This is a genomic window from Salegentibacter sp. Hel_I_6 (assembly GCF_000745315.1).
Classification (GTDB): Bacteria; Bacteroidota; Bacteroidia; order Flavobacteriales; family Flavobacteriaceae; genus Salegentibacter.
Map to the genome: position 1 here is coordinate 4,094,125 of NZ_JQNQ01000001.1, position 115,343 is coordinate 4,209,467.

The following is a 115,343-nucleotide window of genomic DNA, read 5'->3' on the forward strand; positions in this document are numbered from 1 at the left end:
AAGAATATCTTTGGTTTCCCGTGAATATTTAGGTAATTCTTTTTCTACCCCTACAATTTTTACATTCATATTTTTTCTTTCTGAATTATCCACTGGTAACGAAATGCCCATTTCCAGTTAATTTGATGCCTGGTTTTGGGAATTTCTTCAGCAAAATTCTTTAGTTCATCTTTTTTGAAACCACGCAAAATAGAGATCAACCCGTCTTTTCTTGCGATTTCGTTATTTATAAAAACAGCGCAAAAAGCCTGAAATAATCTATAGGCAATCCTGGAACGCTGTAAATCATTAATTACCACACCCAAACTGGATTGTTTGTTGAATAGTTTTAGCAGGTCAATAATCTCCTGATTTTTAAAATGATGTAAGGTTAAAGTACATAAAGTAATATCACATTTAAAAGCATTATACGCTTCGCTAAAAATGTCTAATGCCAGGAATTCTATTTCTTTAAAATTTGCAGACATTTGAGATCCAATTACAGTGGCGTAAGTATTGGCATCTATCCCGGTAAGTTTAAAATTATAGCCTTCTTCCCTACCCCATTTAGCTATTTCCCGAAGTACAGCGCCATTTCCGCAGCCAACATCGGCAATATGAATTTGATTTGTTTTTGGTTGATCTCGAACTATATTTTTTACTCCTTCCAGGGTGATTTTATTTCCACCTAACCATTTATTGATATTATCAAGGTCTCTAAGGGTTTTGTCCAGCTCCTTTCCCTGTAGGTCAAAATCGTCCATAATTTCAACCTCATTGGTTCTTTTTGAAGTATCTATGCTCATACTATAGGTTGCCCGTGGGTTTTACTGATGATTTTCTCTAACAAGTACGGGAATTTTTTCACCAGATTTTGTGAAGTAGACGCAAAAATTGGATTAATAAGTATAGTTTGGAGCATTCTACCGGTTTTTAATCGTTTCCTGAAATTTGCATTCCAGTTTTGTAGATATTGTTTTTCAAGGTTTTCGCGATCTAAATTAGTATTACTGAAATTAGCCAAAACAGCTTCTGAAGCTATTTTAGCAGAATGGATAGCCATTGCCATCCCGTTACCGCAAAGCGGATGAATTAAACCCGCGGCATCTCCCAACATCAAAATATGATTATTGATCAATGATTTTTTCTGAAATGAAATTTGGGCGATACTAAGATCCTTTTTAAAAACAGGTTTTGCATTTTTGAAAAACCCCTTTAAGTAGGCATTTTGTACCAATACTTTCTCCTTGAATTCTTCAGGATTCTTATATTTTTTAAAACTTTTGTAAGAAACCATATAGCAAGCGTTCACTACTCCTGTTTCGGTTTTTGACAAGCCGCAATAGCCTCCTTCAAAATTATGTAAGGCAACTAAATCTTCAGGGAAATCTGGATTTTCATAATGCCCTTTTACTGCAAGCCAGGAAGATTTCTCTTTAAAAAATTCGCGTTTCAGGCTTTTATCAAGGTTGGCTCTTTTTCCAAAAGCGCCCAAAACTATTGGCGTTTTAAACTCTTTTCCTGAAGAAAGTTTCAGTGTGAATTCATCTTTTTCAAAATTTATCTCTTCAACCGAATCTATTAAAATCTCAGCACCATTTTTTTTAGCCTTATTACATAGAAAATTGTCCAGCGCATACCGGCTTATTCCTATTCCGCCTAAGTTTAAAGATGTCTTTGTTGACTTTGCATTCTGAGTGCTATAAAGCAGATTGGTTATTTTAACCGGTTTTAGTTCGGTTTCAAGATCAATATCGAGAAAATTAAAATAGGGAAGAATTTCATTAGAGAGGTATTCTCCACAAACTTTATGTCTGGGATAAGCCTTTTTTTCTAAAAGCAATACTTTCTTTCCTTCCCGGGAAAGATGTATGGCAGCAGTTAATCCCGCCAGGCCTCCACCCACAATAATTACTTCAAAATCTGCCATTGGTTGAAGATAAATAAAAGCATAAAAAAATCCCGGAATTTTCCGGGATTTAATATTTGTTTATTAATGTTAAGAAGTTTGCTTAATCCTGCTTTTCAGCCTGTTTTTTAGCTTCTTCTTTTAGTTCTTCACTGGCAACAATAGCAAGCTCAACTCTTCGGTTTTTAGCACGACCTTCAGCAGTTTCGTTATCGTATTTTGGTTGGGCTTCGCCATACCATTTAGTATCAAACCTACCATTACTAAGTCCCTGGCTGGTTAAATAATTAGTAACGGCTTGCGCTCTATTCTTAGATAAAGTAAGGTTGTAAGTTTCGCTTCCGGTACTATCGGTGTGCCCTTCTACTAGAATATTTGAATCTGGATATTCTTTAAAAATATCAGCTAACTTATTCAAGGTTTGCTGTGATTTAGCGTTTATATTATACTTTTCAGTATCAAAATAAACACCACTACTTTCATCAAAAGTTACATTAATACCTTCTCCTACTCTTTCTACTTCAGCGCCAGGAATTTCCTGTTCTATTTCCTGAGCTTGTTTATCCATTCTATTACCTATTATTGCTCCGGCAGCTCCACCAACAACTCCGCCAATAATAGCTCCAAGTGCGGTATTTCCATCGCCGGTATTGTTACCAACAACACCACCTATTACGGCTCCACCAGTAGAACCAATAACAGCTCCTTTTTGTTTATTATTTGCATTCTTAGTTGCTTCACAACCAAAAAGTAAAGTGGCTGTAAATAGAATAGCAAACATTCTGTTTATAATTGTCTTCATAGTAAATTTAGTTTAATTAAAGTTTAGAAAAATTCATTCTAATCACAAACGGAGAACCTTCCAGCATTACAGATTGTTCCCAAACCATTTGAGAGTCTGAAAGGGATTTCAAGTTCATCCTGAAACCCTGATTTCCGGTTGTTGATTTGTAATCTTCATCAGTTGGTTTTAGTAAGAAATCATAGATTCCATCTGGAGTGTTTTCTTCATCTATAGACCAGATAAAGTTACGCGCTCCTCCACTACAATTAGTCCCCTGTACGTTGTAAGATCCGCGATTGTTATTAGATACAAAATCCCAGGTACTGCTTTCAAAGCAGGAAGCATTTGCGTCATTTAGTAGTGTAACATCAAATTCTCCAGAACTATTTGGGTAAGTCACGCTGGTAAGCGTCCACTCTCCATCAAAAGTTTTTCTTGCTTCTTTTGCCGTTTTACTGGGGCCGCAAGCAGCTAGAAGAACGGCTACAAAGCTAAGGATCATTATTTTTTTCATCATTCGTTATTTGGGTTATACATAAAAACCCAATGCTTGCCGATTATCACCTGGCGCAATACATTGGATTTTGTTATCTTTAAATTATATGGAATTTATCTTCTAAAAAGTCGGCTTACTAGTGATATTACAAGCAATACTAGAAAAATGTAGAAAATAATTTTAGCAATATCTGCAAAACCTTCTGCGATTCCACCGAAGCCAAAAACCGCGGCTACCAAAGCAATGATCAGAAAAATAACGATTAAACGTATCATAATATTAGATTTTTTGATTAGTTGAAAACTAAATTACGGTAGGTGTAGAACTGAAGCAAAAGATTATTAATACTTTAACAGCAGAACTGTTAAGAATTCTTAAAATCTATAATTTTACTGCAATTAATTATTAATAGTCTATTAATTGCTGAATTTTAGCCTTCAATTTTTTCTTCGGAAGGTAACCTTCTTCTAGAGCTGCTGCAAATGGAATGGGGGTTTCTCCACTTCCTAAACGCATTACAGGGGCGTCTAAATATTCAAAGCATTCTTCTGAAATAATCGCAGAAATTTCTGAAGCTAAACTACCAAAAAGCGAATCTTCGGTTATGATAAGGGCTTTTCCTGTTTTTTTAGCCGATTTAATAATTGTCTCTTTGTCTAAAGGTTGAAGACTTCGAAGATCAATTAGCTCTATATTTTCTAATTCCATTTCACTTAGCGTATCTAAAGCCCAGTGAACTCCTGCTCCATAAGTAATAATACTAAGTTTATCACCTTCTTTTAAAATTGAAGCTTCTCCAAAAGGTAAGGTATAATAATCTACTGGTACTTCCTGTCTAATACTTCTATACAAAGCTTTATGCTCAAAAAATAATACGGGATTTGGATCATTAAAAGCGGTGTTCAGCAAGCCTTTAGCATCATAGGGAAATGCAGGATAAACAACTTTTAACCCAGGAACTTTAGTAAACCAGGCCTCATTGGTCTGGCTATGAAAAGGTCCTGCTCCCACCCCGGCACCGCAAGGCATTCGTATTACTACATCGGCATTTTGATTCCACCGGTAATTACTTTTTGCCAGGTAATTTACAATAGGATTAAAACCGGAACTCACAAAATCCCCAAATTGCATTTCTACCATTGCTTTCATTCCATTAATAGAGAGTCCCATCGCAGTCCCCACAATAGCCGATTCGCATATGGGCGTATTTCGAATTCTATCTTTTCCAAATTCTTCCAGAAGCCCGTCAGTAATTTTAAAAACACCTCCGTATTCCGCAATATCCTGACCCATTAAAATTAAGGAGTTATGTCGCTGCATAGATTGTTTTACAGCCTGTGCAATGGCATCAATAAATCTAATATTTACTGTTTCTTCTTTGTTTTCAATATGTTGATATTCAATATACTGATAAACATCATTTAACTCATTAGTTTCATTAAATTCAGAAGCTGGTTCTTCATTCGTTTCTTTCAGGTTTAGGTCTATTTCTTCTTTAATTTCATTTTTAAAATAAGCATCCTGTTCTTCAGAAAGTATATTTTCATTTATCAGAAAATTTCTAAAATTTTCTACTGGATCTTTTTGCTGCCAGAATTCCATTAAATCTATCGGCACGTATTTAGTACCACTGGCCTCTTCGTGGCCCCGCATCCTAAAAGTTTTGAATTCTAATAAAACGGGGCGAGGAGATTTTCTTATGCTTTCAGCGATTTCAGAAACTTTAGTGTAGACTTCAATAATATTATTACCATCTATTATATGAGATTCCATACCGTAGCCCTTCGCGCGATCGGCGAGATCTTTACATCTATATTGCTCGTTTGTTGGGGTTGATAAACCGTAACCATTATTTTCTATGCAAAACAAAACCGGTAGATCCCAAACCGAAGCAATATTAAGCGCTTCGTGAAAGTCGCCTTCACTGGTTCCTCCTTCGCCAGTAAAAACAGCAGTAACCTTATTTTCATTCTTCAATTTATGTGCTAAAGCAATACCATCGGCCACTCCAAGTTGCGGCCCCAAATGTGAGATCATTCCAACAATTTTAAATTCCTGGGTGCCAAAATGAAAACTCCGGTCGCGACCTTTAGTAAAGCCATTTTGCTTCCCCTGCCACTGGGAGAATAATCGATTTAAAGGGACATTTCTAGAGGTAAATACACCAAGGTTTCGGTGCATGGGTAATATATACTCGTCGGCGTTGAGCGCTTTGGTTACGCCAATAGAAATAGCTTCCTGCCCAATCCCACTAAACCATTTTGAAATCTTTCCCTGCCTCAGCAAAATCAGCATTTTTTCTTCAATTAACCGGGGCTTTAAAAGCGCAGTATATAAATCTAATAATTGCGAAGAAGAGAGTTTATCTTTCTCGAAATTTATTGCAGGATCAGCTGGAAAATTTGGTTGCATAACAAGTATTTGTTTCTCAAATGTAACCAAAAATATAAATGCTAAGAAATATAAAAACCCAAGGTAGCTCCCGTATTTTTATTTAACTTTGTGTGTTAAATTTTGAAAAAACATAGCATATTATGGCGATGAATAATATACCCAGCGTTGATCTTGCCGATTTTCTTTCTGAGGATCCAAACAGAAAACAAAAATTTGTTGAGGAGATTGGTAAAGCTTATGAAGAGATTGGTTTCGTAGCTTTGAAAAATCATTTTCTAGATAATGAGCTGGAGGAAAATTTATATAAAGAAGTGAAAAGTTTTTTTAGCCTTCCTTTAGAGGTTAAGAAAAAATATGAAATTGAGGGCCTTGCCGGGCAGCGTGGATATATCTCTTTTGGAAAAGAACACGCTAAAGGAAAAAAGGAAGGCGATCTTAAAGAATTTTGGCATTTTGGCCAGGAACCCGAAGCAGATGCTAAGTTAATAGAAGAATACCCAGAAAATGTCCAGGTTTCTGAACTTAAGGATTTTAATGAGACAGGAATGGAAGCTTACAGAATGCTGGAAAAAACCGGTATTTATGTACTTCGCGCTTTAGCCCTATATATTGGTCTTGAAGAACATTATTTTGACCACTGGGCCAGCAATGGAAATAGTATCTTAAGACCTATCCACTACCCTCCTATCACAGAAGAACCAAAAGGAGCGGTTAGGGCTGGGGCTCACGGAGATATAAATCTTATCACCTTGCTTATGGGAGCATCAACCGGTGGACTTCAGGTTTTGAGAAAAGACGGCGAATGGATAGACGCGGTACCGCAGGAAGACGAGTTGGTAATAAATGTGGGAGATATGCTCGAGAGACATACCAATAATAAACTGCGTTCTACAATTCACCGTGTAATCAATCCTCCGAAAGAACAATGGAGCAAACCACGATATTCTATACCTTTCTTTATGCACCCAAGAAGTGAAATGCGACTTGATTGTCTTGAGGAATGTATAGATGAAGAAAACCCAAAACAATACGAAGATATTACTGCTGGCGAATTTTTACACCAACGCCTGGTAGAAATAGGGCTCCTAAAGAAATAAGTTATGGCAAAGAAGAAACTTGGGCTTGAAGACTTAGGCGGTTTTGTTTTTTCAACTAATGATGATTTTGAAGGAAACGAAAACGAAGAAACAGATCAAACTTTAGCTCCTGGCGAACAGGAACTGGAAGCACATTTTAGCAGTAAAGGTCGCAGTGGAAAAACCGTTACTATTATTAAAGGTTTTCAAGGTACTAATGACGATTTAGTAATTCTTGGAAAGAAACTGAAGAAAAAATGTGGAGTTGGTGGTTCAGCAAAAGATGGTGAGATTATTATTCAGGGAGATGATCGTGAAAAAATTATGGAACTCCTTAGAAAAGATGGATACAACGTAAAACGGGTAGGTGGTTAATTTTCATCTATTTTAAATTCCCCCTATGACTAATACGGCCTTGCATATTATAAATGGTGATAGTTTAACCGAACAGGTTGAAGCTCTTGATCTCCCAGGACAAATTATTGTCTGGCGGGAATTATTGTGTGAAGGTCCTTGCACAAAGGAAGTAGGTTCAAATAAATTTATTAAACAGAGACAGAAATTTTTAAAAGAGGCTTATAATATTTCTGCTGAAAATTACCAGGAAAGATTTGTAACTCAACTTAGCAAATTGAAAGAAGCTAAAAATTATGATCACGTAGTACTCTGGTTTGAATTTGATCTATTTTGTCACATAAATATGTTGGCTGCTATAAGTTTTTATATGGAACATAAGCCGAAGGTTCCTTTCTACCTGGTTTGCAGTAAACGTCTTAAAGGGGAAGATGAGTTTCTACCTCTTTCCAGTCTTTCAGAAAAACATCTACTCAACCATTTTAAGCATAAAATTGAATTAAAAGAAGAAGACCTCGAAATAGCTTCTTTAGTTTGGGAACTTTATTGCGGTAACGACCCTATGAAACTCAAGAAACAAATAAAGAAAACTTCAAATTTTGAATATCTTTCCAGTTGCATTAGGGCGCATATTGAGCGCTTTCCAAATAGTAAAACAGGAATTAATTCGCTAGAAAGAAACGTACTAAAACTAATAGAAAATCAGCAGATTGCTTCAATTAATCAATTACTGGGATATGCTTTGCAATATCAGGGTTATTATGGCTATAGTGACTCTCAAATGGAAAGAGTATTAAAAAAGTTAACTATTTTTTATAGCCTTGAAAATAACAAGGTTATTCTAACGCAAAAGGGCCAGGATGTTCTAAATTCTAAGAAGAATTTCTACCAGGAACTTAAGAATGAAGATTGTTTGGGAGGAGCTCGTGTTTTTGATTTCTTATATGACTCCGATTCTCACAAGGTTCTAAAATTATAATATGCCAATAAAAGCATCAGAATTTATTCAGAATAGTGATGGTAGTGTTTACCATTTAAATTTATTACCAGAGCATCTCGCAGATACCGTTATCACTGTAGGTGATCCAGATCGTGTAGCAAGGGTGACAAGGCATTTTGATAAAATTGAATTCAAAGTAAGTAAGCGTGAATTCCATACGCAAACCGGGATTTACAAGGGAAAACGCATAAGCGTGATTTCAACAGGTATTGGGCCAGATAATATTGATATTGTAATCAACGAACTGGACGCTTTGGTTAATATAGATTTTAAAACCCGGGAGCTAAAAGAAAAAACTAAAAGTCTCGATATTATTAGAATTGGCACTACCGGCTCTATTCAGGAGGAAATTCCTGTTGATTCTTTTTTAATTAGTGAAAGTGCTATTGGATTTGACGGACTTCTTCACTTTTATGAGAGTGAACATATTCAAAACCTTGAATTTACTGAAGCTTTCATTAAACACTTAAATTGGTTTAAAAAGAAGGCATCGCCGTATGTAGTAGATGGCAGTAAATCTCTTATAAATCGTTTGGAAAGTAGCAACATTCATAAAGGTGTTACGGGAACAAATATCGGATTTTATGGGCCTCAGGGAAGAATTTTGCGCTTAGCGCTTCAGGATAATGAAATGAATGATAAACTTTCTTCTTTTTCATTCGAAAATAAGAAAATAACAAATCTGGAGATGGAAACTTCAGCCATCTATGGATTATCTAAATTAATGGGTCACCACGCAATTTCTATGAATGCTATAATAGCGAATCGCCCGGCCGGAACTTTTTCTAAAAATCCGAAGAAAACAGTAGAAGATTTAATTGCCTACACTTTGGAAAGTCTTATTAAATAAATTAATTAAAATTTTATAATTTATTAAGTCTCGCTTAGAGTGCATTTAACACAAAATTAAAAGCAGTCCTCTTTCCTTATTTGTATTTTTGATTAAACCACTAACCAATAATGCAGGAACCACAGGAAATCCCATTAAGACATAGAGATCTTAACTGGTTGAGCTTTAACGCAAGAGTATTACAGGAGGCAGAAGATAAGATCAATCCGCTTTACGAGCGGATTCGTTTTTTAGCCATTTTCTCTTCAAATTTAGACGAATACTTTAGAGTAAGAGTTTCACAGCTTAGGCAAATGAAGCGTGTAGAAAAAAGCATTAGAAAAAAGCTCGCCCTGAAGCCTTCAAAAACTACTAAAGAAATTCTTGAAGAGGTTAAAATTCAGCAGCATAAATTTGGAGAGATTTATCAAAAGCAAATATTGCCCGAATTAGCAAAAAACGGGATCTATTTAATTGATGCCGAACATTTTAATAAACTTCAGCAGGAATTCTCAGCTAAATATTTTCAGGAAAAAGTTAAAGCACATATAAACCCCGAGATCATTGATCTTGATAAAGAGAACGAGCTTTTCTTACAGAATGCTGAATTATACCTAGTGGTAAGTTTTGCCAATAAAGATAAACTGGGGATTGTAAATATTCCTGTTGATACCTGCGGAAGGTTTGTAAAACTGGAAGGTGATGGCGAAGAAAATTCAATTACTTACCTGGACGAAATTATTAGAAGTCAGGTTGGATCTATCTTTGAGAATAATGATATTGATGGGGTTTATGAAATTAAACTTTCGCGGGATGCTGAACTTTACATTGAAGATAAATATGAAGGAGTTTTAGCTGAAAAAATATACGATTCTCTCGCGCAAAGAACCGATGGCCAGCCTACCCGATTATTATATGATGCAGAAATGCCCCATGAGCTTCACAAAAAAGTAAGAAAACTCCTGAAGTTAGGTAAAATTGACATGATGCCTGGAGGGAAATATCATAATTTCAATGATTTTTTCTCTTTTCCAGATCCTACAAATAATGCAGAGCTACATTATGAAAAATTGCCAGAAATAGCCCACAAAGTGATATCAAAATCCAAAAACTATTTTGATACTATTTCAGAAAAAGACCAGGCTGTTCATTTTCCGTACATGTCTTTTGCTTATGTAGAGAATTTTCTAGAACAGGCGGTAAGTGACAAAGATGTTACTGCTATAAAAATTTCCCTTTACCGGGTAGCAGATGAATCTAGATTAACAAGTTTACTTTTAAAAGCTCTAGAAAACGGAAAACAGGTTACGGTTTTCGTGGAAGCCAAAGCCAGGTTTGATGAAGAAAATAATATTATTTGGGGTCGAAAATTTGAGGAAAAAGGAGCTAATGTTATATACTCCTATCCAAAGATAAAGGTGCATTCCAAAATTATGCTAATCCAGCGTATGGAAGGCGAAGACCTGGTTAATTATTCTTATATAGGAACGGGTAATTTTAATAGTGAAACCTCAAAAATTTATTGTGACCACGCAATTTTCACCTCTAATAAACAAATTGCGAAAGAACTATCCCGACTATTTAAAGTGCTGGAGGGAGAATTAATTATTCCGAGGGAAAAAAACTTACTAATTTCCCCTTTTTCTACCCGCCAGGAATTTATTAAATTAATCTATAACGAAATCGACCTGGCACGAGATGGTAAAAAAGCGAAAATAACCGCTAAAATGAACAGTCTCGAAGATCCAGAAATGATAGATTTACTCTACAAAGCAAGTAGCGCAGGAGTAGAAATAAGATTATTAGTTAGAGGATTTACCTGTTTAATTCCCGGCGTCAAAGGTTTAAGTGAAAATATTTATATTACCAGTATTGTAGATAGATATTTAGAGCACGGCAGAATTTATATTTTCGAAAATGGTGGCGATGAGAAAATTTATTATGGAAGTGCAGATTGGATGTCTCGTAATCTCTCCCGCCGAATAGAAGTGCTCTCCCCTATTCTGGATAAAGATGTAGCGCAGGAATTTAAAGAAATTCTTGAAATTCAGCTTAATGATAATGTAAAGGCCAGAATTCAGGATGCTGATGAAAAAAATGAGTATGTAAATAGGAGTAAAAGTGAGAGCCCAGTTAGGTCACAATACGAAATTTACAATTACTTAAAAGAGAAGCACAGTTTATAAATAAGCTTAAAGAGCTTCGATAATTATTGCAATGCTCAACGGATTACATAAAACCAATCATAAAATTTAAATATTCATATGAAAACTATAAAAGTAGGTGGTGTACCAGAACATTTTAATCTTCCATGGCACTTATGTATTGAAGAAAAACTTTTTGAGAATGCCGGGTTAAATGTAATATGGAAAGATTTTCCCGGTGGTACCGGCGCAATGAATAGAGCCTTACGTTCTGGAGAAATTGATATTGCAGTAATTCTTACTGAAGGTTTTTTAAAAGACGTTATTTCAAGTAATGAAAGCAAAATTATACAAACATATATTGGCTCTCCTTTGGTATGGGGAATTCACGTTGCAGCGGGTTCTAAATATAAATCTGTAGAGGAACTAAAAAATACGAAAGCGGCGATTAGCCGAAAAGGTTCAGGTTCTCATTTAATGGCTTATGTGAATGCTCAAAATCACGAGTGGGATACCGATGATCTTCAATTTGAAATAGTAAATGATCTTGACGGTGCCATAGATGCCTTAACAGAAGATAGAGCCCAATATTTTATGTGGGAACATTTTACCACCAAACCCCTTGTAGATAAACGCATTTTCAGAAGACTTGCCGATTGTCCTACGCCCTGGCCTTGTTTCGTCATTGCTGCCAGGAACGAGAGTTTAAAAAATGAACCAGCCCGAATTAAAAAAATGCTGGAAATTTTAAATAAGGAAACAAAACGCTTTAAAGAGTTCCCTAAGATTGCAGAAAAATTAGCAGAAAAATACGATCAGCGATTAGAAGACATTCAACAGTGGTTAGAAATTACAAGCTGGAGCCAGGAGCAAATTACTGAAGAGGAAGTAGAAAAAGTACAGGATAAATTATTAGAACTTAATTTAATTTCAAAAAAACAGGCAAATTCCGAATTTATTCATAATTTGTAGCCATTATTCATCAATCATTCCCCATTTAAATGAAAAACTTATTTTTAGTTGCCTTTCTACTTATCTCATCAATTAATTTCGCCCAGGATTCACAAACCAATGAAACCACTGAACCAGAAAAAAGAGACATTACACAAAATGAATTGAGCATTGGTGCGCTCAACCTTGTTGCCTTTGGCGCTTTAGACCTCACTTACGAAAGAATTATAGATCAAAATTCCAGCTGGGCTGTAGAAGCTTTTATTAAAGCCTTAGATCGTGACAATGAAAGTATTAATGATGCTTTCTATAAAGATTTTTCGCTAACTGGAAAATATAAATATTTCTTTGGAGAACGCTATGCCCGTGGATTTTATGTTCACGGTTTTGGGATGCTTTCCAGCGGGGAATATGAAAGTAACTATTATTATGATTCTAATAGCTATAACGGTTATTATGAGTATGAAGATTATACCGATTTCGCCCTTGGCTTCGGTGTAGGTGGTAAATTCGTTTCTTCGGGTGGGTTTTTCTTAGACCTTGGTACCGGTATTGGCAGAAATTTACTAAACAATGATTCCCCTACCATTGTAGGGCAATTTAACGTAAATCTTGGGTTTAGATTCTAGATTACCAATCTATGGTTGGTTTACCATTTTCTTTTAGATATTCGTTTGCTTTACTGAAATGTTTATTCCCAAACCAATAACCACGGTTTGCGCTTAAAGGCGATGGATGACCGCTGGTTAATATAAGATGTTTAGAGGAGTCAATTTTGGCTCCTTTCTTTTTGGCATAACCACCCCAAAGTAAGAAAACCACATTTTCTTTTTCCGCTGAAATTATTTCAATAATCCTATCGGTAAATTGCTCCCAGCCCTTTTTTTGGTGTGAGCCCGCCTGGTGCGCCCTAACAGTTAAAGTAGCATTTAGTAATAATACCCCCTGATCTGCCCAGCGTTCTAAATTACCAGATTGTGGTACGGGCTTTTCAAGATCATCATTAATTTCTTTAAAGATATTTTGAAGGGATGGCGGAGATTGAATTCCATCATTTACCGAAAAGCAGAGTCCGTTGGCCTGCCCTGGGCCGTGATAAGGATCCTGGCCTAAAATTACAACCTTTGTGTTGGGAAAAGTGGCGTGTTCAAATGCCGAAAAAATATCTTTGCCTTTGGGATAGCAAGTGTATTCGGTATATTCGGTTTTTACGAATTCAACCAGATTTTTAAAATAATCCTTTTCAAATTCTTCGGCCAGTTCTTTTTTCCAGCTGGGGTGTATATCTACCTTCATTTTAATTAAGTAAATTTGCAGAACCTCAAAAGTAGGGAAATTTATTTATGATTAAAATTGCAGCAAAAAGCCTTATAGATCTTGAATTTCCAGTTGTTTGCCAACAAATTTCAGATTTGTGCATCACAGGACCGGGAAAAGAGAAAGCTTTAAAACTTCAGCCTTATAAAACCGGAAAAAAGACACTCTTTGGACTTCACCAAACCAATGAGTATGTAAGTTCAAAAACCCGGGAAAGCCGAATTCCAAATCACGGATTTGATGCTATCAAGAATGAATTACGAACCTTAGAAATTGAAGATTCTATTCTGGAAATTGGAAGTTTCAGAAAAATTGGCAGCCTTTCAGAAACCGTAAATACCCAGATTAAGTTTTTTAGAAAATTCCAGGAATATTATCCCAGTTTATATGAAACTACTGCCGAAATAGAATATACCACCGAGATTGTAGATAGTATTGGTGCGGTGATCAATAAATTTGGCGAGTTAAAAGATGATGCCACGCCACATTTACAGCAAATTAGACGATCTATAAATCAGGTAAAGGGTCAAATTAACTCTAGTTTTGCTAAGGCGCTTACCACCTATCATAACTATGGATATTTAGATGAAATTCGTGAAAGTGTAGTAGAAAATGTGAGAGTACTCGCCGTATCTGCAATGCATAGGCGAAAAGTTAAAGGTGGAATTTTAGGAAATTCCAAAACCGGTAGTATTGTATATATTCAGCCAGAAGCTACTTATCAATATACCCGTGAGCTTAATAACCTTGAATATGAAGAAAAAGAGGAAATAAAACGAATATTAAAAGAGCTCACGAATAAAATAAGACCGTTTAAGCCACTTTTAATAGATTATCAAAACTTACTCTGCGAAATAGATGTAATTGCGGCTAAAGCAAAATATGCTGAATTGACTAATGGTTTATTACCTAAAATCACTAAAGAGCGAGAACTTCAGCTCAAAGAAGCTTACCACCCACTACTCTATTTAAGTAACAAGAAAAAAGGTGATAAAACTTATCCTCAGAGTATAGAATTAGCAAAAGACAATAGGATCATCGTGATTTCGGGACCTAATGCCGGTGGAAAAAGTATTACCTTAAAAACAGTAGGTTTACTACAAATAATGCTACAAAGTGGAATTCTAGTACCTGTACACGAATATAGCAGAATGTGCTTATTTGAAAAAATACTTACAGATATTGGTGACAATCAATCTATAGAAAATCATTTAAGTACCTATAGCTACCGACTCAAGAATATGAATTATTTCCTTCGGAAATGTGACGATAGAACACTCTTCTTAATCGATGAATTTGGTACCGGAAGTGATCCTGAACTCGGTGGCGCATTAGCTGAAACCTTCCTGGAAGTTTTTTATGAAAAGGAATCTTTTGGAATTTTGACTACACATTATGCGAATTTAAAGAAACTGGCTAACGAGATGCCAAATATGAGCAATGCCAATATGCTATTTGACTCAAATAGTCTGGAGCCCATCTATAAACTTCAGGTTGGGGAAGCCGGGAGTTCCTTTACTTTTGAAGTTGCTCAAAAAAACGGCATTCCTTATAGTTTGATAAATAGATCTCGGAAAAAAGTTGAAAAAGGAAAAATAAGGTTTGACAGGAGCATAGCAAAACTTCAGCAGGAACGTTCTAAACTTCAAAAAACCACAGATTCTCTAAAGACCAAAGAGCAGAAAGCAGCCCAGGAAAAAGATAAGTTGGAAGAAACTAACAGCAGGATTCAGCAGAAACTCGAAAGCTATCAGGAATTGTATGATAGCAACCAGCGACTCATTTACATGGGGCAAAAAATCAATGAACTTAGCGAAAAGTATTTTGAGAATAAAAAGAAGAAAGAGCTAATTGGAGAGTTCCTGAAGTTTGTAGAGATAGAAAATTCTAAACGTAAGAAAGAATCAGCCAAGCAGCGAAAAATTCAGAAAGAAAAAGAGAAAAAAGTTCAGCAGGAAGTTAAAAAAGAGGTTTCTGTAATTCGGAAAAAGAAGAAAGAAGAGAAAGCAAAAGTTTCTGAAAAAGAGCGTCAGGAAGCGAATAAACCTAAGATTCCGCCTAAAATTGGAGATAGAGTGCGATTAGAAGGTAGCCGATCTGTTGGCACTTTAGATAAAATTGAAAAAGGAAAAGCTATAATCAACTACGGAATGTTCACCACACAGGTTGATGTGGAAAAACTGGAACTGGTACAGGCAATGAAAAAGAAATAACTATGGAACTTCCAAAAGATAAAAAAATCATTCTTTTTGACGGCGTGTGTAATCTATGCAATGATGCTGTGACTTTTATAATTAAGCACGATAAAAAAGATACCTTCCGCTTTGCCTCACTACAAAGTGAAATTGGAAAAAAACTCGTAGTAGAGCGCGGGATGGATCCTGAAGAACTGGATTCCATAATTCTGATTGATCCCGGCGTGGCTTATTACCAGAAATCTACCGCTGCCCTCGAAATTTCCAGAGAACTTTCAGGTGGCTATTCCTTCTTAAAAAACTTTCTTTTTATTCCTGAAGGATTACGGGACGGACTCTATAATTTTGTTGCTAATAACCGCTACAAATGGTATGGAAAAAAGGAATCATGTATGATTCCAACTCCGGAATTAAAATCTAAATTTCTGGGTTAAGCTTTTTCCTGCACTTTTTTCTCTTCCGCTTCATTATTTTCTGGGTGATAATCATCATCCCATTCTTTCACGTTAGGAGGTCCCATTTTATCTACAGATTTTGCTACCATTAAAGATACAGCTGCATCGCCAGTAACATTCACCATAGTTCTACACATATCAAGAGGTCTATCTACCGCAAATATTAGCGCTAATCCGGCTTCAGGAATACCGGCCTGAGCCAGTACAATTACTAACATTACCATTCCAGCCCCGGGTACAGCCGCTGAACCGATAGAAGCCAAAGTAGCCGTAGCGATTATCCCAAGTTGTGCTCCAATACTAAGATCCATACCAAAAGCCTGGGCAATAAACACTGCAGCAACAGCCTGGTAAAGACTGGTTCCATCCATATTTATCGTAGCTCCAATTGGTAAGACAAAGCTGGATACTTCCCTGCTAACACCCATATGCTCTTCTACCCTTTCCATAGTTACCGGTAAAGTTGCGGCACTTGAACTTGTTGAAAAAGCAAGTAATTGAGCCGGTGCAATTCCGTTTACAAAGAAAGAGGGTTTGTTTTTAGTCACAATCCATACTAGTAGGATATAGAATCCAATCATTAATGCCAAACCAAGTAAAACAGTTACGCCGTACATCGCCAAGGCGGCAAAGAGATCGGTACTTGGCGATTCTACAACTAACGCAGCCAAAAGTGCAAATACACCATAAGGTGCCGCTAGCATAATAAGATCTATCATTTTAAGGATAACCTCATTAAAGCCATCAAAGAAATCTTTAACCGGTTTTGCGGCCTTCTCTGGAATAAGAATTAATCCAATTCCGAAGAAAATAGCGAAGAAAATCACCTGTAACATATTGGCGTTATCCCCTGCCGCAGCAAAAATATTTTCAGGAACAATATCTTCCAAAGCCTGCAAAGGTCCAGATTCCCGTTGTTGATCGGCAGTAGCTTTAACACCGGAAGCATCGCCCTCATAGCTTGTAATAAGATCTTGTTGAGTTTCTTCGGAAATTGCGTTACCTGGTTTTATAAGGTTAACCATTCCAAGACCTATAGTTACCGCAACAATAGTGGTCAATATATAAATTCCAATGGTACGCGCTCCCATTTTTGAAAGCTTGGAAATGTCTTTTAAATCTGAAATTCCTTTTACCAAAGAAGCCAAAATAAGCGGCACTGCAATAAGTTTCAAAGCATTGATAAATATATTCCCGAAGGGTTTTATCCAATCTCCAATAAACTTAGATCCCCAGCTAAAATTAGTAAGAATAAGGGCAAAAATAACTCCGGCAGCCATTCCAAGTAAAATCTGCCAGTGCAGTGCAAGTTTTTTCATGCTAAGTAAATTTCAGTATTTAAATCTATTAAATTTTTGAACTTTTATTCTGCAGTAAATAATCGGCAATTACCAGTGCTGCCATTGCTTCAACAATGGGCACCGCGCGTGGTACAACGCAAGGATCGTGTCTACCTTTTCCCTGCATTTCAACATTTTCGCCCTGCTTATTTATGGTATTTTGTTTCTGCATTATCGTAGCCACAGGTTTGAAAGCTACGTTAAAATAAATATCCATTCCATTAGAAATACCGCCCTGTATCCCGCCACTCAAATTGGTTTTGGTAGTTCCATCTTCATTAAACAGGTCATTATGCTCGCTGCCTTTCATTTTGGTTCCTTCAAAACCACTACCATATTCAAATCCTTTTACCGCATTAATTGAAAGCATAGCTTTACCAAGATCGGCGTGAAGTTTATCAAAAACCGGTTCTCCCAGGCCTTTTGGCATATTTTTGATCACACACTGCACGGTACCACCCACGGTGTCACCTTCTTTTCTAATTTGCTTGATATAATCTTCCATCTTTTCTGCGGAAGCAGGATCTGGACACCGCACGGCGTTTGTTTCAATAAGACTAAAATCCAGTTCTTTAATATCTTTATCCAACGCTATTTTTCCTACGGAAGCTGTATAGGCATTAAATTGAATATCTTTTAAAAATTGTTTTGCAACCGCGCCAGCCACTACCCTACAGGCAGTTTCTCTTGCTGAAGATCTACCGCCACCTCTATAATCACGTATTCCATACTTTTCATCGTAAGTATAATCGGCGTGACTGGGACGATAGGAATCTTTTATATGTGAATAATCTTTAGATTTTTGATTGGCATTTTTAATCACAAAACCAATAGGAGTTCCGGTGGTTTCCTCCTCAAATATCCCTGAATAAAACTCCACGGTATCGGGTTCTTTTCTTTGGGTCACAATAGCCGATTGGCCGGGTTTCCTGCGATTTAGTTCGTTTTGAATCTTTTCGAGATCCAGCTTTATTCCGGCCGGGCATCCGTCAATAATTCCTCCAATGGCCTGCCCATGGGATTCTCCAAATGTGGTGAGTTTAAAAAGTTTTCCGAAGGAATTTCCTGCCATTTTAATGATTTTGAACAAATGTAATTTTTTCAGGCAATATTTGAAAATGTATGTTGACTTAATATTAACCTAACAAATGCTAAACAAATTAATGATTTAATAAATATTCAATAAAATTAATTGAAGGTGTTTATGATAAGAATCCTGGTTCTTTGTATACAAACGAAACCTAAGCAATTGTCAAAGAAAAGAAGACCAGAGATAGTCGTAATTTCAGATGTACACCTTGGCACCTTTGGTGCTCACGCTGCAGAACTTAGTGAATACCTGGAAAATATTCAGCCTAAAAAACTGGTATTAAATGGTGATTTTATTGATATATGGCAATTTAAGAAAAGTTATTTTCCAAAATCCCATCTTGAAGTTATTAAGAAAATCATTGATCTAAGCACTAGCGGAACCGAAGTAATATATATCACTGGAAACCACGATGAATTCCTAAGAAAGTTTAGCGACACCCAAATTGGAGATTTACGAATTACCGATAAATTAGTACTGGAATTAGATGGTAAGAAAGCCTGGTTTTTTCACGGAGATGTATTTGATGTTGGAATTCATAAAGCCAAATGGCTCGCTAAACTTGGTGGTTGGGGATATGACTTATTGATTCTTATTAATCGGTTTTTGAATCATATTTTAGTGAAATTGGGTAAAAAGAAATATTCGCTTTCAAAAAAAATTAAGGACAGTGTAAAAAATGCAGGAAAATTTATAGACAGATTTGAAAAAACCGTTTCAGATCTGGCTATTGAAAATGGCTATAAATATGTTATTTGCGGGCATATTCATCAACCTAAAATGATTAGAAAAACTAATAAAAAAGGTACTTGTTTATATTTAAATTCAGGCGATTGGGTGGAGAATTTAAGCGCCTTGGAATATGAAAATAAGAAATGGAAACTGACTTACTTTAATGAAACCCAGGAACCATCAATCAGTAGCGAAAAACCTTTATTGGCAGCAATAACTGTAGTTGGTAAAGAAATTATACCAACGCCTCCCTTAAAATCGTAACCGGATGTTTAGCAGTGCGTTTTGTACCGTCAAAAATTTGATGACGGCAACTAGTACCATTTGCCGAGATGATCGTTTCTTTGGGAGCTTTTCTAACCGCAGGGAACAATGTTTGTTCGCCAATATTTATACTAATTTCGTAGTGTTCCTTTTCATAACCAAAAGAACCCGCCATTCCACAACAACCTGATGGAATTATACTCACTTTAAAATTCTTAGGGAGGTTTAAAACATCAAAAGTTATCGCCGTATTAGAAAGTGCCTTTTGGTGACAATGCCCGTGAACTTTAATATTTTTTTCCGCTGAAGTAAACTGTTCTGGTTTAATATTGCCTAAAGCGATTTCCTTTTTCAAGAATTCTTCAATTATAAAAGAGTTCTTTGCAAGGTTTTCTGCTTCGAGTTTATGATCTGCAAGGCGCAAATATTCATCTCTAAAAGTCAGAATAGCTGAAGGTTCAAGCCCTATAAGGGGTGTCTCTTCAGAAATAATATCTTTAAAAATATTGATGTTTTTATTCGCAAAAACTTTAGCTTCTTCCAGGAAACCTTTAGAAATATGGCTTCTACCGCTTTCTTCGTGTTTTACAAATTCTATTCGGTAATTGAGTTTATACAATAACTCCAAAGCGTCTATGCCAATATCTGAATCCAGGAAATTAGTAAATTCATCATTAAAGAAATAAACTGTTTTTAAAGGTTTTTCTATCTGAAAACGCTTCTTATTTTTTTGATAATAATTGGCCAGCGTTTGTTTTGCTAAAATCGGCAAACTTCGTTCTGGCGCCACGCCCATCATTTTTTTTGCAATTCCAGAAGTCACCGAATTTTTAAAGAAAAAATTGGCAAGTCCGGGTGTTTTTGAAGCAAATTCGTTCATTTTGCCATTATTTGCAAAAGCTTTACTCCGCAAAGATTTTCCGTTTGCCTTTTGATATTGGTACTGAAATTCGGCTTTTAAGGCAGCAACATCTACACTGGATGGGCATTCGCTTTTACAGCCTTTGCAGCTAATACAAAGATCAAAAGCTTCTTTTAATTCTTTATTATTAAATTTATTCGGTTTATCTGAATTGGTTAAAAATTCCCGTAATGCATTTGCCCGTGCGCGTGTAGTATCTTTTTCGTCTTTCGTAGCTCTATAGCTGGGACACATCGTTCCACCCGCTTCTGCAGATTTTCTGCAATCTCCACTCCCATTACATTTTTCAGCAAGTTTTAAAATCCCTTCAGATTCAGAGAAATCCATTAAGGTAGAAATTTCCGGCTCTTTCCTATCAACTTCATACCTAAGTGAGGTATCCATAGGAGCAGTATCTGTAATTTTTCCCGGGTTAAAAATATTATTAGGATCAAAGGTGAATTTAATATCCCTAAGCATCTGGTAATTTTTAGCACCAATCATCATTTCAATGAATTCAGCTCTTACTCTACCATCGCCGTGTTCTCCACTTAAAGAGCCGTTGTATTTTTTCACCAATTTGGCAACATCAGTGGTAATGCTTCGAAAAAGCTTTACATCTTCAGACTTCTTTAAATTTAAAATTGGACGTAAATGAATTTCACCAGCACCGGCGTGTGCATAATACACTGCATCCTGCTTGTATTTCTTCATTATTTCAGCAAATTCTGCTATATAATCGGCAAGGAACGGGATTGCAACGGCTGTATCTTCAATACAGGCTACGGCTTTTTTATCACCTATTATATTTCCTAATAACCCAAGCCCCGCCTTACGCAACTCCATCGCCAGTTCTATTTGGTCACCCATTAGAACGGGATAAGCATAACTTAAATTAGAAGCTTTTAAAGTTTCTAAAACCTCCTGACTCTGTTTTTGAACATCTTCAGCGGTATTTGCCCTTATCTCCAGCATTAAAATCGCTTTGGGATCTCCTTCGATAAAAAAGCGATTTTCTTTGTATTTCAGGTTTTGCTTAGTGCAATCAAGAATGGTTTTATCCATCATTTCGCAGGTAAACAGGGAATGTTTCATCACCGGAACTACGGCTTGCATACAACTTTCTATACTATCAAAATGCGCTGCGATCATAGCTGCTTCGGGAGGCTGAAGGTCGTCAAGCTTTAGCGTGATCTCTGTTGTAAAAGCCAAAGTACCTTCACTTCCGCATAGTAATTTGCATAAGTTTAAAGGCTCGGTAGAATCTTCTGAAAATACTTCAGCATAAAGCAATTCATCTATCGCGTAGCCGGTATTTCTTCGGTGTAAACTTTTTGGTGGGAATTTTTCAATAAGCTCATTTTTATTTTCTTCTGAAGATAAATGTTTATGAATATTTCTATAAATCTCGCCTTCAAGGTTTTCAAGTTTTAATTTTTGTTGAAATTCCTTTGAAGAAATATCTCTAAATTCAGCTTCACTCCCATCGCTTAAAATTGTTTTCAGCGAAACTAATTTTTCCCGCGTTGTTCCATATTTAATAGAAGTAGTCCCGCTGGAATTATTACCTACCATACCACCAATCATACAACGGTTGGAAGTTGAAGTATTAGGGCCAAAAAAAAGACCATATTCGTGTAAAACTCGATTTAAATCGTCGCGAATTACTCCCGGCTGCAAAGTAACAGTTTTGGCATCGCTATCAACACTTATAATTTTTGTAAAATGTTTGGAAACATCTACCACAATTCCATCGCCCACACATTGGCCTGCAAGGGAAGTTCCCGCAGTTCTTGGGATTAAAGAAGTTTTTTGGTCTTTTGCAAAATTTATAAGTTTCTTTAAATCATTTTCGCTTTTTGGGTAACAAACTGCAAGTGGCATTTCACGATAAACCGAAGCATCTGTAGCGAAAATAGAACGCCATAATTTATCGTCATATAATTGACCGTCAATTTCTTGTACTAGTTGCTCGAGTTTCTCTTTCATAATGCTGGAATAAAAATACAGGATTTCCCCTAAATCGCTTAACAGATTTTTATACAATATTAACAATAGATTGGCTTAACGAGGGGTCTTGATCATTATTTAACATTTAAATTTGCCTACAAATCTAAAAACGCTAACTATGAAAAAATTATTTTTACTTGCCGCTTTTGTATTCGGCGCAACATTTTATAATCAGGCTGAAGCTCAAACAATTTCAGATAATGCACTTGGTTTGAGATTTGGTGGTGGTGACGGTGTAGGAGCTGAAATTTCTTACCAAAGAGCTGTTGGAACCAATAACAACCGTCTGGAATTTGACCTTGGATGGAGAGATAACAGCGACTATGATGCATTTAAACTTACCGGACTGTACCAATGGGTATGGAATATTGAAGGTGGTTTTAACTGGTACGCAGGTGCCGGTGCAGGACTTTTAGGAGTTGATGGCCAAAGAGGAGATAGATTTGATGATGATGGAACTTATCTTTTTCTTGCTGGTGATATAGGTATTGAATACAATTTTGATATCCCATTATTGATTTCCTTAGACTTTAGACCAGAATTTGGATTCTTTAGCGACAATGATGTGCTAAATGAATTCTCCCCAGATATTGCATTAGGTGTGAGATACCAGTTCTAGTACTAGAAGAAATTAAGAAAATAGGCTGTTTAAAAGTTTTTCTAAAGTCAAGCTCGATTAAATTCAAATTGACGGAAAAAGGAAAACTTTTAAACAGTTTTTTTATATCATAGTTTTAGTTTGCAGTGCTTTTTCGTAAATATCTTCATAAAGCGGCACTACATTTTTAATATCAAATTTCTCTGCAACTTTCCTGGCGTTACTTTTAAATTTTTCCAGAGTTTCATCGTTTTCAAGAATTTTAAGAGCGTTTGCAGCCATTTCCTGAATATCCCCAACATTGCTTAAATAACCTGAAATTCCTTGCTGATTAACCTCAGGAAGTCCCCCTGTATTCGTTGAAATTACTGCCACTCCATTTACCATCGCTTCTAATGCCGAAAGTCCAAAACTTTCTTTTTCTGAAGGCAGTAAAAACAGATCTGAAAAACAAAGAATTTTATCTATTTCATGACTTTGCCCTAAGAACATCACTTTATCTGAAATATTAAGTTCATCTACTAAATCTTCTGCCATTGCCTTTTCTGGACCTTCCCCTACCATCATTAACCTGGCATCAATTTTCTTCTGAACTTCAAAAAAGATCTTGATTACATCATCTATACGTTTCACTTTTCTAAAGTTACTAATGTGCGTGATGATTTTCTCTTTTTTATCGGCCATCATTTCCCGCTGGCAATCAGTAAATTCTTTTTGATCATATTTTCTACAATCAATAAAATTAGGAACTACTTCTATCTCATTTCTAATTTTAAAAGATTTAAGGGTATCTTCTTTAAGACTATTAGAAACGGAAGTCACCACGTCACTGTTATTAATACTAAAAGTAACCGCAGGTTTATAAAAAGGATGATTTCCTACTAAAGTGATATCGGTACCGTGCAAGGTAGTAACCATTGGCAGGTGAACTCCTTCTTCAGCAAGCATTTTTTTCGCCATATAACCCGCATAAGCATGGGGAATTGCATAGTGTACATGTAAAAGTTCTATCCCAAATTGCTTCACCACGTTTACCAACTTGCTACTTAGAGCAAGCTCATAAGGCTGATAATGAAAAAGTGGATATTCTGGTACGTGAACTTCATGAAACCGAACATTACGGGAAAGCTGATCTAAGCGAACAGGTTGGCTGTAAGTCACAAAATGTATTTCGTGACCACGTTTGGCAAGGGCTAAACCCAACTCTGTGGCTACTACTCCACTACCTCCAAAGGTAGGATAACAAACAATGGCTATTTTCATTAAGCTTGGTTTACTCATCAATTAATAGTGCTCACATCAAAAACTTGAATTTTAAGCATCTACTAAAAAGCGATGAAGCCTGAAAAATTTAGGCTAAAAATCTATAGATTCATAAATAACTTCCTGTATTCTTGATCTCACATTTTCCCTTATTAATTTTCTATTAGTAGAATCTGGAAAAGTACGATTAGACAAAAATACATAAACAATTTCTTCTTCGGGGTCTGCCCAGGCAAAGGTGCCTGTAAAGCCACTATGACCAAAACTCTTCATAGATAAACAATTACAGGTTGGGCCCGCACTTCCCAGCTGGGGTTTGTCGAAACCAACGCCGCGTCTTACATTTTTATCACAATAATAACAAGTATTGAATTTTGAAATAGTCTCTTCTTTCAGGTATCGTTTTCCTCCGTAAAGTCCATTATTAAGATAAACGTGCATTATTTTTGCAACATCATTGGCATTACTAAAAAGACCTGCGTGGCCACCAATTCCACCCTGTAAAGCAGCTCCCTGATCATGCACCTCTCCGTGAATAAGTTGTCCCCGCCAAAGTTTATCAACTTCAGTAGGTACAATTTGAGCTAAAGGAAATCTTGCTGTTGGTAAATAACCCGTATGAGTAGCACCTAAAGGCCCGTAAATTTTCTTTTGCGTAAGGTTATGCAGGGTTTGGTTGTAATATCCTTCTAAGTAATATTTCAAAATATAAAACGGAAGATCGCTATATTTATAATCCAGGCTTCGCTCTAAATCACTATCCCTAATTATATTGATAATGGTATCCTGCATATCATTTCTAAGATACATTTCATTAGCTACCCTGGTATTAAAATCGGCTGAAGGAATTTTGTGAAAATAAGTTTCAGAAGGCAGTCTTGTCTTTCGGTCTATAGTATTAATGTGAAATGGAATCCATGCTTTTAATCGTGCATAATGCATAAGCATATCCTGCAACCTCATATTCGCTTTATTTGAGTTCTGAAAAACCGGCATCATCTCTCCCAGCTTACTATCAAAACTAACAATACCTTCCTCCTCCTGTTCCATAATTAGTGGAAGAGTTGCAAGGATTTTAGTTAGAGAGGCAAGGTCGTAAACAGAAGTATCTGAAACTGGTATTTGTTTATCGTAAGTGTGATGTCCAAAATTCTTATTATAAACAACTTTTCCTTTCCTGGCTATTAAAATTTGAGCCCCTGGAGTCATTTCTTTATCTATGGCTTCGGTAATTATGCTGTCTATTCGTCTAAGTTTATAAGAATTTAAACCTACACTTTCCGGTAAACCGTAAGCCAACCTATCTATAGTATTGGTATGATAACCTGTACCTTCTGGAAAATTAGTACCAATACTTACCGGTAGTTTCCCCCTGGCATCAATAGCTCCAAAAATTAATTGAGCGGCTTTTTGTTGGGCTATGGGATGATTTTGGTAATTTACCAAAATACCATCCAACTCGTTTAGTCCGCGTAATTCGTTTAACGCATACGGACTTGAAAAAAGGCTTAATACTGTTTTATTCTCCCTTGAAATTTCATTGATCCAATGCAGCTCCCCGGCTGAAAATTTATAAGAATCCCAGGGGCTATTGTTCGATTTATGATAGCCTAAGATTACCAAATCATAATCCAACAATTTTTCCTGTAAATGATTTAATTTTGTAGCCGAAACCCAATCAATATGTGCATATTTTCTTAGTTCATTTAGAAAAGGACTTCCATCGGCATCACCAAAATTCACATAAGCAATTCTTGAATTAGCTAGATCTTTAATTGGCAATACACCTCTATTGTTCTTAATAAGTGTTAGTGCATTTTCAAAGAGCTCTTCTAATAAAACCTGATCGCGAACGGTATTAAGTTCTTCGGAAATAAAATTTTCCTGAACTGACTCTTGCTGATGCAATCCCACTTTATATTTCGCCTGAAGTATTTTCTTTACTGAATGTACCAATCGCGCCGGACTAATAATATTATTCTTGAATGCATTGATAAGTACTTCAGAAGCTACTTCAACTTTTTCTGGCATTAAAAGCATATCATTTCCGGCTAAAAAGGCTCTCAATTCAGCATCTCCGGGTTGAGCGTTATTCGTGAGACCTTTCATATTTAGCGCATCGGTAAATACAAGGCCTTCAAAATTCATTTTATCTTTTAAGAGATCGGTTACCACAGCTTTAGAAAGAGAGGACGGAGTGTTTTTATTCTCCTGAAGCGCTGGTATATTTAAATGCGCAACCATAATACTGGAAAGGCCCTGGTGAATTAATGGATAATAAGGATAAAGCTCTAAACTATCCAGCCTTTCTTTTGAAAATGGAATTGTAGGTAGAGTTTTGTGAGAATCTGTATCAGTATCGCCGTGACCCGGAAAATGTTTAGCGCTTGATAAGATATCTTCCCGATGCATTCCCTGCATAAATGCCAGGGATTTTTCTGCCACATTTATTTTATTTTCGCCAAAACTGCGATTTCCTATTATTGGGTTGTTAGGGTTGGTATTAATATCCACAACTGGAGCAAAATTAATATGCACTCCCAATCTTTTAGAATGGCGAGAAATTGCAGCTCCTGCTTCTTCTATTAAATTATTATCCTGAATGGCTCCCAAGGTCATATTCCACGGCAATGCAAATGTAGAATCCAGACGCATGGCCAGTCCCCATTCGGCATCCATACCAATAAGAAGCGGAGTTTTAGAAAGATTTTGAAAATCGTTGGTTAAAGCAGCCTGCCTTACCGGGCCTCCTTTTGAAAAAATAATACCACCAATATTTTCTTCAGTAATTTGTTGTTTTGCTTTATTAATATAAGTTTCCCCACTTTCTGAAGAAACACTAATCATAAACAACTGCCCTATTTTTTCTTTAAGGCTCATGGTATTATATACACTATCTACCCACTTTTTTTGTGCTTCAGAATCTTCGGCGAGCAACGGATTATTTTGCGCAGAAAGATTGGAATAAACAAAAAGAAAGCAGGTTAAGAGTAAGATTTTGGGATTAAGAATATGCTTCATTAATTAAGGAAACGCTTATGCCAACTTTCAGATGCAGGAACTTCCCAATCTGAAAGAAATTCAGCTTTATTATTTACCAAATTATTAAAAACAATAGTTTTAGGAGATACCGCCTTTTCTTTGGCCATTTTTCTAAAATCTGAAAGTGTTTTGTAGGCTATGAATTCTCCCTGCTTATAGGAAACGTTCATTTTATCTAATAAGTCTACATCAAATTCCTTTTCCAATTGTTGAATAAAATGTACAGATGCATCTATAGAACAACCGGTAGCAGCATTAACTTGCTGATCTAAGGCCAAAATAATAAATCGTTTGTATTTTATGAGATAACCGGCTTGTAAATCGGCTCCATGGGCAGTCCATTTTGTAACGAACTGGTCTAAACGGGATTGTATCTCTTCGATTTCTTCTGTAGTAAAAGAACGATTTGCCTGGTATATCCAAACCCTGGAATTGTCGGGTAGATTTTCGAATGGTACTAACATATATTGCTGAAATTAAATTTTCCTCACTGATCGAGATCGAATTAGAGACCCGATATCTATTGGAATATTTTAAAATTAAACTTTCTTAAACGTCTTTAAAGGTATAGTACAAAACTAATTGATTTAGCACTTGCCTCAAATATAGTTTTCGCATTTAACGTTTCAATTTTTCCAGTAAAACTTAAACTCTAAATGCTAAAAAGCCTGAGAAAATCCCAGGCTTTTAATTTTGATATTTTTTACTAAAATCTAATTAAAGATCGTGGGCATTGGCAATAAGTTCTGCCACATCCATTACAGCTACACTATCTTCTTTGTTCGTTCCTTTCACACCATCTGTCATCATAGTGTTGCAAAACGGGCAACCGGCAGCAATTACTTCTGGTTTAACCTCCATGGCCTGTTCGGTTCTTTCAATATTAACGTCTTTGTTTCCAGGCTCAGGCTCTTTAAACATTTGTCCTCCACCTGCACCGCAACAAAGTCCGTTAGATTTACACTTGCGCATTTCTACAAGTTCTACTTCCAACTTTCTAAGCAAATCCCGCGGAGCTTCATATTCACCATTAGCGCGACCCAAATAACATGGATCGTGAAAAGTGATACGTTTTCCTTTAAATTTTCCTCCCTCAACCTTTAATTTCCCTTCATTTAGAAGAGTTTTTAAAAATTGCGTATGGTGCATTACTTCGTAATTTCCGCCAAGCGCAGGATATTCATTTTTTATAGTGTTAAAACAATGCGGACAAGCCGTCACTACTTTTTCAATTTCATAACCATTAAGGACTTCGATATTTGTGGCAGCCTGCATTTGGAATAGAAACTCATTCCCTGCCCTTTTAGCAGGATCCCCGGTACAACTTTCCTCAGTTCCAAGAACAGCGAAATCAACGCCAGCTTCGTGCAATAATTTCACAAAAGCTTTGGTGATTTTTTTTGCCCTATCATCAAAACTACCTGCGCAACCAACCCAAAATAAAACTTCTGGTTTTTTGCCTTCAGCCATATATTCGGCCATTGTGGGTACTTTTAATGCTTCTGCCATATCTATTTCTTTTAATTTTATTGGTAAGACCTATTAGAGTCCTGTATTCAAAAAATATTTCGTTTGCTATAAGAAAAGTTTAATTCTCTTTAGCCCAGTTTAATCTGTCTTGTTGGTTATAAGGCCAGGGCGCTCCATTATTTTCAATATTAGTCATTGCAATTGCAAGTTCGTTTGGAGCAGCACTTTCTTCCATTACTAAATAACGACGCATATCTAAAATTATAGAAAGCGGATCTATACCTACCGGACAGGCTTCTACACATGCATTACATGTGGTGCACGCCCAAAGCTCTTCCCTTAGTATAAAATCGTCCAGCAATTGCTTACCATTATCTTCGTATTTTCCTTTGGTGTTGATAATATCCCCAACTTCTTCCAGCCTATCACGGGTGTCCATCATAATCTTTCTAGGCGAAAGTTTTTTACCGGTTTGGTTCGCAGGACATTCTGCAGTACATCTTCCGCACTCGGTACAGGTATAAGAATTTAATAATTGCACCTGGTTTAGATCGAAAACATCTGAAGCTCCAAATTTCGCGGGATCTGCACCTTCTTCTTCTTCAGCAGGAGCTGCAAAAGGATCGGCATCAGGATCCATCATTAATTTAACTTCGTCTGTCACAGATTGCAAATTATCCATTTCCCCCTGTGGTTGAAGTTTTGAAAAATAAACATTAGGAAATGCAAGTAAAATATGCAGGTGTTTTGAGTAATAGAGATAATTTAAGAAGAAAAGAATTCCCAAAATATGTAACCACCAGGCGGCTCTTTCGATTATGATAAGCGTTGCATTGCTCATTCCATCAAAAATAGGCAGTAGAAACTGACTTATTGGAAAGCTACCAACTATTCCGGCTTCACTTGCATAATGTGGAGCGCCATTAAGTTGAAGCTGATAATCTGTAGCATTCATTACCAGGAAAAGTACCATAAGTACCATTTCAAAATAAAGAATATAGTTGGCATCATTTTTAGGCCATCCCTTTAATTCCCGGCTTAAAAAACGATAGATGTTAAGTATATTTCTTCTTATCCAAAATACGATCACGCCAATTAAAACTAATAGCGCTAATATTTCAAAAGAAGCGATAAGGAAATCATAGAAGCCACCCATAAAAGAAAGTATACGGTGTGTGCCGAATAAACCATCAATAATTATTTCGAGAACTTCAATATTTATAATTACGAAACCAACATAAACGATTACGTGAAGTAACCCTGAAACAGGTCTTTTTACCATTTTACTTTGCCCAAAAGCAATTCTGGCCATTTTCGCAAAACGCTCTCCCTTATTATCAGTTCGATCTACTTCTCTACCTAATTTAATATTTCTTAGTACTCTACGGATGTTGCGAACAAAAAAACCGATCCCAGCCACTAAGGCTATTAAAAATAAGACTTGGGCAATAATTTGCATAGTTGGTTATTTAATTGAATCCATTTCTTTAGGTTCCTGATATGGTTCCGGATTTTTTCCGAAGACAGAGAAATGTACGTATCGTTTAGGATTCAGTTTTACATCTTGTAATAATTGTTCCAACTGCTTTGTAGCATTGTCCAGGTTATTATACACGGCATCATCGTTAATTAACTTCCCTGCGGTCCCTTCTTTATTATTCAATTTATCTGAAACACTTTCAAAATCGGCCACTACTTTTTCAAGATCCTGGGTGATCTTCCCAATATTCATTTGGGTCAATGTATCAGAAAACGAATTAAAATTAGTAGTCATTTCATCAAGATTGGTGAAAGTCTGGTCAATTTTACCAGAGTTTCTGCCAACAATCCCTTCCAGAGTATTAGCAGTTACCTTAAATGAAGCTACAGTAGCATTAAGGTCTTTAAAAGTATTCTGAATGTTATATCTGGTACTGTCGTTTAAAATTTTATTAATGGCCGTTACCAAAGAATCGGCACTAACAATTGTATTTTCTACTTTATTCTGAAGTGGTGTTAACTTATCATTTACCAATTCCATGATACCTTCTTCTGTATCACTCTGCAAAGTATCGCCAGATTTCGCCATTTGATCAATTTCGTAATCTGGTACAATAGCTAATGATTTACCGCCAATAATACTTCCCCCGTATATTTGGGCAGTACTATTACTTGAAAACTGAAAGTCATTTTCTACAGTAAAGCTAACCACAAGCGTACCCTGGGCATCAAGAAAATTAATTTCTGTAACCTGGCCCACTTTGAGTCCGTTAATAGTAACAGCCGAGGAAGGTGAAAGTCCTTCAACATCATTATACACAGCATGAAAAGTTCTGCTGGAATCAAGAAGATTTTTACCTTTTAAGAAGCTATAACCAAATATTAGTAAGAGAATAGCAATAATTGCTAGTAATGCAGTTTTTACTTCACGTGTGAATTTCAAAAGCTATTTTTTTTAGATAAGGACAAATTTAGAAATAAAAATAGAAAAGAACCGTTAATTCACCTTAGATTTTAACGCCTCATTAACTGTAATCTTGCTGCCATCCTTAAAAGCGACGATATAACTAGATGGATATCCAGATTGTTTCGCTTTATTATGAAGTTCACTAATTTTTATATAATCTGAAGTTGCTCCATAGTAATATTTAAAAAGCCCATCTTCCCTGGAGCGCTCAACATTCTCTAAACCTTTAAAATTATAAGGTTTTGTTTCCAGCCTTTTAGAGCCCGCCGCAAGTTGAATTTTAAAAGTAATTCCTTCATAAACTTTGCTGGAATTTGTATTGCCCGGCACCGAAACCTGACCTATACTTTCCAGATTAGATAAATTAATACTATTAGCATACTTCTCAATAGCCTCAACTATAGCTGCGGCCATTTTGTTTTGACCGCCTGCACTATTTAAATAAGGACCTTCGTGGTTATTAGTTAAAAAACCGGTTTCTACAAGAACACTGGGCATTACCGCCATTTTCAACACCACAAATCCGGCTTGTTTCACACCCCGGTTCTTCCTTTTTAAATCATTTGTGAAATTTTTTTGTACAAAATCAGCCAGCAGGATACTCTGGTTAAGGTATTCCTCCTGCATCAGTGTCATTCCTATATAAGATTCAGGTGAATTTGGATTAAAACCTCCATAGGTTACTTCATAATCTTCCTCTAGAAAAATCACCGAGTTTTCCTTTTTTGCAATTTCAAAATTCTCTTCTGTTTTATGAAGACCCAGCACAAAGGTTTCTGTACCATAGGCCTGGGAGTTATGTGAATTACAATGTACCGAAACAAAAAGATCGGCGTTTGCTTCATTAGCAATTTGTGCTCTTTTATCTAAAGGAATAAAAACATCAGAATCCCTGGTATAAATAACTTCAATTCCTCCTTTTTTCTCCAGGGCTTTCCCAATTTTCAATATTATATTTAAAGCAATATCCTTTTCCTTAAAGCCATTTCCCATATTTCCAGGATCTTTCCCACCGTGACCGGCATCCAGCACCACTACAAAACGGTCACGAGGTTTCTCGTTAAATGCAAATAAACTTTGCATAGTTGCAGAAAAAATGAAGAAAAATACGAAAAGTTTAAGTAGGTTCGTTCTCATAAAAAAGGTAACGCTAAGTTTTGGCTAATTATTTTAATTACTTTTTTCAGGAAATCTCAAATCTAAGCTGAAAAAATATATGTAATTTTGAATTTGCAAAAAGCAAGCCATTCTGTACAAAAATAGCACTTAGAGCATTGCAAACAAACATACCTAATATACTTTTTTGCTGTATTTTTATACTGCTCCCTTTCTTTTGTCTAAACGCTCAGGAAATAGGAGAAAACAACGAATTAAATATAGACGCTAAAGAAAGAGACACTCTTGTAGCGGTGGGAGATTCCTTACCTCTGGCTCAAACCATAAAGGCAACCGATAGTATTTTAGGTGACTCTTTACAGCAACCAAAGGGTAATCAACTTATAACAGGTGCGGTTAAATATAAGGCTAAAGATTATATGCGTATAAGCCAGAAGGAAAACCGCATGTATCTTTATAACGAAGCTCAAATTATTTATGAAGATATGCAGATCAATGCCGGGTTGATCGTTATAGACAATAATAAAAATGAAGTTTACGCCTACGGAATACCGGATTCTACCGGAGAATATTCACAAAAACCGGTTTTTGTACAGGGAAATCAAACCGTTGAGCCAGATTCTATTCGCTTCAATTTTGATACCGAAAGAGCTTTAGTTTATAATTCCAGAACCCAGCAAGCCAGTTTCAACGTAAGAGGAGAAGTTACAAAAAGAGAGAACGATTCGGTTTATTTCATGCAAAACGTTCGTTTCACTACCGATGAAGATTTAGACAATCCCGATTATTATTTCTACGCCAGAAAAATAAAGTTTGTTCCAGATAAAAAGATTGTTGCAGGATTTGTAAATATGTACCTGGCCGATGTTCCAACACCTCTGGGGCTTCCCTTTGGTTATTTTCCTTTAACCGAAGAAGAAACTTCCGGATTTATTATTCCCAGTTTTGGAGATAGTCAGCGTGGTTATTTTCTTCAAAATGGCGGCTATTATTTTGCGATAAGTGATTATGTTGATTTACTAACTTTAGGGGACTATTATACTAATGGTAGTTACGCGGTTAGATTGGAAAGTAATTATGCTAAACGTTATCGCTATCGCGGAAATGTTAGAATACGATATGAAAACCTCTTTCAAAGTGAACGTGGTTTCCCCGATTTTGCAGAGCAATCGGTTTACAATATACAATGGTCTCACAATCAGGATGCCAAGGCAAATCCTAATTCCAGGTTCAACGCCTCGGTAAATCTTGGAAGTAGTACTTACTATCAGGAATCTGTAAATCAAATGAATACAGGTAATTTCTTAACTAACACTTTAAGTTCTTCGGTTTCTTACAGTAAAACATTTCCTGGAGAACCCCAGGTTAATTTAAGTATTGCGGCCAGGCATAGTCAAAATACACGAACCCAAACTATAAATATGAGTTTGCCTACTCTACAGGCAAGTATGACTCGTATTTACCCTTTTGCGCCTAAAACAGGATCGAAAAAAGGTATTATAGAAAATATAAACTTTCAATATAATATAAGAGCAGAAAATCAAATTAACACTACCGATTCCCTCTTTTTTAAGCCAGAAATGTTTCGTGATGCCAATTATGGGGCACAACATTCAATTCCCGTTACCACCAACTTTAAACTTTTTAATTATTTAAGTGTTAGTGCGAATGCTAACTACGAAGAAAACTGGGTATTTAAAACCTTTGAACAATCTTATGATGAGTTCAATAATGAAGTTGTTATAGATACTATTAATGGTTTTGATTCCTATCGCACCTATAATTTTGGCGCTAGTGTGGGTACCACTTTATATGGTTTAAAGAACTTCGGAAAAGATAAGAAAATCCAAGCCATTAGGCACGTGATGCGACCTTCTTTAAGTTATAATGTTAATCCTGGTTTCGATCAATATTACGACACTTTTGAAACGAATGAACGGCTTGATCCTGCGAATCCTATTGAAACCAACATGGAAACTTATTCTAGGTTCGACGGTACTTTGTACGGTGCCCCTGGAAATAGATTCTCCAGCTCTCTTGGCCTTAGCCTAAGTAACACTTTAGAAGCTAAAGTACGTTCAAAAGATAGTACCGCTACAGAGCCAGAGAAAATTACTCTTTTAAATAACTTTAGCTTTAGTACTGCTTACAATCTTGCTGCTGAAGAAGGTGACCCTAAACTTTCTCCTATCGCAATTAGGGGAAGTATTCCTATTGTTAGAGATAAACTGGATATTAACGTAGCAGGAAATATGGATATTTATGCCCTGGATAATAATAACCGAAGAACTAATAACCTCAATATCAATAACGGCGGTAGCCTATTTAGATTTACCAACGCCAATGTGAGTTTTGGATATGCCTTCTCCAGTAAAGATTTTGAAGACGACGGGGAAGATGAAAATGAAGACGATATAGATAACGACACCTACCGCGGGGGCGGAAGACGGGATGATCTATTTGGAAAAGGATCAGATTTAGAAGGGAAATTCTATGATGAAGAAGATGATCCTTTTGCCGATGAAGATCGGCAAGAAAGAAATGATAATTGGTTCAATTATAAAATTCCATGGGATTTACGTCTTTCTTACACAATGACTTATAATAATACCGCGCGTCAAAACGAGATTACCTCCCACTCTATAATGTTTTCTGGTGATGTTGAACTTTCTCCTAAATGGGTTGTTGGAGCTTCTTCTGGTTATGATTTAAAAGAATTAGGATTTACCTATACACAATTAAGATTTCAGCGAGATCTTAATACCTGGAGACTAAGTTTTAACTGGGTTCCTTTTAGCGAACGTAGATCCTGGTATTTCTTTATAGGAATAAAATCTTCTATTTTGAGCGATATCAAGTATGACAAGCGTAGAGAACCAGACCGTAGATTATAAATTTAAAACCATTTAATATGAAAAAAATAATAAAAACCGACAAAGCACCGGCTCCTATTGGGCCTTACAACCAGGCTATTTTAACCGGCAATATGCTTTATATTTCAGGACAAATTGCAATTAACCCGGAAACTAATGATTTAGAAACAAAAGAACTTAAACAAGAAACCACCCGCGTTATGCAAAACTTAAAAGCTATTCTTAATGAGGCAGGAATGGATTTTGAAAACGTCATAAAAACCTCAATCTTTATTAGTGATATGAATAATTTTTCAAAAATAAACGAAGTTTACGGTTCTTATTTTAATGCCGAAACCGCTCCAGCCAGGGAGACTGTAGAAGTAGCTAATTTACCTAAATTTGTAAATGTTGAAATTAGCGCAATAGCGGTTAAAAATTAATTATCGCTGCTAAAAAGATAGGCCTCTCTTTCAAAATAGTTAGAATAATAGCCATCGAAAGTTTGCAGATCGTCGCCAAAATGCTCCATTTTATATAAACCGGCAAAGATGAAAATGTTCATATCATAATGAAATATTTTATTCATTTCCTTAAAAAAACCAGAGCTTTCTGAAAATTCTTGTAGCGGCTTATTCATATAAGTGTTTAGCACATTAAAGTCATGATATTGAAAGACATGTATCATTTCATGTGAAACCGTATTATAATTAAATCCGCCTGTTTCGGGATTTAGTATAATTGCCGTACCTATGGCGGCACCGCGAAAAGAAATATTCTTATTATTATAGTAATTATTGCCAGAAAAGACAAATTCACCTACTCTTATACTAAGACCTGGCTTAAATTTATTCTGAACTGCGGTGTAGGCTGTTAATAGGAAAGCTACCGGTTGGATCCTGTATTTAACCTGAAGACGATCACGGGTATGGAATTCAATTCGATTAAAGCCAATATTTAAATTCCATTGTTCCCAGAAATTTCTATTAGAAGCTGCATTTTCAATTATTGATGTACCTGCAGAATTCACAAATTTGGCAGGCCAGCCATATGTTAGGTCTCGATCTTTAGCAATTCTCCCGGCAATCACCTTGCTTTCAAACACCAGGTAACCACCCAATGCTCCCTGAGCCATTCCTTTAAATAGTACCCGCCCAAACTTTTCCTCAGGCTTTTTATTAATTACCGCTCCAATACCACTAAAAATAGAACCTATCCCAATATTATATATAGCTGCTTCGGTATAATTACTTTGTGCACGTATTGGAGAAGACGAGAACGCCAAAGCCAATAATAAAATAAAAAGAGGATATCTAAATTTCAATAAAAGAGTATAAAATTAAAAAGCCTGCATCAATAGTTTTGCACTGGCTGGATTGGTAGCAAGTGGAACATCGTGAACATCACAAAGCCGCATTAGCATAAAAATATCAGGTTCGTGCGGATGTTTATCTAAAGGATCACGAAAGAAAATTACCATATCTACTTTTCCTTCTGCAATACGGGAAGCTATTTGTGCATCTCCGCCAAGTGGTCCTGAAAGTAATTTTTCTACCTCAAAACCGGCAGATTCAGTTTTTGCTCCGGTAGTTCCGGTAGCGATTAATTTAATATTTTTTGCCTGAAGAGCTTCCCTATGGTTATTTAAAAATTGAACCATTTCAGCTTTTTTTCCATTATGGGCTATAATTGCAACTGTTCTCATCGTTTATACAGATAAAATATCAGAAATGCGAAGCAAATCTTTGTTAATATTTGGTTTAGATTTTAAAGCTTTATCAAGGTCAGTGGCCTGTACTTCATTATTCATCATGCCTACCATAATATTTTTTTGACCATCCAATGCTAGTTCAACTGCTTTCACACATAACCTACTGGCTAATACCCGATCAAAACAAGTAGGACTTCCACCTCGTTGCATATGACCTAAAACCGAAACTTTAGCGTCATAATAAGGTAAATTCTCTTTAACATAAGCTGCCAATTCAAAAACATTCTTACCTATCTTATCTCCTTCAGAAACAATTACAATACTTGAAGTCTTTCCAGAACGTCGGCTGCGTTCCAGTGAATTTAGTAATCTATCCAGGCCAAGATCTTCTTCAGGAATAAGAATTTCTTCAGCCCCGGCTCCAATTCCGCTATTTAAAGCGATAAACCCTGCATCACGACCCATAACTTCTACAAAAAACAGCCTATTGTGTGAACTTGCAGTATCTCTTATTTTATCTACTGCATCAATTACAGTATTTAAAGCGGTATCGTAACCAATGGTAAAATGTGTACCATAAATATCATTATCTATCGTTCCCGGAACGCCAATTATGGGTATATTATGTTCTGCACTAAAGACCTGGCCTCCTTTAAAGGTACCATCGCCTCCAATTAGAATCATAGCATCTACATTGGCTTCTTTTAGATGTTTCGCTGCCTTAGCACGACCTTCTTTAGTTAGAAATTCTTTAGACCTAGCCGATTTTAGAAAAGTACCTCCAAGATTTATAATATTACGCACGCTTCGGGCATTCAGTTCAATATAGTCACCTTCTATCATACCCTGAAAACCCCTCATAAAACCAACACATTCAACATGATAGTATGCACTGGCTCTAACTACGGCTCTAATTGCAGCATTCATCCCGGGGGAATCCCCACCGGAAGTCATCACTCCAATTCGTTTTATTCTTTTTGTCATATTTTTTAATTCTTGTCTAAAATTACAAACTCAGGAGTTACCTTAAAAGAAAAAGAATAAGTTTTAGGGTTTTATTTTAATTTGAATTATCATCTGGAAAACGTATATAATCTGGACTTTCGGGGCGTGAAGTATCATTAGATTCTACTTCACTATTAGCCGATTTGATTTCGGTGCTGGCAATTTTCCTTATCAATTCTTTAAAAGTATCAAAATCTACAGAATATGATAATCCAACGCCTTGTGTGAATCCTATTTCCTCCCCTATAAATTGAATATTATTTTCACGGTTAAAAACCTTAGCCCTTAGTGTTCCGTCTTCATTTAAAAGGAAGTCTATCTCAAGGTCACCAACAATAATAGACTCAGTTACCCCTCCAATAGGAACCCCTACCTGGCCATTAATAATTACCCTATCGCTAATTTGTGTTGAAAGTGTTAACCCAAAACGATCTACGGTTTGCTGATCTGGTGTACGGTCACCCTGCACGTAATTTACGCCTACCTGAAATTTACCATCATCTCCAGCAAAAATATCATTTACAATACTTGAAGCTCTTTCAGCAAGAGTTCCTGTAATCGCATTTTGTCTTAGGCCAAATTCACTGTAAAATGCACCCTGAGTTACGAGAAATAATGCCTGAAGCTCCTTACTCGCCCTGTCGTCCATTCTATATTCCAATTCCGACCTTACCACAGAGCTGGCATTAGGAAAAGCAATATCAAAAGTAATATCTGGTTGCTCTATTTCGCCCTGTAGATTAATAATTACTTCCACAGGGATTTTTCTGTTAATAGATGGATTTTCCAGTAGCACAGCCGGGTTAGCGTTTAGAGCATAAATGGCACTAACATCTAACTCTGCATCTGTAGGATCACCATTCCAGTTTATACTACCTCCAGACTCAACATTGAAAACCTTTTGAACCAGGCCGGCATATTTAAAATTATAAACCCCTTCATACACCACAAAATCACCCCACATATTAAATTTACCGTTGGTATTTATCTCCAATAATAAATTACCCGAACCTCTTCCTCTTAACGTACTACCACTTGTTTGATCTACCACCACTTCTACTTCAGCTTCATTGGTTACATCGAGATCAAAAATTAGTTCAACACCGGTTACTTCTGGAAGCTCTATACTTTGGCCGGCTTCTCGAGCAGATTTCTCTTCAGGACTTAAAAAATGAATATAAGAGTTGTCGCCAACTGATTCTGTATCGCTTAATGGAATTTTAAAAACAGTACCACGCTCGGTTGTAGCTGTAATATCTATCACTAATTGATCTGTAGGTCCAGTAAGACTTGCATCGCCACTTATAAAGGCGGTCCCGTAATAAAGTGCGTCTTCATCTCCTTCGGTATCTAAAACAAGTAACCTATCGGTATTGATATTAAGATCTAAATTCCACTCTGTAAAATTTTTGTGGCCTATACTTCCGTTTAAAGTTCCACGGGTATTATATTTTGTATCTACAATTTCTACATCTTCAAAAACAAATTCCTGCTGACTTAAATTAATAACCGCTTCATCATTAAAATCCAGATCGATGTTAAGGTATGGAACCCTTAAACCAGCATTTCTTAAGCTAATTTCTCCTGAAAAATCAGGATTCTTATAATTTCCTGAAACCTGTGCACTTCCCGATGCACCGCCTCGAATGTTACCAATAACTTCTCCTCCCAGGGGACTAAATGCGGCAAGGTTTAATTCTTCTAAATCTACTTTCATTTCGATACTGGGTTCACTCCCACTAACATCTATATTCCCGACTGCGTTTAAAGACTCATTTCCATTTTTTCGCAGGTTTGCATTTATGGCATAATTGCTAAGAGTTTCATCGCCTTCTACCTCGAGCACTAACTTTCCCAACAGGTTATCATTAATATTCAAAGAATCTACTTGCAAATTAGTATTGGGATAATACGCGCCATTTTCCTGTAATAGATCAAATTTTCCATCAAGCCTTCCCGCCAGTTTAAGACTATCAATATCTGGGGTTATCTTGCCAATATCAACATCATCAAACTCCATTTTAAAATCTTTATAAGTAGAATCTCGCATTACGCCGCTAAGCCGTATTTCTTCATTCTTATGACTCATCACCAAAGAATCTATCATAATATCTTTAAAATCGAGATCGAATATTATCTTGTTATTTTTATTTCCCTCTTCATTAATAAACCAGGTATTATTTTTAAAAGTTAAATCTGAACGTTGAACCCCTACCACAGATTTATTATCCTCGTTTATTGTGTGAAAGAGATTTAAGTTAAAAAAATCTTCATTGTTTTTTCCTCCCTGAAATTCCGATCTAATAAAAAGTGTGTCGCGCTGGGTTACGTTAATAAAACTGAATTCTGAAAAATTATAGAAATCTGTAGCAACACTATCGGCTTCAAAATAAGTATTGAAAATAGGATTTTGGTTATCCACATTTAGATTCACCGTTTCCAGCATATTCCCGAACAGATCAATTTTTGGAGATCGAAAATTAACCTTGAATTCAGATTCATCTGAAGCTAAACGCCCACGAATAAAAGTATTTGGAGCGAGATTAATTTCCGGATAAAAAACTTCTATTATTTGGTTATAAATATCAAAATCGAATTCCAGATATTGATTATTCGTTATGGTTCTAGGCTGGTAATTGGTGTAAATACTTCCCAGGGAATTTTCAATTAAAGGCCTTATTTCAGATAAATTAAATTCTCCTTTAATCTCCCCACTAATTACATCGGGTGAGTTTATACTCAAGGTTCTCACCGGTCCTTCAAAACTGGAGACAACACTAAAATCGTCAAAATAATAAAGATCATCCTGATTTTGATAGGAAGTATTGAGCAATAAGATCTCTCCAAAAGCATCGTCTATATCGGTGCCTTTCATATTCATAATCACATCTCCTTTAAAGATGGAAAGGCTATCGCGGGAAACAAAATTTAGGGCCTTTAAATCGGCGTAACCTACCGAAGCTTCAAAATCGTAATTATTGATATCTTCAGAAAGATCTGCCAAACCATTGAATTCCATTTTTAAATTAGGATCATTAGCCATTAAAAGGCCATTAAAAACAGGATTTCTAAGGTTACCTATCACTCTAATTCCCTGGTATGTGTAACCATTGAATTGTAATTTAGATATTTGTCCTTTTAATTCGGCATTTAAGGTTTCAGCATCAAATCCCACACCGTCGATATCAAGGTTGAAACTGGTTTTTCCTAAATTATCGTTATTGGTAAGTTTCCCAATATTTACATCTAAAAAAATTAATTTTCCCTGGTAAGTTACGTTTTGAGAATTATCAAATCCCCGCAAAATAACATCAGCTTCAGCTGATCCTAATTGGGTTTTTATAATCACGTCAGCATCTAAATTAGAACGCGTAATAATAGCATCTCCCTGCATTCTTAAATTACCAAATTCACGCAGGTTTTCAGGTAGTTTTCCCCGAAGGTCGCCAGGTAATAAGTTTACCAGGTCATAATAATTACTGGTGAAATCGCTAAAGTCTCCTGTTAATTTAAAATCTTCACCGCCCTGTGAAAATGCACCTTCCACATTAATTTTTCCTGCTACCCTACTACGGTCCATCCCGGTTAGCTGGAGATTTGTGAGTATAAAATTGTTTAAGACTCCCTCAATTTCTGTATCGATTTGCATAATTTGGTTATTACCAAATTCAGCATAAAATGCCTGTAAATCTGTACTGGAAATAATACTTTCTCTAAATACCCCCTTTACTTCTACTTTGTTCACAAAATCAGAAAAATCTTCAGTTTTGTAATTAAATTCAAGATCGGCATTCACCAAAGATTGTGGCGTCTGGATAGTAAGATCGTCAAACACCATCTGTTCTGGACTATAGAAAAACTGTGTATTTAAATTATCTATTTTTAATCCGCGTTTTTCATTTCCTCGAAGTCTTTCAATATTTACGCTAACATCAGAACCTTTTATCTTTAAATCCCTACCGTAAATATTTAAACTATCCAGTACAACAAACTCAGGATTTTCACTGTCTTCGTTTATAAAACTATAATTAGCATCGCTAATTTCTACGCGGTCTACCACCAATTCAAATTGGGTAGAATCACCAGTTGGTTCAGTGCTCATTTTCCGAATAAAGTGCGCGAGATTATCAATATCTTCACCTTTATATTTGCGCATATTTAGCTCTAAACCTTCTAAATACGTATTACCAAAGCGCGGATTGTTGCTAAGCAGGTTTCTAATGCCCATTAGTGAAGTACGAACTTCTTCAGAAAAAATTAAGGTATTTTTATGATGATCTTCAATGTAAATTCCATTAATTTTCACCCTTCCGAAGTAAGTTAAACTTACCCGGTCTACAAAAATTTTTACATCATTATTATCGTTAATGGAATTGGTAATACGGTTTGCGACCCCTGTTTGTACCGCTGGAATGGAAAAAACAATCAAAATTACTATAAAAAGCAAAAGCAGCGCAACCACTGTTCTAGTTAATATTTTCCAGAATTTTTTGATACGCTTTTATATTTTAACTTTGTACACAATATTAACAATTTCTATGCCCCTTATTTCTTAATGGCTTCACAAAATATTTACATATTAGGGATCGAATCTTCCTGCGACGATACGGCCGCAGCGGTACTACATAACGGTAAAATACTATCTAACATTGTAGCAACCCAGGAAGTACATCAAAAATATGGAGGCGTTGTTCCAGAACTCGCTTCCAGAGCGCATCAACAAAATATTGTTCCCGTGATTCACCAGGCATTGGCCGGCGCAAATATCGATAAAAAAGATGTATCTGCAATTGCTTTTACACGTGGTCCCGGACTTATGGGTTCTCTTTTGGTTGGCACCTCTTTCGCAAAGTCATTATCTTTAGGATTAGGAATACCACTTATTGAAGTTAACCATATGCAAGCGCATATTTTAGCTCATTTTATTGAAGAAGATGGTTTTAAAAAACCAGAGTTTCCATTTCTGGCCTTAACCATTAGCGGCGGCCACACCCAAATTGTAAAAGTTTCTAATTATTTTGAAATGGAGGTTATTGGGGAAACTACCGATGATGCAGTGGGCGAAGCTTTTGATAAAAGTGCCAAAATTTTAGGACTACCCTATCCAGGCGGGCCTTTAATAGACAAATATGCAAAAGAAGGAAATCCTAAAGCCTTTCCGTTTCCAAATCCTAAAGTTGCAGATTTGAATTTTAGCTTTAGCGGATTTAAAACTTCGGTGCTTTATTTTGTGCAAAAACAAACCAAAGAAAATCCAGATTTTATTGCTGAAAACTTAAAAGATATATGTGCTTCTATTCAATTTTCTATCGTTAGGATCTTAATGGACAAACTGAAAAAAGCAGTAAAGAAAACCGGAATTAATCAAATTGCCATCGCCGGTGGGGTTTCCGCCAATAGCGGTATTAGAAATGCTTTAATGGAAGCTGAAAAAAAATACGGATGGAATTGTTTTATTCCAAAATTTGAATATACTACAGATAATGCAGCCATGATAGCCATTGCAGGGCATTATAAATTTTTAGAACAGGATTTTTCAGACTATTCTATTACTGCCCAGGCACGTTATAAATTTTAATCCATGCAACTTTTCTACACCCCTAATATTGAAAAAACCGATAAGCAAATAATCTTTCCAAAAGACGAAAGCAGGCATATAGCAAAGGTTTTAAGAAAAAATCAAGGGGATATTTTAAAAGTCACCAATGGAAAAGGTTCTTTATTTACTGCAGAGATTACTGAAGCTAATCCCAAACAATGCCTGGCAAAAGTTATTGAGGTTGAAGAAGAAAGATCAAAGAAATACAGGTTGCATCTTGCTGTAGCACCCACAAAAATGAACGATAGATATGAGTGGTTTTTAGAAAAAGCTACAGAAATTGGCGTTGACGAAATCACTCCCATAATATGTGATCACAGCGAAAGAAAATCAGTTAAATTGAATCGCTACGAACGGGTCTTACAAAGTGCCATGAAACAATCCCTGCATTTTAGTTTACCGCTTTTGAATGAAGCTATTAGTTTTTCAGATTTTATGGCATCTGAAATCAATGGACAAAAATTTATTGCCCATTGCGAAGAAGGAATGCCAAGACTTTCCTTGAAAAACGAGTCTAAGGCTGAAGAAAAAATCACTATTCTTATTGGCCCCGAAGGAGATTTTTCTTCTGAAGAAATAAAAAAGGCTATGGAAAAAGAATGGAAAGCAGTGACTTTGGGAGCTAGCAGGTTAAGAACTGAAACGGCAGCTATAGTGGCCTGCCATACGGTCGCATTAATAAATCAGCGGTAAGGTTGAAAACTGTTTTGTGGCTTAAAAATTGAATTTTCATTTCAGTATATTCTTATCGTTAGCATACTCCCCTTTTTATTGATATTTTTACCAATATGTTGAATTTCAGAAAAGTCTTATTCCTAATTTTTGTCTTCGGTATAAATCTGGGATTATCCTCCCAGGAAATCGCGCTTTTAAAATACAACGGTGGTGGTGATTGGTACGCCAATCCTACTTCACTACCCAATCTTATCACCTTTGCAAATAAAAATGCAGGAACCAGTTTAAAAGCTAAACCAATTACAGTAACACCGGGAAGTTCAGATATTTTTCAATACCCATTTGTACATATGACGGGACACGGAAATGTGGTCTTCGACGATCGGGAAGCTGAGAACCTTAGAAATTATTTATTAAGTGGGGGTTTCATACATATTGATGACAATTATGGAATGCAGCAGTATTTAGAAAAAGAGCTAAAGAAAATATTTCCAGAAAAGGAACTGGAAGAGTTACCTGCAAACCACCCTATTTTTAGTTCAGCTTTTAATTTTCCTAATGGATTGCCAAAGATTCACGAGCACGACAATAAGCCACCAAAGGCATTTGGAATTTTTGAAAATAATAGACTTGTACTTCTATTTACTGTAGAAAGTGATCTTGGGGATGGTTGGGAGAGTCCAGAAGTTCACAACGACCCTGAAGAAGTTCGCTTAAAAGCTTTAAAAATGGGTGCCAATATTTTAAAATACGTTTTTGAAAATTAATGAAGCAACTTACTCATTTTGACGATAAATTCAATAAACAAAAGTTTCCTATCATTCTTTTGTTAGATAATATTACCGGGGAAGCAAACATTGGAAGCATCTTTAGAATTGCCGATGCATTTAATGTAGAGAAGATCGTGTTTTCAGGGACTGAACCTAATCTTCAAAGTCGTAGACTTCAAAAAACTTCAAGAAATACGCACAAAACTCTTAAATATGAATTTACCGATGATGCAATGGGCTTCATTCAAAATCTAAAAGAACATTATGAGGTCTATGCACTGGAAATCACATCAACCAGTGCTCCTATTGAAGAATTTCAATATTCTGCAGAGAAAAAAGGAATTATTCTAATTTTAGGAAATGAAGCTTCTGGAATAAATAAAGATTTATTAGAATTTTCAGATAATCATTTGCATATCAATATGTTTGGTCAAAATAGCAGTATGAATGTCGCACAAGCAACAGGAATTGCGTTATACGAAATATCAAAAACAATATTTGCTTTCGTTAAGAAATAATATATTTACCTCGTGAATTCAAAATCAATTACTTTAGGGATTTTAAGAGCAACAGGAATAATGGTCGGCATTATTCTACTGTTATATTTTTTGTGGGAAATTCAATCGGTATTGGTTTATATCGCAATCGCAGCGGTAATTTCACTGGTAGGACGGCCTGTGGTAATTTTCTTTAGGCAAAGATTAAAAATTCCCAATCAACTTTCTGTAATCATCGTCCTCATTCTGGTGCTCTCCATCTTCGCCGGAATTATCCTGGTTTTTGTGCCAATTGTAATTGAACAAAGCCAGTATTTGAGTCGGATAGACATGGAGGCTTTTAGAAGCGATCTTAATGAGTTAAATAATCAAATAAACAGTTATTTAGGGGTTGAAGAAATTAACTTGATAGAAGGTTTAAAACAAAGTGAATTTATAAGAAACTTTGATATTAGTGCAGTTCCAAGACTTTTAAATAATGTTTTTAGTATTTTAGGTGCCACTTTAATCGCCCTGTTTTCAATCCTTTTTATTTCGTTTTTCCTGCTTAAAGACAGCAAACTAATGCTAAATAGTATCCTTGTTTTTGCCAATCGGGGAGACGAACAAAAATTTCAACGGGTTTTTAATAAAATAAAAATCTTACTATCGCGGTATTTTGTGGGGTTAACGCTGCAAATCACCGTTTTATTTGTGCTTTACGCTATTCTTTTAAGTGTTTTTGAGATCAATAATCCTATTGCAATTGCCTTTATCTGTGCCTTTCTAAATCTAGTGCCTTATTTAGGACCTCTCTTTGCTGGAATTTTAATGGCACTTTTTGTGATTTCAAGCAACCTGGGAGCCGATTTCCAGTTAATTATTTTGCCGAAATTGGGTTATATTATGTTAGGTTACGCTATTTGCCAGCTTATAGACAATATGATCTCACAACCTATGATATTTGGCGCTAGCGTAAAATCGCATCCCCTAGAAATTTTCCTTATTATTTTAATCGCGGGAATTATGTTTGGAATAACCGGGATGGTTGTAGCCGTTCCTTTTTATACAGCCTTAAAAGTTATTGCAAAAGAATCTTTAAGCGAATATAAGATCGTAAAGAGACTTACCAGGGACCTTTAAATTCATTATTTTGAATAAAGCCTTATTACAAAAGGAAGTTCAGGAATTTCTTAGAAATAACCTGAAAACTACTCCGGCTAAATTAGCGCTACGCGGAAGCCCTTTTTCTAATATATCCTCTTCTGAATTGGCTCAGCAATTAACCGGATTACAGAAAGCTGAAAAGAAATTACCAACCTGGTTCGCCAATCGCAAAATTTATTATCCGCCAAAACTTAATTTGGAACAAACATCCTCTGAAACTACCGCAAAATATAAGGCTTCATTAATTCACGGAAAAACTCTTTTAGATCTCACAGGTGGACTGGGAATAGACGATTTTTATTTTGCCGAAAATTTTAAGGAAGTAATTCATTGCGAGTTAAATGCTGAATTATCTGAAATCGCAGTACATAATTTGAATCAATTAGGCAGGGAAAATATCTCCTTTAAAAATGAAGACAGTATTTCATTTTTAAAAGCTTCTAACAATAAATTCGATGTTATTTATGCAGACCCGGGCCGACGTGATAATGCTGGCGGGAAAGTCTTTCGGCTGGCAGATTGTTTGCCAAATATTCCTGAGAATATTGATTTGCTATTTAATAAAAGTAATACGATTCTTATTAAAACCTCTCCACTACTCGATTTGCAAGCCGGAATTTCAGAATTAAGATTTGTTACTGAAATTCATATTATAGCGATTAATAATGATGTAAAGGAATTACTGTGGTTTTTGAAAAAAGGAAAAAATTCAGATATAAAAATAAAAACGCTGAATTTAAAAAACACAGGCTTGGAAGAATTTGATGGAATTTTTAATAAAACAAGTACTGAAACCAAATATTCCTTACCGCAAACTTTTCTTTTTGAACCGAATGCGGCCATCATGAAAAGCGGACTTTTTGGGGAAGTTGCTTCTAAAACCAACACTTCAAAACTTCATCCAAATTCTCATTTATATACTTCAGATCAAAAAATAAAATTCCCTGGTAGAAATTTTAAAATAATTGATGTTCACGAGTATAAACCTATTAACCTAAAGAAGAAATTGAAGAATATTAAAGCTAATATAACTACCAGAAATTTCCCTGAAAATGTAGCTTCTTTAAGAAAAAAGTTCAAAATTAAGGATGGTGGTAAGCAATTTATATTCTTTACAACCAACTTGAATAATGAAAAAATCGTACTAATTTGCGAGAAAGTTTAAGCACGTTCTTGCAGCCTGTCTTTAACAAATTCTACTTTAGTTTTCCCGTGAGGTGTTGGTTTCCCATTTTCATCTAGAGTGACCATAATAACCTTATCTATCGTTATAATCGTAGATCTAGTCATTTTATTTCTAACCTCGCATTTTAAAGTTAAAGAGGTAGTTCCAAATTTAAGAACTTCTATCCCAATTTCAATAATGTCACCTTGTTTCGCAGAGTATTGAAAATTAATCTCACTCATATATTTAGTGACACATTTAGAATTTTCTAGCTGAATAATGCTATAAAGCGCACATTCCTCATCTATCCAGGCGAGTAAACTACCACCAAATAAAGTTCCATTGGGATTTAAGTCTTCGGGTTTGATCCATTTTCTGGTATGAAATCTCATATTTTTATTTTAAAAATAGCCATAATATGTGGCTTGATAAAACCTGTACTCATAATTACCAACTTCATAAAATCATCGGTTTTATAAAGGATTTTTATAAAAATAGCAATCAAAATTAGAAGATTCTATAAATAATTTTTAGCTGCTTCAATGATATCAGCGTGATCAAAAGCTAATTCAGGTAATTTGTCGATGCTTACCCACGAGGCCTCTGCAGCATCATCACCCGCTTTAAGATCTTCCTCACAGAAAATTCGGCTTACAAAGGCAATAGAAATCGTCCTCCCTCTGGGATCACGACCTGGTGCACCGAAGGCCCTTACCTGTTCCATAGTTTTTACATCAACCCCGGTTTCTTCTTTAAGTTCGCGTTTTGCCGCGGTAATTAAATCTTCAGATTCATTTATAAAACCACCGGGAAGTGCCCATTGGTCTACAAAAGGATCATTTTTTCTTTTAATAAGCAAAACCTTGAAATCATTATTTGCATTACAAAAAACTACACTATCTACGGTTACTGCTACTTCTTGCTGTTTCATTTTATTTTAAAGTTTTAGGTATTTTTATATCTGTTTTAAATCGTTCATTAAATTTCTTTATGAAATATGCTGAAAGCAAAGGAGAGGCTTCTTCTATATTTTGATGAATAAAAAAGTACACATTCTCCAAACCTTCTTTTTTCCACTCTTCTAATTTGTCTATCCAATCATCTAATCTTGTATAATCTGTTTCGTGATTGGCTCCATTATATCTTATAAAAGCAGTGCTGTTACTCAATCGCATATGTATAAGATCCCGTCTTCCGGCGGTATCGGTTATTATGTGGGCTACATTTCTTTTTTGTAGAACATCATAAAGCTCATTAGAAATTTGTTCATCAGCATACCACTCGGGATGTCTTAATTCTACTGAAATTGGAATCTCTTTTGGCCAATGTGCAAGGAAATCGTCTAGCCTGATAATAGACTTAGGGGAAAAATCATCTCGCATTTGAAGAAAAACCATTCCTAATTTTTCTTTTAGTTGAAGAAGATTTTTCACAAATTCATCAGTCTGTTCTTCTGTTCCATTAAGCCTTTTTATATGACTTATGATTCTGGGCACTTTTGGAAAAAACTTAAAATTTTCTTCCGCTTTTCCATACCATTTTTCAAACTGCTCTTCAGGATACATTCTGTAAAAGGAACCGTTGAATTCTATACTATTAAATTGGGATGAATAATAAATCAACTCATCTTTTGTTCCCCTGGGATAAAAATTCTTCAGGTCTTTTCTGTTCCATTTTGCACAACCAATTCTTACATCGTTAAACCCATCTTTACTACTAGTCTTGTTAAGAACTTTAATAGTATCAGGATGTGTTTCAGGTAATGTGAAATCTATATTTTCAGGGTGATCTACTTTTCCAAAGTTCATATTAAAACTAATATTTATTGAAGTAAACGGTTTTCCTATTGGTAAATTCTTTAATCCCGTGATGGGATAATTCCCTGCCGTACCCCGAGATTTTGGTTCCTCCAAATGGTAATCTGGGATCACTTTTCACAAGCTCGTTTACAAAAACAGCCCCGTCTTCAAATTCAGGTAAAATTTTAAGAGCAAATTCCTCATCTTCTGTGAAAATTGAAACGCCAAGACCAAAACTGGAAGAATTAACGAGATCTATCGCTTCCTGCTCATCTTTAAATTCGGTTACAGAGATGGCAGGGCCAAAAGTTTCTTCATCAAAAACCGGCATTCCTTCCCTGGCTCCAGTGATGATGGTAGGTTCAAAATAAGTGCCATCCCGTTTTCCGCCAAGAATAATTTTAGCGCCTTTTTTTACGGAATCTTTAATCTGGTCCTCAAGATCTTCGGCTAAACTTTCTTTAGCCATTACGCCAATAAAAGTTTCTTCATCCATAGGATCGCCGCTTTTTATCTCGCGAACCTGCCGGGTGAATTCATCTAGAAATTCTTCTGAAATATCTTTATGAAGCAGTAAACGTTTCCCGGCAATGCAACTTTGCCCCGTATTTTGAAAGCGGGCCTGTACGCAGGTTTTAACGCTTTCAGCAATATTGGCATCTTTAAATACCACGAGGGCATTACTCCCACCAAGTTCTAAAACCGATTTTTTGATCTCTTCTCCTGCGATAGCCGCTACACTGCTTCCTGCACGCCCACTTCCGGTTAATGTTACCGCTTTTACTTTTTTATTTCGAATAATGCTTTCTACTTTTTTACTACCTATCACCAGATTTTGAAAACAATCTTCAGGAAATCCTGCTCTTTCAAATACTTTCTGAATATTATTAGCCGAGAGCATTACATTGCTGGCGTGTTTTAGAATTCCAATATTTCCTGCCATAAGTGCCGGTGCCGCAAACCTAAAGACCTGCCAGAAAGGATAATTCCATGGCATTACAGCAAGAACAACTCCCAGCGGTTCATAAGCTACATAGGAATTTTTAGCATCGGTTTTTATTTTTTCATTTTCTAATTGTGATTCGGCATTTTCAGCATAATATTCACAAACCCAGGCACATTTTTCAATTTCTGCAATAGCTTGTGTAATGGGTTTTCCCATTTCTCTAGTGATCGCTTCTGCATATTCTTTAGAATTATCTCTTAGCTCTTTTGCAGCCTTCATCATTAAATTGCTACGCTCTGCAAAAGAAGTTTCTCTCCAGGATTTGAACCGAGAATTTGCTCTTTTTATAGCTTTTTCAACATCGGCATCACTTAATTCTTTGTGAGTGGAAATTTCTTCGCCGGTATAAGGGTTTTTTGAAATTATCATGGACTAATTAATCTTTTTAAATTTTGGTTGATTCAGGCTTCTATTTAAAGATAAAAAGAAGAATAGGCTTAGACAGGCCGATTAAGACGATTTTAACGTGTACAATGTTTATAACTCGTTTACAAGTCTTTAAACAGGCTCGGAATTTGAGGTATAAAGTTTATTAAATTTAAGAAAACATAGTTCTTATGACACCACGTGACCTTCAATTAGTAGCACTTAGGCCAGAAATACCTTCGGCCAGAGTTTCAGAAAACATGAGTTTAGACGAACAATTTCAGAATAAAACCCTGCGGCCTATTGCCAAACTTCAGGATTCATTATTACTGGAAGTTTTTAGAAATTACACTAAAAAACATAAGAATAAGTTCTACGAACTTAAACTCGAAAAGCGTTTTATTTACATTGAAAATGCTATTCAGCGAGATATTAAATTCAGAAATAGCTTAAAAGGTATAATAATAGGACAATTCACTTTAGAGGAATATGCTACCTATATTCAGAATTCTTCGGCTTTAAATAAACGTATGATGAATATTGTAAAAGAGCGCCTGCAAAGTAATATTCAGCTTTTAGAAGAGGAAGTAACGTACTAAAAGTCCTATAATTATTGTTATAGCAAAACTCATTAAGGTACCTATAAGTACATATTCGGTTTGCTTTCTTGCGCTGGCATCGGTTTTATCACTAAAACGTAAAATTGATTTCGCAGCGATTAGAAATCCTATAGCTGAAAAATTTTGGGTGAGAATAAATGTAAGTACCAAAATTCTTTCAAAAATGCCTATATATCTGCCTGCAGCTTCCAGACTGTGACTTTCACCATTAGGTTGAATTTCGTTATGCCAGCGTTTGGTAGCTTTTCCAATTAAAAAACCGGCTGGAAAAATAACCAGAAGATACCCGATGAAAATTGCTAAAATTCGAGGAGAAGAAAAGACATCAGCTATAAAAGGAATTATTTCTGAAAAACCATCAATTAGATAGATCCATACTAAAATTATGATTAGTAGATGCCAAAGCTGATCTATTAAAAATAGTTTTAAAGTGTCTTTTCTATGCTGAAGTTTCCATAGATCTATAAAAAAGTGACTTACACTAATTACTATAGGGATATACCATAAATGCCATTGTTGAAGAAAAAGATAAGTTAGAAAACCGGCTAAAAAGGAGTGGAAATACAAAAACCAGGAACCGGCTTTTTTCTCTCTTTTTTGCTTTACCAGTTTGGTAGGCTGCAGCACAAAATCGGTTAAAATATGTGCCAGGAGAAGTTGAAGCAGGAATAGCGTGGTTTCTTCCATAATTAAAATTAAAAACTTTGGGCAGTTATATTTTCAAAACGCTTAAGCAATACCGAAATTGCTTCCCAGGCACAAGCCTTTTTACGTTGATTAACTGCCGACTGACTTATTTTCAATATTTCGGCGATCTCTGTTTCTTTCATTCCTTTTAGCAGAAAATAAACCACTTCAGCAGAAGCCTGGCTCCATTTTTCCATCACGGCATCTAATAGAAATAAACTCGCTTCAAATTCAGCATTTAAATTTTCTAAAGGTGTTTTTAACCGAATTTTTCTTGAATTACCCTTCATCTCGTCCAAAGTTCTTCCTGAAAATTGAAAAGCCTGCCCATTAGACTCGGCTATAGAATCTCCTTTATAATCAAAATTACCAATGCCAATGGCCATTTTTACATCGGCCAAACTACTGGCATTTTTTTGATCTTTTGCCCTAACTTTATTAATAAGACTTTTTATTTGTAAAGCTATTTTTAATGAATCCTGAAATTTTGAAACCACACCCTGGAAGCTGTCACCACGATAAATTTCAAAATCAATTTCACTTTCGGGGTAATCCTGTTTTAATTTTTCAAATTCTGAATTTAGATTCTTTAGAATCTCATCTAAAAATACTTCAGAATAATTTGAAGAATCTACTAAATCGGCTGTAATTACGGCTATCATATTCCAAATATAATAAAAATATTAGTCTATAAGCTTATATTATATATTTATAAGTTTACAGGCTTATAATAAGCTTTTATAAGCTTATAGGCTTATATGTAAATTGATAGAGCTTATTAAACTTTTGCTAAATATTCTTGTAGCCTGCTTAGGTTATTTAATTTTAAAAAAATCAATAAAAATACTATGGTAAGTAATAAAAAAGAGCTTTATCTAAATTGTTTAGATGCAGTAAATCAAAAAATTGAAAGGTATCAAAAGGAAATGGACCTTATTAAAGAGTCTATGGAAGCTAATGATATAAAAACAGATTATGACGAGGATAATAAAGGAGAGCTTTTGAGCGATTTTGAGAAATATGCAGGTCGTTTAAGCGATGCCCGTGAAATGAAAGAGGAGTTAAGTAGAATAGATACTGAGCATTATAGCGAAGTAATTAATTTTGGAAGCGTTGTAGAAACCTCTGGAAATTATTATTTCGTTTCTGTGCCTATAGGTGAAATTTCTATGGAAGATGGAAGCAGTGTTTATGCAATTTCAACTAAAGCCCCAATTTATAAAGAAATGGAAGGTAAAAAAGAGGGCGATACTTTTAGCTTTAATGACGAAGAAGTAAAAATCACTGCAGTAGGTTAAAACTTATTCTGGATATTCTACCCTAAGGTGAAAAATATTCTTAAGCTTACGTTTAAGGATTTTTTTCACCACTTGTATTTCCTTAAAAGTAATATTAGAATTAAGGAATTGCTCATCCTTCATTTGTTTATTAATAATTTTTTCTACAAAATTATCTATTACCCCCGCGGTAGGCTCCTTTAAACTTTTACTGGCAGCCTCTACACTATCGCACATCATTAATATTGCGGTTTCCTTACTAAAAGGAATAGGCCCAGGATACATAAAATCTTCTGCTATAGCATTTTCATTATTTTCCTTTTCTTTCATATAAAAGAAATAAACCGTGGTTGTCCCATGGTGAGTTCTAATAAAGTCTATAACCCTATCTGGGAGGTTATGTTTTTTAGCAATTTCAATCCCATTAATTACGTGGTCAGTAATAATTTGGGCGCTTTCCCGTGGTGCTAATTCATCGTGTGAATTCACTGCCGAAGTTTGATTTTCAGAAAAATAAGTGGGATTTTTCATTTTACCAATATCATGGTAAAGTGCTCCTACCCTTACTAACATGGCATTAGCTCCAATTTCATTGGCTGCAGCTTCCGCTAAATTCGCTACGTTTAAAGAATGGTGAAAAGTTCCAGGAGCTTTTTCTGAAAGCTCTTTCAGCAATTTTGAATTGGTATCTGAAAGTTCCAGTAAAGACATATCTGAAACCATCCCGAAGATCTTCTCATAGATATAAATTAGAGGCTGAACGAATAATGTAGCCAAGCCTCCCAAAAGAAAAGTAAGCAAGACTTCCCCTTCCACATCGGCGATGTTTCCTTCCTGGATAACCGTAAAAGCGAAATAAGAAATAATATATACCAAAGTAATTTGTCCTACCGAAATAAAAAGGTTTGCACGCTTATAAAGTTCAGAAACTGTAAGAATGGTTACAATTCCGGCTATAATTTGCAGAAACATATATTCATAACTATTGGGTACAATAAAACCAAGTAGTAAAACTGTAATTACGTGAGTAAACATTCCCAAACGAGCATCAAAAAACGCTTTTAGTGTTAGGGGTAAAATACACAATGGCACCACATAAACGTAGTCTATATTGAAATTAACCACTAATTTAGTGAGTAACACCATAAAGAGAATATTGAAGAAAATGAAAGTGACCTTTACATTATTATCAAAGATTTCTTCCCGGTATTTTTTAATAAATAAAAGCAGCATTAAAAGCGCAAGGGCAACCAGAACGCTATAGCCTACAATTATCCATTTATAATTACTTGCACTCCAAACCTGCGATTCGTATTCGTTTTTTAGTGATCTAAGAATATTATATTTATTTCCCTCCACAACTTCTCCACGGGCAATCACCCTACTTCCCTGTTCAATATTACCACGGGTATAAGAGATATTGCTCAGTTTACTTTCCAATTCTTTTTGAGTAAAAGCGCTATCAAAACTTACATTAGGTTCTATTAAGGTGAAGAAAATATCCAGCAGTTCATTTTCAAAAATTGAAAGATTAGAATTTTCAATTTCAGAATTCAGAAAATTTCTTACTTCATCTTGTTTTAGAATATCTTTATAAGAAATTTCAAAGGCTTCATTTCCTTTGCGCAAGTAAACAAGTTGATTTTCATCCAGGCGGTTATTTGCCTGTAATAATCCGAATTCGTAAACTTCTTCCAGGGTTTCATTTACAAATCCTATAATTTGAATTGCTCGGTTAGTAAGAATACTATCCGGGAATACTTCCTGCACAACTTCTGGCACCTCCGCTTCTACCTGACTGGGAATATCCTTATTAAACTGAAAATACGGAGTGTGATTATTAATTATGCTTTGTCGCTCTTTCTGGATTTCTTCTTCAGATTTTAATATAGCGAAATCAAAAGGTGCGTAAAGATTTTCATACTGCCAGGGTTTTCCTTTAGGAATTTCATATTTAAAATTTCCGCCTTTGGGAAGCAGGTAAACAATTAGCACCGCAGTAAGCGCAAATAAAAATACCTTGTAAAATAACGCCTGATTTTTATACAGGTTATTTACGAATTTCTTCATATAAATCGTGCTATTGCTCAAATGTACTAAAAAATAGCGGCCGAATAAGCGCTCTTGCTAAGTTCCTTTTAAAATCACTAAATTCGCAAAAGTAGAAATAACTAAAACATAAATGATGAATAACGAAGTAGTAATTGTAAGCGCCGCAAGGACTCCAATTGGAAGTTTTTTAGGTAGCTTATCTACCGTAGAAGCTACCGATCTTGGTGCTGTTGCCATCAAAGGAGCTCTAAATAAAATTAATTTAAAACCTGAACTTGTACAGGAAGTCTTAATGGGAAATGTAGTGCAGGCCGGTGTTGGCCAGGCACCTGCAAGACAGGCTGCTTTAAAAGCCGGAATTCCAGATACCGTTCCATGTACAACTGTAAATAAGGTATGTGCCAGCGGGATGAAAGCCGTTATGCAAGGCGCACAATCTATTATGCTGGGACAAAATTCTATAGTTGTTGCCGGTGGAATGGAAAATATGAGTTTGATTCCGCATTATTTATACCATAGAAAAGGTCAGAAATTTGGGCCTGCAAAAATGGAAGACGGGATGCAAAAAGATGGTTTGGTAGATGCTTACGACCATAATGCGATGGGTGTTTGTGCCGATCTTTGTGCTACCGAACATCAATTCTCCAGAGAAGATCAGGATGCATTTGCCATTAAATCTTACGAACGTTCTGCTCAGGCCTGGGCAGATGGTAAATTCGACAATGAAGTTGTACCGGTTGAAGTTCCACAGCGAAAAGGAGATCCTTTAGTGGTAAAAGAAGACGAGGAATTTAAGAATGTGAGAATGGATAAAATAACCTCACTTCGTCCCGCGTTTAGTAAAGACGGAACTGTAACTGCTGCAAATGCTTCTACTATTAACGATGGTGCTGGTGCCGTGGTTTTAATGAGCCGTGCAAAAGCTGAAGAATTAGGTGTAGAGATCCTGGCAAGCATTAAAGGTTTTGCTGATGCCGCACAGGAACCAAAATGGTTTACTACTGCTCCAGCCAAAGCTTTGCCTTTAGCTCTTAAAAACGCAGGTATTGCTCAAAACGACATAGATTTCTTTGAATTTAACGAAGCTTTCTCTGTAGTTGGACTGGCCAATATGAAGATTTTGGGAATTAGCGACGAGATCACCAATGTTCACGGTGGTGCTGTTTCTCTTGGTCACCCACTGGGTTGTAGCGGAGTAAGAATTCTAATTACTCTATTAAATGTACTGCAGCAAAATAATGCTAAATTAGGTGCGGCCGCAATTTGTAATGGCGGTGGCGGTGCATCTGCAATGGTAATAGAGCGAAACTCTTAATTTTATATTTTTTATTGAATGCAATACGGAATTTGCCCCCTAAGCATTGTGCCACTTCGCGAAACCACATCTAATAATAGCGAAATGGTCTCTCAGGTTCTTTATGGAGAACATTTTAAAATACTTGAAGAACGTGCTCAATGGAGCAGGATTCGTGTTGCATTCGATAATTTTGAGGCCTGGATCTCAAATAAACAATTACTTAAAATTCCGGAAGAAACTTACTTCCAGTTAGACCAGGCTACTCCAAAATATTCTGCAGATCTTTTTGATTTTGTGACCGATCATAACGGGCATCTTATTACTATCCCTATTGGCGCTTCGCTCAATGCTACCGGTTTATTGAACCATCATTTTGAGGGACATTCAGTTTCGGGAGAGAAACCTAAGATGGAAATTGTAAAAACTGCACTACTCTATTTAAACAGCCCCTATGCCTGGGGCGGGAAATCACCGCTGGGAATTGATTGCAGCGGACTTACACAAATGGTCTATAAGCTAAACGGCTATAAATTAAATAGAAATTCAGCCGATCAGGCTAAACAGGGCGAACCACTTAGTTTTATTGAAGAAAGTGAAGCCGGAGATCTTGCCTTTTTTGATGATAAAGAAGGAATAATAGATCACGTAGGTATTATGATGAACGATAATTATATTATTCACGTAGATGGTAAAGTTCGTATTGATCGCATTGATCACTCAGGAATTTTTAACGCAGAATTAAAAAGACATACCCATCAACTACGCGTAATAAAGAAGATTATTTAAGCTTACCGATAATCGTGGAAAAGCTTTGGTTTTCTACTTTCTCTGGGAAATTTTAGTTTTTCTATTTTTTCTACGGAAGTTTTTTCTAATTTGACTTTCACTTTTAATCCAGATTGTAAATGCTCCTGAAGCTCACGGGTTTCAGTAAAATCATTCGGAATTCTTATCAGGATTTCATCGGTTTGATTTTCATTTAAACTTGCTTCAATAACAAATATTTTCAGAGATTGAAACGAGGTAAGTAAATTGATGATTTGCTGCGGATAAAGGGTAGTTCCTTTCAGTTTTATCATTTGCTTTTTACGCCCAACAGGAGTACTAATTCTCAATGACTTTCTACCACAATCACAATATTCCCCATAAAATTTCACCATATCTCCAGTAGCAAATCTCACTAAAGGCATTGTTTGGGTTTGTAAAGGTGTGACCACTAATTCCCCAATTTCACCGGGTTCTACCGGGTTTTTATTTTCATCTAAAACTTCTGCAAAGATCAAATCGGGTAAGCTATGATTTCCCTTATGGAATTCACACTCGGTAAAAGCGGTCCCCATTTCGGTGCTGGCATAGGTAGAAAATAACTCTATATCCCATACATCCTTTAATTTTTCTCCTATAGAATTCAAACTGAAATCTGGGTTTCGCAAAGGTTCACCAATACAAACAGCAGCTTTAATGGAAGAGTTTTTGTAATCAATTCCATTTTGGTTGGCAAAATCAATCATCTTCAACAAAAATGAAGGAACTGCAACGAGAAAGTCAGGTTGAAATCTTTCTATAGATTCCCACTGCAATCCCGGCAATCCACTACCGGTTCTTACAATCCCGGCGCCTAGTTTTCGTAAGCCTAAAAAATAAGCCATCCCGGCCATAAACCTACGGTCTAAAGTGGTGGTAAGTTGCACCACACTGGATTTTTTTACCCCAACCATTTCAAAAGATTGGCGCTCGTTTTCAGCCAATCTATCCAGATCTAGATTGTTTAATGCAAAACTAACAGGATTGCCTAAAGTTCCTGAAGTAGTCACATAATCTATAATTTCATCTTTAGGAACCGCTATAAATTCTTCGTTATCAAGTTGTAAATCCTCTTTAGTAGTAATCGGGATCTTTCTGAATTCCTCATAAGACTGAATTGCTTCAATATCAATTTTATAATCTGCAAAACGCTTTTTATAAAATGGAGAATTTGCAAAAGCATAACTTAGCTGTTTTTTCAGCATTTCTTCATTCTTATTTATATCGTAGAAATTAGTCATTTAGATTTTCCGGTAAGATTTTTTAATCATTTTATCTAAGTATTCTTCATCCGGTAAAGTGGTTACTTCCCTCCTTTTCGCCTGCTTATAATTGATCACCGCTTTTTTAAATTCCTTTTGCTGAAAATAGTAATCACCGGCAATTTTATAAACTTCCCAGAAATAAGGGTTTAAATACTTTAATCGCTTAATTTCATCTTCTGAAACTTCTTTTCCTTTAGAAATAGCTTCAGTGATTTTTCCATTTAATTTTCGGTATTTTTCATAATTTTTATACGTTTCAGTATTTACAAAAGGATCTTCTGCAATGGTTTCTTCAGCAAGCATAACACTTCCTGAAACATTTCCAGCTTCAAACTTTGTAAAAGCTACATCTAAATCATAGGCTACAAAAGCACCCAATTGATAAGGATTAGCCGATATCCAAACTTTATTTTCTTCAGGTTTGAAAATTATTCCGTGATGTGCCAGTAGTTGATTTATGGCCATTTCATTTCCCATTCCCAGCTTAGCGTCTTCCAAACCTTCTTTATCCCTTAATATTTCAGCAGCTTTGTTTGGGTTTAATTTTTCTTTTTCAGAAAGTAATTCCTGCATTTTATCAAATCTATATTGTGTATGACTTTCCTTAATGGCTTTTAAGTTGCGATTATCTTCCGCATAAGCTTTACTTTGAAAGTGGTTACTGCACACTAACTCATTAGAATTTTCAACCTCATAAACTCCAAAATTTCCCGGAGCTACTTCAATTAAGATAGCCCTCCGCTCTTTAGCACTGCCCACCATAATAGATTCCGAAACAAAAACTTCACGTTTTTTAGCGATCTCTATCGCTTCTGTAGTTGAGGATGCATATTGGAGAATTTCACGGGCAACCAAACTAATTGGAGTTTTGGCCTGCAACGGAATTTTACTTTTCCCGGCGTTTATCGTTACACTGATGCCCTTTTCATTTAAACCACTCACAGAGCCAATCATTCCCGCCCAGGTGTACATCATAAACTTATGCCCTTTATCAGGATTAACAAAAGCCGCAATCTTTTCTTCGGCAAACTCATCGCCCGCATAAAAGTCGAAATTCCTGCCCAACAGCAGTTGACCATCTTCTGTTTTATCATCCCAGGCAGCAAAAGAAGTACATCCCACCAACATTAAATCCTGCAAGGCGTGACCAATATCGTGCGCACCATGAAAATAGAGCATTCTTATATAGGCCGGAGCGAATTCATTATACTTTTCTAATCCAAAAAGCGAAGTGCCGTAAATTTCCTGTTTATATTCTTCCGGAACGTGCAAATACATTTTACGGTTAAACCAGGCGACTGTTTTTTTTAAGAAATTTCGGTATCCGGTGCCGGGAACAAGTTCATAAATTTTCTCCATAAATGCAGTTTCCTGTTTATGCATCAACTCCCGGGTTAAGCTTCCGCTAATTACGCCACGTTCCAGCGCATCACCTTCAATATAAAGTTCCCAAATACCATATTTGTTTTTGTAAAGCGAATTCTTACCAATGCTATAATGCGTCTCGCTATGTTTTGTTCTACTGATATCAATTTTTTTAATCCCTGAAATATCGGGACGATCCTGCATAGATCGTTTTACTCCGCAGGAATTTAGGAGAAAAAGAAAGCCGATAAGGGCCGATATTTTGATAAGAAAAAATTTCACTTAATCCATTTTTTTAAAGACCAGGATATTATTTTGACGATAGATAATCTCAAAATTCAGATCAATTAACCACCTGTTTTCATATTCTGTAGTTAAAATAATTACTTTTTCAGCATACCTTGAAATATTTTCTTTTAGGTTAGAAGCGATTTCAGTAGTGGGTTTTTTACTGATAATAAAAACAGCATATGGCTTTAGATCTTCGGGCCAATTTTCACTAATTGCAAGATTTTCAGCATTGCTTTTAAAGGTATTATTTGAAATATTTCTACTTTTTTCATTTAAATCAAAAACAAAGAATTCATTTTCCGGATTCTTAAGGCTTAAAAATACGGGTAGAAGTCCAAATCTGGAATTAAGCATAAATACTTTTTCCCCGGGGTTCAAAAAGCCTGAAACCTTTAAAAAGCGTTCCCTGTTTTGTACAAATTCCTTTTTCGCTTTAGAAAAAACTGTTTTATACCTATAATTTTCTAAAACGGCCTTGTTTAAATAAAGCTTCTCCTTACTTCCGGATTTATGCATTAAAGCAGAAAAACTAAATGGAGCTTTTTGTTCCTTTTTTCTTCGGAAAAATAATAGATCGAAAATTTTTGTCTGAATTACAAAAGCAACGATAACTGCAGTTAGCACTCCAATCACCGAAACCACTGAAACCGACTGAAGCGCAGGATGCTTTGCGAACACAAGGGCGCCAATTCCCAATAAAGTAGTGAGCACCGACAATAAGATGGAAGCCTGATATGTTTTTAATGCCGGTTTTCCTGTTTCGTATTCCTTGAGGCAGGCATTGGTGATAAAGATGCTATAATCCAGCCCCAAACCAAAAATAAATGTTGAGATAATAATATTCAGGATATTAAATTCTATCCTGAAAATAGCCATAATCGCCAGGGTAATTATCCAGGTGATGGCAATAGGCAGTAAAGTGAGTAAACTTAATAACAGACTTTGATAAAAAATCAAGAGAAAGATAAAAACAGCAATTAAAGAAAATAAAATAAGTTGATTGAATTCAGTCTTTAATCCGCCAAGAAAATCCTGGTTCATCTGTTTTCTATCTATTGCGATAATACCTTGCTCCTCTTCCAGTTTTTGTAGAATTTCAGGTTGGGATTTATCAAAACTTAATGTACTTGTAACCGTAGAAAACCCCGGACTTTTATTGATGAAATCGTCTAAATATAGTGTGTTTACGTTTCGATAATCATCCAGGAAAATCGCATTAAAATCTTTATTTAGTTGTTTATAGAAACGATTAAAGCTTTTTTCTTTAAAACCTAGTTTCGCTGATTCTTTAATTAGGTTGCTTTTAAGAGAATCTTTTTTAGATTGAGTCCAGAACTCTTCCCAGGTTTCAATTCTTTCAAGCTGCTTATCGGTAGAAAGTACTACCCCACCAATGCTACTAAAACTTTTAATTTTACCTTCTTCCTCCAGTTCTTTAAGTTGCTGGTACAGTATATTATTTTTTTCAAGGGCTTCGTCTATATTATTTCCATAAGACACCAGGTAAGTGATATTTGACGCTTCACCAGAAATTTGTTTTATTTTTTCTTCAGTTTTTTTTATTTGTTCTGGTTCATAATTAAGTTGCGAAAGATCTTCATTGAATTGTACTTTAGTGAAGAAGAATATTCCGCCTAGAAATAGAAAAATAACAAAAGCAACTAAATATTTATTCTGATAAAAGCGATTTCCAGCCAAATTATCAATCCAATTAGCCTTTTGAATTTCTTTATTATGAGGAGGCTTATAAAACTGTGGAATAATAATTAAAGCAAATACAGAAGCTGATATAACGCTTATCGCAGCAAAGATCCCAAGGTCGTTTAACGCCTCACTTTCTAAGAAAAGCAAACATAAAAAAGCGATAGCCGTAGTAAAACTACTCATTAATATAGGCTTGCTAACTTCCTTATAAAGCATTTTTACATTAGCATTATTTCTAAAATGGGTAAGAATATGCAGGGCATAATCCAGGCTTATTCCCAGTAAGATTGCTCCTATTCCCAGGGAAATTGCAGAAACACTCCCTTTAATAAAATACAGCAGGGAAATTGCGGTTAGTGCACCCAATAAGCTAGGAAGAAATAATAATAAAGGTACATAGACCCGGCGGTAATATAAAATTAGCAGGATCAATAAAATAGAAAAGGCAATACTTAAAGTTAGCTGAATGTCTTTTTTAATTTGTTTTGCATTCGCTATGGCATATAAAACGCCGCCAAAATAATCTGCCTTGACTTCAGAATTCTCGTTTAGCCCCAAAATAATTTTATCTAGTCGTTCAATAAAAACCTCGTTATTTTTGGTTTCTGAAGCAGGATATTCAGGAGTTATAAAGAGCAGTAAATGCTTTTCATCTTTGGTGAGCAGATAATTATCATGAATTTTAAATTGATCGTCTACCTGGAGTTCCTGCAACTTTTCAAGTCCCAAATTGGTAATTGAAAGAGGATCTTTAAAAAGGAATTGCTTGGTTACAAAACCGGTGGGCGAAATTAAATCTTTGTAGGAACTTTGTAACCTACGTTGAATACTGTCTTTCGGAAGTCGGGAATCAATTTCTTGATAATTCTGGGAATTAAGGAATAACGGCAGGTTTGAATATACAAAATCATAAACCTCTAAAATGCCCTCATCAGGGATCTCTCCCTGAATTTTAGCAATATATTCAGGCAATTTTTGGTTTAAAGAATCGGTAAGTTGAGTGGCGTAAGCAGTTAATTTATCGGGATTTTTCTTTTCCGAAGAAAGCGCGATAATGAGTTTATCTGAAAACTCGGTATTATCCAAAACCTTGCGTAAAGCATCCTGCTTTTGGCCCGATGGAATTAATTTAGTAATATCTTCTTCCAGTTGAATCTTACTGGAAAAATAGCTTCCAGCAAGAATAAAAAGCCCCAACACTAAAAAGCCAATCGCTTTTTGTCTTCGGAAAAAATTGTAAAGCTTTAGGAAAAAGTTATGCATTTAAGGTTTTATCACCTGTTTTTGGTTTGTGACCGAAAATAAGAAATAAAACACAATCCATAGCAGCAGTGCCGCAATTCCTGCCAGGGCAAAACTACCAATTATATACTGCCATAAACCCAGGAAAATATCGGCGGTAGAATCAAAATCTTCAGGTCTTAATTCCCATGCGAGTCCGCGACCGGTTAATAAAGATCCAGCCTGATAACTTGCGTAAATAATAAAGGGGATTAATGGCGGAATACTAATATTACTAAAGAGAAAAGCTACTACTTTATTAAGTTTAAACATTGCTGCCAAACTAAAAACTATTAAAGTATGCAAACCCCAAAATGGTAAAATTCCCACAAAAACACCAAGTGCAATAGCAGCAGATTTTTTATGTGCCGGTTCCTGGCTTTTAATTATATTTTCTTTCCAAAATCGTTTAAAACCTTTCTTCCTAAAATCCTGGTAAGTATCCCGAGGATGGATATAGAAAAAACTTACTAAAACAAACCATATATAAAGTATAGTGATTCGCGTGATATCCCAAAACGGTCTGAAATGAGTTACCCTATTTTCTTCATAAAATACTTTAATAGGTACATTTCTCACTTTTACTTTGCGCCAGGCGGCTTTTACAATAATTTCGATTTCGAGTTCAAATTTATTGGTATATAGCTTGATCTGGTTTACAACTTTTAACGGATAAAGCCGGTAACCACTTTGAGTATCTGTTAGTTGGGTGCCGGTAACCACTAAAAACCAAAAGTTAGAAAATTTATTTCCGGTAGTACTTTTTCCCGGAATACCATCCTGCCCCATATTTCGATCTCCTACCAGTAAAATTTCAGAATCCGGGCTTTTTTCTTCTAAATGAGTAAGAAAAACTTCCAGATCATCGGGGTAATGTTGCCCATCTGAATCTATGGTAATAGCATAGTCATAACCTAGATCCTCAGCCAGTTTAAAACCGTGTTTTAAAGCTTTTCCTTTTCCCTTATTTTCTTCAAAATGATGAATATTTATTTCAGAAAAGTCTTTTAAAATATTTTCTGTGGCATCGGTAGAACCATCATTTATAACCAGCAAATTTGTGGTATAAAGCTGTAAATCCTGTAAAACACTGCCCAAAGTTTTCTCATTGTTGTAGGTAGGTATAAGGATACAACAATTTAAAGCTTCAAACCTGGACTGATATATTGGCTGTTTATTCAAACTAAAATGGCTTTAATTGCAAAAGTATAATTAAAAAGCAAAGCACAATATTCTAAGTACTAAGATTATATTTTTTTATAAAAAGAATTGATTTTTAGGGAAATACCAGCTGAGTTTTTAGCTATTCCTTTCAATTTAATTTCCTGGTCTTCTTCCATAATTTCGGTTTCCAGGTTTAATATAGCATCGCTATTTGGATCTACAACCGCCATGAATTTCACATTACTCCCCCTTACAAATTGAAGCTTACAAGCGCAGCGGCGCTCTGCCTCTTCCTTAAATAAATTCATTAGAATAACCCCCGGAGTCACTGGCCTACCGGGAAAATGGCCTTTATAGATATCATGTTTTCTGTTGATTTCTATTTGGGTAAAATGTTTCCCATTTTCTTCGGAAGAATTTAATACTGAATAAAAATCCTTTAATAACATGTGTTGGCTGGTTGTTAGTGTAATACTAAATTACAGAGAAAATTCAGGAATTTGATCTTTTACCGGCATTTTATGGCTCAAATACAGAATCTGCAATACGCTCATTAATCTTAATACTGCTGAATTCTATAATGGTTGCATCTCCAGATTCTTCCATCAAATCAACCTGTTTTATAATATTCTGATCATTAAAAAATAAATGGATCTCTGCAAACATTGCTTTAAGATTATCATCCTTCGGTATTATTATAGCAGAAATAAGTTTATTCTCACGACTATAAGTAATATCAAAATTATCATTATCAAGCAATAACTTTCCATTTACACTGCCGGTAATAAGTTTAGCGATTTTATCAAAAAGCTTATTAGAACTGGTATTTCTAACACTCTTATCTCCAGAATCATTTATATGCAGCTCCCCTTCAATAAAAAGAATTTTATAATCCTGTGGTTCTTTATATTCCCATTTTAATTTTTCAGGATTTTGATAGAATAGCTTTCCACGACTTATGCTTTCGTCGGTAATCATTTCTATCTTTTTGGTTTGGATAAAATCGGCTTCTAAAGTTTCAAGCTCATTTGCCTTTTGCAGCATTTCTTCCTGAAATTGAGAAATTTCTTCTTTAGAAAGCTCCTCCTGGGCAACCAGGTTTAAGCTTAAAAACAAAAGTAGGATATTAAGAATACGCATTGATTTCCAGTAATTTATCAGGCCTAACGACCTCATATTGATTGTTTTTCAAAAATAGCAACAACTGTTCCAGTATATTAACGGTATTAGCATTATTATCGTGCAAAAGTATTACAGCTCCGGGTTTTACTCGTTTTTTAACTCTCTTTAAAATCAATTCTTCTGAAGAAAGTACTGCATCAAAAGATCTAATACTCCAGCCTATAGATCGCATCCCGGTTTTTTGAAGGGCTTTTTTTGTTTTCGGACTTACAATGCCGAAAGGTGGTCTAAAAAGTTTCATTTTTATTCCGGCAGTTTTTTCTGCAATTCTATTGCATTCTTCAATTTCCCAAACAATTTTTGAAACACTTAAAGCACCCATTTTTCTAGTATGAGTATAGGTATGATTTCCTACGAGATGACCTTTTTCAATAATTGATTTAAAAATCTGGGGATTCGCTTTTATATTTTGACCAATACAAAAGAATCCGGCTTTTGCATTATATCTATCCAGAACCTTAAGAATTTTCAAGCTATTCTCTACCGGCCCGTCATCAAAAGTAATCGCGATTTGTTTTTCTTTGATATTTTGATTCTCACTAAATGATTTTACGAAGAAATTAAATCGAACATTTGTAGAAACCGTGAGCAGAAATAGCAAATAGAAAATTATAAAAGCCAATACATACCAGAATGACCCCCACCCCAAAAAAGCCAAAACCAAACCCGCGAAAAGCAGGAGTATAATTATTGTATTTATAAATTTAAACCGCACTGAGTAAGATTAAACTGTGATCTTTACCAAGGTACTGATTGTAAATTAGAATTTTCTTTGGCACTTTATTTTCATCATTATTGAGAGTCAAAATTTCTGGAATTTTACCTGATTTTAAAATTTGAGCCGCCAAAAATATCGCGTAACCGGAAGCTGTATCATAATCCCCAACCAAATGCTTATAACCTAATTGTAAGGTATTTTTAAAAATTTGTTCCTGAAGGTTTTGATAATAATGATCGTAGCGATTATCACCATTTTTACCCAAAATTACCAAATCTATATCTTTAGCATTCAAATTATTGCTCTTTAGAAAATCTTCAACTTCACTATTAATTTCAATGGGCGATACTGTATTCTTTATAGAAACATCAAGAAATTCAGCGTAAGAATTATCGTTTGCTTTTTTTGAAAGCGTAAAGAAATTAGCCCCTTCAGAAGTAATTGTTCCAGGGGAATCTTCTTTTAATAGATCAGTATTCGTAATAGGAACCTGTTTTAACTGGCCATCAATTTTTCTAAACGCGGTAATTTTCTTAGAAATCTCATCTACTCCTCCAACTAAAACCGAATTTATTTCGGGATCTTCGCTGAATTGCATTTGGGCATCTAAAAGCGCTGTTTCCAAAGAAACCGCGTTTTGCGTATAGGTGACATTATAATTTTTGCAGCCTAAATATAAAGCGATCTGGCCGCCAATAGTATTGTGGGTAGATTGAATAAATGAGGTTGGAGTTAATAATTTTTCATCCTGCGCCAGCATATTTTCAATAAATTTTTCGGTATCCTGTTTACAGCCTTCACCGGTTCCCGTAATTATAGCGTCTGGAATCTCAATTTTTGCATCTCTTAAAGCAATTTTTGCTGAATATACTCCCATTTTTATCGCTTTAGACATTCGTCTTAAAGCCATAGGATTTATAAATTCCTTATAATTCGGGGAAATTGCCGGAAAGATATTTTCGTTATAGACCATAACCGGTTCTCCTGAAAGTAAATCTCCAGGTTGCGCCGAAATATTCCCAATTCCATTAATATAAATTTTAGTCTCCATTTTTACTGAAAATTAATGAAGTACAATTACCTCCAAAACCAAAGGAATTAGAAAGGACATATTCCATTGATTTTTCCTTCATTTTTGTAACGGGAACCAATCCTGAACTTTCCATAGATTCAGAAAAATTAAGGTTTGGAAAAACCTGTTGATGTTGAAGGGAAAGTAAACTAAAAACCGCTTCCAGAGCTCCCGCAGCCGCCAAAGTATGGCCGGTAAATGCCTTTGTAGAACTAAAATCTGGAAGTTTATTGCTGAAAATTCTTTTTAATGCGACACTTTCGGCATTATCATTATTTTTGGTTGCGGTACCGTGGGCATTGATATAATCAATTTCTTCTGAAGAAATTCCCGCAGATTTCAAAGCCTTCTGCATTGCTAAAAACGCCCCTTCCCCATTTTCTGAAGAAGCGGTTTGGTGAAAGGCATCATTAGCATTACCATATCCCGAAACTCTACCTAAAACCGGCTTGCCATTAATTTCCTTCTCGGCTTCCAAAACCAAATAGGCAGCGCCTTCGCCTAGATTCAAACCATTGCGGTTTTGGTCAAAAGGTTTGCAATGATTTTCAGATAAGATCATCAGGGAGTTAAAACCATTTAAAGTGAATTTTGTGAGACAATCTGTTCCACCCACAATCACACGCTTTAATTTCCCCGCCTGAATCATCCTGGCTCCCAGCATAATTGCATTAGCGCCTGAGGAACAGGCCGTACTTATAGTAGTTACAAAACCGGTTATTCTAAAATATTCGGCAATTTTTTCCGTAGTAAAACCTGGATGCTGCGCACGTATAAATTGTTTGTTTTCTACTTTTCCGTGGGTAAATTCTTTAAAATACTTTTCGGTGGCATCCATTCCGCCAACGCTGGTTCCTGAGATAAAGCCGGTGTGTTTATCGATCTTAATTTTAGCGTTTTCAATAGCTTCTTTAACCGCAAGCGCGCCAAGAAGTGAAGCACGGGTAAAGCTATGATTATCGCGCAAGTTCAATAAACTGGCAAGAGCTTTATTTGACATTTTAATTTCTCCGACCGGTAAATTTTTATGAGCAGTTTTAAGAATTTCAGGGAAAGAAATTCCTTGTTTTTCTGAAGCCAAAGATTTATAATTTGCTTCTGTGCTGTTGCCAATAGCAGAGATAATTCCCATTCCGGTAACAGCAACTGCTTTGCTCATAAATTATTTGGTTCTGTTTTCTTCAATATAAGAAGCCATATGATTGATTGAGACAAAAATTTCACGTCCCTGGGCAGGATCGGTAAGTTTTATGCCATAATCTTTTTCTAAAAGAACAATCAGTTCCAGCGCATCTATAGAATCCAGCCCAACACCATCCCCAAAAAGTGGCTCGTCATTTTTAATATCGGCGGGTTCCATATCTTCTAAATTGAGTTGCTCGATGATACTCTCTTTAAGTTCAGTTTGTAGGTTTTTCATTTTCAGCGCAATATATTTTTTTGAGGTTTTCTTCAGAAAAAACAATGTTCCTTTCCTTTGAAACCAGGCACAAAAATACATCATATTCGCCATTTTGCAAGTTTAACCAGCCACAAAGCACTTCAGGAGCTTTCTCTGAAGTCAATAATGTTTCCGCATAGTCTTTAAGCAATTCGGCATTAAACTTTTCAGCTATAAAAAAAGCATTCTCACTTTGCAGCTTATATTTAATGCTTATCTCCCCTAAAGCAATATTTGGCAGCGTGTAAACAAACAGCGAAGGAGAAGCAAATGTTTTTGTAGAATCCTGAAATTGGGTATCGGTTTCCAGGCTGGAGGCATTATTAGAAAAAACCAAAGCCGTTTCTGGTAAAACTTTTTTATTTCTAAAAATAATTTCACTCCCCAGAATTCCCAATTTCGATAATCGGTCCATTTTATGGAATTTCGGGTATTTTAAGTCTAAAAACTCGTATGCAGATTTCAAAAAAATATTCAGGTCTTTTTCCGAAGAATCGAAAAGCAACTTTTCTGAATTAAAAATTTTCCCATTTCTAATTCTTACCCAATCCTCTATGTAAAATTGATTTGGCATTTTATTCCTTTTCCTTTTTAAAAACCAGGGCCAGGTTACAACCACCAAAACCGGAAGCCGTTTTTAACGCATAATTGATCTCTTTTTCCTGATCTTCCTGAATAATATTTAGCGGTTTTGAAACGCCCAATCCGGTAAAATTCTTTGAACCAAATAATTCATTATTAAGCATGCTATGTTTGGTCACGATACTTTCTATCAAAGCCGAAGCGCCCAGCGTATGCCCGTAAAAGCCTTTTAAACTATGAATTGGCGTTTTATTTAATGCTGAACGATGAAATGCAATCGCTTCCATTTCATCATTATAAATCGTTGCCGTACCGTGCGCCGATAAAAAATCGATGTGTTCTGCTGAAATTGAAGCTTCTTTAAGTGCGTTTTGAATGCTTTTATATAAACCCTCGCCAGTTCTGGAAGGTCCTGAAATATGGTTGGCATCATTTGCTGAAGCATCACCAATTAAAGAAATATTTTCCTGGTTTTTAGGTTTTTCTGTACTCACTAAAATTGCTGCTGCAGCTTCGCCCAAATTAATGCCATCGCGATCTTTTGAAAAAGGCTTACAAGATTCTGGACTCAAAGCCTGGAAAGAATTAAATCCTGAAATCACAAAGTCGCTCACCAAATCGGCTCCCACAACCATTGCATTTTTGAATTTTCCCGAACTCCCCAATCTTCTTGCCACCGCAAGCCCTAATCCCCCAGAAATACAGGCATTGGAAATGATAATTGGTGTATGGGAAAAACCAAAAAACTTTGCAATTACATTTCCCAATTCACTTAATTTCAATCGATTTTCAGGAAAATTACCGAGGTCTTTTAAAAGATCAATGTTTCCCTTTGTGGTTGCAATTATTAAAGTGGTTTCAGATACATCTAAAGTTTTATTTTGATCTAAAACCTGTTTTATAGCAAGCAGAATCATCTTTTCTAGCCTGGTAAATTCTTCGGAAATGCCAATTTCTGAGAAAGCTTTTGTTAGAAGTTTCTCATCAATAATCCCTGCATAAAAGGGATTTTCTGTTAATTCTGGTTTTAGTTGAAGTTTTAAACCCGATTTTCCATCACGAATTGCCTTGATATTTTCTTCCGTAGAAAAACCAAGTGGAGAAATAATAGCATCATCTAACAGGTAGAGTTTCTTCATTAAAGCAACTTCATTTTCTTTTTCCAATCTAAGAAAAACGGCGGATTATTTAACACTAATTCCCGATTTTCGTTCAGGAAAACCTGTATCGTTTCCCCGGTGCAAATCAAATTTTCGCCTTTAAAAATTTTATAAATAAAATTCATTTTAGCGGCTTCAGAATTTCTAAAAGTGGTTTCTACCCGAAATGCATCGCTATATTTTAATGGCAATTTATGTTCGCAAAGAGATTTTACAATTGGAGTGGAAAATCCCTGGGCTTGCGCATCCAGGTAGGAAATACCGTGTTCGCGACCAAAATCTTCCCGTCCTTCTTCAAAATATTTAAGGTAATTGCCGTGCCAAACGATTTGTAAAGGATCACATTCGTGAAATCGAACTTTAAGCTTGGTTATCGTGGTTAAGGATTTCTCCAGCATAATTAATATTAATCTACAGTAACGGTTTTCATTTCAGAAGTAGCTAAAAGATTACCGTTTTCGTCTTCTGTTCTGGCTCCTACTGAAGTTACATTTAAAAATTCCTGCAGAATTTCTACATAAGTAGTAAGTTTGGTACCCGCCTTTGGAAGTTCAATAATTTCTACTGCTTTTATGGCTCCTATAAATCCTGTTTTTGGTTTGTTCAATCCACTTGTAAAACCCTGGTATCCTCGCCAAAGCGACATACTTTGCGCCATATGTTCAATAAGTCCGGGTTCAGAAAAAATAGCATCTTCAACTAAAATATTATCTTCGGGAATGGTAAATGCGGTAGTTCCTGTCTTTTCGGTATATTCCAGCAAACTATCAACCATAACAAAAGGCGGTTTTTGCGGAATTAGCTGGAGAATTCTTTCCAGATCTAAAATTGGTTCTTCGAGTAAATTTGCTGCCATAAGTTGATTTTAGCTGTAATCGTTCCAGTAATCGTAGTAGTTATACCACTGATGCGGGTATTTTTTCAGCATAATTTCCAGATTTTCAAGATAAGCTTTTAATAGACTTTTTGCTTCATTTTTTTCAGGATTATAGGGCCTGGCATAAAAATGATAGTGAAAATTCTTCTCTCGCATAATATGAACAAACAAAACTGGAATTTCATTCCGCGCCGCCAGTTTAAATGGGCCTTGCGGAAATTTCAGCTTCTCTCCCATAAAATTATGGGAGTAAGTTTTGGCATTTTCGGTATAACGATCTGCAGCAAAAACCAATAATTCGTTGTTTTGAAGGGCGCGGTTCATCTCAAAAATATGAGAAAGATCGTCTTCGAGAACAATAAGCTTTATAGCTGATTTCCCGGTAACGGAATCGAGGTAATTCTTGATTTCTTCATGTTCTAAATCGGTTACTACCAGGTTTACAATATGATGATTATTGGTTTCATCAAAAAAATGTTTGGCGAGATTAAAATTACCAATATGTGCGGTGAGTAAAATTCCACCTTTTTGTTGTTTTAGTAAATTCTCTATATTGTGGATACCATCAAACTCAAAGGTATATTTATGTTTTAATCCCGAAGCAATCGCCACGCGGTCCAACTGAATTCTACCAAAAGTAAAATAGCTTTTATAAACATTTAGAGCCGATTTAATTTTGGAGAACCCCAATCTTTTCCGAAATAAATAATAAACACTTTTAGTAGCATGGAATGCAAAAAAAACAAAATAAAGCGCTACAAAAAGTAAGACAAAATAAGACACATAAAGCCCAAATGTTTTGATTATGAAAACATAAATTCTCAACCCCAAAACGGTTCCGCGCGATTGTCCCTTCCATTCGGCCATAATTAAGAATAGAGTCCGCCGTTAATGTTTATTACTTCGCCGGTAATGTAGGAAGCTTTTTTTGAAGCGAGAAAACTTACTAAATCGGCCACTTCTTCGGCTTCGCCAAAACGATTTAAAGGAATTATTTTTTTTAGTTCATTTTCATCAAAATCGGTAGTCATATCTGAAGCTATAAAACCCGGTGATACGGCATTTACGGTAACTTTTCGTTTTCCTATTTCCTGGGCGAGGGCTTTTGTAGCCGCAACCACCGCGCCTTTTGCCGCAGAATAATTTACCTGCCCGGCATTGCCTTTTAATCCTGAAAGTGAAACGATGTTTATAATTCTTCCATAACGCCGTCTCAACATACTTTTAAGCAAAGGCTGGGTAACATTGTAAAAACCGTTTAAACTGGTATTAATTACGGATTGCCAATCTTCCGGCTTCATCCACATAAAGAGTCCGTCGCGGGTAATTCCGGCGTTATTTACTATTACTTCAATTTCTGCTTCGGGATTATTTTTGCTGAAATCTTCCAGGGTATTTTTGGTGTTTTCAGCATTTGCCACATCAAACTGAAGTAATTCACATTTCACGCCTTCGGCCTCAATTAGTTTTTTGGTAGATTCCGCAGCTTCGATATTGGAATGATAATTCAGTAAAATATTATACTGAAGCTCACTTGCTATTTTTAAAGCAATGGCTTTTCCAATTCCGCGGGAAGCTCCGGTGATGAGGGCGTATTTCATTATTTTGTTTTAAAATCCTGACTAATCTTTTTTGAATGCTGCAAGGTTTAGAAACCTTGTAGGTTTAATAGACTTCGTTATTTTTTAAATACTCTTTTACTTCCGCATTGATTTTATACATCGGGAAATCCTCCTTTATTTCAGGGATAATTTTATTCATTTCAATTAAAACCTCATTTGTTTTTTGAGAGAGTTTGTCTCCGAAATCCAAATAACGCAAAGCCTGAATAATCGTGATTATTTCAACCGAAAGTACTTCAAAAGCATTATCGATCACGGTTTTTGTAATATTCGCAGCGTTAGTGCCCATACTCACAATATCCTGATTATCGTTATTATTTGGAATGCTGTGAATATACATTGGGTTAGATAATGTCTGATTTTCAGCAGTAGTAGATACCGCGGTGAACTGCGCGCCCTGCAGTCCAAAATTTAATCCGAGTTTCCCTAGATTTACAAATGGTGGTAAAATATCGTTGAGTTTGTTATTCAGCAGATAATTGAGTTGACGCTCTGCTAACATCGATAATTTTGTAATTACCAATTTCAGTTTATCCATTTCCAGGGCCACATAATCCCCGTGAAAATTTCCACCGTGATATACATGCTCGTTCTCCACATCAATAATAGGATTATCATTGGCCGAATTCACTTCTTCTATTAGAATTTTAGCGGTATGCTCAATCGTGTCGTAAACCGGGCCAAGTATTTGCGGCACACAACGCAAACTATAATATTCCTGAACTTTTTCTTTAAAATACGTGTTTTTGTCGGCCGTATCGTTATATAAATGCTCATTTCGGTCGCGGGTAAGTTTGCTATCCTTTAAATGATTTCGCATTTTTTCAGCGATCTTTTGCTGACCCAGATGTTTTTTAGCCGAATTCAATTCTTCAGATAAATGATCGTCGTAAGCCTGAACAATCTCATTAATAGCCGAAGAACAGAAAACTGACCAGTTTAGCAGGCGTTTGGCGTAAATAATATTAACAATTCCAATACCCGTCATTGCTGAAGTTCCGTTCATTAAAGCCAGCCCTTCCCTAATTTCAATATTTATCGGACTAATATTTTCTTCGGAAAAAACTTCTTTTGTTTCGCGGCGTCTACCTTTATGAAAAACCTCTCCTTCCCCGATCAAAACCAGTGCCAAATGCGCTAGCTGAACCAGATCTCCTGAAGCTCCTACCCCGCCGTGTTCAAAAATTAAAGGAGTAATATTTTTATTGATAAGCTGCTGCATTACTTCGGCAACCGATTTATGCACGCCAGATTTTCCCAAGGAAAGTGTGTTTAAACGCGCCAACATCAAAGCTTTTACCTGCAGAGTCTCCATTGGTTTCCCGGAGCCGGAAGCGTGACTTCTTATTAAATTATATTGAAGTTGAATGCGATCTTTATCTTTGATTTTATATTGAGCCATGGGCCCAAAACCGGTATTAACGCCGTAGATCACTTTATTTTTAGAAAATTCGTTTAAAAAACTAAAGCTTCTTTCCAGGGTTTCCAGCGTTTCTGAAGCTACCTGAATCTTAGTATTTTCAAATAAAACACGGTAGAAATCTTTAAGACTAAGGGCATCTTTAATTTGAAGCATAAGCCGCATTATCATTAATAATTCGTCGCAAATGTACTATATTTAGCCCGTATTAAAAATTACAGTTTTACAGTATCGCAGACTACTTTTAGGCTTTAAAACTACCAAAATGAACCACCGCTCTACTCAAATCTTAATTATTGGCGCCGGCCCCTCTGGGATGGTAGCCGCAGGATATTTACAGCAATATGGCGTAGATTGTATTGTAGTGGAAAAAAATGAGTTTCCCAGGTTTAGTATTGGTGAGAGTTTACTTCCGCACAGTATGGAGAATTTTAAGGAAGCGGGATTATTAGAAGCCATAGATGCTGCGGGATTTCAGAAAAAATATGGGGCAAGATTTATAAAAGGGAATAGAGTTGGCGAATTTGATTTCAGCAATAAATTTGGTAATGGCTGGGATTGGACCTGGCAGGTGCCACGAGCTGATTTTGACCTGGTTTTAGCGAATGAAATTCAGCGTAAAGGCGTGGAAATTATTTTCAATGCTGAAGTGAAAAATGTGAGTTTCAAGGGAAAAAATTCTGTCACTGAAATACTTATTAATTCCGAAGAGAAATTATTTATAAATGCCAATTTCATCATTGATGCAAGCGGGAATGCCAGGGTTTTAGCCAAACAACTGGATTTAAATGCGAAGCCTAAAATAACCGGAAATTCTTCAATATTCACACATATTAAAGAACCAAATCGCCCAAAAGGTAAGGAAGGCGAACTGATAACTTTTGAAGTACTTGATACAAAAACCTGGTTCTGGTATTTCCCCTTTTCTAATGGAAACTCAAGCCTTGGGTTTGTAAGCGAAGATTCCTGGTTTGAGAATTTTAGTACTGACCACAGCTTAGCATTTAAGGAAATGCTTGGTAAATTGGAGTATTATAACAATAGGTTTGATGAAGATCCTTTCCTTTTTGAACCTATAAAAGTGCGTAATATTGCGAGTAATGTCTCTCGAATTCACGGTGATGGATTTGCTTTAACGGGAAATAGTGCGGAGTTTCTTGACCCCGTATTTTCTTCAGGTGTTGCTTTTGCTACAGAATCTGGTATGCAGGCAGCTAAATTGGCAAAAAGAGAATTAGAAGGAGAACTTATAGATTGGAAAAAAGATTATAGTCTCTACATGCAAGAGGGAATCACAGTTTTTTCCAGTTATGTGAAAGAATGGTACACTGGAAATTTACAGAAATTATTTTTTCACGAAACGCCAAAAAATGAAATTAAGGAACAAGTTTGTGCAGTTCTTGCGGGATATGTTTGGGATAAAACCAATCCATTTGTGAAAAATCATAGCCGTATTATTGGGAATGTGGCACGCTTAATTGATTTAGAAAAAACAAAATTTTAAAAACTTTTAAGCTTAAAATTCTGATGGCAAAGCTTTTAAAAAAAAGGACTCATTTTATTATATTCTTTAGCCTAAAAAAGTTTGGAAGGTAAGTAAGTAAAAGTTACATTTGCAACCGCAAAAATGTTTGCGCGTTCTTATATATTGGAGAGGTGGCAGAGTGGTAATGCAGCAGCCTGCTAAGCTGTCATCCTTCGGGATGCCCGGGTTCGAATCCCGGTCTCTCCGCAAGATATTTTAGTCTGCGGATTTTTATTCTCCTTTTCTTATGGAAAAGATAGGGATAATCTTCCTCCGTTTTCCCGGACTGCTTTTAAGAGTGATTTGGATCGGAAAAGACTAAAATTTCCATTAATAGTTTATCTATTAATTTTGGGATTTATTTTCTGTCATTTTACAGTATAAATCTTCCCAGATATCGCGCCGAGCGCGATTAAAAAATTACTCGGGGTGTAGCGTAGCCCGGTTATCGCGCCTGCTTTGGGAGCAGGAGGCCGCAGGTTCGAATCCTGCCACCCCGACGAACCTTCTTTAAAAGGATATAAAAACACTGTTAATCTATTGATTTTCAGTGTTTTTTGTTTTTACGATATCATTTGATATGGTTTGATATCACCCTATCCAGTGAATGATTCGGTGAATACTTTCTTTCCAACATTTCACTATCTTAGAATGATTATTAGATTGATTTGACTTTCGTCTTTAACACTTATTGTTTAACTTAAAGACATTCTAAATGCCTGATTTTACTACATTCTCCGTACTTTTCTTCACAAGAAAACTCAACCGGAACAAAAAAGAATTATCTATTTACGCCCGTATTACGGTAAATGGAAAATGCGCTGAAATGAGCCTAAAAAGGAAAACTTCAGTGAATGAATGGGATAGTTCAAAAGGAAGACTTAAAGGAACTTCTCCCAGGATTAAAACATTAAACAGTTATTTAGACCAGGTTTATTTCAAATTACTCGACACCCAAAAGAAAATTCTGGATAAAGATACCTTAATCACTGCCGATAAAGTCAAAGCTTCCTATCTTGGGTTAGATGAAGAGCATAAAACCCTCAAGGATATTATTAAGTATCACAGCCAGACAATGAAAGGAGTCCTGAAATGGGGTACGCTTAAAAACTATAACACCACTGCCAAATACCTGGACGAGTTTCTAAAAAAGAAAAAGAAAACCAACGATGTGTACCTGAAGCAGATCGATTACCAGTTCATTACCGAATTTGAAATGTTCCTCAGGAATTACCGTGCTAAAAAAGCAAGGAAGACCTGTGGCACCAACGGGACTATGAAACACTTGGAACGCTTTAAAAAAATGATCAACCTGGCCATTAAATTAGAATGGCTTGAAAAAAGTCCTTTCCAGAATTATAAGATGAAGTTTGAAAAGAACGAACGACAATTTTTATCGGAGTGGGAATTAAAAATGGTTGAAGAAACCTATTTTAGAAGTGAATCCCTGGAACGGGTAAAAGATATGTTCCTATTCTCCTGTTATACCGGGCTTACTTATGGTGAGCTTAAAGTACTCACCAAAGATCATATCGTTAAAGGAATGGACGGTAAAAACTGGATATCTACCAAACGTGAAAAAACTAATGAACCTGTAAAAGCTCCACTACTCCATAAAGCCGATACTATTTTGAAAAAATACCAAGAAAAACGGTTTGACCTCGTTAGTGAATATTTGTTTCCTGTGAAATCCAATCAAAAGATGAATGAATATGTGAAAAAAGTAATGAAAGCTTCAAAAGTGAGAAAACATATTACCTTTCATTCCGCGAGGCATACCTTTGCTACCACCGTAACCTTATCTAACGGAGTTCCCATTGAAACGGTATCCAAGCTTTTAGGACATACAAAATTATCTACCACTCAGATTTACGCACGGGTAATGGAAAATAAAATCAGCAGTGATATGAGGGACTTGGAAAAGAGAATAGAGAAAAATCAGAATTTTAAATATCGAAACTAATCCTAGCATGAAAATAAATGCACTCAAATTCATAGATTTAATAAAGGCCCTATTTTTTACTTAATCTACTTTATTGGTTTATATATCCTGAATACCAATAAATTTTATTAACTGTTAGCAAAAGTTGATAGAAGTTGCAATGCTTATTTTGAAACACTATGCTACTATCTAAATTTTATAGATTATTAAATCCACTTTATATATTAATAAATTTTATTTTTTTGTATAAAATTTATTAAAACGCCAATATGAAAGTACTCCTAAAATTGCTATTCCTGCAAAACTGTAATAAACAAATGTGGGGGTAATCACTTTATCCCCGGTTGCGTATGAGTGTAAACCAGCTAAATAGAAGTTAACTCCAAAGTAAGTCATCATAATACTTGAGTAGGCTATTACCGCCATTAGATTGAAAAACCATCTACTTCTAAGGCCAGGAACTAAACGCATATGTATTATGAAAGCATATACCATAATGCTAATTAAAGCCCAGGTTTCTTTAGGATCCCAGCCCCAGTAACGCCCCCAACTCTCATTAGCCCACTGGCCACCAAGGAAGTTACCAATGGTTAACATCACTAATCCAACGGTTATCGCCATTTCGGTAATAATAGTGATTTCCTTGATATTGAGGTCCATTTTCTTTTTATTCTTCTCGGTGGTCATGATCATTAACAATAAAGCCACTACTGCGAGAACCATTGCCAAAGTAAACGGGCCGTAACTACCTACAATTACCGGAACGTGAATAACAACCCAATAGGAATCTAATACTGGTGCTAAATTAGCAATCGCAGGATCCATCCAGTTCCAATGCGCAACCATTAATATCATAGAAGTCACAAAAGCAGTTGAAGAAATGGTAAGATTACTTTTGCGACCAAAAGCTAACCCAAAAAACATGGTAGCCCAAGCCACATAGATCATAGATTCATAAGCATCACTCCACGGCGCGTGGCCCGAAATATACCAGCGAGCAATTAGTCCTGCAGTATGCAAAGCAAAAAGTATTGCTACTACTACTATGCTAGTATTTATTAAATAGTAAATGAACTTATTATTATAGAATATTTGAAAAATAACAAATACTAGCATAAGAAGCCCGGCAAGCATATACATCCAGAAAAGATTTCTGAAAATATCATATTTATTATAAGTGATTTCGGCATTTATCCGGTCTTGAGAAGGCATTACTTCTTCGCCGAATTTCTTTTGAAAACCTTTTATACTTTCTAAAAACTGATTAGCCTTTGAATAATCCCCGGTTTCTGCAGCATCAGAAAGGGAGGTCATATATAAAGGAAGAATTTGTTTGGTATACACCGAATCCATTCCTTTAAAAACCACTCCTTCATCTTCTAACTCAGGATAAGAAACCCATTTATTATTTTCGTGCTCCGGGATTGGGAAAATTCTAAGTATTTTTCCCTGAAGTGCCCTGTACAACAAGTTCACTTTTTTATCGGTATTGATAAAATCTTTCTGAAATTTATTTGGAACCCCCGCCTGGTAAGCATCCTCTAGTACTGAAGAAAGCTTGTAATTCCCCATTTCATCAAAAAAAGTACTTAAAGTTAAGTATTTCTCACCTTCGTCTACGCCGAGTAAATTATGCAAACTATCGTTATGCTTTTCAACATAAATAATCGGCACGTTATACCAGATCATCGGGTTTTGGGTAAGTGAAACCAATACCTGGTCTGAACTTAAACCTTCATAAGAATCAGATTTACTTAACTTTCTAAGCAATTCCGAAGAATACGTATTGGCGGGTTTCATTCTACCACCGGCATCCTGGATAACGAGCCTACCAAATTTGGCCGCATGTTCTTCGCTAATGGCATTGCTTTTAATTATAGAATCAACCTCTCGCTTCGCCGATTCGGCGTGTTGATGATCATCGGGAACCTGAGCAAACATAGAACCCGCAGCAAAGATGAAAATAAGTACCGTGCTTAACATTTTCTTTTTTTCCTTTACTTTTTCGAGCATTTCTTTCAATTTTCCAAAACGCGAACCTTTATCAAATAAAATAAGCATCAGTCCTAAATACAGGAGAAAATAACCTATATAGGTGATCCAGGTGCCCCAAAAATCGTGGTTTACAGATAAAATAGTTCCCTTCTCATCAGGCATAAAACTGGCCTGGAAAAACCTAAACCCTTTATGATCTAAAACGTGGTTCATATAAATCTCGTAAGGCACATTTTCTTTACCTTCTTCAACAATCTCAACCTTACTTTTAAAGGCTGAATAAGAATTTTCTGTGCCGGGATATTTATCGGCAATAAAATCATTTAATTTAATAGCGAATGGCAGCTCAATATCTTTACTACCATAATTTAAAAAGAATTCAAGCCCGGCAAGTTCCACTTTTTGCGGATCGCTTGAAATTCCCTGCCCCCCCATTAAGGTTACGGTTTCAGACTCTCCCTTAGAAGAAACTTTAAGAGTTAAAGCATCTGACTGCCCATCGGCTTTTTGTGGTGTTTTTATAATATCATACTTTCCTTTTACCACAGGTTCTGGAATCACAAACTGTATATTCCCAATATTATAAAGGGAACGAAGCATAAGGTTTTGAGTAGAATCTTTTATAAGATTTCCTTTTTCCTGATCGGCCATGCGCATATAATCTCCTTCAAAAGGAGAATTTATCGTGTATTTTCCGCTGTTTTCATCGTAGGAAATATTAATTGCACCCTCGGTAGGTTCGTTTAGCGTGAAAAGAGTATTATGAATATTTTGAACTTCGCCTTCCTCTAAATAGTGATCGTGGCGCTCCCCGCCTCCTGCTTCAACAATTTTAAGATGATTTATCCCATCTTCAGCAGGTACTAATTCTTCTTTAGCACCATAAATAAAATTAGTTACTTCAATAGTTACCGGTTGGCCATTATAGTCGGTGTTCAGCACGTACTCGTTTTCAGTCTCAGGAGCAAAAAGCACCGGTTCCTGCAAAACCCTACGCCGCGGTTCGCCATCAATTTCACCGTCAATAAAGGTGGTGAGAAAAATTTTTTGGGAAAGCATAACATTGGTAGTTTCGCCTTCACGAATAGGCATAACCCCTTCGTAACTAATATAACGCGTAATAAACGCGCCAACCAGGATTAATACAAAAGATAGGTGGATTAAAAGGGAAGACCATTTTTCGCGTTTATGGAGGTTGTAACGCTTAATATTTCCGGCGAAATTAATCACAAAAAACACCATAATAGCTTCAAACCACCAGGTGTTGTAGATTAACACCCTCGCTGTTTCAATACTATACCAACTTTCAATAAATGTCCCGAACGCCATGGCCACTGCAAAGACCACAAACAAGACTGCCATTATACGTGTAGAAAATATGACAGACGCTATTTTATTCTGCATGAAGTAACTCTTTTTACGGCTGCAAAAATAGATAAATTAAAATGATCCTATGATGAATACAGAAAGATATGTTGCAGATCATTGGACCATTGCTTAGTTCGGTATTAAGGAATGGTTAATTTAGTATTTTATTATTGAAGTTTAAATAAATATCGGAAGATAGGCTATTATTAAAGGACTATCTCATAAACTGTGTAAATAGAAAAATAACAGGGGTCGCGACCCCTGTTATTTTTTTGTCTAATTTTAAATTTTACACAGTATGAAAAAAGAGGATTTATTTAACGATGAATTTTTAAAGCAGTTCAAAAGTGGAGATGAGCTCAATGGCTTTTTAAAACAACTGCAGAAACGTGGCATTGAAAAAATGCTGGAAGGCGAATTGGATGGTCATTTAGGCTATGACAAGAGCCAAAAGTCCGATAATCCCAATACCCGCAATGGTTTTGGCCAGAAAAAGGTACGCACTTCTTTCGGGGAATCCCAGATCCAGGTCCCCCGAGACCGAAATGCTTCCTTTAATCCGATGATTGTTCCCAAACGGGGCAATATGGTTGATGGTATTGAAAATGTTATCGTATCGCTCTATGCCAAAGGAATGAGCAATAGCGATATCGAAGAACAAATCAGAGAAGTTTATAATTTTGAAGTTTCCACTTCTACCATCTCCAGGATTACCGAGAAGGTCACCGAGGATATCGTGGCCTGGCAGAACCGTCCTTTAGAACCCGTATATCTTATTGTTTGGATGGATGGGATCGTCTTTAAAGTCCGTGAGAACTCCAAGGTGATCAACAAGACAATATACATAGCAGTAGGACTTCGCAGAGATGGGAAGAAAGAAGTATTGGGACTTTGGCTGGGTAAAAATGAATCTGCAGCCTTTTGGATGAGTGTCCTTACCGATATAAAATCTAGGGGAACCGAAGATATCCTTATCACGGCTACTGATAACTTAAACGGGTTTACCGATACCATCAGGAACGTGTTCCCTGAATCCAAAACCCAAATCTGCGTAGTGCATCAAATACGCAACGCCTGCAGGTATGTGGTATGGAAGGACAAAAAAGCCTTTACAGCAGATATGAAGCATATCTACAATGCACCTAACCAGCAAGCTGCTAAAGCTGCCCTGAATGATTTTGCAGAGCTATGGGAAAGTAAATATTCTTATGCTATTAAGAGCTGGAGGGACAACTGGGAAGACCTTACGGTATTCTTTGAGTTCCCCCTGGAAATAAGAAAGATCATTTATACAACGAACCTTATCGAGAACCTCAATGGAAAAATCAGGAAGTACACCAAAAATAAACTGTCTTTCCCTACAGATGAGGCAGTGATGAAATCCGTATATTTGGCTACAAGGGAAGCCACTAAAAAATGGTCAATGCCTATCAGGAACTGGGGCATTATCTTAAATCAGTTCCTTACGATCTATGAAAAAAGGGTCAGACTTTAAAAAAGTCCAACCCCTGTTATTTTAACTTTACACACTTTGCGGGATAGTGTCATTATTAATTTTTCATTAATGCTAAAAATAGCGCGGATTGTAAAATCTGATTATTCCCGTATTTAAAAATTAAGTAAAGGTTAAGTACCTCCTCCTTTAAAGCCTTTCCAATATTAAAAACAATAATTTTTCCTAGCCTTCTTCGATTAGTTCACCCTTGTTATATTGAAGAGCATCTGTTAAGATGTTATTTATACCATAAAGTTAACGGTTCCAGTTCCTTTCTCAATCGTCCCAATGTCTAACTTATTTCCAACTCCATCAGAGATTGATTAGAGTGATAATATTTCCTTTGTCCAACTTCTTATCAATCCATCATCCTTCCTCGACTTCTCAAACTGCATTCATCATAAAATTGTTTATGAGTGTTGCCAGATTGAAAAAAAAAGGAAGAAAAAATATTAAAAAGATCGATTTAATTTTATAATTCTTTTTATAAATTTTACGAATGTGATTTTTTATATTCATTAAAACGTCCCGTATAAAAACATTGCGAAATGGCGAGCTTTATTGTCATCACTACAATCAGGCGTTTTTAAATCAATTAGGACTCTCGAATGGCGACAGGTTTAAGTATCTTAATATATTCCTTTTCAATCATTGTATGGTCTTTCAATAATCCAGTTAAATTCACGAGAATATAAATTGAATTCTCTGTGATTTACTTTAATTAGTGATATCTCCAGGGTATCCAAATCCATAATTCCATTCAGGATAAGTTCATCAGAATTGGAATTTACATACTCGAAATTATATTCATTGGATTCTGTATCATTCTTATTTACTATAATTTTTTTAGATGTTGAATCTGTAATAAATGTATATTTATGTTTTACTTCATCCATTGTTTTTATTGTAGCTTTATCTTTAAAATCCACTATAAGATATCGCCATCTATAATCATCAGTAGTCAAGGGTGGTAATGTATCTCCATTTTTTATAAAATTTGAAACTTCCCAAATTCCATATAAAATAGGTTTTACCCTTTTATCTCCTTTCAACTTTTCAACTGTATAAAAATTGTAAGACAGTAAACCAATAATAATAATCAAACCTATTGATTTTACCCAAAAAATTACTTTATGGTATTTTTTGTTACTTATCGGATTAAAATATTTATAACTTTCTACACCTTTATTTCTAATAAATACGTTTATAAATCTATTGTCCGTAACGAAAACTATAAGAGCCATCAAAACTAAATGGATTGAAAATAATTTAACGGCAATATCAAAAGTGAAATTCATCACGAGAACTTGTGTCATCACGCCAAGAATAATCAATGATCCTAGAGTCTGAGTGCGTCTTGGAATTAAGAGCAGTCCGCCTAAAAGTTCCAAAGAGCCAAGAAATACATTATAACTTTCTGAAAATCCAAAAAATGACCAAGCAAGCCTATTTGGATATAAATTACCCAAGGGTTCGAGTAGATGTGTTAAAGAAGCCGAATGAAATTGAACCTTAAAAATTTTTACAAATGCATAAAGAAACATTGTAGCAATTAGAATTATGCGAAGTAGAACTAAAAACCAATAAAAAAGTGTGTTATAATTCTTACGACTGTTATCTAAAAAATGCCAAATAGGTACAATCAAAAGGGTTAAAATTGCATTTACAAATGAAGACAAATATTTATATGTTGTATCTCCACTTGCAGTACCGCCTACTGTATATTCGTAATCTATCTTAAATACTAGAATACCAACCCATCTAAAAAGCGGTTCAAAAAATGGGTCTAATAGTATAAATAATGCATAGAGAGTAAAATAGGCAAATAGTATCTTAAAAATGAGTTTACTCGTCTTACTCCAATGCTCTTGGTATTCCTGTGTCAATAAATTCAATTTAATAAGAAGGTTTAAAGATTAAAGATAATTCCTATGTTTTAATGGTTTGTTGAAATGTGTTATAACATCTTGTAAATGTACTAGTACATTTATTTCTATTAAGTCCTTACTAATCTAATGGTTATTCATCTTTAAAAGAATTTTCGTTTAGCGTGATGGTTTTTTTGTAATTCTACATTCAATAAATAATAGTTAGGGTTCAATCCACTGTTCAATTTAAATAGGACATCCATTTTTTACGTTTTAACATATAGTAGATAATATGAAAATTCTGCTTCTAATTAAAACTAAGGGGAATAGCAAGAGGGTAACACGCTGCGCGATGTTACAATTTTGTAAAACACTCATTTTTAGATATTTATAACGTATAGTAGCTATTGTTTTTTATCAATTTGCGACAAATGGCTTGGAAAGCCTTATAAACAGGCGATTTTTTGCGACAAATTAAAAGAAAACAAATGGATAAAAGGAAGGTTTAGCTTTAACTCCTTTAATTACGTTTAATTTTTAAAACTTTTTGAATTCCAAAAATTATTAATAGAAGGATAATAAAATATACTAAATATGAACGTGGTTTCCCTTCACCTCCAACAGTTGTAAACATCCTATCCCATCGTATTTTATTCAATCCTTCTTCCATATTATTTAAGCTTAGCCAGATAAATACAGGCTTCCCAACTACATGATCAAATGGTACATACCCCCATTTCCGGGCATCTAATGAATTCTGACGGTTATCACCCATCATCCAGTAATAATCCTGTTTAAATGTATAATCATCAGTTTGTAAGCCATTTATAAATATTTCATTGTTTTTTATATGTATCTGGTTGTCCTCATATTCGCTAATGATTCTTTTATAAAAAGGTAAGGTGCTTTTATTTAATTTAACTGTCGAACCTTTCTTTGGAATATAAATAGGTCCATAATTATCGTTATTCCAAGATAATGTGTCTATATATGGAAAAACCCTTTGAGCTTCTTCCTGCTTACTCAATAACTTTTTAACGTCTTTAACCACAGGGTTTTTTCTGATTAAATCTGCTTCAGCATCGGTAAGCGTTAACAAATAACCTCCATCTTTATTTAAGGCGAATTTTCCAGTTGGATATTTCAAACCTTCCCGAGCTCCATATCTTTTGTTCAGTAAGTTTTGATCTATTGCTTGTCCTTGAGTATTTATAAAAAAGTTATATTGAGGTTTTGCTCGATCCGGTAAAACTGTGCGATTTCCATCTATATAAATATATCCCTCCTTGATTTCTAAAGTGTCCCCAGGTAAACCAACAGCCCTTTTTACCAGATTGGTTTTTTTATCGACAGGCTTATAATAATTACGATCTGGATTAAAATCATTCATATCCAAGAGTGTATCCGCTGGCTGGTTGAAAACTACTAAATCATTTCTTTCAATTTTTTCAAAACCGGGAAATCTTAAATATGGGAATTGAAATTTATTGATCCAGGAGGAATTCTTTTCCTCTTTCTCATCATTAAAAAGGTACGATTTACCTAAGCCAGGGATAGTATCATGAACCATTGGAGCCGCAATAGTAGTCATAGGTATCCTTGCTCCATAATTAATCTTACTAACCAATAAAAAATCACCTACTAATAAGGTTTTTTCTAAGGATGAAGATGGGATGGTATAAGGCTGTATAAAGTAGGTATGTATAATTGTGGCCGCAATAATTGCGAATAGAATAGAACTAACCCATTCGCCAACAGAAGTTCTTGGTTTAAGGCTTCTATCTTTTATATAGGAAACATCCAAGAAATAATTGAGATAATAAATATAAAACCCAAAGGTCAATATTGCTAACCAGGTATCGAATTTTGAATGTTTTCCAAAACTTCTAACAGTTTCCACCCAAAGGACCGAGAACATTATAAGATTTACAATTGGAATAAATAGTAATATTGTCCACCACCAAGGCCGGTTTATAATTTTCATTAAAACCACAGCGTTATAAATAGGAACTGCTGCTTCCCAGGGTTTTCTTCCTGCTTTTATATAAAGTTTAAAAGTACCTAAGAAATGTATTACTTGAATTCCTACGAAAAGTAGAAACCATTGGGAAAATGTCATGGAATAATTAATTTCCAGATAAGTAATAAAAACAAACGAATCGTTACAAATTATTCAATTATTTATATTTGCTCGTAAGTTTAAAATTTAGAATAAAATGACAGCAAGAGGGTAACACGCTACGCTGTGTTGGGTAGTCATTTTCGTAAATTATTGGGCTTTTTGATGTTAAATGGGATTGAATTATTTTAGTTCTGAAAATTTGAAAATTAATTTTCACGGAAAAATCTTCCAAAGCCAGTAATAGCGGTAATTTTTTCACGGAAATATGGATTAACCCAGTCATTCACCACTTCTCCTTCCACTTCGCAAAAGCTCCATTTCAGCAAAAGAGGTTCATTACCAATTGTCTTGGACACGAGCCAAAAAGCTCAGCATAATAAATACTGAAAGAATAATACCGAAAAAGCTTTTTGACTCAAGTCCGCCTTGCAAGTAACTAAAATTCACCGATTAGGATTTCAGACTTACTTTAAAATGCTTCTTACTTCACCTTACCTTTTGCTGCTAAAAAAACAAGCTTTAAAATTAACCGGAGCGCATAAAGCGCTTTGCTATTTATAGCTCCTCTATAATTTTAAAGCTTGAAGATAAAGGAGCATCAAAAGGTAATGCGATGGCGCTGGAAGAAGTAAATAAAACTTACATTACTTTTTATTCATCCTATCTACAGTGGTTTTCAATTCATCTTCAAAAGGAAAATGCTTAAGATGAAAAAAGTAAATACCTGGTCAATTTTAAGTTTCAAAAAACAGTATTAACTTTAACCTAAATTTTTTTCTATGAAGATTTTCAAGATTTCATCATTTATAATTTTATCCATCGTACTTCTAAGTATGAAAGGATTCAGCAAACCGTTAGATAGTTCTGAGCCTTTTCTTCAAAAACAAAAAAAATCGATAGCTCAGGAAGAAAAACAAGCCCTAGAAGATACCCTTCGGCATTTTGAAGATTCTATACTTAAAGGCAAAACAAAAGTTGAATACAGAGTTTGGGGTACTAATGCCGAAAAAGCCTGGCTGGATTACCGCCTTTTTGAGAGCAATTTGAGGGCAGATTACGATGTCGAAAACTATTTAGCCGAAACTAAAGCCTATCTGAAAGATTCCACACAAATATTAATCGTTAAACTGAAAGGTCTTGAAACATTAGAAAAGAAAGGGCTTCTGGTAAAAGATATTATTCAAAATGAAAAGTATTATTTAGCCTTACTCGATGAATTTGAACAAAGTGAACTACCACACCAAACTTATTTATATTTCGAAAATAAAATAAGGAAAGTAAGCCTTGAACAGGCCAATGAAAAATATCAAACAAGCCTTGTTCTAAATTTTGTTGGTTTAATAGCTATAGGTGGATTGACCTTTGGTTATTTCAAAAATAAAAAGGAAAAGCCTTCATACTCATCTTTGAGCAATCAGGAAATAAAGGTGAAAATCCTGATACAGCAAGGAAAAACCAATAAAGAAATTGCCGAAGCACTTTTTATAAGTCTAAGTACCGTAAAAACGCATACTTCCAATATCTATAGTAAGTTAGGGGTTAAAAATCGAAAGGAACTACAGGCCAATTCTTAATCTCCTACCAGTACTAGTCCTTTTTTCAACCTTAAAATTCAATTTATTTACACCCTTAAATAGTTACTTCGTTTCAAAATTTTGAAATGAAAAAATTAGCTATTATTATTTGTTTGATCAGCACATTCTCTGGCTTTAGTCAAAATATATTTACATTATCGGGAAATGTGGAAAATGAACAGGATGAAAAAGTTTCCCTGGGACAGGTCTATTTATTAAACGAACAAGAACAACTTATCGATTTCAGTGTAGTCGAGAATGGGGATTTTTCTTTGGATGCTGAAAGCGGCAAATATCTGCTAAAAGTTGAAGTACTCAATTATGAAATTTTTGAAAAAATTATTGATTTGGATGAAGATCAACGGCTTGACATTAAATTGAAAAGTCTTCCGGATAATCTGGATGAAGTACAAATAACGGCTAAGCGAAAAACCTTAATTTATAAAAATGGAAACATCAATATAAATGTTGAAAATTCTGTTTTTGAAACACTGCCACAAGCAAAAGATGTTCTCGCGAAACTTCCTAAAGTTCAGATCAGTCCAGATGGCGAAAATGTGAGCATATTAGGACAGGGAACTCCGTTAATTTATCTCGGAAATCAACAAATTCAATTTCAAGAATTGAATTCTATTCCAGTGACTAATATTAAGAATATCGAGATTATAAATAATCCCGGTGCGCAATATGAAGCCGACGGAAGAAATGTGATCATAGTTCACCTGAAAGATCAGCGCGGAAACGGATTTAATGTAAGTTTAGCTGAAACAGCATCTTTTAAAAGAAGGTTTAATAATTATGCTTCAACCGCATTAAATTATAGAAAAGATAAATTTGCTCTTACTGCTAATTTTGAATATAACCGGTTACATCATTGGGAAAGTAATCAATCAGAATTTACGCTTTTGGATGAGGATATTTATTCCAGCTATAATGTGGTTACATCTGCACCAAGACCGCAAATCGTTTCCGGGCTTAACGTATCCTATGATCTTGATGAAGACATCAAACTATCAACAAGCATCAACTTCAGGACGCATAGTGAGGATTTCCCCATTGAAACAGAAACGTTTTTAAAATACGGTTTTACAAGTACAGATATACTTACACTTACCCAAAATAATGGCGAAAGAAACTATTTAACTTCCCAGTTAAATTTCAGTAAATCATTTTCTGAGAATCAAAATCTCTTCCTGGGTGGTCAATATTCCTGGTACGGACAGGATTTACAAACGGAAATTTACAATAGTATTAACCAACAAGAGTACCAGTTTTCAGGTTTAAGAGATCAGGATTTTGGTGTAAAGCGGGGCAGTATGCGGGTTGATTATGAAAATAAAACTAGTTCGATATTTAATATTGCATTAGGAGCCAACCTGGCATTGGCTAAGGCAAATGCATTTACCTATATTAATTCAGAAACAAAAAACTATGGTTATGAAGAATCCATTTATGCTTCTTATGCCGATCTTTCCGGAAACTTTAAAAATTGGGACTATCGCATGGGATTAAGAATAGAGGAAAGCCAAGTGAAGGGAAATTATGAACAAGAACAAAATTTAGTTATAGATCGGAATAACCTCAATTGGTTACCATCAATACAACTTAATTATACTCTGGAAAATGAAAATACGCTGTCTTTAAATTACAAAAGAAGCCTTCAAAGACCCAATTATTCAAATGCCAGTTCAATTAGAGCCTATCTTAATCCATTCCTTGAATTCTCCGGAAACATAAATTTAAGACCAACGTATACTGATGAAGTTTCCCTGAATTACCAATGGAAAAATTTGTCATTTGAGGTGGGTTATTATACTGAAAAAGATCCGGTGTATTATAGCGTTGATTTTAATGAAGAGATGGAGCGTTTAATTATGTCTCCCAATAATTTGGAAGGGGAAAATGGAATGTACCTGGAACTTGCTGCACCTATAACCTATAAATTTCTGACTTCAACAAATACGCTGCTATTGGCATATTCTGAAACAATGGATGCCGCAGGAATTCAGGCATTCGAAGCCAAACCTTTTCTTTATTATTATTCCCATAATGAGTTCGATATAATTCCCAAAACCCAGTTCGCTATAAATTTTTGGGGACAAACCACCCGGTACGAAGGAATTTATAAAAGAAACTCCATGTTTGTTCTCGGAGCATCCTTTTCGAGAACTTTTTTTGAAAAATTGCAAGTGAGTTTAAACTTTAATGATATCTTTCAACAAATGAATTATGGGGAAACCTATCAAATCAATCATATTTATACCAACAGCCTGTTTTTTGCCGACGGGCAGGAAATAGCCATAGGTTTAAAATATTCTTTTGGAAAAAATATAAAAGACGCACCTCTGCAGAAAAATGTAGACGAAGAATTGGATCGAATTAAGTAAACTTTTTTAGCTATATTTAATATGTAAACAAGCTTATGAAAAAAATATATTACTTTTTGTTGATTGCATTTTGCAGTCTAAGCTCAGGATTTGCACAGTCAGATAGCCTTAGCAGCGAGAAAACTGACTTGAAAACACTTCCAAGCTTAAAACAAGTGGTTTATTCAGCAACCCCTACTGTTATAGATTATAGTTTGGCCTTAGATCTGAGAAAAGTAAATTTGGTTAATCACTCCCTACAAAATATTAAGGATGGGGATTTTGCAATTTCACTTTCCAACTTAAAAATGAAAAATTCCTTTAATCGCAATGATTTTAAAACTAAGCCGGCTGACATGTTGAGAAATATAATGCCCGATTATGATTTAACCAGTAAACCGCTTCCTGCTCAACCGCTCTTCTAAGAATATACTAAAAAAAGTTTTTTCTTTATATTTTTCAAGCCGGCATTAAACACCTTATTTTCATTTAAACCAACGGGAGCAATAAAGTTCCAATTTTTAATTTGGGCGAATCTTATTAAATCCTATTTAAAAGTTGTCTTTGATTAATTTGTAGGCTTAGCGTTTTCCTTTTCCTCAACATCCAGTTCGGCTAACTTTTCTGTAACTATATCCATAAAATGCATTTGGCTGTCAGGCATTAATGCTATTATCAGTTCCAACACCCGGCAAACACTTTCTTCTTTTGTTGCTTTTTGGTTAATGGGCGCCAATAACATCCCATTTCCATCCAGGGCAAATGCACAGACTTCCAATAAGCTAATGATGTCGTTCAATACTTGATAGTTATTATTGACTTTAAATGAAACGCTATAATTCCCCTTGGGTTCCGGTTCTGGCAAGCCTTTTAGGTTTTCATATAGTTGCTGGATTTCGTTTAAAGTTTGAAGTTTTTTCTTCTTTGTTTTCATGCGTTCCGGTTTTTAGGATTATGATACTATTTTGCTGTTATTTTATTCTGGTATTGGCGATTATGCAGAAGCTCAAGCTCATTAAGTTTTTTATTTCCTTCTTTACGAACGCTTCTTAAAAAACGTTCCGCTAAATTGCTGGCATAATCACTGTCTTCTATGCTTACGTCATCTACCGTTTTAAAATTGCTATTATACTGTGCATGGCAGAGCTGGCTATAAACCTTTTTTGAAGTGAACGATTTTTTTGGTAAAACTATCAGGGGGCTTTTACTAAAATTTTTACAGAGGTTTAAAAGCAGGTTGAGCTCAAAATAGTGGGGTTTCCATTCCCAGTAAACCCAGATTAGCGCCGCGCAGGTTTGTAATAAGGTTTGGCTAACCAATACCATCCTTGCACTTTCATCATTCACCATATCTACAGTATCTGTTTTATCCTCAAAGTAAGACGCCCGGTTCAATCTAAACTCCCATACCTTTTTAATTTCTTCAAATTTCCTGGGGTGGTAACAATAGCCTGTTAGAAATAAAGGACTTTCCTGAAACAAACAATTCTCAGGCAAGAGCACCCGACTTAAAAAATTATCGCCTTCTTCTAAGCGCCGTTTTATATCATTATAGGAATAATGGATGCTATACAGTTTCACCTGTTCCTTCATTTTATTAAACACCTCGCACCTAAAAGTTTTAGAATCGCCAATTTCTTCGTAGCTGATAATGAGTAGTGTGAATTCATAGTGCTGTTTAAGATTGCCATTGAATTCAGAATTAAACAAATAGCTTGATGAACGCTCATTTTTAGTTGCGCCAATCCAGTAAATGGAATGCACCTTAACCAAAGACCTTATCACTTTTATGATTGGTTCCAATACTTGCTGCGGTATGTTTTTGATTTTCATAACTATTATGATTTAAAGTGTTTATTGCTCTTAATACGGTTTCCCATAATTGGTTTTAATGCATTTTCTATATATTTGGAGTTAAGAGGAAAAATTTTTATTACTAAGCCGGTAATTTTATTGATTCTGGCTTCAAATTCTGAAAATTAGTCCCCGTACCGAACCAGGCGCACTTGTAAAATACAGCCGGTAGCCTGTAAATTACCCCTTGCGGAAAGTCTTAAAACTTTAAAATGAATCCTTATCTTTGAGATTATGACAACAACTACCAAACCCAACCATATAGGGCGCAAGATTGCCCGCATTCGCGAACTACGCGGAATGAAGCAAGAAACCCTTGCCGAAGAATTGGGCATGAGCCAACAAAGTGTTTCGAGCCTTGAAAAAAGCGAAACCCTGGAAGATGAAAAACTGGAAAATGTAGCTAAGATTTTAGGAGTGACGAAAGAAGGAATTGAAAATTTTTCAGAGGAAGCTATATTTAATATTATCGGAAACACCTACCACGACCAATCATCTTCATTAAATTATAACTGCTCTTTCAACCCTTTAGATAAACTTGTTGAAGCTTATGAAGAAAATAAGAAGCTTTATGAGCGTTTAGTTCAGGCTGAGAAGGATAAAGTTGCTTATTTAGAGAAAATATTGTATAAATCCTAATTTATCAAAAAAATTAAAGTTTAATACGGGTTGTCAATAATTGTGATGATAAAAATTTAAAATGGAACATTTACAGGCTTATTATACTCTAGAAAAACATTTAGAAGAAAGTTCAAAATTTAATTCACAATTTGAAATTTTAAATGCAATATGGAAATTAAATAAAAAGAATTTATCTAAAGCCTTAAATAATGTTCATCAATTTTTTCCACATTACAGTTTACATGAACAAAGTCATTCCAATAATATTGTCAATAATATAGAATCTTTTTTAGGCGAAAAAAGAATAAAAAGGTTAAGTCCAACTAATACCTGGCTTATCTTAATGGCTTCTTTCACTCATGACTTAGGAATGATTGTCTTCCAGGATTTAGTCGAAAAAGAGTGGTTATCAGAAGAGTTTCAAACATACTTAAATGGTTTAAAATATAATACGGATCTTGATTTAAAAAGTAGTGCCGAGAAACTACTGATTTTTCAAAATATCACCAAAGAAGAGCCTGATAATCCTGATCTCCAAAATATAACTCCCATCGAAATAAGAAATGCTGTGACTTTGGTTGTGGCAGAATATATGAGAAAAGTTCATCATCAGAGGAGTGCCGAGATAATTAAAGGATCAAATGATGTATTTTATGATTTGGCTAATTCTTTTTACTCTGATCAAATACCTAAAAGACTGCTGAATCTTTTAGGTGAAGTTGCTTATCTACACGGAGTAGATTTTTATGAAATTTTCACGAGACTTGAGTTCGAATCTGATGGAATCTCAAATGATAAAATAAACCCTAGGTTCATAGCCTGTATGTTAAGACTTGGTGATTTATTGGATGTTGATGATAATAGGTTTGATTTATTTACCGAAAAGACATTCAATTTCCCTAGTAGTTCCAAACTTCATATGGAGAAACACTCATCAATCAAACACATTCTTATAAATCCTGAAGCAATAGAAATTACTGCCGATTGTCCCTCTGAAGAAGTATATAGGCTATCTAGGTCCTGGTTTGATTGGCTAGAGGAAGAAGTTTCACATCAGAGTAGAGAATGGTCAAATATTTCTCCATTAGATCTAGGAGGTACTTCCCCCACAATTCCTAGAGGAAAGATCAAAGTGTATTTTAATAATGAGAAAGTAGATGATAAATTATTAAATTTAAGATTTAATATTGATAATAAAAAAATTTTTGAAATTCTTGAAGGTGCATCAATTTACGAAAATGCAGAATTTACCTTCATACGTGAACTTGTTCAAAATGCCCTAGATGCTTCAAAAATCCAACTTTGGAGAGAAATTGAAAAGGGAACTTTTGATTTTGCATTTAAGAAAGAGTTTGGAGATCATAATCTGCCCCACCATAAAATTATTGAGAAAATAAATTTTCCAGAGGACATTCCTGAATTATTATATAAAAGTTTTGATGTCGAATTGACTCTTAATTGGGAAACTGAAAAAAAGGAAAATTTAATAATAGAAGTTTCTGATTCAGGAACTGGAATTTCAAACCATGACCTTTTGCGCATGACTAATGAGGTAGGACAGAGTAGAAAAAAAGATAGAAATTATTCAAGCTTTCTTCAAAATATGCCTTTTTGGTTAAGACCTACAGGTGCTTTTGGAGTGGGAATTCAATCTATTTTTATTGTTAGTGATAATTTTACAATTCAAACAAAAGCAGAAGGGGAAGAAAGTAAAGAGATAGTATTTCGATCTGCAAGAAATGGTAAGTATTCCTCTTTAAGTAATAAGAAACCAGAAATTACTAAAGGAACAAAAGTTTTTGTAAAAATTCCTAAAAAAAGATTCTCTGAGATTTTTGGAACCTCTTTCGATTGGAATATTATTATGGAATACGATTATTTTTCTGACCAGCATAAAAGTATGCATATACTTAAAATCGAAAAATATATCCATGAGACTCTTCAAAAAATTCCTAATCTTAAAGTAAACTTTTTTGGAAGGACAATAATAGGTGAAAATGATGTAGAAATAACTAAGCATGATTTTTCAAGTTTGATCTCAGAAGATGACGAAATTAAGTGTCAACTTTTAAAAATTAATGATAATATACAATTCAACTTTACCGAAAATAAAATAGGGTCGGAATTCATTTTGGAGATTTTTCCACATTATGCTTTTGATATAAGGAATGAATGGCCAGCATATAGTAATGAATATTTTGTAAGGGGCATTCCAGTAAAAGATAATACAATCAACTATTATAAATTATCATTTTCCAAGCTCTACTGGAACTTTATGAGTCCGGAATCAGATAAAATTTTAAGTTTAACTAGAGAAAAATTCATTAGAAAATACAAGAAGAAATTAGAGAGTAAATTCTTCGCCGACGTTATTCCTTCATCATTAAAAATGATGGACAAAATATTTCAGGAAAACATAACTCAGATAAAAAATCAGTTTTCTGAGGAAGAATTTCAAATTATTTATTTTAAAATCTTACTTCTAAAGAGCGCAAATGACGTTGGATCATTGGGTGATCGCAATCATAATTTACTAAACAAAACTTGCATTTCTCAGGAATTAGCCGAAAAAGTATCAGGTGAAAAATTAACACACGATGAATTTTTTCAGTATAAAAAATTAATAATTCCTGTATATAATTTCAATTCTATCTCCAATAAGACTGCGCGTTCTGTCAAAATGGAAGAGATTTATAAAAAGTTCGAAGATTATAATGATAGTATAATAATATGGAATCCTAACTTTTTCCATTATTATCTTCTAATGAAATTTAAAATAAAAGAATTATTTCTTTATAATGACGGAAAGGTTTTAGTTTTAGGCGATACCAAAGAATCCATAAAACTTAAAGTAGGCGAAAAACTATACTATAATCGAATTATTGAAACTCCCGGTTTACTCAAAAGAGGTTGGTACTACTCAAATCAGAAATATGATAAATCTATCTCAATAAAAAATAGTTTTGCAAGTGGATTTGAAAGGTTTCCATTTCTTTCTAAAAAATCTATCATCTCACCTTTCGGAAGTAAGAAAGAATTTATTGAATTTAGAGCCAAAATGGACAGCGGTAATTGGGAAAAAAGTGTAACCTATAATATTGTCAAAGAACTAATTCCTGATTCCTTAATAGCTTGGGTAAAAAAATATAAGCCGGAGGAAATCTCGGAAAGAAAGACTGAAACAATAATCGAAGGTTATCGGAAATTAATTATTGACATTCTAAAAAATGCTGAATTCAAGTCAAACAAACATACATAAGCTTATTTATTAAATATTTCCGGGATTTTAATAATCTTGAATATATAAGATTATCGAGTTAAATTAATTTATATCTTTATAATATCAAAGACGACCAATTGATATTAGTCTTTTAGTTCTTTCTAGTTTAGTGAATGATTCGGTGAATATATCCAGAATTAAAGATACGAGGTCGCGGTTTTAAAGAGCTGAAGCAACTTAAAAAACTTCCTGCCACCCCGACTTCATACTAACCACTTAGAAGAAATCTAAGTGGTTATTTTATATCTTAAACTGAATTACTAGCATAGCTTCATCCAAACTTCGGAGGTACCACCCCTACTGTAAAAATTCTTACTTGATAAAATTTGAAACTTTTTCTGTAAATTTTATTTCTCGTAAATTTAGTATAGGCTGAAATAATTTTAAATAAATCAAGGAATTCTTATCAATATTTTAATGAGAGTTTAAGACAGGTTCAAAGAAGTCTTTCGTAATTTAAGGATTATGAAAAATAAAGGCATTACTTACCTCATATTAACTACAATCCTGCTGGTACTAGTTGCCGCACTTGCCTATTTTAATACAGATTTTCCGCTGGTATTCTATTTAACCTTTTTTGGGCAAATCCTGTTTATTTTTACTGTTTATAAAGTGCTTACCGATAATTACTCAACTAAAAAAACCTTTGAAGATTGGTACGAAGACTATCCGGATAAAAAAGAATAGTGAAAATCCCAATTACTTTTCAGTAATATATTATACAGATTCATCTTCATTGTTGTATAGAGCCCCAAATGAATGAATCGCTTTCTTAAGAATTAAAACCTGGGAACAATAATAGAATAATTAATATATAAAGTTTTAGCTTTGTAATTCTTAAGAAATATAATGCAACTCAACCAATATATAGATCATACTATTTTAAAGCCTACGGCTTTGCCAACCGATATTCAAAGAATATGTGAGGAAGCTATCACACATAAATTCTTCGCAGTTTGTATTCCACCCTGTTATATAGAACTTGCGAGGTCAATTTTAAAAAAACCCAATGTAAAAATTGCAACAGTTATTGGTTTTCCTTTAGGTGCTGCAGCTACTGAAGTTAAAGTTTTTGAAGCAAAAAATGCTGTTCAAAATGGAGCCGATGAAATTGATATGGTTATTAATATCGGGATGCTAAAAGCTGGAGAAACCGATTATATTGAAAGCGAAATCGCTGAAATTAAAAATGCAATTGGTACTAAAATCCTTAAAGTGATTATTGAAACCTGCTATTTAAATGCAGGCGAAAAAGAAGCTGCTTGCCGCGCCGCATTAATATCTAAAGCCGATTTTGTAAAGACCTCTACCGGTTTCGGAACGGGTGGTGCCACTTTTGATGATATAAAACTGATGAAAAAGATAACAGGAGATGCAATGAAAATTAAAGCTTCAGGTGGAATTAAGGATAGAGCAACTGCAGTAAAATATATAGAATTAGGCGTTTCCAGGTTGGGAACTTCCTCTGGCATAAATTTGATGAAATTAGAATAAAACGAATATGAGCGTACATATACAGGCTAAAAAAGGTGAAATTGCAGAAAATGTTTTACTTCCGGGAGATCCCTTACGAGCAAAATGGATTGCTGAAAACTTTCTGGAAAATGCTGTTTGCTATAACGAAGTTCGCGGAATGCTGGGCTATACAGGTACCTACAAAGGTGAGAAGATTTCCCTACAGGCTACCGGAATGGGTATTCCTTCTGCATTAATTTATTGTACCGAATTGATTACAGAATATGACGCTAAAAAACTCATTCGTGTTGGTTCTGCAGGTTCTTATCAAGAAAACCTTAAAGTAAATGAAGTTGTTTTGGCTATGGCGGCATCTTCCAATTCCGGGTTTAATAAAGCTAAATTTCAACACGCCGACTTCGCTCCTACTGTAGATTTCGGGTTATTTATGAATGCTGTAAGATTTGCCGAAAATAACAGCATAAAATTTAGAGCCGGAAATGTGCTTTCTTCAGATATATTCTACGAGGAAAACGATCAAAATTATAAAAAGTGGGCAGATCATGGGGTGCTTTGCGTAGAAATGGAAAGCTCGGGGCTTTATACCGTGGCCGCAAAATATAAGGTACAGGCCCTTTCAATTTTAACAATTTCAGACTCTTTAGTTACCGGAGAGCACTTACCCGCAAAAGACAGGGAGCAAAGTTTTAACCGCATGGTAGAAATAGCATTGGGAAGTTTTTAAAATCTTTGCCTATTTTTCCTTAAATTCAAAACTTAAATCCAATGCTGAATGAAGTGTTTTCTCACCTTATCTTTCCTATTTTTAAGTTTCTGCGGAAATACGCAAACTTCAACTGAAAAACTTCAGCAAAAAATTGATTCCGTATTTGAGAATACTCAAGGTGATTTTGCAATCGCCTTTAAAAATTTATCCGAAGAAAAAGACAGTATTTTTATAAATGCCCACGAAGATTTCCACGCGGCAAGCACTATGAAAACCCCGGTAATGATCGAGGTTTTTAAACAAGCTGCTGAAGGAAAATTTTCACTTCAGGATTCCCTGGTAATAAAGAATGAATTCAAAAGCATTTTAGACGGAAGTTCTTATGCAATGGAACTAGGTCGTGACAGCGGCGAACATCTTTATGAGCGAATTGGTCAAAAAAGAAGCATTCAAGACCTTGTAACAGATATGATTATTTACAGCAGCAACCTGGCCACCAATATCGTTATAGAGCTGGTTGACGCTAAAAATGTAAATAAAACAATGCGAGAATTGGGTGCAAAAAATATTAATGTACTTCGAGGTGTGGAGGATATGAAAGCTTATGAAGCCGGTTTGAGCAACTCGACTACCGCTTATGATCTAATGCTGATTTTTGAAGCCCTTTCCAATGGAAAAGCAGTTAATCCCGAAGCTGATAAGCAAATGCTCGAAATCTTACAACAACAAAAACACATAGATCTTATCCCGGCTTTACTTCCCGAAAATTTAAAAATTGCAAATAAAACCGGTTGGATCACAGGAGTACATCACGATTCTGCCTTAATTGAATTACCTGACGGAACAAAATATGTTCTCGTACTGCTTTCTAAAAATATGGAAAATATGGATGCCGGTACTAAAATGCTTGCTGAAGTATCAAAAATGGTATATGACCACATTATTGAAAATTAAATTTTAATACAATTGAATATGAAGATTTCCAAAACGCTTTTTATAGTATCACTTTCTATGATCTCAACTTCATTTATCGGTTTCGCACAGGATAAAGAAACTGAACTTCCGCCGGAAGCAACCGAATTCTATGAACCGGTTCCTCCAAAAGTTAAAGCCGGCGAAGCTACAAATACTGCACCTTCTGATGCTAAAATATTATTTGATGGTTCAAACCTTTCTGCCTGGGTAAATGAGAAAGATGGTTCTAATCCTACCTGGAATATTGAAGAAAATATACTAACGGTAAATCCTGGAACCGGTGGTATAAAAACCAAAGAAAATTTTGGTGATATGCAATTGCATTTAGAATGGCGCTCGCCTTCAGAAATTCAGGGAGACGGCCAGGGACGCGGAAATAGCGGCGTAATTATTATGGAAAAATATGAAGTCCAGATTCTGGATTCTTATGAAAATGAAACCTATACCAATGGCCAGGCCGCCAGTATTTATAAACAATCTCCTCCCCTTGCAAATGTTACAAAAGCTCCCGGCGAATGGAATACTTACGATATTATTTTTACCGCCCCAAGATTTAATCAAAATGGAATGTTGCTAAGTCCAGCGAAAATAACCGTACTGCACAACGGCGTGTTAGTTCAAAACAATTATACCCTAAGAGGCCCAACCGAGTATATTGGTATTCCAAATTACACGAAACATGAAGAGAAGCTTCCTATTCATCTCCAGGATCACGGAAACCCGGTGAGCTTCAGAAATATTTGGGTAAGGGAATTGAATTAGAATAGATATAGTAAGAAAAAAATAAGACTTAAACTTTATGAGTAACTACAAAGCTTCAGAAGATCGCTACGAAAATATGAAATACCGTCGCTGCGGAAAAAGCGGGATTAAACTTCCCCTACTTTCTCTTGGTCTATGGCATAATTTCGGCGATCATGATGATTTTGACAATGCGAGAAATATTTTAAGAACTGCTTTTGATAATGGGATCACTCATTTTGATCTTGCCAATAACTACGGCCCACCGTATGGTTCTGCAGAAAAGAATTTCGGAAAAATTTTTGCTGAAGATTTTATACAATACCGTGACGAGTTATTAATCTCTACAAAAGCCGGCTGGGATATGTGGCCGGGGCCTTATGGTAATTTTGGTTCAAGAAAATATCTTATTGCTAGCTTAGACCAGTCGCTGCAAAGAATGGGGCTGGATTATGTAGATATTTTTTACCACCACCGTCCAGATCCTGATACACCTTTAGAAGAAACTATGGGCGCTTTAGACCAAATTGTAAGGCAGGGAAAGGCACTTTATGTGGGGATTTCTCAATATTCAGCTAAAGATACCTCGAAAGCAGCAGCTATTCTAAAGGAACAAAAAACGCCTTTTTTAATCCATCAACCCAGATATAATATGATGGATCGCTGGGTTGAGGATGGATTACTAAACACTTTGGAACACGAGGGACTTGGAAGTATTGTATTCTCCCCACTGGAACAGGGAATTCTAACCGATAAATATTTAAATGGGATCCCAAAAGACAGCCGTGCTGCTACGCAGGGAAGTTATTTAGATGAATCGCAGATCACTCCAGAAGTGGTGAAAAAAGTGCAGCAATTAAATGAAATTGCACAATCCAGAAACCAAAGTTTAGCGCAAATGGCAGTAGCCTGGTTGTTAAAAGATGAACGAGTAACTTCAGTTTTAGTTGGGGTTAGTAAAGTATCTCAATTAGAGGATAATATTAAAACTTTAAAAAACCTGGAATTCAGTAAACCTGAATTAGAGAAAATAGAAGCGATTTTAAAAAATCAATAGCAGGTTTTCTTAGTTATAAGGAGGCTGTTTGAAAGCGTCTAACTTTCGTCAAGCTGAACTTGTTTCAGCTTCTAATAGAAATTGATTTACATCAAGTTAGATCCTGAAATAAATTCAGAATGACGATTTGAAATTTTTTCAAACAGCCTCTTTTTTATTTTATATAAACTTCCAGTAATTCAAAGTTTTCCCCTGAGAGCTTGACTTCTTTGTTTTCTGAAGGGATAAGTAAAGTTTCACCCTGAGCGATATTTTCAGAATTACCGTTTATAGCAACCTTCCCATTGCCGCTAACGCACATATAGATAACAAAAGAATCTAAGGCGCTATAATCTTTCTTAACTTCCCCTGCTACCGGAAGATAATTTGTTGTGAAATACTGGCAACTTGCTACTTTTGAAGATTTATTGGTCTCCTTATTGTAAATCAGTTTAAAATCGTCTTTCTTCTCAAAATCAATGGCATCAATCGCCAAAGCCGTATGCAGTTCGCGGGAATTTCCTTCATCATCGGTTCTATCCCAGTCGTAAATTCGATAAGTAACATCTGAGGTTTGCTGGATTTCAGCTAAAAGTACCCCTGCTCCTATCGCGTGTACTTTACCGGTATTTATAAAGAAACTATCGCCTTTTTTAACTTCTTCAAAATTGAGTGATTCAACAATTTTTCCTTCCTCCAACCGACTAATATAATCGTCTTTTGAAATACTTTCTTTAAAACCAATATTGATCTTCGCCCCTTTATCGGCCTGCATAATATACCACATTTCAGTTTTTCCGAAGGAATTATGGCGCTGTTTCGCAAGATCGTCGTTAGGATGCAACTGTACAGAAAGATTAGTATTGGCATCTATGAATTTAATGAGCAAAGGAAAATCGGCATCAAATTCTTTATATATCTTTTTTCCTAAAATCCTGTCCTTATATTCTTCTAAAAGATCTTTTAAAGTAAAACCTTTAAGTTCGCCGTTAGCAACAACAGAAATATCGCCCTCTACCCCAGAAATCTCCCAGCTTTCGCCAAGATCGTCGCGGTTGGTTTCTTTGTTTAAAAGGCTTTTGAGTTTATTACCTCCCCAAATTTTTTCTTTTAAAATGGGGGTAAATTTAATTGGATAATCGAGCATTGGTTGGTTAGTTTAAAATCGCCTAAATATAAACAATTCTCTTCGTGTTTAAAAATGGTGCTTTTTTCGAAATCAGTCTATATTCTATCAAGAAATACTTATAAAATTTGCGCTATGGTTTCTTATTGATTTTCTATTTTTCAATTAAATACAACTCGCGATGCAACCTTACTTTGTGTTTGGTACTCACAGGATTCATATCTATAATGTCAATTTTTTCGATGCTATAATTAGAAAATACTTTTTGCAAACTGTCGGCATTATCAGTTTCGGTTAGCAATAAAAATTTATCTTCTGAAGGAATTTCAAGCTTTCCACCTTGATTCAAAACCTTGATTGGCTTTCCATATTCCCAGATAATTTCAGGAGTAAAATTCTGGAACTCATATAAAGGAACATCATATTTTTCAAGGTGCTTATCTACATTCACTATACTATTATACGCTTTGTTCACATTAATTTTATCGGCCATTGGTAAACCAAACCAAACGATACTAATTAAAAAGAAAACACTTAAATAAAATACCGGTCTAATCTTTTTCAGCATTAGGAAACGGAACATTAAAATTCCTATAATAAATAAGAATATTGAACTTAAAATGTACCAAATCAAAATATCCTGCAACATAGGTTCAAAATAAAAATATGCGGCAATGGGAAATATACAACCTACTAATGCGAAAATTCCAAAATGGAAATAAACTATCGCAGCTTCTTTAATTTTAACACTTCGGAAATAATTAAAAAGATATTCGATGTAAAAAGCCGTGTTCATTGCCATAGGAATGAGTACCGGCAAGAGATAGCGAGATTTTTTTTCAGGAATTACAGATAACAGAAAAACAGAAGCCAAGGTCCAGAAAAGTGTGAATTTATAAGCTTTTTTATTACTTACTTTATCTTTTAAATAGGGATAAAGTAAGGCCACAAAAGATGGAATAGTCCATAAACCGCTTTGAATAAAAAAGCTCCAGTAATAATAAAACGGCCTCACATTATAATTTAACCATCTCCCTGTCTCCTGACTGGTAATTTCAGCAACGGCACGCGTATCGAATAAATAAACATAAAGATTCCACCAGCCTCCTGAAATTAAAGCTAACAGAATTAAAAGTGCTAAAGCTTTCCAGCGCACTTTAGTTCCATCAAAATTATAAATAACTCCGTAAGCTATTAAAAATGGTAGTAATAGCGCGTAAATGGAAACCGGGCCTTTACTCAAGATGGAGCATCCCATGAAGAAGCCACTAATTGCAGCGTATAAATACCAGTTTTTTGTTGAATTATAAAGCTTGTATAAAGAAAAGATGGCAAGCATCATAAAACTATGGGTATAAATATCCCACTGCCCGTCCCTACTGGAAAAAATAATATAAAATGAGGTAGTCGCTATTAAACCGGCTACGAATGATAATTCTATATTTTTGGTGATCTTAAGAAGGAACTTATAAATAAAAACCACGAGGATTATGCCCATAATCGCTGAAGGAAGCCGCAAGCCAAAAAGTCCTTCCATCCCAAAGATCATCATTGAAATAGCTGTTAACCAGGTTGGCAGCGGGGGTTTTTCATAACGTGGCTCGGCATTCATCGTGGTGAAAATCCAATTTCCATCATTTACCATTTCCCGGGCGGTAATAAAATTACGCGCTTCCATAATATTGATATAAATCGCATCCAGGTTTACAAAAAAAACAGCTGTTCCCGCAAGAATTAGTAATAACAGGTATTTATTCTCTAATTTCATTATGATGAATTATAATATTCCTAATGTACATTATTGCCCCAAATAAATGCCCAATAAGTAAAACCGGATCTTTCCTGAAAATAGCATAAATTAAAATTAAAGAGGAACCTACGAGGCTTAACCACCAAAACCCGAGTGGTAGTGAAGACTTCTTTTGCTTTTCAGAGTAGAGCCATTGGTATAAAAACCGTAAGGTAAAAACTACCTGGGCTACAATTCCCAATAGTAATAACCAAACCGGAATCGCTTCATTTTGAAACAATTTTTGAAGATTATATTCATTATTTAAGAAACTATATATTACTACAATGGCAGGAAAAATGAAGATGGCAAACCTAAGCAAATATGGGAGCTTTCCCCATTGTCCCTGGAATTGTAAATTTCGTATATAAATAAAATAAGTAAGCGTTTGCCCAAGCATAATCGCAAAATCATCTCGAAAATATCCATAGATAAATAACAGAAATGAAGCCAGTAAGCTTAATTCCCAAAAAAGGATGGGTGTTAAGACTTTTTTCTGTTTTTCAGATAGAATCCATTGCATAATCATCCTGGAAGAAAACAGGATTTGGGCGGTAAATCCTATAATATAAATAATTAGCGAATTACTCATGTTTCGCTTTTATACTATAATCTATATAAGATTTTTTAATCCATACATATGCAAAACAGTCTACCAAAGGTCCAAGGAACCTATTTTTAAAATTATATTTAGAATAGCCTTCTATTCTTGGAAAATGGTTAATTACTACCTCTTTAATTTTTTTTTCCTGCAACAGGATCATTGCCGGTAAAAACCGCTGTAATCCTTTAAACATAGGGATTTTCCTGGCGTATTCAGTATGCATAATCTTTAATGGGCATCCGGTATCGTGAATATTATCATGCGTGAAAAATATTCGCACTGCATTACCAGTTTTAGAAGAGATACGTTTTACAAGAGTATCTTTTCGGTTCTTTCTCCAGCCTGTAACCAATCCAAAATCTTTAATATATGGAAGCAATAATTCAAAATCTTGTGGATGTGTTTGTAAATCGGCATCGAGGTAGCCAAGTAAAGGGGTTTTTGTATGATCAAAAGCGGCTTTCAATGCAGCACCTTTTCCATAATTTTTATCGAATAACAAACAACTAAACGCTTCCTGTTCCAGACAGAATTTCTCTATCGTAGAAGCACTTCCATCGCTAGAACCATCATCTACCAATAATACGCAGGATTTAAGAGAAGCGGTTTGGAGATAATTCTGTAAATACTCAAAAAGCCTGGGTAAACTCTCTATTTCATTAAAAATCGGAACAATAATGGTGAATTGAAATTCCATAGACACTTATAGGCTGCTATTATAAATTTCTGAAGAGTTGAGTAACTCAAAAACCTGATTTTCAGGAGTGAAATTCCGGATTAAAAAGTAAGTCAAATTTATCAATTGGATCTTTTAAAAATTTACCGCAGCAAAATTAATGATATAATTTAGAAAAACTTGGAAAATGAAAATTAAGTTAAAAAGAGATTAAAATTAGATTAAAAATCGAGTCGAAGAAAAAAATTATTTTTTAATTAAAAAAAGCTTGTTTTATTTCGAAAGAGACTTATATTTGCAACCGCAAAAACGGTCGCGTAGCTCAGCTGGATAGAGCACCTGCCTTCTAAGCAGGCGGTCCCAGGTTCGAATCCTGGCGCGATCACCAATGAAACCTCTGGTATTCCAGAGGTTTTTTTTTTTTTTTTTATTCCGGTTGATTTTTTCAAATAGTTTGAGATTTGGCTACGTCATCCTTTCAATTAAAAAATTATAGCGTACTTCTACTTCCTAAGTATTCCCTAAAATAAAGTTCCTTTAGAAAGCTTTTCAAATATTTAGGCTGTAGGAAATGGAAGCAGAAAGATTCATATTTAACGAAAGGTTCCGAATAATAATAGAATTGATAAAAATTATATAAATATTCAGGGATTTACAGAAACTGGACAACTTATATCTAAAAAAAGACACTAAGAATAGACTGATATGCTCGGTACTAGTAAACTACACGGATAAAGATGACGAGACAAGATTAGGAAAATTAAATCCCGAAAATAAGTAGTGAAAATATTAGAAAAAAATTATTCCCACCAGAGTAATTTAAATAATTCCTTGTTTAGAAAAATTTAAAAAAGTGGTCTTGAAGGAAGAGGTTTACTGGTTAAATCATAATCAGGCATTATATTTTTTAACACATCGGCTGGCGTAATCCTGAAATCATTACGGTTAAAGAAATTTTTCATTTTTAAATTTGATAAAGAAATAGCAAAATCTCCATCTTTAATATTTTGTAGAGAATGATTTACAAGATTTACCCCTCTTAAATCTAAAGCTAGCCTAAAATCCATAGCGTCAGCATCTGCTGAATACACAACTTGTTTTAAACTGGGAAGCATATTTTTATTCTTGATAGTTGTGGTATCAGATTGTGCAAATCCGGAAGTCAGACTACTTAGTATAAGTACCAAAAGACAGTAAATTTTTTTCATAAGGTGAATTATTTATTAAATATAGGAAAAATATAATTTTAAAGTAACTGGTTAGCTGAGCAAAATTATCAAACAATACGTTTTGCATCGAGATATAAATTTCAAAAAAAATCCAGAGTTTAGCTAGAAGAGCTACCTACTCTTTCCCCATTAAAATGAATGAAATATCCTGAGAAATTATAAAACTAATAAATTAGTTTTATATTGTAAATCATCAAAATTATTAACTTCTAAAGTTTATGAAAAAATTATTACTTCTTTTATCAATCCTATTCCTTCTCGTTTCATGTCAACCATATCATCCGTTAAGCAAACACAATTACTATATTCAAAGCAGGCTATACAATGAATCACTCGAGCTTCAAGTGCAATACTTCGGTGACACTCAATTAAAATCATTAAGTGATCTGCCCTTAAAGGAAATCAAACGAAAAATTCAAAACTTAGAAGGCCTAAAGGCTAAAGATCTATTAGCTTACGGTACCACAAATGTAAACCCGGAATACAAGGTCTTCCTATTTATCCAGGAAAACAACAGAAAACTCGATGTTAGCAATGGTAGTAAAGGATCTTTGGTTTTTAGGGATACTTTATCTAATTCGGTGCTATTTAAAAAAATAAACCCGGATAAAACCGCTTATTTATATATCAAGGCGAAAAACAATAATAATAGTTTACACTCCCTCGTCAAAGACGGGGAATCCATCATAAATTCACTTTCAATAGGCGCTGAAGTAAAGGAAGAACTCACTTATAATAAAGTATTCAATGCAGTTAAAGATTCTCCGAATTACCTAAAAGCGAGAAAGAAATTAAATACAGCGCCTGTAGAAAAAACTGAAGCCAATGAGTGGATGCAATTTCAATATCTGGCAACCATAAATTCCTTTTTTTCAAATAACGAAGACTATAAAAATCAAATTGAGGAATTCGAGGCTAATCGTAAAAATCAATTGAAACCAATTCTCGACACCTTATTACAAAATCCAGAGGTCAAAGTGAACAAAGGAGTTCTCGATGAAATATCTGAATTGGCCAAAGAAACGCGAGTGGTAATGCTTAATGAAAATCATTGGTATCCAAAACATCGTGTATTTGCAATAAAACTATTGAAAAAATTAAAAGAGAACGGATATACCCACCTGGCTTTGGAAGCACTATTCCCAAACCAGGATAGAAAAATAAATGAAAGAGGCTTTCCTACTTTAAATGCAGGGTATTATATAAGAGAACCCAATTTTGGCCAGTTAATTCGCAAGGCCAAAGAATTGGGTTTTATATTAGTGGGCTATGAAAATCAAAACCAGGAGATCAATAGAGAGCTAGGACAGGCCCAAAATCTCCAGCATATCTTAGAAGAGGATCCTAATCATAAGATCTTTGTCTATGCCGGGCTGGATCATATTCTTGAAGAAGAAACCAAATCAGGTAAGCGAATGGCCGCATATTTTAAAGAACTAACAGGATTAAATCCTCTTACCATAAACCAGTCTGATGTGATAGGAAACTCCCAAAATGAATTGTCTTTGATACCTACGAGTATGGTAAGCACCTTTGAAAAATTAGATAAGCCGGTTGATTATTTTGTGATCAATAACCTGGAGTCCAATTTTCAGGAAAGTATCGATCAGGAAATGGAAACTCAGGAATTCACAATCGAGCCTAAGCGGTTTGCAGATTTAAATGCTAATGAAATACTCATAAAAATTTTTAAGAAATCTGAATACGATATTTATAAGAATGGTAGTGTTCCTTTACAGGCAACTTTAAAAAAGCAATCGCAAGAACCTATTTTATTTTCATTACCCCCCGGAAACTATACCATTCATTTTAGTTCTGTAGAGAATAATGAGATTCTTGTATTTAATAAAACTTTGGAGCGTTAAAGAATTGAATAGCCTTTGAAGTAGCTTTTCTTTATGGAATAAATCCGTATAAACTAAGTTAGAGATAGCAATAGTTAATCTACCCATTCTTTTTAAATGGAAAAACCCCTATAATAATCCAGGATCTTAGTTCTGAAAATGTATTCATAGCGCGCATTGGCTAGATTTATTTTAGCATTATCCAGGTTGTTTTTACTGATGATATAATCAACAATATTAGAAACCCCACTGTTAAATCTAATTTCATTTACCCTAAAAGATTCTGTGTAAGCAGCTACCTGTTCTTTATAAATTTCATAGCGGTTAAATGCAGTTTCCATATCGTTATGAGCTTCACGAATAGCTTGCTCGAATTCATTTCTTGTTCGTTCAAATTCTACTTCTCTTTCTTCAAGGGCTATTTTTTGAAGCCCTACTGTATTTCTTGCCCTAAACCCATTAAAAATAGGAATGCTTACCGCTACTCCCACATTGGAATTTAAATTATTGATCAATTGATCCTGATATGGAATTTCTTCTGCTACGAAATTTGTTTGCTCCTCTAATACCGAAAAATTATTATCACCTACCCGAACAAATTGTCCGGTTTCAACAATAGCCGCTCCGGTTTCATTAAAGAGCCTGGCAAGACTGGAATAATTGGTGTTTAATTGGGCGAAAAAGGAAATTTCAGGGGAATATAAACTTCTGGAAACCTGTACATCTTCTTTTGCAGCTTCAATTCTCAACTCCCCAGCTTTGAAAGTAGCTAGATTTTCCAGAGATTCCTTAAAAACTTCATCTGCGGTAAGGATATATTCTTCTGGTTCTGATGAAAAGTATTCTGGAGCAACTTCAATTTCAGTTTCAATATTCAACAGCCTTTTCAGTTCAAGTTTTGAGGCTTTTAAATTGTTTTCGGTGTCGGCAATAATAGCTTGATCATTAGCCAACTGTCCACGGATATCGGTATAATTCGCCGGGCTACCCTCCCCTTCATCATTTAGTGTTTTCAAACGCTCTACCTGATCCTGAGTTGAAATTCGTCTTGTTTTTGCCAGCTCCAACAGGTCTTTATTATTTAAAACCTGGAAATAAGCGAGCGTAACATTGAGCACCATTTCTTGCCGGGCTTCCTGTACTTCCATTTCAGCCGCTTGCAAATTCAAACGGTCTCGCTGAATCCTGTTTTTAATTTGAAAACCATTAAAAATAGTCGCCCCCAGACCTATTCCTGCATTAGAAAAGCTTAATTCTTCATCTATATAGGTATTGGTAAATGGATCTATACTTCTACCATTATTCAATCCATAACTATAACTGGCATTAAGGTCGGGCAACCTACTATTGCGGGTTTGTTTGAATTGTAATTCCGAAGTTCTTTCCCTTAAAACCGAACTTTTAACATCAAGATTATTTTCCAAAGCAACTTCAATAGCTTCGCCCAGGTTTAATTGTAATTCTGAATCCTGAGCGTATCCTGAAATAGCAAAAACAAGAAATAGTAGGCAAGTAAATTTTTGAAACATACTGATTTTATTTTTTTGAAATACTTCCGTCTAGAAGTTTGATAGTCCTCGTTCCATAAGCCGCATTGCTTTCTGAATGTGTGGCTTGGATTATGGTAACTCCTTCCTTATTTAATTCCTTAAAAAGTTGCATAATCTCATCACTCTGATTGGAATTTAGATTGCCAGTAGGTTCATCAGCAAGGATTAGTTTGGGTTTAATTATCAGCGCCCTGGCAATCCCAACCAATTGTTGCTGCCCCCCACTAAGTTGGTGCGGAAACAAATCTTTCTTACCAACAATATTGAATCGGTCTAACATATCGGCTACCAATGCCTTTCGTTCAGAACTTTTTACTTTTTTATATAACAATGGGGTTTCAATATTTTCATACACCGTTAGATCATCCAGGAGATGATAAGCCTGAAAAATAAACCCTATATTTTCATTGAAAATAGCAGTTCTTTTTTTCGGTTTTAAATCGTGAATTGCTTCGTCTTCAAAAAAATATTCGCCCTCATCAAAAGAATCCAGCATAGCAATTACATTGAGCAGTGTGGACTTTCCAGAACCCGATGGCCCCATAATGGAAAGAAATTCACCCTTTTCAATATTCAGGCTTAAATCGTTGAGCAGGAAAATTCTTCTTCCGCCGGTTTTTACCCATTTATAAATGTGGTTGAGTTGTATCATTGTTTATTCTTATTATTTATTTCTTATTTTTTTGGTGTATATCGCTGAAGTCAAACATGTTTTTATTCAGATCTGTTGATTTTTAAGCCTCCTAAAACCAGTCCCTTCTTTATCTCAGGATTTCCCTTGTATTCCAAAGAAGCTTCTCCATAAGCTGTGATTTTTATTTCTTCAGTAGCATTAATCAAGAAATCAGATTCCCCATAAGCAGTTATCTTGGTAGTTTGGGTTTTAGCTTCAAGTGCATTCACCTTACTAGCTCCATAAGCTCTGATACTCTGTTCCTTAATTTCACCAGCTTTAATATTTAAAATACTTTCGCCATATATCGAAGTTCGAAGACTTTTAATATCTACTTCATTTAAAGTGACATTTGATTCCCCATAAATCTTCAATCGAAATTTATTCTCTTCCAAGGGACTTTCACATACTATATTTTCTTCGCCCCTTAGTGACAATTCCTTCAAGGTTTTATAGGATATTACTGCAGTAACAACTGTACCTTTATAAATTGGCTTTTTCATTTCCCGTCCATTTTCAGTAATCTTTTCTTTCTTTGTAAATTCCTTAGCGTCGTCCAGGTAAACCCGAAGTGTTTTGTTCTTCACTTCAATATTCAGTTTTTCTTCGCTCTCAGTATTTTTCTCAATGGTTACTGACTCTTCGTTGCCTTCAACGAAACTTACCTGAATATGAGGGCTAATTATTACTTTATCGAATTCATCTACTGGTGTTTTTTCCTGAGCAATTAATGAATTACAAATGGACAATAATGGTAGTGTCAAATAGAAGCAGATATTTTGCATAATTTGGTTTTAGTCGTGGTTTATTTAAGTGTTTATTCTGTTCTTAAACTTTTAATAGGATTGGCTGATGCAGCCTTAAAACTTTTAAATCCGATGGTGATGAGCGCAATAAGTGTAGTAAGTAATCCCGCGAGCAGAAAAAACCACCATTCTATTTGAATTCTATAAGCAAAATCCTGGAGCCATTTTTCCATTAGAAAATAGCCAAGTGGAAATGCTATGATAAAAGAGATGAAAATCAGCTTGATAAAATCTTTGGAAAGCAAACTTATTATCTCTGGAACACTTGAGCCTAAAACTTTTCTGATTCCAATTTCCCTCACCCTTCTTTCTGCAGCAAATGTTACCAGGCCGAATAATCCCATACAGGCTACAAATATGGTGAGCCCGGTAAAAATGCTGAGAATGCTTCCCATCTTTTGCTCCCTGAGATAGGTTTTATTGAAAGATTCATCTAAAAAAGTATAACTGAATGGTTCTTTAAGACTGAATTTTTGCCATTCGCTTTCAATATAACTTAACAGTGAAGCGACATCGGCGGTGTTGGTTCTTACAATTAAGCCGCCATAAGGATTATTCATCAAAATTAAAGGTTCGATCTCCCGGTGTAAGGATTTAAAATGAAAGTCTTTTACCACGCCTATTATGGTTAATTCACGGCCACCTTCATCTGTATCCCTGATAAAGGTTTTCCCAATGGGATTTTGATGAAAACCTAAGGAATTTGCAGCGGTTTCATTTATGATGACTTTATCCTCTTCAGCACCAAATTCTTTTGAGAAATTTCTACCGGCTACCAGCTCCAAACCTAAAGTGGGAATATAAGCTTCATCTACATTATAGATAAACATTCTTCTATGGTACTCATTATCAAGTAAAATACCAGACATATTGATATCGGTAACACCGGCTGGTAGGAATGAGGAATTGCTTACCGATTTCACCCTAGGATCTCCTAAAATCTGGTTTTTAAAAGCATCGCATTGCTCGCCCAATAGCTGCGCACCCCTTAGAACCAGAATATGATCCTTATTGTAACCTAGATCTTTATTCTGAATAAAAGCCATTTGCTGGTAAACCACAATGGTAGCAAGAATAAGTCCTGCGGAAATAATAAATTGAAATACCACAAGCCCGTTTCTTAAATTGCTTTTTCCGGAAGCTGAAAACCTGCTTTTTAAGACCTGAATCGGTTTAAAGGAGGAAAGAAAAAAGGCTGGATATCCACCGGCTAGAAAGGCAACTAAAACAATCAGTACCAAGGTTGATAACACAATAGAATATTGAAGTAAATCAACAACCTGTAAAGATTTGCCGGCCAGATCATTAAAGGTGGGTAGAAAAAATACCACTAATAATATGGCAAGGATGGCCGCAATTAAAGTAGCTAGAAAGGATTCGGTTAAAAATTGTTTTATAAGTTGTTTTTGCCCGGAACCTAATACCTTTCTAATTCCGACTTCTTTAGCCCTTTTTGAAGCTGCAGCTGTAGCTAAATTCATAAAATTTATACAGGCAATGAATAACATAAAGATGGCCACCGCTCCAAAAATATATAAGTATTTAATATCCATTCCGGGCTTTAAATGTCCACTACTTACAAAATCGGGGTTTAAGTGAATATCGGTAAGCGGTTGCAAAAATAATCCTACCCTATTATTATCTTTAAATTCTGAATAGGAAACGCCAACCGCTTCCCGAATTTGGGGGCCCATATATTTATCCAGAATTCCCGGTAATTTTGCTTCCAGGTCTTTATATTGAGCTCCGTCTTTTAAAAGCAGGTAGGTATGAAAATCAGAATTCACCCAGGAAGTACTGTTCGCATATTCATATCCCTTCATAGAAGCGAACATTCCAAATTCAAAATGGGAATTCTCGGGAATTTCCTCAATAACTGCGGTAACCGTATATTGTTTATCCCACTCGTTAGAATTTAAGCGCTTACCAATAGGGTTTTCAGTCCCAAAATAGCGTTTTGCCTGCTTTTTCGTTAAAATAATCGAATTAGGATCTTCTAAAGGATTCGTGTTATTTCCGTCTATTATTTTAAAATCAAAAACTTCAAGAAATTCAGGATCTATATAAGCGAAATCAAAGTCCCTGTAAATCTTATTATTATAGGAAAGCGACGGGTCGTTCATTTGTTTAAGACGGGCTGCGGTCAACACTTCCGGAAAATCCTTTTCTAAAGTCGGTCCTACTGGAGGCATAACCACTGCCTCACTAATTTCTTCACCTCCAATTTCAGCCTTAAAAACCACCCGAACTATATCGTCGGCTTTTTCGTTGTACCCATCATAACTTACCTCATCCAGAATAAAAAGAAGAATAAGCAGGCAGGAAGCCAAGCCAAGACTAAGACCAATGATATTAATACCATATACGCCCTTATTCTTTAGAATATTTCTTTTCGCGGATTTTATATAGTTTTTGATCATAATTCTTGGATTATTCGGTTCTAAGATTATTAGCAGGATTCTTCATTGCTGCTTTCACAACTCGTATTCCGACTGTCCCTAAAGCGATGAAAAAAACTACTCCTATGCTTTCAACAAGAACTAAAAGGCTTATTTCAGTACGATAAGCAAAATTAGTAAGCCACTGTTCTAAAAAATACCAGGTAAGTGGTACTGAAATAATACTTGCCAGTAAGATGAGCTTTATAGAATCTTTGGAGAAAATAGCTACAATTTGACCAACGGAAGCTCCCAATACTTTTCGAATGCTGATCTCTTTTGTCTTTTTCTGAATAGTAAAAGTGATAAGACCGAATAAACCCAGGCAAGAAAGAAGGATGATCAAAAGACTGAAAATTTTTAGAATGCTACTTAACATAGTTTCTTTTCTAAATTCATTTTTAAGGTCATCGGATATCCAAGAGAAATCAAATCGATTTTCCGGATAAAAAGTATTGTAAGCTTTCTCTACTTTAGGAATTATTTTTTGAGGATCTTCTGTATCAATTATAATAAGCATATTCCCGAAATCAGGATTTCTCACGGAACGAATTATTGTGGGAGATACTCGATTTCTAAGGGATTGGTTATGGAAATCCTTTATAATACCCACAGGTATCCCTTTAATCGTTTCATAAGGTCGATTTAGTTCTCCAATTTTAAGTCGCTTAGCCGTATATTCCGTAATTAAAACCGGATTTTGATCTTGATTTAATTCTTCCTCTTTGGATGTTTCAGGACCTAATTGTTGTTCAGCAGAGTAATCTTTTCTGAATGTTCTGCCTTTAACCAATTGAAGCTCAAGAGTAGATTGAAAATCCTGATCACCATCTATATAAAATGTTTCTAATTGTTCTCCGGGAAATTCAGGATCTTCCACATTCTGCGAAAATGTACCCCCTGCACTAGATGGAATCCATTGACCAATAGTGGCTCTTTCTATACCCGGTATCTTTAAAATTTCCTTTTTAAATGCACTGCCCTTCTCTCCCCAATTGGTAAATGAAATACGGAGGAGATTTTCTTTATCGAACCCT

At 35.3% G+C, this 115,343-nt stretch carries 99 protein-coding genes and 3 tRNA genes (2 of these 102 only partly in view); 41 read left to right on the plus strand and 61 right to left on the minus strand.

Annotated elements, in window-relative coordinates:
• The 7 genes from FG27_RS18030 to FG27_RS18060 form a co-directional block, all read right to left on the minus strand.
• Nucleotides 1-111, minus strand: partial view of a type III polyketide synthase gene (locus tag FG27_RS18030; RefSeq protein WP_369794132.1) — the 5' portion only. Its footprint begins 984 nt before the window's first position; the window shows 111 of its 1,095 coding nt (coding positions 1-111); it begins with the start codon at nt 109-111; its stop codon lies off the left edge, out of view.
• Nucleotides 66-785, minus strand: coding sequence for a methyltransferase domain-containing protein (locus FG27_RS18035; RefSeq protein WP_037321618.1), 720 nt, complete (start codon nt 783-785; stop codon nt 66-68). Before FG27_RS18035 ends, FG27_RS18030 begins: the two co-directional genes overlap by 46 nt.
• Entirely contained in the window at nt 782-1,909 is a 1,128-nt protein-coding gene (locus FG27_RS18040; protein ID WP_037321620.1) for an NAD(P)/FAD-dependent oxidoreductase, read from the minus strand. Before FG27_RS18040 ends, FG27_RS18035 begins: the two co-directional genes overlap by 4 nt.
• 82 nt (nt 1,910-1,991) lie before the next feature.
• Nucleotides 1,992-2,690, minus strand: coding sequence for an OmpA family protein (locus FG27_RS18045; RefSeq protein ID WP_037321622.1), 699 nt, complete (start codon nt 2,688-2,690; stop codon nt 1,992-1,994).
• 16 nt (nt 2,691-2,706) lie between these two features.
• Entirely contained in the window at nt 2,707-3,186 is a 480-nt protein-coding gene (locus FG27_RS18050) for a lipocalin family protein (RefSeq protein WP_037321624.1), read from the minus strand.
• A 95-nt stretch (nt 3,187-3,281) separates the two neighbouring features.
• On the minus strand, nt 3,282-3,443 hold the full coding sequence (locus FG27_RS19040) for a DUF1328 domain-containing protein (RefSeq protein WP_037321627.1): 162 nt from the start codon (nt 3,441-3,443) through the stop codon (nt 3,282-3,284).
• Between the two features lie 130 nt (nt 3,444-3,573).
• Nucleotides 3,574-5,580 (minus strand): thiamine pyrophosphate-dependent enzyme, encoded by a 2,007-nt coding sequence (locus FG27_RS18060; protein WP_037321630.1) that lies wholly within the window; start codon nt 5,578-5,580, stop codon nt 3,574-3,576.
• Nucleotides 5,581-5,708: 128 nt separating this feature from the next.
• Here FG27_RS18060 and FG27_RS18065 point away from each other — a divergent pair, with 128 nt between their 5' ends.
• The 7 genes from FG27_RS18065 to FG27_RS18095 all read left to right on the plus strand — a co-directional run bounded on the left by FG27_RS18065 (nt 5,709) and on the right by FG27_RS18095 (nt 12,545).
• The gene (locus FG27_RS18065; RefSeq protein ID WP_037322476.1) at nt 5,709-6,659 is read left to right on the plus strand and encodes an isopenicillin N synthase family oxygenase; all 951 of its coding nucleotides are present in this window, start codon (nt 5,709-5,711) and stop codon (nt 6,657-6,659) included.
• 3 nt (nt 6,660-6,662) lie between these two features.
• Nucleotides 6,663-7,013 carry a translation initiation factor gene (locus FG27_RS18070; RefSeq protein WP_037321633.1) on the plus strand — a complete coding sequence of 117 codons (351 nt, stop codon included), beginning with the start codon at nt 6,663-6,665 and terminating at the stop codon, nt 7,011-7,013.
• Between the two features lie 25 nt (nt 7,014-7,038).
• Complete coding sequence (locus FG27_RS18075) at nt 7,039-7,971, plus strand: DUF1835 domain-containing protein (protein ID WP_037321635.1); 933 nt, start codon at nt 7,039-7,041, stop codon at nt 7,969-7,971.
• 1 nt (nt 7,972) lies between these two features.
• Nucleotides 7,973-8,842, plus strand: a complete 870-nt coding sequence (locus FG27_RS18080; RefSeq protein ID WP_037321637.1) for a nucleoside phosphorylase — start codon at nt 7,973-7,975, stop codon at nt 8,840-8,842.
• 110 nt (nt 8,843-8,952) lie between these two features.
• A complete protein-coding gene (gene ppk1, locus FG27_RS18085) occupies nt 8,953-11,007 on the plus strand; it encodes a polyphosphate kinase 1 (protein ID WP_037321639.1) in 2,055 nt (684 codons plus the stop codon).
• Nucleotides 11,008-11,085: 78 nt separating this feature from the next.
• A complete protein-coding gene (locus FG27_RS18090; RefSeq protein ID WP_037321642.1) occupies nt 11,086-11,937 on the plus strand; it encodes a substrate-binding domain-containing protein in 852 nt (283 codons plus the stop codon).
• Between the two features lie 29 nt (nt 11,938-11,966).
• A complete protein-coding gene (locus FG27_RS18095; RefSeq protein WP_037321644.1) occupies nt 11,967-12,545 on the plus strand; it encodes a hypothetical protein in 579 nt (192 codons plus the stop codon).
• 1 nt (nt 12,546) lies between these two features.
• Here the strand turns inward: FG27_RS18095 and FG27_RS18100 are convergent, their stop codons facing one another.
• Complete coding sequence (locus FG27_RS18100) at nt 12,547-13,212, minus strand: uracil-DNA glycosylase (RefSeq protein ID WP_037321648.1); 666 nt, start codon at nt 13,210-13,212, stop codon at nt 12,547-12,549.
• 47 nt (nt 13,213-13,259) lie between these two features.
• On the opposite strand from FG27_RS18100, the gene FG27_RS18105 reads away from it, so the two are divergent.
• Together FG27_RS18105 and FG27_RS18110 are read left to right on the plus strand one after the other, a co-directional pair.
• Nucleotides 13,260-15,446, plus strand: coding sequence for a DNA mismatch repair protein MutS (locus FG27_RS18105; protein WP_037321650.1), 2,187 nt, complete (start codon nt 13,260-13,262; stop codon nt 15,444-15,446).
• Between the two features lie 2 nt (nt 15,447-15,448).
• The gene (locus FG27_RS18110; protein WP_037321652.1) at nt 15,449-15,862 is read left to right on the plus strand and encodes a thiol-disulfide oxidoreductase DCC family protein; all 414 of its coding nucleotides are present in this window, start codon (nt 15,449-15,451) and stop codon (nt 15,860-15,862) included.
• Here FG27_RS18110 and FG27_RS18115 read toward each other — a convergent pair.
• Entirely contained in the window at nt 15,859-17,202 is a 1,344-nt protein-coding gene (locus FG27_RS18115; protein WP_037321654.1) for a dicarboxylate/amino acid:cation symporter, read from the minus strand. The two genes, FG27_RS18110 and FG27_RS18115, sit on opposite strands and share 4 nt — an antisense overlap.
• A gap of 28 nt (nt 17,203-17,230) precedes the next feature.
• The gene (aroC, locus tag FG27_RS18120) at nt 17,231-18,295 is read right to left on the minus strand and encodes a chorismate synthase (protein ID WP_037322478.1); all 1,065 of its coding nucleotides are present in this window, start codon (nt 18,293-18,295) and stop codon (nt 17,231-17,233) included.
• A gap of 177 nt (nt 18,296-18,472) precedes the next feature.
• On the opposite strand from aroC, the gene FG27_RS18125 reads away from it, so the two are divergent.
• Nucleotides 18,473-19,309, plus strand: a complete 837-nt coding sequence (locus FG27_RS18125; RefSeq protein ID WP_037321657.1) for a UDP-2,3-diacylglucosamine hydrolase — start codon at nt 18,473-18,475, stop codon at nt 19,307-19,309.
• On the opposite strand, the gene FG27_RS18130 is transcribed toward FG27_RS18125, so the two are convergent.
• Nucleotides 19,281-22,199, minus strand: a complete 2,919-nt coding sequence (locus FG27_RS18130; RefSeq protein ID WP_037321660.1) for an FAD-binding and (Fe-S)-binding domain-containing protein — start codon at nt 22,197-22,199, stop codon at nt 19,281-19,283. The genes FG27_RS18125 and FG27_RS18130 overlap by 29 nt on opposite strands.
• Before the next feature lie 139 nt (nt 22,200-22,338).
• Between FG27_RS18130 and FG27_RS18135 the strand changes: the two genes are divergently transcribed.
• Nucleotides 22,339-22,839, plus strand: a complete 501-nt coding sequence (locus tag FG27_RS18135) for a hypothetical protein (RefSeq protein WP_037321663.1) — start codon at nt 22,339-22,341, stop codon at nt 22,837-22,839.
• 102 nt (nt 22,840-22,941) lie between these two features.
• On the opposite strand, the gene bshA is transcribed toward FG27_RS18135, so the two are convergent.
• From bshA to FG27_RS18170, 7 genes are all read right to left on the minus strand, one after another.
• The gene (gene bshA, locus FG27_RS18140) at nt 22,942-24,081 is read right to left on the minus strand and encodes an N-acetyl-alpha-D-glucosaminyl L-malate synthase BshA (protein ID WP_037322480.1); all 1,140 of its coding nucleotides are present in this window, start codon (nt 24,079-24,081) and stop codon (nt 22,942-22,944) included.
• A 93-nt stretch (nt 24,082-24,174) separates the two neighbouring features.
• Nucleotides 24,175-27,102 (minus strand): glycoside hydrolase family 3 N-terminal domain-containing protein, encoded by a 2,928-nt coding sequence (locus tag FG27_RS18145; RefSeq protein WP_037321666.1) that lies wholly within the window; start codon nt 27,100-27,102, stop codon nt 24,175-24,177.
• Nucleotides 27,102-27,587, minus strand: coding sequence for a hypothetical protein (locus FG27_RS18150; protein ID WP_037321670.1), 486 nt, complete (start codon nt 27,585-27,587; stop codon nt 27,102-27,104). The genes FG27_RS18145 and FG27_RS18150 overlap by 1 nt, the downstream gene beginning before the upstream one ends.
• Nucleotides 27,588-27,840: 253 nt before the next feature.
• Nucleotides 27,841-28,632 (minus strand): (Fe-S)-binding protein, encoded by a 792-nt coding sequence (locus FG27_RS18155; RefSeq protein ID WP_037321673.1) that lies wholly within the window; start codon nt 28,630-28,632, stop codon nt 27,841-27,843.
• Between the two features lie 79 nt (nt 28,633-28,711).
• The gene (locus FG27_RS18160; protein WP_037321676.1) at nt 28,712-30,052 is read right to left on the minus strand and encodes a (Fe-S)-binding protein; all 1,341 of its coding nucleotides are present in this window, start codon (nt 30,050-30,052) and stop codon (nt 28,712-28,714) included.
• A 6-nt stretch (nt 30,053-30,058) separates the two neighbouring features.
• A complete protein-coding gene (locus FG27_RS18165) occupies nt 30,059-31,015 on the minus strand; it encodes an MlaD family protein (protein WP_037321679.1) in 957 nt (318 codons plus the stop codon).
• Between the two features lie 54 nt (nt 31,016-31,069).
• Complete coding sequence (locus tag FG27_RS18170; protein ID WP_369794134.1) at nt 31,070-32,122, minus strand: N-acetylmuramoyl-L-alanine amidase; 1,053 nt, start codon at nt 32,120-32,122, stop codon at nt 31,070-31,072.
• Between the two features lie 191 nt (nt 32,123-32,313).
• Here FG27_RS18170 and FG27_RS18175 point away from each other — a divergent pair, with 191 nt between their 5' ends.
• Together FG27_RS18175 and FG27_RS18180 are read left to right on the plus strand one after the other, a co-directional pair.
• Nucleotides 32,314-35,049 (plus strand): putative LPS assembly protein LptD, encoded by a 2,736-nt coding sequence (locus FG27_RS18175; protein ID WP_037321685.1) that lies wholly within the window; start codon nt 32,314-32,316, stop codon nt 35,047-35,049.
• Between the two features lie 17 nt (nt 35,050-35,066).
• A complete protein-coding gene (locus tag FG27_RS18180) occupies nt 35,067-35,450 on the plus strand; it encodes a RidA family protein (RefSeq protein WP_037321688.1) in 384 nt (127 codons plus the stop codon).
• On the opposite strand, the gene FG27_RS18185 is transcribed toward FG27_RS18180, so the two are convergent.
• The 4 genes from FG27_RS18185 to FG27_RS18200 form a co-directional block, all read right to left on the minus strand.
• Complete coding sequence (locus FG27_RS18185) at nt 35,447-36,331, minus strand: hypothetical protein (RefSeq protein WP_037321691.1); 885 nt, start codon at nt 36,329-36,331, stop codon at nt 35,447-35,449. The genes FG27_RS18180 and FG27_RS18185 overlap by 4 nt on opposite strands.
• Before the next feature lie 15 nt (nt 36,332-36,346).
• Nucleotides 36,347-36,712, minus strand: coding sequence for a methylglyoxal synthase (locus FG27_RS18190; RefSeq protein ID WP_037321694.1), 366 nt, complete (start codon nt 36,710-36,712; stop codon nt 36,347-36,349).
• Between the two features lie 3 nt (nt 36,713-36,715).
• Nucleotides 36,716-37,702 carry a 6-phosphofructokinase gene (pfkA, locus tag FG27_RS18195; protein ID WP_037321697.1) on the minus strand — a complete coding sequence of 329 codons (987 nt, stop codon included), beginning with the start codon at nt 37,700-37,702 and terminating at the stop codon, nt 36,716-36,718.
• A gap of 76 nt (nt 37,703-37,778) precedes the next feature.
• Complete coding sequence (locus FG27_RS18200; RefSeq protein ID WP_231563362.1) at nt 37,779-42,152, minus strand: translocation/assembly module TamB domain-containing protein; 4,374 nt, start codon at nt 42,150-42,152, stop codon at nt 37,779-37,781.
• A 126-nt stretch (nt 42,153-42,278) separates the two neighbouring features.
• On the opposite strand from FG27_RS18200, the gene tsaD reads away from it, so the two are divergent.
• From tsaD to FG27_RS18230, 6 genes are all read left to right on the plus strand, one after another.
• A complete protein-coding gene (gene tsaD, locus FG27_RS18205) occupies nt 42,279-43,301 on the plus strand; it encodes a tRNA (adenosine(37)-N6)-threonylcarbamoyltransferase complex transferase subunit TsaD (protein WP_037321700.1) in 1,023 nt (340 codons plus the stop codon).
• A gap of 3 nt (nt 43,302-43,304) precedes the next feature.
• Nucleotides 43,305-44,015 (plus strand): 16S rRNA (uracil(1498)-N(3))-methyltransferase, encoded by a 711-nt coding sequence (locus tag FG27_RS18210; protein WP_037321703.1) that lies wholly within the window; start codon nt 43,305-43,307, stop codon nt 44,013-44,015.
• Between the two features lie 95 nt (nt 44,016-44,110).
• Nucleotides 44,111-44,764 (plus strand): DUF4159 domain-containing protein, encoded by a 654-nt coding sequence (locus FG27_RS18215; RefSeq protein WP_037321706.1) that lies wholly within the window; start codon nt 44,111-44,113, stop codon nt 44,762-44,764.
• Nucleotides 44,764-45,285 (plus strand): TrmH family RNA methyltransferase, encoded by a 522-nt coding sequence (locus FG27_RS18220; protein ID WP_037321708.1) that lies wholly within the window; start codon nt 44,764-44,766, stop codon nt 45,283-45,285. Before FG27_RS18215 ends, FG27_RS18220 begins: the two co-directional genes overlap by 1 nt.
• A 60-nt stretch (nt 45,286-45,345) precedes the next feature.
• Nucleotides 45,346-46,386 (plus strand): AI-2E family transporter, encoded by a 1,041-nt coding sequence (locus FG27_RS18225; RefSeq protein ID WP_369794143.1) that lies wholly within the window; start codon nt 45,346-45,348, stop codon nt 46,384-46,386.
• A gap of 10 nt (nt 46,387-46,396) precedes the next feature.
• Complete coding sequence (locus tag FG27_RS18230) at nt 46,397-47,575, plus strand: class I SAM-dependent methyltransferase (protein WP_037321715.1); 1,179 nt, start codon at nt 46,397-46,399, stop codon at nt 47,573-47,575.
• Here FG27_RS18230 and FG27_RS18235 read toward each other — a convergent pair.
• The 4 genes from FG27_RS18235 to FG27_RS18250 all read right to left on the minus strand — a co-directional run bounded on the left by FG27_RS18235 (nt 47,572) and on the right by FG27_RS18250 (nt 50,749).
• Nucleotides 47,572-47,967: an acyl-CoA thioesterase gene (locus FG27_RS18235; RefSeq protein WP_037321717.1), complete on the minus strand. Its 396-nt coding sequence runs from the start codon at nt 47,965-47,967 to the stop codon at nt 47,572-47,574. The two genes, FG27_RS18230 and FG27_RS18235, sit on opposite strands and share 4 nt — an antisense overlap.
• Before the next feature lie 125 nt (nt 47,968-48,092).
• Nucleotides 48,093-48,506, minus strand: a complete 414-nt coding sequence (locus FG27_RS18240; RefSeq protein WP_037321719.1) for an NUDIX hydrolase — start codon at nt 48,504-48,506, stop codon at nt 48,093-48,095.
• A gap of 1 nt (nt 48,507) precedes the next feature.
• The gene (locus FG27_RS18245) at nt 48,508-49,383 is read right to left on the minus strand and encodes a DUF72 domain-containing protein (RefSeq protein ID WP_037321721.1); all 876 of its coding nucleotides are present in this window, start codon (nt 49,381-49,383) and stop codon (nt 48,508-48,510) included.
• Nucleotides 49,384-49,390: 7 nt separating this feature from the next.
• A complete protein-coding gene (locus FG27_RS18250; RefSeq protein WP_037321723.1) occupies nt 49,391-50,749 on the minus strand; it encodes an NAD-dependent succinate-semialdehyde dehydrogenase in 1,359 nt (452 codons plus the stop codon).
• Between the two features lie 188 nt (nt 50,750-50,937).
• Between FG27_RS18250 and FG27_RS18255 the strand changes: the two genes are divergently transcribed.
• Nucleotides 50,938-51,345, plus strand: a complete 408-nt coding sequence (locus FG27_RS18255) for a hypothetical protein (protein ID WP_037321725.1) — start codon at nt 50,938-50,940, stop codon at nt 51,343-51,345.
• On the opposite strand, the gene FG27_RS18260 is transcribed toward FG27_RS18255, so the two are convergent.
• Both FG27_RS18260 and FG27_RS18265 read right to left on the minus strand, forming a co-directional pair.
• Complete coding sequence (locus FG27_RS18260; RefSeq protein WP_037321727.1) at nt 51,322-52,053, minus strand: DUF3307 domain-containing protein; 732 nt, start codon at nt 52,051-52,053, stop codon at nt 51,322-51,324. The genes FG27_RS18255 and FG27_RS18260 overlap by 24 nt on opposite strands.
• An 8-nt stretch (nt 52,054-52,061) precedes the next feature.
• Complete coding sequence (locus FG27_RS18265; protein ID WP_037321729.1) at nt 52,062-52,715, minus strand: hypothetical protein; 654 nt, start codon at nt 52,713-52,715, stop codon at nt 52,062-52,064.
• A 186-nt stretch (nt 52,716-52,901) separates the two neighbouring features.
• Between FG27_RS18265 and FG27_RS18270 the strand changes: the two genes are divergently transcribed.
• Nucleotides 52,902-53,351 carry a transcription elongation factor gene (locus FG27_RS18270; RefSeq protein WP_037321732.1) on the plus strand — a complete coding sequence of 150 codons (450 nt, stop codon included), beginning with the start codon at nt 52,902-52,904 and terminating at the stop codon, nt 53,349-53,351.
• A 3-nt stretch (nt 53,352-53,354) separates the two neighbouring features.
• On the opposite strand, the gene FG27_RS18275 is transcribed toward FG27_RS18270, so the two are convergent.
• On the minus strand, nt 53,355-55,400 hold the full coding sequence (locus FG27_RS18275) for an HD family phosphohydrolase (protein WP_037321735.1): 2,046 nt from the start codon (nt 55,398-55,400) through the stop codon (nt 53,355-53,357).
• Between the two features lie 115 nt (nt 55,401-55,515).
• On the opposite strand from FG27_RS18275, the gene FG27_RS18280 reads away from it, so the two are divergent.
• Nucleotides 55,516-56,697, plus strand: a complete 1,182-nt coding sequence (locus FG27_RS18280; protein ID WP_037322484.1) for an acetyl-CoA C-acyltransferase — start codon at nt 55,516-55,518, stop codon at nt 56,695-56,697.
• Between the two features lie 18 nt (nt 56,698-56,715).
• The gene (locus FG27_RS18285) at nt 56,716-57,465 is read left to right on the plus strand and encodes a C40 family peptidase (RefSeq protein ID WP_037321738.1); all 750 of its coding nucleotides are present in this window, start codon (nt 56,716-56,718) and stop codon (nt 57,463-57,465) included.
• A gap of 2 nt (nt 57,466-57,467) precedes the next feature.
• On the opposite strand, the gene FG27_RS18290 is transcribed toward FG27_RS18285, so the two are convergent.
• The 17 genes from FG27_RS18290 to hutH form a co-directional block, all read right to left on the minus strand.
• Nucleotides 57,468-58,724 (minus strand): phenylacetate--CoA ligase family protein, encoded by a 1,257-nt coding sequence (locus FG27_RS18290; protein WP_037321740.1) that lies wholly within the window; start codon nt 58,722-58,724, stop codon nt 57,468-57,470.
• Nucleotides 58,725-60,395 carry a C45 family peptidase gene (locus tag FG27_RS18295; RefSeq protein ID WP_051935929.1) on the minus strand — a complete coding sequence of 557 codons (1,671 nt, stop codon included), beginning with the start codon at nt 60,393-60,395 and terminating at the stop codon, nt 58,725-58,727. It abuts the gene before it with no gap.
• Complete coding sequence (locus FG27_RS18300) at nt 60,396-63,371, minus strand: MMPL family transporter (protein WP_037321743.1); 2,976 nt, start codon at nt 63,369-63,371, stop codon at nt 60,396-60,398. It lies immediately after the preceding gene.
• A complete protein-coding gene (locus tag FG27_RS18305) occupies nt 63,372-64,571 on the minus strand; it encodes a DUF2062 domain-containing protein (protein ID WP_037321746.1) in 1,200 nt (399 codons plus the stop codon). It lies immediately after the preceding gene.
• A 65-nt stretch (nt 64,572-64,636) separates the two neighbouring features.
• On the minus strand, nt 64,637-65,002 hold the full coding sequence (locus FG27_RS18310) for a hydroxymyristoyl-ACP dehydratase (protein WP_037321749.1): 366 nt from the start codon (nt 65,000-65,002) through the stop codon (nt 64,637-64,639).
• A gap of 70 nt (nt 65,003-65,072) precedes the next feature.
• Entirely contained in the window at nt 65,073-65,693 is a 621-nt protein-coding gene (locus FG27_RS18315) for an outer membrane lipoprotein carrier protein LolA (protein WP_037321752.1), read from the minus strand.
• Nucleotides 65,680-66,336, minus strand: a complete 657-nt coding sequence (locus tag FG27_RS18320) for a polysaccharide deacetylase family protein (RefSeq protein WP_231563363.1) — start codon at nt 66,334-66,336, stop codon at nt 65,680-65,682. The genes FG27_RS18315 and FG27_RS18320 overlap by 14 nt, the downstream gene beginning before the upstream one ends.
• 103 nt (nt 66,337-66,439) lie before the next feature.
• Nucleotides 66,440-67,504 carry a beta-ketoacyl synthase chain length factor gene (locus FG27_RS18325; protein WP_037321757.1) on the minus strand — a complete coding sequence of 355 codons (1,065 nt, stop codon included), beginning with the start codon at nt 67,502-67,504 and terminating at the stop codon, nt 66,440-66,442.
• A complete protein-coding gene (locus FG27_RS18330) occupies nt 67,494-68,684 on the minus strand; it encodes a beta-ketoacyl synthase (protein WP_037321759.1) in 1,191 nt (396 codons plus the stop codon). Before FG27_RS18330 ends, FG27_RS18325 begins: the two co-directional genes overlap by 11 nt.
• 3 nt (nt 68,685-68,687) lie before the next feature.
• Nucleotides 68,688-68,945, minus strand: a complete 258-nt coding sequence (locus tag FG27_RS18335; RefSeq protein ID WP_037321761.1) for a phosphopantetheine-binding protein — start codon at nt 68,943-68,945, stop codon at nt 68,688-68,690.
• Nucleotides 68,926-69,540 (minus strand): hypothetical protein, encoded by a 615-nt coding sequence (locus tag FG27_RS18340; RefSeq protein ID WP_037321763.1) that lies wholly within the window; start codon nt 69,538-69,540, stop codon nt 68,926-68,928. The genes FG27_RS18335 and FG27_RS18340 overlap by 20 nt, the downstream gene beginning before the upstream one ends.
• A gap of 1 nt (nt 69,541) precedes the next feature.
• Nucleotides 69,542-70,687 carry a beta-ketoacyl synthase N-terminal-like domain-containing protein gene (locus tag FG27_RS18345; protein ID WP_037322487.1) on the minus strand — a complete coding sequence of 382 codons (1,146 nt, stop codon included), beginning with the start codon at nt 70,685-70,687 and terminating at the stop codon, nt 69,542-69,544.
• Nucleotides 70,687-71,106 (minus strand): thioesterase family protein, encoded by a 420-nt coding sequence (locus FG27_RS18350; protein ID WP_037321765.1) that lies wholly within the window; start codon nt 71,104-71,106, stop codon nt 70,687-70,689. Before FG27_RS18350 ends, FG27_RS18345 begins: the two co-directional genes overlap by 1 nt.
• Before the next feature lie 8 nt (nt 71,107-71,114).
• Nucleotides 71,115-71,564 carry a hypothetical protein gene (locus FG27_RS18355; protein WP_037321767.1) on the minus strand — a complete coding sequence of 150 codons (450 nt, stop codon included), beginning with the start codon at nt 71,562-71,564 and terminating at the stop codon, nt 71,115-71,117.
• 9 nt (nt 71,565-71,573) lie between these two features.
• A complete protein-coding gene (locus tag FG27_RS18360; RefSeq protein WP_037321769.1) occupies nt 71,574-72,452 on the minus strand; it encodes a lipid A biosynthesis acyltransferase in 879 nt (292 codons plus the stop codon).
• A 2-nt stretch (nt 72,453-72,454) separates the two neighbouring features.
• Nucleotides 72,455-73,186, minus strand: a complete 732-nt coding sequence (gene fabG / locus FG27_RS18365) for a 3-oxoacyl-ACP reductase FabG (protein ID WP_037321771.1) — start codon at nt 73,184-73,186, stop codon at nt 72,455-72,457.
• A gap of 64 nt (nt 73,187-73,250) precedes the next feature.
• Nucleotides 73,251-74,783 carry a histidine ammonia-lyase gene (gene hutH, locus FG27_RS18370; protein ID WP_037322488.1) on the minus strand — a complete coding sequence of 511 codons (1,533 nt, stop codon included), beginning with the start codon at nt 74,781-74,783 and terminating at the stop codon, nt 73,251-73,253.
• Between the two features lie 109 nt (nt 74,784-74,892).
• On the opposite strand from hutH, the gene FG27_RS18375 reads away from it, so the two are divergent.
• The 4 genes from FG27_RS18375 (at nt 74,893) to FG27_RS18390 (ending at nt 78,115) form a co-directional block, all read left to right on the plus strand.
• A complete protein-coding gene (locus FG27_RS18375) occupies nt 74,893-76,131 on the plus strand; it encodes an NAD(P)/FAD-dependent oxidoreductase (protein ID WP_037321773.1) in 1,239 nt (412 codons plus the stop codon).
• A gap of 146 nt (nt 76,132-76,277) precedes the next feature.
• Nucleotides 76,278-76,359, plus strand: a tRNA-Ser gene (locus tag FG27_RS18380).
• Between the two features lie 218 nt (nt 76,360-76,577).
• A tRNA-Pro gene (locus FG27_RS18385) sits at nt 76,578-76,652 on the plus strand.
• A gap of 215 nt (nt 76,653-76,867) precedes the next feature.
• Nucleotides 76,868-78,115, plus strand: coding sequence for a site-specific integrase (locus tag FG27_RS18390; RefSeq protein ID WP_037321775.1), 1,248 nt, complete (start codon nt 76,868-76,870; stop codon nt 78,113-78,115).
• A 213-nt stretch (nt 78,116-78,328) separates the two neighbouring features.
• Here FG27_RS18390 and ccsA read toward each other — a convergent pair whose 3' ends face one another.
• Entirely contained in the window at nt 78,329-81,493 is a 3,165-nt protein-coding gene (ccsA, locus tag FG27_RS18395) for a cytochrome c biogenesis protein CcsA (protein WP_037321778.1), read from the minus strand.
• Between the two features lie 262 nt (nt 81,494-81,755).
• Between ccsA and FG27_RS18400 the strand changes: the two genes are divergently transcribed.
• Nucleotides 81,756-82,952, plus strand: a complete 1,197-nt coding sequence (locus FG27_RS18400) for an IS256 family transposase (protein WP_037314553.1) — start codon at nt 81,756-81,758, stop codon at nt 82,950-82,952.
• A 644-nt stretch (nt 82,953-83,596) separates the two neighbouring features.
• Here FG27_RS18400 and FG27_RS18405 read toward each other — a convergent pair.
• A complete protein-coding gene (locus FG27_RS18405; protein WP_037321781.1) occupies nt 83,597-84,838 on the minus strand; it encodes a hypothetical protein in 1,242 nt (413 codons plus the stop codon).
• A gap of 502 nt (nt 84,839-85,340) precedes the next feature.
• Nucleotides 85,341-86,939, minus strand: a complete 1,599-nt coding sequence (lepB, locus tag FG27_RS18410; protein ID WP_037321784.1) for a signal peptidase I — start codon at nt 86,937-86,939, stop codon at nt 85,341-85,343.
• A 782-nt stretch (nt 86,940-87,721) separates the two neighbouring features.
• Between lepB and FG27_RS19565 the strand changes: the two genes are divergently transcribed.
• The 3 genes from FG27_RS19565 (at nt 87,722) to FG27_RS18425 (ending at nt 91,307) form a co-directional block, all read left to right on the plus strand.
• Nucleotides 87,722-88,516, plus strand: coding sequence for a response regulator transcription factor (locus tag FG27_RS19565; protein WP_081912646.1), 795 nt, complete (start codon nt 87,722-87,724; stop codon nt 88,514-88,516).
• A gap of 86 nt (nt 88,517-88,602) precedes the next feature.
• On the plus strand, nt 88,603-90,903 hold the full coding sequence (locus tag FG27_RS18420; RefSeq protein ID WP_037321786.1) for an outer membrane beta-barrel family protein: 2,301 nt from the start codon (nt 88,603-88,605) through the stop codon (nt 90,901-90,903).
• A 35-nt stretch (nt 90,904-90,938) separates the two neighbouring features.
• On the plus strand, nt 90,939-91,307 hold the full coding sequence (locus tag FG27_RS18425; protein ID WP_037321790.1) for a hypothetical protein: 369 nt from the start codon (nt 90,939-90,941) through the stop codon (nt 91,305-91,307).
• Nucleotides 91,308-91,450: 143 nt separating this feature from the next.
• Here the strand turns inward: FG27_RS18425 and FG27_RS18430 are convergent, their stop codons facing one another.
• A complete protein-coding gene (locus tag FG27_RS18430; RefSeq protein WP_037321792.1) occupies nt 91,451-91,816 on the minus strand; it encodes a hypothetical protein in 366 nt (121 codons plus the stop codon).
• Between the two features lie 26 nt (nt 91,817-91,842).
• Nucleotides 91,843-92,715 carry a hypothetical protein gene (locus tag FG27_RS18435; RefSeq protein WP_037321795.1) on the minus strand — a complete coding sequence of 291 codons (873 nt, stop codon included), beginning with the start codon at nt 92,713-92,715 and terminating at the stop codon, nt 91,843-91,845.
• Nucleotides 92,716-92,970: 255 nt separating this feature from the next.
• Between FG27_RS18435 and FG27_RS18440 the strand changes: the two genes are divergently transcribed.
• The 8 genes from FG27_RS18440 (at nt 92,971) to mgrA (ending at nt 101,592) form a co-directional block, all read left to right on the plus strand.
• Nucleotides 92,971-93,375, plus strand: coding sequence for a helix-turn-helix domain-containing protein (locus tag FG27_RS18440; protein ID WP_037321798.1), 405 nt, complete (start codon nt 92,971-92,973; stop codon nt 93,373-93,375).
• Nucleotides 93,376-93,436: 61 nt separating this feature from the next.
• Nucleotides 93,437-96,616 (plus strand): ATP-binding protein, encoded by a 3,180-nt coding sequence (locus FG27_RS18445; RefSeq protein ID WP_037321801.1) that lies wholly within the window; start codon nt 93,437-93,439, stop codon nt 96,614-96,616.
• Between the two features lie 486 nt (nt 96,617-97,102).
• Nucleotides 97,103-97,324, plus strand: coding sequence for a hypothetical protein (locus FG27_RS18450; protein WP_037321804.1), 222 nt, complete (start codon nt 97,103-97,105; stop codon nt 97,322-97,324).
• Nucleotides 97,325-97,486: 162 nt separating this feature from the next.
• Nucleotides 97,487-98,131 (plus strand): deoxyribose-phosphate aldolase, encoded by a 645-nt coding sequence (gene deoC, locus FG27_RS18455; protein ID WP_037321808.1) that lies wholly within the window; start codon nt 97,487-97,489, stop codon nt 98,129-98,131.
• Between the two features lie 7 nt (nt 98,132-98,138).
• A complete protein-coding gene (gene deoD / locus FG27_RS18460; RefSeq protein WP_037321811.1) occupies nt 98,139-98,837 on the plus strand; it encodes a purine-nucleoside phosphorylase in 699 nt (232 codons plus the stop codon).
• A 48-nt stretch (nt 98,838-98,885) separates the two neighbouring features.
• Nucleotides 98,886-99,773: a serine hydrolase gene (locus FG27_RS18465; protein WP_037321814.1), complete on the plus strand. Its 888-nt coding sequence runs from the start codon at nt 98,886-98,888 to the stop codon at nt 99,771-99,773.
• Between the two features lie 18 nt (nt 99,774-99,791).
• Nucleotides 99,792-100,556 (plus strand): DUF1080 domain-containing protein, encoded by a 765-nt coding sequence (locus tag FG27_RS18470; RefSeq protein WP_037321816.1) that lies wholly within the window; start codon nt 99,792-99,794, stop codon nt 100,554-100,556.
• A 37-nt stretch (nt 100,557-100,593) separates the two neighbouring features.
• On the plus strand, nt 100,594-101,592 hold the full coding sequence (gene mgrA / locus FG27_RS18475; protein WP_037321818.1) for an L-glyceraldehyde 3-phosphate reductase: 999 nt from the start codon (nt 100,594-100,596) through the stop codon (nt 101,590-101,592).
• 154 nt (nt 101,593-101,746) lie between these two features.
• On the opposite strand, the gene FG27_RS18480 is transcribed toward mgrA, so the two are convergent.
• The 4 genes from FG27_RS18480 to FG27_RS18495 form a co-directional block, all read right to left on the minus strand.
• Nucleotides 101,747-102,718 carry a type I phosphomannose isomerase catalytic subunit gene (locus tag FG27_RS18480; protein WP_037321820.1) on the minus strand — a complete coding sequence of 324 codons (972 nt, stop codon included), beginning with the start codon at nt 102,716-102,718 and terminating at the stop codon, nt 101,747-101,749.
• Nucleotides 102,719-102,851: 133 nt separating this feature from the next.
• On the minus strand, nt 102,852-104,465 hold the full coding sequence (locus FG27_RS18485; protein WP_037321822.1) for a glycosyltransferase family 39 protein: 1,614 nt from the start codon (nt 104,463-104,465) through the stop codon (nt 102,852-102,854).
• Nucleotides 104,449-105,078, minus strand: a complete 630-nt coding sequence (locus FG27_RS18490; protein ID WP_037321824.1) for a lipid-A-disaccharide synthase N-terminal domain-containing protein — start codon at nt 105,076-105,078, stop codon at nt 104,449-104,451. The genes FG27_RS18485 and FG27_RS18490 overlap by 17 nt, the downstream gene beginning before the upstream one ends.
• Nucleotides 105,071-105,787, minus strand: a complete 717-nt coding sequence (locus tag FG27_RS18495) for a glycosyltransferase family 2 protein (protein WP_037321826.1) — start codon at nt 105,785-105,787, stop codon at nt 105,071-105,073. The genes FG27_RS18490 and FG27_RS18495 overlap by 8 nt, the downstream gene beginning before the upstream one ends.
• A 290-nt stretch (nt 105,788-106,077) precedes the next feature.
• Here FG27_RS18495 and FG27_RS18500 point away from each other — a divergent pair.
• Nucleotides 106,078-106,154 (plus strand) — tRNA-Arg (locus FG27_RS18500).
• Between the two features lie 457 nt (nt 106,155-106,611).
• Here the strand turns inward: FG27_RS18500 and FG27_RS18505 are convergent.
• Nucleotides 106,612-106,974 carry a hypothetical protein gene (locus FG27_RS18505; protein WP_037320706.1) on the minus strand — a complete coding sequence of 121 codons (363 nt, stop codon included), beginning with the start codon at nt 106,972-106,974 and terminating at the stop codon, nt 106,612-106,614.
• A 239-nt stretch (nt 106,975-107,213) separates the two neighbouring features.
• Here FG27_RS18505 and FG27_RS18510 point away from each other — a divergent pair, with 239 nt between their 5' ends.
• Nucleotides 107,214-108,860 carry a hypothetical protein gene (locus FG27_RS18510; protein WP_156101245.1) on the plus strand — a complete coding sequence of 549 codons (1,647 nt, stop codon included), beginning with the start codon at nt 107,214-107,216 and terminating at the stop codon, nt 108,858-108,860.
• Nucleotides 108,861-108,952: 92 nt separating this feature from the next.
• Here the strand turns inward: FG27_RS18510 and FG27_RS18515 are convergent, their stop codons facing one another.
• The 5 genes from FG27_RS18515 to FG27_RS18535 all read right to left on the minus strand — a co-directional run.
• The gene (locus tag FG27_RS18515; RefSeq protein WP_037320702.1) at nt 108,953-110,368 is read right to left on the minus strand and encodes a TolC family protein; all 1,416 of its coding nucleotides are present in this window, start codon (nt 110,366-110,368) and stop codon (nt 108,953-108,955) included.
• A 7-nt stretch (nt 110,369-110,375) separates the two neighbouring features.
• Nucleotides 110,376-111,041, minus strand: coding sequence for an ABC transporter ATP-binding protein (locus FG27_RS18520; protein WP_037320700.1), 666 nt, complete (start codon nt 111,039-111,041; stop codon nt 110,376-110,378).
• A gap of 62 nt (nt 111,042-111,103) precedes the next feature.
• Entirely contained in the window at nt 111,104-111,847 is a 744-nt protein-coding gene (locus FG27_RS18525) for a head GIN domain-containing protein (protein WP_037320697.1), read from the minus strand.
• Nucleotides 111,848-111,879: 32 nt separating this feature from the next.
• Nucleotides 111,880-114,288 carry an ABC transporter permease gene (locus tag FG27_RS18530; RefSeq protein WP_037320695.1) on the minus strand — a complete coding sequence of 803 codons (2,409 nt, stop codon included), beginning with the start codon at nt 114,286-114,288 and terminating at the stop codon, nt 111,880-111,882.
• 10 nt (nt 114,289-114,298) lie between these two features.
• Nucleotides 114,299-115,343 carry the final stretch of an ABC transporter permease gene (locus FG27_RS18535; RefSeq protein WP_197051699.1) on the minus strand. Its footprint extends 1,325 nt past the window's final position, so only the last 1,045 of its 2,370 coding nucleotides appear in the window; the start codon falls outside the window, past its right edge; the stop codon is at nt 114,299-114,301.

Coding starts and splice junctions, on each gene's coding strand:
- FG27_RS18035 (WP_037321618.1), bottom strand. CDS start 785: ATGAGCATAGATACTTCAAAAAGAACCAATGAGGTTGAAATTATGGAC.
- FG27_RS18040 (WP_037321620.1), bottom strand. CDS start 1,909: ATGGCAGATTTTGAAGTAATTATTGTGGGTGGAGGCCTGGCGGGATTA.
- FG27_RS18045 (WP_037321622.1), bottom strand. CDS start 2,690: ATGAAGACAATTATAAACAGAATGTTTGCTATTCTATTTACAGCCACT.
- FG27_RS18050 (WP_037321624.1), bottom strand. CDS start 3,186: ATGAAAAAAATAATGATCCTTAGCTTTGTAGCCGTTCTTCTAGCTGCT.
- FG27_RS19040 (WP_037321627.1), bottom strand. CDS start 3,443: ATGATACGTTTAATCGTTATTTTTCTGATCATTGCTTTGGTAGCCGCG.
- FG27_RS18060 (WP_037321630.1), bottom strand. CDS start 5,580: ATGCAACCAAATTTTCCAGCTGATCCTGCAATAAATTTCGAGAAAGAT.
- FG27_RS18065 (WP_037322476.1), top strand. CDS start 5,709: ATGAATAATATACCCAGCGTTGATCTTGCCGATTTTCTTTCTGAGGAT.
- FG27_RS18070 (WP_037321633.1), top strand. CDS start 6,663: ATGGCAAAGAAGAAACTTGGGCTTGAAGACTTAGGCGGTTTTGTTTTT.
- FG27_RS18075 (WP_037321635.1), top strand. CDS start 7,039: ATGACTAATACGGCCTTGCATATTATAAATGGTGATAGTTTAACCGAA.
- FG27_RS18080 (WP_037321637.1), top strand. CDS start 7,973: ATGCCAATAAAAGCATCAGAATTTATTCAGAATAGTGATGGTAGTGTT.
- ppk1 (WP_037321639.1), top strand. CDS start 8,953: ATGCAGGAACCACAGGAAATCCCATTAAGACATAGAGATCTTAACTGG.
- FG27_RS18090 (WP_037321642.1), top strand. CDS start 11,086: ATGAAAACTATAAAAGTAGGTGGTGTACCAGAACATTTTAATCTTCCA.
- FG27_RS18095 (WP_037321644.1), top strand. CDS start 11,967: ATGAAAAACTTATTTTTAGTTGCCTTTCTACTTATCTCATCAATTAAT.
- FG27_RS18100 (WP_037321648.1), bottom strand. CDS start 13,212: ATGAAGGTAGATATACACCCCAGCTGGAAAAAAGAACTGGCCGAAGAA.
- FG27_RS18105 (WP_037321650.1), top strand. CDS start 13,260: ATGATTAAAATTGCAGCAAAAAGCCTTATAGATCTTGAATTTCCAGTT.
- FG27_RS18110 (WP_037321652.1), top strand. CDS start 15,449: ATGGAACTTCCAAAAGATAAAAAAATCATTCTTTTTGACGGCGTGTGT.
- FG27_RS18115 (WP_037321654.1), bottom strand. CDS start 17,202: ATGAAAAAACTTGCACTGCACTGGCAGATTTTACTTGGAATGGCTGCC.
- aroC (WP_037322478.1), bottom strand. CDS start 18,295: ATGGCAGGAAATTCCTTCGGAAAACTTTTTAAACTCACCACATTTGGA.
- FG27_RS18130 (WP_037321660.1), bottom strand. CDS start 22,199: ATGAAAGAGAAACTCGAGCAACTAGTACAAGAAATTGACGGTCAATTA.
- FG27_RS18135 (WP_037321663.1), top strand. CDS start 22,339: ATGAAAAAATTATTTTTACTTGCCGCTTTTGTATTCGGCGCAACATTT.
- bshA (WP_037322480.1), bottom strand. CDS start 24,081: ATGAAAATAGCCATTGTTTGTTATCCTACCTTTGGAGGTAGTGGAGTA.
- FG27_RS18145 (WP_037321666.1), bottom strand. CDS start 27,102: ATGAAGCATATTCTTAATCCCAAAATCTTACTCTTAACCTGCTTTCTT.
- FG27_RS18150 (WP_037321670.1), bottom strand. CDS start 27,587: ATGTTAGTACCATTCGAAAATCTACCCGACAATTCCAGGGTTTGGATA.
- FG27_RS18155 (WP_037321673.1), bottom strand. CDS start 28,632: ATGGCAGAAGCATTAAAAGTACCCACAATGGCCGAATATATGGCTGAA.
- FG27_RS18160 (WP_037321676.1), bottom strand. CDS start 30,052: ATGCAAATTATTGCCCAAGTCTTATTTTTAATAGCCTTAGTGGCTGGG.
- FG27_RS18170 (WP_369794134.1), bottom strand. CDS start 32,122: ATGCAAAGTTTATTTGCATTTAACGAGAAACCTCGTGACCGTTTTGTA.
- FG27_RS18180 (WP_037321688.1), top strand. CDS start 35,067: ATGAAAAAAATAATAAAAACCGACAAAGCACCGGCTCCTATTGGGCCT.
- FG27_RS18190 (WP_037321694.1), bottom strand. CDS start 36,712: ATGAGAACAGTTGCAATTATAGCCCATAATGGAAAAAAAGCTGAAATG.
- pfkA (WP_037321697.1), bottom strand. CDS start 37,702: ATGACAAAAAGAATAAAACGAATTGGAGTGATGACTTCCGGTGGGGAT.
- tsaD (WP_037321700.1), top strand. CDS start 42,279: ATGGCTTCACAAAATATTTACATATTAGGGATCGAATCTTCCTGCGAC.
- FG27_RS18210 (WP_037321703.1), top strand. CDS start 43,305: ATGCAACTTTTCTACACCCCTAATATTGAAAAAACCGATAAGCAAATA.
- FG27_RS18215 (WP_037321706.1), top strand. CDS start 44,111: ATGTTGAATTTCAGAAAAGTCTTATTCCTAATTTTTGTCTTCGGTATA.
- FG27_RS18220 (WP_037321708.1), top strand. CDS start 44,764: ATGAAGCAACTTACTCATTTTGACGATAAATTCAATAAACAAAAGTTT.
- FG27_RS18225 (WP_369794143.1), top strand. CDS start 45,346: ATGGTCGGCATTATTCTACTGTTATATTTTTTGTGGGAAATTCAATCG.
- FG27_RS18235 (WP_037321717.1), bottom strand. CDS start 47,967: ATGAGATTTCATACCAGAAAATGGATCAAACCCGAAGACTTAAATCCC.
- FG27_RS18240 (WP_037321719.1), bottom strand. CDS start 48,506: ATGAAACAGCAAGAAGTAGCAGTAACCGTAGATAGTGTAGTTTTTTGT.
- FG27_RS18245 (WP_037321721.1), bottom strand. CDS start 49,383: ATGAACTTTGGAAAAGTAGATCACCCTGAAAATATAGATTTCACATTA.
- FG27_RS18250 (WP_037321723.1), bottom strand. CDS start 50,749: ATGATAATTTCAAAAAACCCTTATACCGGCGAAGAAATTTCCACTCAC.
- FG27_RS18255 (WP_037321725.1), top strand. CDS start 50,938: ATGACACCACGTGACCTTCAATTAGTAGCACTTAGGCCAGAAATACCT.
- FG27_RS18260 (WP_037321727.1), bottom strand. CDS start 52,053: ATGGAAGAAACCACGCTATTCCTGCTTCAACTTCTCCTGGCACATATT.
- FG27_RS18265 (WP_037321729.1), bottom strand. CDS start 52,715: ATGATAGCCGTAATTACAGCCGATTTAGTAGATTCTTCAAATTATTCT.
- FG27_RS18270 (WP_037321732.1), top strand. CDS start 52,902: ATGGTAAGTAATAAAAAAGAGCTTTATCTAAATTGTTTAGATGCAGTA.
- FG27_RS18275 (WP_037321735.1), bottom strand. CDS start 55,400: ATGAAGAAATTCGTAAATAACCTGTATAAAAATCAGGCGTTATTTTAC.
- FG27_RS18280 (WP_037322484.1), top strand. CDS start 55,516: ATGAATAACGAAGTAGTAATTGTAAGCGCCGCAAGGACTCCAATTGGA.
- FG27_RS18285 (WP_037321738.1), top strand. CDS start 56,716: ATGCAATACGGAATTTGCCCCCTAAGCATTGTGCCACTTCGCGAAACC.
- FG27_RS18290 (WP_037321740.1), bottom strand. CDS start 58,724: ATGACTAATTTCTACGATATAAATAAGAATGAAGAAATGCTGAAAAAA.
- FG27_RS18300 (WP_037321743.1), bottom strand. CDS start 63,371: ATGCATAACTTTTTCCTAAAGCTTTACAATTTTTTCCGAAGACAAAAA.
- FG27_RS18310 (WP_037321749.1), bottom strand. CDS start 65,002: ATGTTATTAAAGGATTTTTATTCAGTATTAAATTCTTCCGAAGAAAAT.
- FG27_RS18315 (WP_037321752.1), bottom strand. CDS start 65,693: ATGCGTATTCTTAATATCCTACTTTTGTTTTTAAGCTTAAACCTGGTT.
- FG27_RS18325 (WP_037321757.1), bottom strand. CDS start 67,504: ATGGAGACTAAAATTTATATTAATGGAATTGGGAATATTTCGGCGCAA.
- FG27_RS18330 (WP_037321759.1), bottom strand. CDS start 68,684: ATGAGCAAAGCAGTTGCTGTTACCGGAATGGGAATTATCTCTGCTATT.
- FG27_RS18335 (WP_037321761.1), bottom strand. CDS start 68,945: ATGAAAAACCTACAAACTGAACTTAAAGAGAGTATCATCGAGCAACTC.
- FG27_RS18340 (WP_037321763.1), bottom strand. CDS start 69,540: ATGCCAAATCAATTTTACATAGAGGATTGGGTAAGAATTAGAAATGGG.
- FG27_RS18345 (WP_037322487.1), bottom strand. CDS start 70,687: ATGAAGAAACTCTACCTGTTAGATGATGCTATTATTTCTCCACTTGGT.
- FG27_RS18350 (WP_037321765.1), bottom strand. CDS start 71,106: ATGCTGGAGAAATCCTTAACCACGATAACCAAGCTTAAAGTTCGATTT.
- FG27_RS18355 (WP_037321767.1), bottom strand. CDS start 71,564: ATGGCAGCAAATTTACTCGAAGAACCAATTTTAGATCTGGAAAGAATT.
- FG27_RS18360 (WP_037321769.1), bottom strand. CDS start 72,452: ATGGCCGAATGGAAGGGACAATCGCGCGGAACCGTTTTGGGGTTGAGA.
- fabG (WP_037321771.1), bottom strand. CDS start 73,186: ATGAAATACGCCCTCATCACCGGAGCTTCCCGCGGAATTGGAAAAGCC.
- hutH (WP_037322488.1), bottom strand. CDS start 74,783: ATGCTTCAAATTAAAGATGCCCTTAGTCTTAAAGATTTCTACCGTGTT.
- FG27_RS18375 (WP_037321773.1), top strand. CDS start 74,893: ATGAACCACCGCTCTACTCAAATCTTAATTATTGGCGCCGGCCCCTCT.
- FG27_RS18390 (WP_037321775.1), top strand. CDS start 76,868: ATGCCTGATTTTACTACATTCTCCGTACTTTTCTTCACAAGAAAACTC.
- ccsA (WP_037321778.1), bottom strand. CDS start 81,493: ATGCAGAATAAAATAGCGTCTGTCATATTTTCTACACGTATAATGGCA.
- FG27_RS18400 (WP_037314553.1), top strand. CDS start 81,756: ATGAAAAAAGAGGATTTATTTAACGATGAATTTTTAAAGCAGTTCAAA.
- lepB (WP_037321784.1), bottom strand. CDS start 86,939: ATGACATTTTCCCAATGGTTTCTACTTTTCGTAGGAATTCAAGTAATA.
- FG27_RS19565 (WP_081912646.1), top strand. CDS start 87,722: ATGAAGATTTTCAAGATTTCATCATTTATAATTTTATCCATCGTACTT.
- FG27_RS18420 (WP_037321786.1), top strand. CDS start 88,603: ATGAAAAAATTAGCTATTATTATTTGTTTGATCAGCACATTCTCTGGC.
- FG27_RS18425 (WP_037321790.1), top strand. CDS start 90,939: ATGAAAAAAATATATTACTTTTTGTTGATTGCATTTTGCAGTCTAAGC.
- FG27_RS18430 (WP_037321792.1), bottom strand. CDS start 91,816: ATGAAAACAAAGAAGAAAAAACTTCAAACTTTAAACGAAATCCAGCAA.
- FG27_RS18435 (WP_037321795.1), bottom strand. CDS start 92,715: ATGAAAATCAAAAACATACCGCAGCAAGTATTGGAACCAATCATAAAA.
- FG27_RS18440 (WP_037321798.1), top strand. CDS start 92,971: ATGACAACAACTACCAAACCCAACCATATAGGGCGCAAGATTGCCCGC.
- FG27_RS18445 (WP_037321801.1), top strand. CDS start 93,437: ATGGAACATTTACAGGCTTATTATACTCTAGAAAAACATTTAGAAGAA.
- FG27_RS18450 (WP_037321804.1), top strand. CDS start 97,103: ATGAAAAATAAAGGCATTACTTACCTCATATTAACTACAATCCTGCTG.
- deoC (WP_037321808.1), top strand. CDS start 97,487: ATGCAACTCAACCAATATATAGATCATACTATTTTAAAGCCTACGGCT.
- deoD (WP_037321811.1), top strand. CDS start 98,139: ATGAGCGTACATATACAGGCTAAAAAAGGTGAAATTGCAGAAAATGTT.
- FG27_RS18465 (WP_037321814.1), top strand. CDS start 98,886: ATGAAGTGTTTTCTCACCTTATCTTTCCTATTTTTAAGTTTCTGCGGA.
- FG27_RS18470 (WP_037321816.1), top strand. CDS start 99,792: ATGAAGATTTCCAAAACGCTTTTTATAGTATCACTTTCTATGATCTCA.
- mgrA (WP_037321818.1), top strand. CDS start 100,594: ATGAGTAACTACAAAGCTTCAGAAGATCGCTACGAAAATATGAAATAC.
- FG27_RS18480 (WP_037321820.1), bottom strand. CDS start 102,718: ATGCTCGATTATCCAATTAAATTTACCCCCATTTTAAAAGAAAAAATT.
- FG27_RS18485 (WP_037321822.1), bottom strand. CDS start 104,465: ATGAAATTAGAGAATAAATACCTGTTATTACTAATTCTTGCGGGAACA.
- FG27_RS18490 (WP_037321824.1), bottom strand. CDS start 105,078: ATGAGTAATTCGCTAATTATTTATATTATAGGATTTACCGCCCAAATC.
- FG27_RS18495 (WP_037321826.1), bottom strand. CDS start 105,787: ATGGAATTTCAATTCACCATTATTGTTCCGATTTTTAATGAAATAGAG.
- FG27_RS18505 (WP_037320706.1), bottom strand. CDS start 106,974: ATGAAAAAAATTTACTGTCTTTTGGTACTTATACTAAGTAGTCTGACT.
- FG27_RS18510 (WP_156101245.1), top strand. CDS start 107,214: ATGAAAAAATTATTACTTCTTTTATCAATCCTATTCCTTCTCGTTTCA.
- FG27_RS18515 (WP_037320702.1), bottom strand. CDS start 110,368: ATGTTTCAAAAATTTACTTGCCTACTATTTCTTGTTTTTGCTATTTCA.
- FG27_RS18520 (WP_037320700.1), bottom strand. CDS start 111,041: ATGATACAACTCAACCACATTTATAAATGGGTAAAAACCGGCGGAAGA.
- FG27_RS18525 (WP_037320697.1), bottom strand. CDS start 111,847: ATGCAAAATATCTGCTTCTATTTGACACTACCATTATTGTCCATTTGT.
- FG27_RS18530 (WP_037320695.1), bottom strand. CDS start 114,288: ATGATCAAAAACTATATAAAATCCGCGAAAAGAAATATTCTAAAGAAT.